A 113,454-nucleotide genomic window follows, 5' to 3' on the forward strand; every position below is an offset into this window, starting at 1 on the left:
CGAGCAGCAAGACCTCGTAGCCGGACGCGGACGCAACCTGCGCCACAGCGCTGGTTTCCATTCCGGTGCCGCCAAGCACAAGCCTTTCCTTCGGTCGATAGGCGCGGACAAAAGCATCTTCGTCCCAACCGGTTTTCCCCTCACCCACCTCCAGGGCAAGCGCCTGGGCGCCGGGATGATAGCGCAGGCACACGGGAGTACGGTGCTGCAGGGCCGTCAGCGCCCGGTGCAGCACGGCGGTATCGCGCAGGACGTGAATGGCGAGCGTGATGCCACCCCCGCAGGGCAGGACGATATCGAAGAAGGGGGAGCCTTCGCCGAGGCGAAGGTTGCGGTCCAAGCCTTTTTGAAGGGCGATCACGGCTTCGGCGGCGACGGCGGCCTCCGTGCAACCGCCAGAGACGAAGCCGCAATAGAGGCCATCGGCGCGCACCGCCATCTGCGCGCCGATGGCGCGGGCCGCGCCGCCGCGGATTTCGACGAGAGTGACGAGGGCCGCAGCATGGCCCTCCGCCATGGATTGCGCGGCGAAGGCAAGGATCTCGATCGCATCGTCCGAGAGGAAGGCGGTGCGAGGCTCCAGCGTTTCCGGTTCGGGGGCGATGCGGGCGGCCATGTCACTCCACCCCGCCTTGCGTACCCTGCCAGCGGCGCACGATGCCGGGGTCCAGGTCGAAGAGGTCAAGCACGCGCCCGACGGTGTGGTCGACCATGTCGGCGAGGCTTTGCGGCTTGGCGTAGAAGGCCGGCACGGGCGGGTAGATGATGCCGCCCATTTCCGTCACCTGCGCCATGTTGCGGATGTGGCCGAGATGGAGCGGCGTTTCGCGCAACATCAGCACGAGGCGGCGACGCTCCTTCAGCACCACGTCGGCGGCGCGCGACAGCAGGTTGTCGGTCGTGCCGGTCGCGATTTCCGCCATGGTCTTCACCGAACAGGGGGCAACGATCATGCCGAGCGTCTTGTAGGAGCCGGAGGAGCAGACCGCGCCGATATCCTTGTTGGAATGGGTGGTCGTCGCCAGCGCTTCGAGGTCCTGCTTGGTAAAATCCGCCTCGGCCGCGAGCGTGATGCAGGCGGCGCGAGACATGATGAGATGCGTCTCGATCTCCAGGTCGCGCAGCACTTCGAGGATGCGCTTGCCGTAGACCACGCCGGAAGCGCCTGAAATGCCAACAATCATGCGTCTTGGCCGCGTCGTCATGACCTATCCCACGCTTTTGAGAAGGGCTACAGCGCGGGCCGAAGCCTCGCCGCTGATGCGGGCGCGCACGCCATGGAAATTCGGCCCGCGCGTCGCATCGAGGCCCATGCGAGAGGTCGTGCCGATACCGCTTGCCGACGGGTCGAGCGCATTGCCCGGCAGGCCCTCGATGATGACGACATCCTTGTGCGGCTGGAAATGGGTGGCGAGCGCCCAGAGCACCTCGCTGTCGCGGGTAATGTCCACGTCGGCATCCACCACGACGACGGTCTTCAGATACTGGTCCCAGCCGAGCAGGCCGAGCATGATCTGACGGGCCTCGCCTTCGCGCGTCTGGTTCATCGCGATGTAGGCGTGGAAATGGGTGCCGGAGGACGGGTAGTGCACGGCGGTGATGGAGGGGAAGCGCGCCTTCAGCTTCTCCACGACCTCCGCTTCGCGCGGCACGCGGCCGAGGTTCAGGTGTTCGGCCGAATTGCCGCCCGCCACGGAGACGAGGATGGCATCACGCCGCCGCATGATCGTCTCGACTGTGAAGAGGTTGTTGGTCGAGCGGTCGGAGGAATAGCCGGTGAACTCGCCAAACGGCCCCTCCTCCACATGGGCCTCGGGATCCAGCACGCCCTCGAGCACGATCTCGGCATGGGCCGGAACGCGAATGCCATATTTTGGCGTGCGCACGACCTGCAAGGGCTCGCCCATCAGCCCGCCCGCGACATCGCGCTCGTCCTCGCCGAAGGCTAGGCGGGCGGAGGCAGCGATCATGAACAGCGGATGGCCGCCGATCACCATGGCGACCGGCATCGGCTCGCCCTTCTCCTTCGCCATGTTCATCAGGCGCCAGAGATGGCCGCGCGAATGCAGCGAGGTGGCGAGCGAATTCTTCGAATGGATCATCGCGCGGTGGTAGCTGAGATTGCCGGCTCCGGTTTCGGGGTGCTCGCCGATGATGATGCCGCTGGTGATGTACTTCGCTCGGTCGGTATCGAAGTGCTTCAGCATCGGCAGCGCGTGAAGATCGACGGCGTCGCCGGAGATGATTTCCTCGGTGATCGGGCCGCTTTCCAGAATCTCCGGCGTGAATGGCCGGTTGGAGCGGGCCTGATAGGCCTCATGCAGGTTTTCCGCCGTCGAGCCCAAAAGACGGGCGATGCGGTCGCGCGAGGCAAAGATGTTGCAGATCACCGGACTGTCGATGCCGCTGACATCCTTGAGATGCAGCATCGGATGCTGGCCCTTCTCCGCAAGGTTCCAGATCAGCGCCGTGGCGTCCTGATCGTCCGAGACCGGCCGGTCGATGGTGACGACGTCCTCGGGGTGTTCCGCCTGGTAGTCGGCCAGAAAACGGCGGACGTCTTGCTTGTGGTACTGGGTCATGTCTCGGCCTCGATGCTGCGGGTGGATAGCGGCGCCCCCGAGGGCGCCGCCTTTGCTTTGTTTAGGTCAGGCGAATTCCAGATGCCTGCCGGTGGCGCGGTCAACGCCGGCGTAGGAATCCGTCAGGCGAGCCTGGGCGTCTTTCACGTCGCGCGGCGGCGGCGACGGGTCGATGCCGACGAGCTTGGCGATGTTGTTGCCGAGATAGCCTTCCAGATCGTCCTCGGAGAGGTTGATGCCGTGCGGCGGATCCTTGCAGAGCACTTCCAGTTCGCGCAGCCACATGCCCGGATCGTTCGGCGGGCTGTCCGTGCCGAAGACGATCTTGTTCTTCGGCAGCTGCTGGGCGAACTCCACGATGCGCGACTGGAAGCACCAGCCGGATTCGCAGTAGACGTTCGGCGTATCCATCGCCATCCAGAAGGATTCGAACGAGTAGTTGCCGCCCGTCTGGATGCCGAAATGGCCGATGATGAAGTTGACCATCGGGAATTCGCGGATGATCGGGTAGAACATCGTCGGGATGGTGTACGGACCGTCGCCGGTGTGGATCAAAACGACCACGCCGAGTTCGGCGCACTTCTTCATCGCCGGGCGCAGCCAGTCGAGTGCACGGTCGGGGCGGTAGCCGTGCATGTTGGCGTGCAGCTTCAGCATCTTGAAGCCGTATTCCTTGACGTGGAATTCCAGCTCCGCCGCGCCGTTTTCAGGGCCCCAGCGCGGGTTGTAGTTGAAGTTGCCGATGAAGCGGTCCGGATAGGTCTGGCACAGCTCGGCGCAATAGGCCATGTAGTCGCGAATGCCCTCGCGGCCCTTGCGGTTGCCGTCGCGGTAGCCGGTGTTACCCGGCGGCGGCTGGATGAAGCCCATGTCGATCCGGCGCGGCTTGCCGTTGATCATGTAGGGGCCGTCCATCAGCTTGAGCATGCGCTCGCCGGTGAAGGGCGAACCCGTATGACGCCATGCCTCGTCCACGAGGTTCGTCGGGTGAAGATGGGTATCGATAATCATTGTTCACTCCGTTCAGTTTACGCGGCGAGCGAGATGCCGTGCTGGCGCAGATACGCCTCGGCTTCTTCGACGCTTGCCGGCGGCTTGGTCGGCTCGAGACCGATCATGCGGGCGGTGTTGTTGCCCAGGTAATCCTCCAGCGTATCCTCATCGAGGTTGAGGCCCTGCGGCGGCTCGTGGCAAAGGACTTCCAGAAGGTTGATCCACATGCCCGGCTCGTTCGGCGGCGTATCGGAGCCGAAGAGGATCTTGTGCTTGGGCAGAACCTTGGCGAATTCCACGATGCGCGACTGCAGGCACCAGCCGGATTCGCAGTAGACATTCGGCGTATCGAGCGCCATCTGCATCGGCTCGAACACGTAGACGCCGCCGGTCTGCACGCCGAAATGCGCGAGGATGAAGTTCACTTCCGGGAACTCGCGGATGATCGGGTAGAATTCCGTCGGGATCGAGTACGGACCGTCACCGGTATGTACCTTCACCATCAGGCCGAGCTCGGCGCACTTCTTCAGGGCCGGACGCAGCCAGTCGAGCGCGCGGTCAGGGCGGTAGGCGTGCATGTTCGCCTGCAGCTGCACCATCTTGAAATCGAATTCCTTGGCGTAGCGTTCGATTTCTTCGGCGCCGTTCTGCGTGCCGTAGCGCGGGTTGTAGACGAAGCAGCCGAGGAAACGGTCGGGATGCTCTGTCACCATCTTTTCCGTATAGGCCATGTACTGGCGGATGGCGGCTTTGCCTTCCAGGTCCATGATTTCGTGGGTGTAGATGGTGTTGCCCTGCGGAGGCTGGATGAAGGCCTTGTCGACGCGGCGCGGCTTGCCGTTCACGTAGTACGGGCCGTCCATCATCTTCAAAAGCTTGTCGCCGGTGAACGGCGGTCCGTCGTGGCGCCAAGCCAGGTCCACCAGATCGGTGGGGTAGCAGCTTAGGTCAATGATCATTCTTGTTCTCCTGTCGTAGAGGGTCCGGTCGATGCGGGGCCGCGCGATAAACGCCAGGCCGGCGAAAAGCCGACATGGATGCGCGATCTCAGGAAATGCCGATGACAGGAAAGGAAAGCTGGTGCAGGCGCCGCAGGGCGGCCACAACCAACAGGTGTTCCTTTTACAGTGAGCATCGACATCGCGGCCTCATCTTCCAACAGACGGTGAGCAATTGTCGGCGCTTCTACTCGAAGTCGAAAAAACCACGAGGCAGGCTTTATGTCAATAAAAAAATCAATCTAAGCTATTATTTTTAAAAGCTTTTTCATGAAAACGCCAAAGTCCGCCCGCGCGCTGGAGGGTGCGCGGGCGGTTCAGACAGGGACTTGAGCAAGCGATCTACGAGGGGAGAAGCCCCGCTAGGCCGCCAGGCATGCGCGCAAGTTCCGGTCTATGCCGTCACGGTCGAGATTGCGGCCGATGAAGACGAATTTCGACTTCCGCGTGTCCTCGCCCCATGAATGGTCCGGGCGGAAATCGACCAGCTTGTGCACCGCCTGGAGCACGAAGAATCGCTCGTCATTGGCGACAGAGACAATCCCCTTGGTGCGGAAGATGTCGTCGCCGCGCTCGCCGAGATAGTCCTTCAGGAAGGTCGTGAGCTTCTCGCCGTCGAAGGATTGCGGATAGACGAAAGAGTGGGATTTCACCGTCGCGTCGTGGCTATGCGGGCGCAGGGCCGAGGCCGGCGCGTGGCCATGATCATGGTCATGATGGTGCTCATGGTCATGGTCCGGGTGGTCACAGGCCGTCTCGTGGCATTCATGGCCATGGTGATGCGCACCGTGATCGTCATCCATGTCGATGTTCAGGATTTCCGCCCGCTCGCGCACGTAGGACGGCCGGAATCCTTTGACGCCGAGGATGTTGGAGAGGTCCACGACACCGTAGGTGGAGCGCAGGATCGGTGCCGTCTGGTTGAGCTTGCGCAGCGACGCTTCGAGCGAGCCGAGGGCTTCCTCGGACGCAAGGTCGATCTTGTTGACGAGAATGCGGTCGGCCGCGACGATCTGGTTGACCGCCTGGTTGTCACTGCCATCGAGCACCGGATCGTAGAGGTGCTGGTCGATATGCATGGCATCGACAAGCGTCACGATGGCGTCCAGTTCGACCTCGTCGGCGATGCTGCGGTCGACGAAGAAGGCAGTAGCGACGGGCGTCGGGTCCGCAAGGCCGGAGGTCTCGACGATGATGTGGTCGAACTTGTCCTTGTGGCTCAGGAGCTTCTTCATCACGTCGATCAGGTCGTTGCGCACGTCGACGAAACAGCAGATGCAGCCGTTCTGCATCTGGAAGATTTCCTCGTCGGAGGCGAGCACGAGGTCGCTGTCGACATCCACCTCGCCGAACTCGTTCTCGATCACCGCGATGCGGTGGCCGTGGCGTTCGGTGAGAATATAGTTGAGCAGCGTCGTCTTTCCCGATCCCAGGAACCCGGTGAGGATCGTGATCGGGAGTTTCTGGCTCACAGGTTCGATATGCATGTTCATGCGCCCTTCTCTCTCAATGCTTTTAGGATGTCTTCCGGAGTAATCGGATAGTGGTGGAAGCGAACGCCGATGGCGTCGTGGATGGCGTTGGCAATGGCCGGACCGATGGCGATGATCGGGTCTTCGCCCACGCCCTTGGCGCCCCAGGGGCCGCCCGGATCGGGTGCGGCTTCGAGGATGATCGTCTCGATGTCCGGCATGTCCATCGACAGCGGCATCTTATAGTCGACGAGGCCGGCATTGAGCGACCGGCCGGTCTTCTTGTCGATCACGTAGTCCTCGGTCAGCGTGTGGCCGATACCCTGCTGGATGCCGCCCTCGATCTGCCCTTGTGCCGCGATCGGGTGGATGACCCGGCCGATATCGTGCACCGGTATGACGCGCTTGACCTCGACGATGCCGGTTTCCGTATCGACATGCACCTCGGTGAAATGCGCGGCGAAGGAATAGGATTTCGTCGGCTCGTAGGTGCCGTTCGCGACGATGTTTGCGGCCGGAATACCACGCGACGGCCCCATTGCCTCGGCGACGGTCATGAAACGGCCGGCGTCGGATTTCAGGAAGATCGTGCCTTCGCTGAGATCGAGTTCGGCGGGCGAGACTTGCAGCTTCGTCGCTGCCCGTTCGAGCACGGCGGCGCGGACCTTGGTAGCGGCCATCTTGGCGGCGGTGCCGACGAGATAGGTCGTGTGGCTGGCGAAGGCGCCGATATCCCACGGCACCACGTCGGTATCGCCATGAATGGTACCGACATCCTCAAAGCGCACGCCGAGTTCTTCCGCGACGATCTGCGCCAGCGCGGTGTGCGCGCCGGTGCCGAGGCCGGCGGCCCCAGTCAGCAGCGTCACCGTGCCGTCCTCGTTGACCTTCACGGTGGCGTTGCCCTGTTCCTTGATGCCGGGATAGGCGGAGGAACCGTGCATTTCGCAGCCGACGCCCCAGCCGGTGCGGATGTGCGGGTGCTTGGGATCCGGCGTGCGGTCGCGGTTGCGCAGCTTCTTCCAGTCGAGCACGTCGATGCCGTGCTGAAGGCAGATTTCCAGCCCGTGGCCGAGGATCGGATGACCTGACGGCGCGATGTCGCCTTCCCGCACGACGTTCTTCAGCTTCAATTCGGCCGGGTCCATGCCCAGCCGTTCGGCGGCCTCGTCCATCTGGATATCGAGCGCATAATAGCTCTGCACTACGCCATAGCCGCGGAAAGCACCGTTGATCGGCGTATTGGTGTAGACGCAGCGCCCCTCCAGCCGCACGTTCTCGCAGCGATAGAGCGAGGTGGCGGCGGTGGTGCCGACGATCGTCACGCCCGGGCCGTGCGAGCCGTAGGCGCCCGAATCGTAGACCAGCTTCATGTCACGGGCGACGAGGGTACCGTCGTTCTTGAAGCCTTGCTTCAGCCAGATCTTGCAGGGATGGCGCGCGCGACCGGCAACGAAGGTCTCGTGGCGGGTGAATTCCATCTTCACCGGACGACGCGTCTCTTTCGCGAGCAGCGCACACAAAAATTCGTGCTGGAAGCAGTCTTGCTTGGCGCCGAAACCGCCGCCCATGTGGTCGACGAGCACGCGCACCTTGGTGAGCGGCAGGCCGAGCACTTCGGCGAGGATGCCGCGCACCATGAAGGAGGACTGCGTGGAGGTCCAGAAGGTCAGCTTGTTCGAGCCGTCCCAGTCCGCGATGCAGACATTCGGCTCCATATAGGCAGGATGCGGACGGCCGCCGGAAAACGTGCCTTCAAGCACGAAATCCGCTTCGGCAAAACCGGCCTCGACGTTACCGCGATTGACGCGTACCGGATCGAGCACCAGGTTGCCGCCCGGCCCGACTTCGTGGATCAGCGGGGCACCCGGCTGAGCCGCGTCTTCCGGCTCGAAGACGGCCGGCAAGGCTTCGTATTCGACGTCGATCAGGTCGAGCGCCTCGTCGGCGATCTCCTCGCTGATGGCAGCAACGACGGCGACGCCCTCGCCCCAGAATCGCACCTTGTCGTCAAGGATGTACTGGTCCTTGGTGCAGGAGGCCGAGCGCGGATGCGGCGAACCGTAATGCAGCACGCGCGGCACATTTTCGTGCGTCAGCACGGCCTTGACGCCCGGATAGGCGAGCGCCTTGCTGACATCGATGCTCTTGATACGCGCATGGGCGACGGTCGCGCGCTTGGTCTTGCCGTACAGCATGCCAGGCAGCTTGACGTCGCCGGTATACTCGGCCTCGCCCGTCACCTTTTCCAGCACGTCGTCGCGGCGAACGCTCTTGCCGACGATCTTGAATTCGCGCTCCTCGATAGGGGTGTTGATGTTCATGATCTTGCAGCCTCCATCTCGCGCGCGGCGGATTTGATCGCGTCGAAAATCTTGGTGTAGCCGGTGCAGCGGCAGATATTGCCGCTAAGGCCGAAGCGGATGTCTTCGTCGGTCGGGCGCGGATTGTCGGCGAGCAGCTTCTTGGCCATCATCAGGATGCCGGGCGTGCAGAAGCCGCATTGCGAGGCGCCGTACCGCATGAAGGCATCCTGCAAGGGATGCAGCGTGTCGACGCTGGGCTGGAGCCCTTCGACGGTCTCGACCGAGCGGCCTTCGGCCTCCACTGCAAGCATCAGGCAGGCATTGATAGGCTCGCCGTCGACCAGCACGGTGCAGGCGCCGCAATCGCCGACATCGCAGCCCTTCTTGGTGCCCGTGAGGCCGACATCGTCGCGCAGCGCGTCGAGCAGCGAGCAGCAGGTCTCCACTGCCATGTCGCGCGCCTCGCCATTGATGGTGAGTTCGACGATCCGTTTCATGCGAAAGCCTCCAGTGCCTGTTTGATGGCGCGGCCAGTCAGCACGCCCACCATGTCGCGACGGTAATCGGCGCTGGCGCGCACGTTGCTGATCGGCGTGCACTCCTCCATCGCCTTGTTCGCGGCGTTCTTGATCGTTGCCGCATCGAGCGCCGTGCCGCGCAACATGGCTTCTGCCTCGGGTGCCCGCAGCACGGTCGCGCCAACGGCGCCGAGCGCGATACGAATGTGGTTGCAGAGGCCATCCTCCATCGTGAGGCTGACGGCGACACCGACGGTGGACAATTCCATTGCCTTGCGGCGGCCATGTTTCAGGTAGGCCTTGCCGCTGTTGTCCTGCGCCGGCGGCACGGTGATGCCGGTGACGATCTCGCCCTTGGCGAGCACGCTCTTGCCGGGACCGGTGAAGAATTCGGCAAGCGGGACCACCCGCATGTTGGTGCGGCTGTAGATGTGCACGAAGGCACCGTCGGCGATCAGCGGCGGGATGGTGTCCGCCGACGGCGATGCACGACAGATGTTGCCGACGACGGTGGCGCGGTTGCGCACCTGGATGGAGCCGAGCGAAGCGAAGGCTGCGCGCAGGTTCGGGTAGCGCTGGCACACCAGCGGCAGGCGCTCGAGCCGTCCCACAGTCACCAGTGCGCCAAACGTCAGGCCGCGCGTTTCGTCATAGGTAATATCGGAAAGGCCAGGGATCGGCTTGATATCGACGACGTTGCGCACGCGGCGCAGACGCTCCCTGATCTCGACCAGAAGGTCCGTTCCGCCGGCAAACAGGAAGCTGTCATCGCCAAGCTCGACAAGAAGGCGCGAGGCATGCTCCAGCGTTTCCGCCCGATGGTATTCAAAGCGTCTCATGGGATTTCCCTTGGTTCGGGGCTCCGGCGGCTGCGCGCCGCCGGACTATTTTGGTGTTCTTCAGGCCGGGTCGGCCGCCGGAGCACCGGTCTTGAGCTCGGTCTCCTCGGTCTCTTTCGCGGGAATGCCGTTAAAGAGGATGTTGAGAAGCGCTGCGGCAAAGGTGCCGACGAGCACGCCGCTGTGCAGGAATTTTTCCATTGCCTGCGGCAGTTGGTCGAAGATCTTGTCCGCGACGACCGGCACCATGGCGAGGCCGACGCTGACGGCGACGATGTAGAGATTGCGCCGGTTGTTGGTGAAATCCACCTTGGCGAGGATTTTGACGCCGGTGGCCGAGACCATGCCGAACATCACGATCGCTGCACCACCCACCACGTAGCTCGGGATGGATGCGCTGATGAAGGCAACCTTCGGCAGCAAACCAAGCAGGATCAGGATGACGCCGCCCGTTGCCACCACCCAGCGGCTCATGACGCCGGTGATCTGCAGGAGACCGACATTCTGTGCATAGGTCGTGTAGGTGAAGGTGTTGAGGATGCCGCCGAGGATGTTGCCGACGCCATCGGTCCTGAGACCGCGTGCCAGATCATTCTGGGAAATCTTGCGGCCCGCCATGTCGCCGACCGCAAGGATCTGCCCGGTCGACTCGACCATCATCACCGTCATGACGGCACAGAGCGAGAAGATCGACCAGAACTCGAAGATCGGCCAACCGAAGGCAAGCGGCCGTATGATCTGCACCCAATCGGCATCTCCCACGCCGCTGAAGCTGACTTTACCGGCAGCAACCGCGATGGCAAAACCGATGCAGATACCGAGCAACACGGCGAGATTGGCCAGGAAGCCCTTCAGGAATCGCGTCAAAAGCAGGATCGAAACGAGCACGATCGAGGCCACGGCGAGCGCGAACGGCGCACCATAGGCCGGGTTGGGAATCATGCCCTCCGGTCCCCGGATCATCGGTTGCCCGCCAGCCGCCCAGTTCACGCCGACACGCATCAGCGAGAGGCCGATGATCAGCATCACCGTGCCGGTGACGATCGGTGGGAAGAACCGCACCCATCGGCCGAAATAGGGTGCTGCTAGAAGCGTGAAAATGCCGGACCCTATGACCGCGCCGATGACGCCGGGCATTCCGAGTTCCGGGTTGGTGCCGGTTGCGATAATCGAGGGAACGGCGGTAAAGGCGATCCCCATCATGATCGGCAGGCGAATGCCGACATTGCCGACACCGAGCGCTTGGATGATGGTCACGATGCCACAACAGAACAGGTCCGCGCTGACGAGCATGGCGATCTGTTCTTTTGGTAGGTGAAGCGCGCTGCCGATAATAAGTGGCACGGCGACCGCGCCGGCATACATGACAAGAACGTGTTGCAGGCCCAGAGCCACGAGGCTCGGGACCGGATACATTTTTTCGACGGGATCCGTCGTTACAGATTTGGTCATTCGCTTTCCTCCCAGCGAACAGTGTTCCGGCGCGGTGCGGGCTTCTTGGCCTCGTGGTTTTGTCACCGCACGCCGTACGAGATGGATCATGCTTCTGGCCAAATCAGTAAACAATCGGCATAATTATATTTATTCATCCAACAATTGAATGAATTGGTCGCCATGGATATCACGCTTAAGCAACTTCGGGCCTTTGTCACCGTGGCCAATCTCGGACAGTTCACGCTGGCCGCAGACAAGCTCGGCTCGTCGCAATCGGCCGTCAGCACGCTGGTGCGGCAGTTGGAAACGAACCTAAATCTCCGCCTCTTCGACCGGCACACGCGGCTGTTGCGTCTCACGCAGGCGGGCATGGACATCCTGCCGATCGCGGCGCGCGCCGTCGCCGACATCGAGGGCATGGTGGAAAGCTCGCGGGAGCTGAACGCGCTCCGGCGCGGCAAGGTCTCGGTCGCGGCCGGCACGGTTCAGGCCGCGTTGATGCTGCCGCAGCTCGTCTTCGGTTTCACCAAGCTGTATCCGGAAATCGAGGTCGCCCTGCACGATGTGGCGGAAAAGGCCGTGCTGGAGCAGGTCGCCAACGGTTCGGTGGATGTCGGCATCGGTACAGTGCCGGATGACGACACCGAGCTTATGGGCACGCGCCTCACCACGGACGAATTCCTGGTGGTCCTCCACCCCGAGGACCCGCTGGTAAAGCTGCCGGAGCTTCGCTGGACGGACCTTATCGACCGTAAACTGATCGGCCCGCAGCGCGGCAACCCCATTCGCGACCGACTGGAAAGCGAACTGGTGCGCAACGGTATCGTCCTGCCGCTCGACAAGACGATGCAGGAGGTGGCGCTGCCGCTGACGATCATCGGCATGGTCGAGGGCGGCCTCGGCGTTGCGATCATGACCTCGGCGGTCACGCGGCTGGCGACCTCGATGGGGCTCATCGTGCGCACGCCGACCGAACCGCATATCAAGCGCGAGGTCAGCCTGATCCAGAAGCGGACACGCTCGCTTTCCCCCGCCGCGCGGCGGTTTCGCGACTTTTTGCTGAAGTCGGTGCATTAGCGGCAACGGCCGACCGCGCAATGGCCGGTAGTCCAAAGGGAGGGCCAGACGCAACCACCCTGCGATTGACCGCGCGAGAATTCGCGCGTTATCTGGTGCTGCTGCTGGACCGCGCGAGGCACGGGCAGGCAGGGCGCAGTGGCCATCGGCTTTTGCTGTGCGCGGAGGCTGGCGCCCATGGGTGGCTCCGGCCAGCCGCCGCTCCCACACCAGACCAGGAGCACCCATGGCTCACTCCCTCAAGGGCAGCGCCGCCCATTCCGATGAACCCGCCCAGCCGAATCGTCCCGACCTTTCCACCGACGCCATCCGCACCGCAAGGGAAGACCTTGCCGCCTGTTTCCGAATGGCAGCGCGCAACGGGTTCGAAGAAGGCATCTGCAATCACTTTTCGGCGGTCGTGCCGGGGCACGACGATCTCTTCATCGTCAATCCCTACGGTCATGCCTTCCGCGAACTGACGGCTTCAAAACTTTTGGTCTGCGATTTCAACGGCACCGTCATCGACGGCGACGGCGCGCCGGAGGCGACGGCCTTCTATATCCACGCCGAAATCCACCGCCGCCTGCCGCGCGCCAAGGTGGCCTTCCACACGCACATGCCCTACGCCACGGCTCTCTCCATGACGGACGGCCCGCCGTTGATCTGGGCCGGGCAGACGGCGCTCAAATTCTACGGTCGCACCGCGGTCGACGAGAATTACAACGGCCTGGCGCTCGATCACCGCGAGGGTGCACGCATTGCCGCGGCGGCTGGTGACGCGGACATCATCTTCCTGAAGCACCACGGCGTGCTCGTGCTGGCACCAACCATCGCCGAAGCGTGGGACGATCTCTATTATCTCGAGCGGGCGGCCGAAGTGCAGGTGCTCGCCATGTCCACGGGGCGCACGGTTTCCCAGGTCGATCCGGCGATTGCGGAAGCTGCCTACCGACAGATGCGCGAGGGCGACGCCGCCTCCGCAAGCGCCCATCTCAGCGCCATACGCCGGCAACTCGACGCGGAAGAACCGCAATATCGACACTGAATTTCCGAGGGACCGGTGCCGCATGCCATGCCATGGGCACCGGTCGGCCGTTTTTCCAATTAATTGATTTTATTAATTTTTCTAGGAAAAATATCGCGACTGCGAGAAACCTTAGCACCTGCGATTATTACGATTTGTTTATTAAACAATTGAAATAATGAATTTGTTTTAATTAATCGCCCGTGCTTTGTTTTCCGCCATAACAAGAAGGTGGGGACGAATGGTACGTGACAATCAAACTGCGTCGCTTGCAAATCTGGCACCCGGCCAGTCCTTTGCGCTTACGGGCGGAACCGTTATTCATGACGACGGTTCGCAATCGCTCAGCGATATCATCGTTGGAGCGGACGGGCGCATCGTCGCCGTCGAGCCCTACCTCGACACCGGCAACTGCGGCGCCTGCGTGGACATCACCGGCATGCTGGTTTCGGCCGGCTTCCTCGATGCGCACCAGCACCTCGACAAGACAGGCGTGCTGCGTTTCGCGCCCAACCCCTCCGGCACGTTGCAAGGCGCCCGCGAAGCCTTCGCGAAATATGCCCGCACATCCGGCCCGGATGACATCCTCAAGCGCGCCACGCGTACGGTCGAGCGATGTCTGTCGCGTGGCACAACGGCCATCCGAAGCCATATCAACGTCGACAAGGATGCCGGCTTCCGCGGCATCGAGACGCTGGCCGGTGTCCGCGATGCTGAAAAAGACCGCATCACCCTCCAGCTCGTCGCCTTCATGACGCCACATCCCGGCCAGGACTTCGACTGGCTGGCGCAGAACATCGACGGCGCGGTGGCGCTGGCCGATGCCGTGGGCGGCACGCCTGCCGTGTCGGAGGATCCGCCGCGCTACCTCGACATGCTGTTCTCCGCCGCCGTAAAGGCCGGAAAACCGGTCGACCTGCATCTCGACGAGCATCTCAAGGCCGATGTGCATCTGCTGAACGCCGCCCTCGAACGGGTCGAGCGCTTCGGCATGCAGGGGCGCACCGTGTTCAGCCACGTCTCTGTGCTGAGCGCCCTGCCCCGCGCGGATTTCCAACGCATCGCCGAGCGCATGCTCGCCCTCGATGTCGGCGTCGTGACGCTGCCGGCCGCGAACCTCTACCTGCAGGGCCGCGACGCCGAAATGCTGCCGCCGCGCGGCCTGACCCGTGTCGCCGAACTGTATCGGGCCGGCATCACCATCGCCACGGCCTCTGACAACATCCAGGACCCATTCGTGCCGACCGGCTCCGGCGACATGCTGGAAATCGCCCGCTGGACATTGCTGGCCGGACATCTGCGCGGCGACGAGCTTGCCGCCGCCCACCGCATGATCACCAGCGCCCCTGCCCGCCTGATGGGTCTCGGCAAGGACTATGGCTTCAAGGCCGGTGCCCGCGCCGACTTCATCGTCACTGACTGCATCGACACAGACACATTGGTTGCCGGTGGGCCGGATCGTGCCTTCGTTTTCTCGAAGGGGCGGCTGGTCTCGCGCAGCGCCACAGAAAATATCCGCTCTCAGGAGGACGCATAGGGAACGACCACTCCGGGGGGATTGATAAGCAATCTAATGGGAGGAACAAAATGAAGAAAACTTCAGTTTCACGTCGTTCGCTGCTCGCATCCACCTTCGCATTGGCCCTCGCCGGCATGATCTGGCAGGAGCCAGCCTATGCCGGCGACTTCAAGATGGGCCTGCTTGTGCCCGGCAGCGTCGCGGAGGAAGGCTGGAACCGGATCGCCTATGACGCGCTGAAGCGGGTCGAGAAAGAGCTTGGCGCCAAGATCAGCTATGTCGAGCTGGCCGAAAACCCGGCCGCCTTCGAAAAGGCGTTCCGCGACTATGCCAGCCAGGGCTACCAGGTCGTCCTGGGACACGGCTTCCAGTTCCAGGACGCCGCCCTCACGACGGCGGAAGAATTTCCCGATACCGTTTTCCTCATCTCGTCGAGCAGCGTCCATGAAGGCAAGGTCATCGGCCTCAACACCGATGCCAGCCAGCCATTCTATCTCATGGGCGTGATCGCCGCGACGATGGGCAAGGGTGCCGGCCTCATCGGCGGCATGGAGATCCCGCCGATCTCGCATGCCTTCGAGGGGTTCCGGAAGGGTGCCGAGAGTGTGAACCCTGACTTTCCCGTCTCCACGGTCTTCATCAACAGCTTCACCGATGCCGGCGCTGCCAAGGAAGCCGCCGTCAGCATGATGTCGCAGGGCGCCGACTTCGTCGTTCCCAATGCGAACGCTGCGGGACTGGGCGTCATCCAGGCCGCGCAGGAATCGGGCACGCAATCCGGCACATTCAGCGTCTACAGCGACTACACGGAGGTCGCCCCCAAGAACATCCTCGGCACGTTCATCGCCGATTACGGTCAAGGCATCGTGCGCATCGTCTCGGGCATTCGGGACGGCACCGTGCCGCAAAGCAATGTCGACTTCGGCCTGAAGGACAAGGACGTCATCAAGTTCACCTTCAACGACGAAGCCGCCAGATCGATACCGCAGGACCTGCGCAAACACCTGGAGGAGGTGAGCGCGAAGATCGTTGCGGGCGAGATCCAGACACGCGCGAAATAAGCGCGGTTTATGGGAACTTATCAAATGGGAGGAAGATCAATGAAACTTTCAAGAAGAACATTCCTGGAAGGCGTGGCCGCATTGTCCATCGCCTTTTCCATTCCGGCAATGGCGTATGCCGAAGACTTGAAAATGGGCCTTCTCGTGCCCGGCAGCGTTTCGGAAGAGGGGTGGAACCGGATCGGCTACAACGCGCTGAAGGGCGTGGAGGACCAGCTCGGCGCCAAGATCAGCTATGTCGAGCTGCAACAGAACCCGGCTTCGTTCGAAAAAGCTTTTCGCGACTATGCCAGCCAGGGCTACAAGGTCATCCTCGGTCACGGCTTCGAATTCCAGGACGCAGCACTTGAAGTCGCCCTCGACTATCCGGACACCTACTTCCTGATCTCGTCGAGCAGCATCCATGAAGGCAATGTCATCGGTCTCAACACCGATACCAGCCAGCCGTTCTACCTGATGGGCGTCATCGCCGCGAAGATGGGCCGCAAGGCCGGCCTCGTCGGCGGCATGGAAATCCCGCCGATCCAGCAGGCTTTCGCCGGCTTCAAGAACGGCGCCAAGAGCATCAACCCGGACTTCCCGATCAGCGAAGCCTATATCGGCAACTTCACCGATACGACGGCCGCCAAGGAAGCGGCGCTGAGCATGATCGCTCAGGGTGCCGACTTCGTTGTGCCGAACGCCTCTGGCGCCACGGTCGGCGGTTACCAGGCGATCTCCGAATCCGGTCCGGACGTACGCTCCTTCTCGATCTTCAGCGACTTCACGCCGGTCGCGCCCAACAACATTCTCGGCCTCTACGTCGCCGACTATGCACAGGGCGTGGTGGAAGTGGTGCGCTCGATCAAGGACGGCAGCCCGCCGACGGAAAACGTCATCTTCGGCCTCAAGGACCCGAAGGTCATGTCCTTCACCTTCCGCGATGACGGCCCGGTCTCCGTGCCGGCAGACATCCGCGCCGAGGTGAAGGCGATCAGCGACAAGATCGTGGCTGGCGAGATCAAGACCGGCGAGTAACCGGACCCCGCGCTGCGGCCGACCATCCGGCCGCAGCGCATCCTTGCGCGCCACACCAACATCCGGACCAATCCATGGAACAGATAAACCAGGGAGTGCGTGAGAACGTGTATCCTCAGACCGCCAACGCCCTCTACCGCACGCTCTCGCAAGCCGCGATCAGCCTCGTGACACCCCTCGCCGCCGTCCTCGTCGCCCTTGCCTGCGGCGCCGTCCTGCTCTGGCTCAACGGCTTCAATGGAAGCGACGTCGTCACGGTCATGATTTTCGGGTCGTTCCAGGACATGCGCTCGGTCGGTGAAATTCTCCTGAAGGCAACCCCGCTCATCCTTATCGGCGCGGGGCTCTGCGTCGCCTTCCGATGCAGCATCTGGAACATCGGCGCAGAGGGCCAGCTCTATGTCGGGGCGATTGCCGCGACGCTGGTCGGCACTAGCGTCACTGGCCTTTCGGTCTGGGTGCATGCGCCGCTCGTCATGCTGGCGGGCGCTATCGCGGGTGCCGCCTGGGCCGGCATTGCCGGCTATCTCAAGGTGCGCTTCCAGGCGAGCGAGATCGTCACGACGATCATGCTCAACTACATTGCCATCATCCTGACGAGCTATCTCGTCACCGGACCGATGAAGGATGCAAGCGCCGCCTACCCGCAGTCCGCCCGCCTCGTACGCGAGGCCTGGACGCCGCGCATCGTCTCGGACATGCGGCTCCATATCGGCATTCTCGTCGCCGTGGTGCTGGCGGTCGCGCTCTACATCTTCCTGCAAAGAAGCAGCCGGGGATTTGGGCTGCGCGTCGTCGGCCTCAATCCACACGCGGCACGCTATGCCGGCATGAATGTCGGGCGCAACATCATGATCGCCATCTGTATCAGCGGCGCGATGGCAGGCCTTGCAGGCGCCTTCGAGGTAGCCGGTGTCACGCACCGTCTCTACCAGAATATTTCGCCCGGTTACGGCTTCGAGGGTATCGCCGTGGCGCTGCTTGCCAGCAACAATCCGCTGGCGGCAATCCTCTCGGGCGGGCTGTTTGCGACGCTCCGCTCCGGCTCCGAAGTCCTCCAGATTTCCTCGCAGGTGCCCCAGGTCCTCGTGCTGGTCATCCAGGGAATCGTCATCCTATCTGTCGTCGCCTTTGCCAAGTTGCGAGACATTCTCAGGATCGTGGCCTGAAAGAATGGAAACTCCCGCAAAGAAATTTACTTTGCGTGAAAACAAAAACTTAGGCGACATTCCTGAAGGGTTTTCTTAATGGACGACATGATGTTTCTCACCTTCCTCGCGACGCTCGCCGGCGCCGCCTGGAGGCTTGCGACACCCCTCATCTTCGCCTCGATCGGTGAGGTCTTTTCCGAGCGGGCGGGCGTGCTCAATATCGGGCTGGAAGGCACCATGCTGGTCGGCGCCTTCTGTGGCTTCGCGGCTGCCTTTGCGACCGGCAGTGTTCTTCTCGGCCTGCTCACCGGGGTCGCGGGCGGCATGCTGTTCGGTCTGATCTTCGCCTTCTTCACGATCACCATCAAGGCGGACCAGATCGTGGTGGGCGCAGCACTCAACCTGCTCGGCATGGGCCTCACGGCCTTCCTCTTCCGCACCTACTACGTCTCGACCGGCAAGGGCATCGAGATTGCCCAGCCGGTCCATATTCCCTGGCTGAGCGACCTGCCCTTCCTCGGTGAGGCCTTTTTCCAGCAGAACCTTATCGTCTATTCGACGATCCTCGTCGCGATCCTCGCCACCCTCGTGCTCTATCGCACCTCGTTCGGCCTGACGTTGCGCGCCGTCGGCGAACATCCGAAAGCCGTCGATGTCGCCGGCCGCAATGTCGCGGCCTATCGCTACGGCGCGGTCCTGGTCGGCACGGGGCTTGCCGGGCTCGGCGGCGCGTTCCTGACGCTCGGCCACTCCAACCAGTTCGTCGAAGGCATCACCTCCGGTCGCGGCTTCATCGTGCTGGCCGTGGTCGTCTTCGCTAGGTGGTCGCCGATCGGCGCCTTCTTCGTCTCGCTGCTCTTCGGCCTGTTCTATGCCTTGCAGCTCATGCTTCAGGCCCAGGCGTCCATCGTGGTGCCCTACCAGGTCCTGCAGGCGCTTCCCTACATCATGACGATCATCACGCTCGTCGTGGTCCGCGGCAAGGGTGCAGCTCCGAGCAAGCTCGGCCAGCCCTACGAGATGAGGTAACGGATATGTCCAAAAAACCCTTCCTGCGCATCGACAATATCCGCAAGCGCTTTGGCCCGATCATCGCCAGCGACGGCGTGTCCCTGGAAATCCAAGAGGGTGAGATCCACTCGCTGCTCGGCGAGAACGGCGCCGGCAAGAGTGTGCTGATGAGCATGATCTGCGGCATGGTGCGACCCGACGAGGGCGAGATCATCTACAAGGGTGAGACGGTGCGCTTCAACAGCCCGCGCGAGGCGATCCGCCAGAATATCGGCATGGTGCACCAGCATTTCATGCTCGTGCCCAACCTCACTGTCGCGGAAAACTACATCCTCGGACAGGGGTCCGGCCTGCGTGTCATCAACGACATGGACAAGGTGCACGCAAAAATCCGCATGCTCAGCGACCGCTATGCGCTCGACGTGCGCCCGGACGCCCTCATCGAGGACCTCTCCGTCGGCGAACAGCAGCGCGTGGAAATCCTCAAAACCCTGTTCCACGGCATCGAACTGTTGATCCTCGACGAGCCGACGGCCGTGCTCACCCCACAGGAAACAGACCGCCTGCTCGCCCTGATGCGCGACCTCGTCAAGGATGGGAAGACCGTCGTCTTCATCTCTCACAAGCTGGACGAGGTGATGCGCGTCAGCGATCGCATCAGCGTCATGCGCGACGGACGCGTGGTCAACACCGTCAATGTTGCCGACACGGATGCGCGCGGACTTGCGCGCATGATGGTGGGCCGCGATGTCGGCATGGAGTTGCCCCGCAACCCCGCCGCCCCCGGCCCGCTCGTACTGTCGGTCGAAAATCTCACCTGTCGCAGCGAGGCCGGGCTTCCGGCCGTGCGCGGCGTGAGCCTTCACGTGCGCGCCGGCGAGATTGTCGGCATAGCCGGCGTTTCCGGCAATGGCCAGACCGAACTGTCGTTGGCGCTGGCCGGCCTGCTGCCGGTCGATGCCGGCCGCGTCGTGCTCAACGGCAAGGACATCACGGGCCTCGATCCCGCCCGCATCAATGCCTGCGGCTTTTCCCACATCCCGGAAGATCGGCACAAACACGGTATCGTCATGTCGCTGTCGCTCAGCGAGAACACTATCCTCCAGCGCTACGACCAGCCGCCCTTTGCCACGCGTGGCATGCTGAACCGCAGCGTTATCAGTGAACACACCCGCGACCTCATCAAGCGTTTCCGCGTCAAATCCCGCAACGAGGACCAGCGTATCGGTGACCTTTCGGGCGGCAACCAGCAGAAACTGGTGGTTGCTCGGGAGCTGGCGCGCAATCCGGATTTCATTCTCGTCAACCAGCTCGCCCGCGGCATCGATATCGGTGCGATGGAGTTCGTCATGGAGGAGATGCTGAAGCAGCGCGACAATGGCCGCGCCATCCTGCTGATCTCCACGGAGCTGGAAGAACTTTTCGCCATCTGCGACCGCATCCTCGTGATGTTCCATGGCGAAATTCTCGGCGAACTGCCACCGGACCGCACCCGTCTCGAGGAACTCGGGTTACTGATGGCGGGCAAAACGGAACAACCGGCGCTTGCGGGCTAGACAGGGATGGCTGCGGCAGGGTTTGATAGCGGTCGCATAAACAGGAGGGCAGCACGCCCATGAACATAACCCTGCGGCAACTCAGGGCCTTCATCGCGGTGGCCGAGCTTGGCCAGTTCAATCTCGCCGCCCGGCACCTCCACCTCACCCAGTCGGCAGTCAGCATCCTCGTGCGTGATCTGGAAACGGAGATCGGTGTGCGCCTCTTCGACCGGCACACCCGGATGGTCTCGCTCACCCTTGTCGGTCAGGAGTTCCTGCCGCAGGCGCGAAAGATCCTGAAGGACCTGGAGCTGGCCGTCGGCGACGTGCGCGACAATGCCTCGCTGAAGCGCGGCCAGGTGACGATCGCAGCTGCAATCGTGCTTGCCGCCACCGTGGTGCCGCCGATCCTCGCGCGGTTCCTGCGCATGTATCCGGAAATCACCGTCAACATCCGCGATATGCCGGAGGAACAGATCAGTCCCGCCCTCAAGCGCAACGAGGTCGACATCGCCATCGGCACGATTTCGGAAGACGATCCGGAGATAGCCGCAACGCCGCTGCTGCGCGACAAGCTGATGCTTGTCTGCCGGGAGGATCACCGCTTCGCCAAGCGCAAATCCGTGCGCTGGGCCGAATTGAAGGATGAAACCCTCATCACGCTCGCCGCGTCCAATCCGCTGCGCAACATCGTCGAGCACAATCTCATCCGCGTGGTGCCGAACTTACGGCCGAAATACGAGGTGCGCTTCTCGACCACCGCGATCAGCATGATCGCTGCCGGCATGGGGGTCGCCGTATTGCCGGAAAATTCAAGCCAGCTCGCCTCCGCCGTGCGCGTATTGACCGTTGACCTCATCGAGCCGCATGTCATGCGCGACGTCTCCGTGCTGCAACGGCGCCATCACAGCCTCTCGCCGGCGGCCGAGCACTTGAAAGCCGTGTTCGTTGCCTGGGCAGCGGAGAAGACGGGGTCTACCGATCGCAGCTAAGGGCGCCCCGCTTTCACGGAATCGCCCTGCTCTTTGTTTTCATAAGGCTCGGGTTGGCGTTACACCGCCTGCGGCACGCTCGTGTCCTGCCCGATCAGGCCGATGACCCTCTCCACGGCCGAGGGGATCGGTCCGATCACCGGCGTATCAAAAATCTGCCGTAGCTGATCGGCGGCCTGGCCGAGCGGGCCGCCGCCGATGATCACGGCTTCTGCACCATCCAGTTCGATACAGGCGCGCACCGCGCCCGCCAGCGCTTCGGTCAGAAGGCCGGTATTGGATGAAAGTGCGACCGGATCGCCCTCCGTACAGCGCACGCCCGTGTAGAGATGGGCAAGGCCGAGGTCATGGGCGCGCTGGTCGATGGCTTCGATCAGGTCCGGCGTCGAGGTTGCGACGCCGAATTTCTTGCCGCCCTGCGAGGCCTCAATCATCGAGGCCTCGCAGATGCCGACCACGGGAACAGCGACCTTACGGCGAAGCTCGGCAAGACCGGGATCGCCGAAGGCGCTGACGATGATCCCCGCACAATCCCGGCCGTGCGCGGTGCCCAACTCGACCACCTGCGCGGCAGAGGCTGTCAACTGCTCGGGCGTGACGATCATGGCCGGGCTGCGGCTGGCCGTCACGGCCTTCACATCCAGCCTTTCGGCTGCGGACCTCAGCGCGATGGCCTGCATCATGTCGCTGGTGGTCTCGGAACTGTTGGGATTGATCAACAGTATGTGCGGGGTCATTGCGATTATGCTCCTGCCTTGAGGGGTTCGATTGCGATGTCCTCGCTCTTGCCGATGACATCCGCAGGCTGCGTGAGGTCTTCCATCGACATGCCGTAGGTTTCCGGTCCGAGGCGGATGCAGACGGCGAAGACCGCATACATGGCAGCCGCGAGACCGAAGACGCCGCCCATGCCGTAGCTATCGAACAGGGCGCCCGAAATGGTGGGCACGAAGGAACCGGCAGCCGAACCCGTCGCCAGGATGAAGGCGACGCCGAAGGCGCGGATGCGGGTCGGGAAGAGTTCCGGCGCATAGATCCAGATAGAGGTGTTCAGCAGAAGCACGAAGAACTGGAAGAGCGCGCCGAAGAACAGCACCAGGTAGAGGGTGGTGCCGAGATACATGATGGCGAGTGCGGCAAGGCAGGCGCAGATTGCACCGGTCGTCAGCACCCGTTTGCGCGGGAAGTAGTAGCCGAACATCGAGGCCGCGATGGCGCCGAGAACGCTGCCGCTCTGGATGATCATGCTGTAGAGCAGGCTGCCCTGCAGCGTGTAGCCCATCTCGATGAAGATGATCGGCATCAGCGTGAGCACGGAAAGCTGTGCGCCATAGCTCATGAGGATGGCGATCGATACCGGAATGATACGGCCGAGGAACGGCGCGCGGAAAAGCTCCTTCCAGGCACCCTTGGCGGCCGGCGCTTCGCTCTCCTTGTCCTTCGTCAGATATTCCTTCACCACGAGGTTGCTCGGCCGGAGCGATCCGGATTCCAGCACCGAGAGCACCTTGTTCGCCTCGTCGATACGCCCTTGCGAGGCGAGGAACCGTGGCGTTTCCGGCACGTAGCGGCGGTAGAACACCACCAGCAGGGCCGGCAGTGCAAGCGAGGCAAACAGCCAGCGCCAGCTGTCCTCACCCGGGAAGATGCTGAAGATCATCAGTCCGTAGACGGGCGCCAGGAAGTTGCCAAAACCGCCCGCGCCCACATTGACGAGGCCGGCCGCCGTTCCTCGGAATTTCGGCGAGCAGAATTCCGACAGCATGGTGACGGCCGTCGAGATTTCCCCGCCAACGCCGAAGCCGACGATTGCCCGGGCGATGCAGAGGAACATGAAATCCGGTGCCAGCGCGCAGGCTGCCGAGCCGAGCGAAAACAGCAAGAGATTGAAGGTCAGCATGACGCGGCGGCCGTAGCGATCGCCGAGGATGCCCGAAAGCAGGCGCCCGATGGCCGCGCTGCCGAACGTGATTGTATTCAGGAAGCCGATATCCGTGCCGGTCAGACCCCAATGCTCCTTCAGGAGCGGGCCGGACACGCCGATCGTGTTCTGTTCGAAACTGTCGAACAGGCATCCGATCAGCACCAGCGCAATGATCTGCTTATGCGCACCGGTGACCCCGATGCGGGTGAGCGCCCCCTCCAATTGACGGATTGCCGGCGATGATTTGCCGGACTGCACCATACCTTCTGCTGCCATAGTCTCCTCCTCCTTCTGGCATCAATAAGAAAATTGATTTTCATACGATACATTAATGAAATCCATTTTTCAACAAACTTGATGACAGTTTCGCCACACACGCTTGCGAAGTCCGGCCAGTCCGTTACAACCTTGATTTAATGAAAGAAGGCGATGAATGAGATGAGTTCCACGGATCGTTCGTTCCTGTTTCGCGTGCGCGACGCGCTCAACGAACTGCATCCCGCCGAGCGGCGACTCGGTGACTTCGTCTGCGACTTTCCAGGAGAGCTTGCGAGCTATTCCGCGTCCGAACTTGCCAAGCTCGCCCAGGTCTCGAACGCCACGGTTACCCGCTTCGTCCGCCGGCTCGGCTATGAAAGCTACGAGGAAGCGCGCCGCCATGCGCGCGAGGAAAAACAGACGGGCTCGCGCCTGTTCCTCGCCGCCTCCACCGATGCGGCAGCGGCCCAGTCGGTGGCCGCCCATGTCGCCCAGGGCATCGCCAATCTGGAGGGCACCTTCGCGACGATCACCGATACGCAGGTGGACGCGGTCGCCGATGCGATCCTCAATGCACGCAAGACCTGGGTCCTGGGTTTTCGCAGCAGCCACGCCTTCGCCGACTATCTGCAATGGCAGATGACGCAGGTGGTGGAAAACATCGTCGCCATTCCGGGCGCCGGGCAAACGCTTGGCGAACATCTCGTCAGCGTCACCGACAAGGACGTCGCGATCGTCTTCGGCCTGCGTAGGCGCGTGGCGCAGATGGAGACCATCCTATCCGCCATCGAGAAAAGCGGCGCCAAGCTCCTCTATCTAACGGACGAAGGGGTCGCGCACCGCGCGACGGCGACATGGCATTTCCGTTGTCAGACACTGGCGCCCGGACCGCTCTTCAACCATGTCTCGGTGATGGCCATCTGTCACCTGATCGCAACGCGCGCCATCGAACGCGCCGGCGCTGCCGGTCGCACGCGCCTGCGCGGCATCGAGCGCTTCGGCGACACGCTGGAGGAACTGTAGCCGTTCCTCACATCCGCATCAGGGCCGGCCGTCGGTGAACTCGATGAGGTCCCACAGATTGCCGTAGAGGTCCTTGAACACCGCGACGATCCCGTATTCCGCGGTCTGCGGTTCCCGCTCGAAGGCCACGCCCTTTTCGACAAGAGCATGATAGTCGCGCCAGAAATCATCGGTGCGCAGGAAGAGAAAAACCCGCCCACCCGCCTGGTCCCCGACATAGCGTTCCTGATCGGGCGACGACGCGCGGGCAAGCAGGATCGAGCACGTACCCGTTCCCCTCGGCCGCACCACAACCCAGCGCTTGTCCTGCTCCGCCTGGTAACTGTCGTCGACCAGTTCGAAGCCCAGCGTGTTCACATAGAAGTCGATGGCTTCGTCATAGTCGCGGACGATGAGGGCGATATGGGCGAGGCTCTGATTCATGAAACGTTTCCTCATGACGACTGGGGGCTGGTTGGTTGGTTGGCTGCCCATTCTCGGGCTGTCCGCAAAATGCCTGTCATCCTGCATAAGGCTCGGCATCTGCCGCCGTCAACGTGAATGCTATTGTCGAGAGAATGGTTGCGGCATCGACTTTCAGAGCGAAAGATTGAGTAGAACGACACTACGGAGTTAGCATACCTCGCCCTTCCAAACCGCCACTGATATATCAGTCGACTTGCCAGTCGAATTGCGACATGCCAGTATGTGATATATCAGCGGAGCACCAGAACGTGGACAACGCGGCGTCGCAAGCCCACCTCGCCTATCTCGCCCTCGAAGGGCTGATCGTCACGCTCAAGCTGAAGCCGGGCTCGCTGGTGACCGAGCGCCAGCTCATCGAGCTTGCCGGCCATGGGCGCACGCCGGTGCGCGAGGCGATCCAGAAGCTCGAATGGCAGGGATTGATCGCGGTGCGTCCGCGCGCCGGCTTGCAGATCACGGCAATCCGGCCGGACGACCATGCGCATGTCATGACGACGCGCCGACAGCTAGAACCCCTCGCCGCCGCCCTGGTTGCCGAGCATGCCGAAGACCATCACCGGGAGCAGCTCATCGCCTGCGCGCAAGCCATGACGGCGTGCTCGATCCACTCCGATCTGGAGGGTTTTCTGGCAGCAGACAAAACCTTCGACGAGATCATGGAGGAAGCCTGCCCCAACCGCTATCTGACGGCAGCGCTCGCTCCCCTGCAAACCCATTCACGCCGTCTCTGGTTTACCCGCGCGGACAACCGGCACATGGATGGCTCGGTCGATCGGCATGTGAAGGTCATTCGCGCCATCCGCAACGGCGACAGGCTCGCTGCCGAAACGGCGATGACCGACCTGATCGACTATCTCTCCGCCTGAGGACAAACAAAAAGGGCGACCCGAAGGCCGCCCCGCTTTTCATTCTGCCCGTCGACTAATCGACGAAGGCGCGTTCGATGACGAATTCGCCGGGCTTGTTGTTGGAGCCTTCGACGAGGCCCGACTCTTCCAGCAGCGCCTTGGTTTCCTTGAGCATCGCGGAAGAGCCGCAGATCATGCCACGATCGACCGCCGGATCGAAATGCGGCACGCCGAGATCGGCGAACATCTTGCCATTGCGGATGAGATCGGTGATGCGGCCCTTGAGCGAATAGTCCTCGCGGGTCACGGTCGCATAGTGGCGCAGCTTGTTGCCGACCACTTCGGCCAGGAATTCATGGTTGCGGATTTCCTCGACGAGGTCGAAACCGTACTGTAGTTCGGCGACTTCGCGGCAGGTGTGCGTCAGGATGACTTCGTCGAACTTTTCATAGGTCTCCGGATCGCGCATCAGGCTTGCGAAAGGCGCAATGCCGGTGCCGGTCGAGAACATGTAGAGGCGCTTCCCGGGCGTCAGCGCATCGAGGACAAGCGTGCCGGTCGGCTTCTTGCGCATCAGCACGGTATCGCCCGGCTGGATCTGCTGGAGATGCGACGTCAGCGGGCCGTCCGGCACCTTGATCGAGAAGAATTCGAGTTCCTCGTCCCAGGACGGGCTGGCGATCGAATAGGCGCGGTAGACCGGCTTTTCACCGACCATCAGGCCGATCATGGCGAATTCGCCGGAGCGGAAACGAAAACTTTCCGGGCGCGTCATGCGGAAGCTGAACAGGCGATCCGTATAATGCTGCACGCTCGTCACCGTCTCGGCAAAAACACCGGCGGGAATGGCGGGCACGAAATCTTCGGTCTTGGCAGGTGCGTTCATTTCGGGATCGATCCTGGCTGCGTCGTAAAATCTTGACGATAGGCAGATATTACATGTTGAGCGGCAAAGGAAGGTATCCCGTTCCAATGCGCTGATTGGCCGCGCAATAGTTCTCTTTTTCGCGCTGCCCGGCTTTGATTTCGCGCAAGTCTACAACGCGATTGCGGCCTTTCGCCGGTCCACCCGGCAATCGGACCTGAAAATCAGGCCCGACGACGCCAGCTGTAGGAACCGACCTCTTCCGAGGGGCGTGCCGTCGGCTGGTAATGGTTGTCGATGCCCGGCAGCCGGTTTTCCGCAAGCCGCTTCAGCGCCGTTGCATTGGTGACGGCAAAGCTGTCGATACCACAGCGCAGCATCAGCGGGATCTGGTCGATCAGCACGTCGCCAACCGCCCGAACCTCACGCGAAAAACCTAGGCGCGCGCGCAGCAGCGACGCATGGCTGAAGGCGCGGCCATCGTTGAAGGCCGGGAACGCGACGGCCACGAGCGCCAGCCGGCCGAGATGACCTTCCAGCTTACGCACGTCGTCCGCCGGATTGATCAGCACGCCAAGATCCGTCTCGTCGGTCCCGGATACCTTCGCCAGGAAGTCATCGAGCCCGAGGATAACCTTTTCGTTGGAGCCGGCCTTGGTCTCTTCTGTTTCGACGACCCAGGGATCGTCGGTCACAAAGCCGGATTCGTTCCAGATTTTCGTCATGATCACTCCCCTCAAGCTGCCGCAGCCGCTGCCTTATCACCGTAGAGCGCATCCTTGAAGGGCTGCGGTCCGACGCGACGATAGGCGGCGAGGAAGATTTCGGAGGGATCGAGACGAAGACCCAGATAGGTATCGACGATGACCTCGATGGCATCCGTCACCTTTTCCGGCTCGAAGCCACGGCCGATGATCTCGCCGATAGACGTGTTCTCGTCACCGGAACCGCCGAGCGTGATCTGGTAGAGCTCTTCGCCTTTTTTCTCCACGCCAAGCAGGCCGATATGGCCGACATGGTGATGGCCGCAGGCATTGATGCAGCCCGAAATCTTGATCTTCAGCTCGCCGATTTCGGCCTGACGTTCCGGTGAGCCGAAGCGGTTCGAGATTTCCTGCGAAACCGGGATCGAGCGGGCGTTCGCCAGCGCGCAGTAGTCCAGCCCGGGACAGGCAATGATATCCGTGATGAGGCCGGCATTGGCGGTCGCGAGACCGGCGGCGACGAGGCCGCGGTAGATCGGCTCCAGATCGGCCAGCGCCACATGCGGCAGGATCAGGTTCTGCTCATGGCTGACGCGGATTTCGTCGAAGGCATATTCTTCCGCGATGTCGGCAACCGCCTCCATCTGCACGTCGGTAGCGTCGCCCGGAATGCCGCCGATCGGCTTCAGCGAAATCGTCACCATGCCGTAGTCGGGATGTTTATGCGGCTGCACGTTGTTCTGCACCCAGCGGGCAAAATCCGTATCCGCCTTCTTCCACTGCGCCAGGCTCGCCCAGCCCTCGGCGCGGGGCGCCAGTTCCGGCGGCGCGAAATAGGCGGAGATGGCGGCCACGTCCTTTTCCGGCAGCTTCAGTTCGGTATCCCTGAGTTCAGCGAACTCCACTTCCACCTGCCGTGCCAATTCCTCGGCGCCCGTCTCGTGCACGAGGATCTTGATGCGCGCCTTGTACTTGTTGTCGCGACGGCCATGGAGATTGTACACGCGCATGACGGCGGTCGTGTAGGACAACAGGTCTTCTTCCGGCAGGAAGTCGCGGATCTTCTTGGCGATCATCGGCGTGCGGCCCTGCCCGCCGCCGACATAGACGGCAAAGCCGATCTCGCCCTTTTCGTTCTTCTTCAGATGCAGGCCGATGTCATGCACCTGGATGGCCGCGCGGTCGCGCTCGGCGCCGGTGACGGCGATCTTGAATTTGCGCGGCAGGAAGGAGAATTCCGGATGCACGGACGACCACTGGCGCAGGATTTCCGCATAGGGCCGCGGATCGGCGACCTCATCGGCGGCAGCACCCGCGAAATGGTCAGCCGTCACGTTGCGAATGCAGTTGCCCGACGTCTGGAGCGCATGCATCTCGACGGTCGCGAGATCGGCAAGCGCATCCGGCAGCTCGTTCAGCTTCGGCCAGTTGTACTGGATGTTCTGGCGCGTGGTGAAATGGCCATAGCCGCGGTCATATTTGCGCGCGATATAGGCCAGCATGCGCATCTGGCGCGCATTCAGCGTGCCATAGGGGATGGCGACGCGCAGCATGTAGGCGTGAAGCTGCAGATAGACGCCGTTCATCAGGCGCAGCGGCTTGAAGGCATCCTCCGCCAGCTCGCCGGACAGCCGGCGACCGACCTGATCGCGGAACTGCTCAACGCGGTCGGAGACAAAGGCGTGGTCGAATTCGTCGTAGCGATACATGGAAAAGTCCTCAGGCGGCCGAATTGACCGTCGCAGTCAAGCCGGCATAACCGGCGGCGTAAACAATCGAAGGGCCTTCAGCGCGGATGCGTTCACGCATGCGCAGCGGCCGAAGCACACCATCCACTTCTTCGACGTCGACAACGTTGACGTCAACCACCTTGTTGTCGGCATAGGCCTGCTTGCCGGTCGCTTCCAGCGCATCGACGGCCTCCTTGTGGCGCGCCACGAAGGCGGACTGGAGGTGCTCGTTCCAGGTGCCGGCGGCATCCAGCCAGACGGAGATACCGTCGGAAAGGCGATTGGCTGTCAGAACCTTGTCGGTCATGTCATGCTCCCAATGCTACTGTATCACGAACCGTCTCGCGCAGGGCAAGCGGCGTGGAATGTTCGAAATTGGCGCCGGCAACGGCCTCGCCGATGATCACCATGACCGGACCGGACAGTTCGTCGCGATGCTCCAGGCCCGGAAGGTCCTTGAGCGTGCCGTGCAGCAGCCGCTTGTCACGGCGGCTGGCATTCTCCACGACGGCGACCGTCGTTTCCGCCGGCAAGCCGGCGTCCATCAGCCGCGCGGCGACGGAGGCGGCCACTGTGCGCCCCATATAGACGGCAACGGTCGCGCCGGAAATCGCAAGCCGTGCCCAGTCCGGCAAAACGGCGCCCGTGAGATCGTGGCCCGTCGTGAAGACGAGCGAGGAAGCAACGCCGCGCAATGTCAGCGGCAGTTCGAAATCGGCGGCCGCGGCAAAGGCGGAGGTGATGCCGGGCACGACCTCATAGGTCACGCCCGCCTGGCGCAGCGCCGCCATTTCCTCTCCCGCGCGACCGTAGACAAGCGGATCGCCGGATTTCAGGCGCACGACGCGTTTTCCCGCCTTGCCAAGCTCGACAAGCAGGTCGTTGATCTCTTCCTGCGACTTGGAATGACAGCCCTTGCGCTTGCCGACGGAAAGACGCTCGGCATCACGACGCCCCATATCGACGATCGCCTGCGGCACGAGCGCGTCAAAGACGATCACATCGGCTTCCATCATCACGCGCTGGGCGCGCAGCGTCAGCAGGTCTTCGGCACCCGGGCCGGCGCCAACGAGCCAGACATGGCCTGCGGCCTTGCCCTGCGAATTCAGAAGCGCCGTGGCGGAGCGGCGCGCCAGCTCGATATCGCCATTGTTGACGGCGTCGGCGACAGCACCCTGGAAGAAGCGGCGCCAGAAGACACGGCGCGTTACACCACGCGGCAGAATGCTATCGACGGCTTGCCGATAGCCGTTGGCCAGACTTGCAAGACGACCGAGCGACGGCGACAGGATCTGGTCGACCTGCGCGCGGATCATCTGCGCCAGCACCGGGCCGGCGCCTTCCGTGCCGATGGCAACGGCGACCGGTGCGCGGTTGACGAGGGCCGGCGTGAAGAAATCGCAATGATCCGGCTGGTCGACGGCATTGACCGGGATGCGCAGCTCGCGGGCGGCCGCGGAGATGGCCCGGTCGGCGGCCGCATCACCCGTCGCTGCGAAGACGAGTGTCGCATCCACAATTGCCTGCGCCGAAAAGGGCGCGCGAACGAGCACGAGGCCGTTGTCGGCGATGAACCGGGCGAAATCCGCCTCCGGCTCTTCTGCCAGAACGACGATCCGGGCATCCGTGTTGAACAGCAGACGGGCCTTGGCAAAAGCCTCATCGCCTTCGCCCACGACAACGACCGTTCTGCCGCTGGTGCGGAAGAACGCCGGGAATGTCGAAAGCTTCTGCTGCGATACAGTCATGGTCTGGTCCGGTTGAAGTGTGCGCACTATCGCGAAAAATGGCCACAAATAAAAGAAACAGAAATTCCAATGCCCAAGGAGGGGCGTATTGTTTTGCTCCGAGGTCCGGCATTTTGAGCATAAGTCACCGGGCACCCTTGCCCGCCCGCCCGGGCACCCGCTAAGGATGCCACCATACGCCAATCGGGGATCCCATCATGGACCAGGCCGCCCTCGCAAAACGTCTGCTCGACGTCATGGAATTCGACATCCTGCCGCTGACACGCGACGGCGTCGCGGCCGGCAACAAGATTTTTGGCGCGGCCATTCTCCGCAAGGCCGACCTCTCGCTCGTTCTGGCCGAAACCAACAACGAGACGGAAAACCCGCTCTGGCACGGCGAAATTCACACGCTGAAACGCCTGTACGAGCGCGTGGAGAAGCCGGACACCAAGGACTACGTCTTCCTCTCGACGCATGAGCCCTGCTCCATGTGCCTTTCCGCCATCACCTGGGCCGGCTTCGATAATTTCTACTATTTCTTCAGCCATGAAGATTCGCGCGACAGCTTTGCCATTCCGCACGACCTGCGCATCCTGAAGGAAGTCTTCCGGCTCGATCCGGGCGGCTACGCGAAGACCAACGCCTTCTGGCATTCCGCCGCCATTTCCGACCTCATTGCCACCGCCGACGAGACTGCGAAAGCAGACCTCCAAAAGCAGGATGCCGAAATCCGCGCCGCCTACGACGCCCTGTCCGAGACCTACCAGTCCGGCAAGGCTGACAACAGCATTCCGCTCAACTGAGACGCACCATGGAATCGAGCCGCGACATCGAGCGCCTGATCGACATCATGGCCGCCCTGCGCCAGCCGGAAACCGGCTGCCCCTGGGACATCGTCCAGACCTTCGAGACGATCAAGCCCTACACGATCGAAGAAGCCTACGAGGTTGCCGACGCCATCGAGCGGAACGACATGGATGACCTCTGCGAGGAGCTGGGTGACCTTCTCCTGCAAGTGGTCTTCCATGCCCGCATGGCAGAGGAGCGCGGCGAATTCGATTTCGGCAGTGTCGTCGAGGCCGTCACGCGAAAAATGATCCGCCGCCACCCGCATGTCTTCGCCCGCTCGGATGCCGACACACCGGCAGCGGTGAAGCTGCAATGGGACGAAATCAAGCAAGCGGAGAAACGCGAGCGCAAGGCGCGTCGCACCCGTCGCGGCCTGCCGGACGACCCGTTGCGCGGCCATCTCGGCTCCGTGCAACGGTCCTTCCCCGCCCTTGTCGAAGCCCTGAAGCTTCAGGAACGCGCCGCCAAGGTGGGGTTCGACTGGTCAGAGCCGGCACCAATCCTCGACAAGATCGAGGAGGAAATCGGCGAGTTGCGCGAGGCGCTTCGCAGCGACGACCAGAAGGCGGTCGCCGACGAACTCGGCGACCTGATCTTCGCACTTGTCAACATCGGCCGCCATGTCGGCGCCGATCCGGAAATGGCGCTGCGCGGCACGAACACCAAGTTCCGCAATCGCTTCTCCCATATCGAGGACAGCCTCGCCGCCAATGGCGAAAACCTCGAAGAGGCAACGCTAGAGCGCATGGAAGAGCTATGGCAGGCCGCCAAGCAGATCGAGCGCAGCCTGGCTAACGCAACGTCAGCAGAATGACGTTGCGTTAGCGTAATTCCAGCAAAAGTTCGCAGCGGTTTTGCGTGCCGCGAATTGCGTAAAAACAAAGAGGTAGAGCGTTTTCGCTATTCGAAGAAAAGCGGAAATGCTCTAACGCTCCCAATCCTCGCGCTGAGTTTTCTGGCCGATACCGAGCCGGCGGTCGAGTTCGGCGGCTTCGGTTTCCGTCAGCCGCAGTTCGAGCCGCACATTGCCGTCTTCCATATCTTCGCGCAGATCGATGATCGAATGATCGTAGATCCACGGCAGAAGCTGCAACTGCCTCACCGGCACGATGACGTCTCGGTCGACGAGCACGCCGGAAAGCCGCCGGTTGATTTCGCCAAGCAGCGTATCGACACCCTCGCCCGAAATCGCGGAAACGGCGATCACGTTCGACTGGTTCTCGGACTTCTGCACAAGCGCCTCACGGGCCTCCGGCTCCAGCCGGTCGATCTTGTTCCAGACTTCGAGGATACGCTCCGCGCCGTCCTTTTCGTCGATGCCGAGATCGGTAAGGATGCGCAGCACGTCCGACGATTGCGCACCATTGTCCGGATCGGACATATCGCGCACATGGAGAATCAAGTCGGCTTCAAGCACCTCTTCCAGCGTTGCGCGGAAGGCGGCGACGAGATGGGTCGGCAGGTCGGAGATGAAGCCTACGGTATCCGACAGAATGACGGTGCGGCCCTGCGGCAGCTTCATGCGGCGCAAGGTCGGGTCGAGCGTCGCAAACAGCATGTCCTCGGCGAGAACCCCTGCCCCGGTTATCCGGTTGAACAGCGTCGACTTGCCGGCATTGGTATAGCCGACGAGTGCCACGATCGGGTGCGGCACTTTCTTGCGCTTGGAACGGTGCAGCTGGCGGGTGCGGCGCACCTGCTCCAGCTCGCGTTCCAGCTTGATGATCTTGTCCTGCAACAGCCGACGGTCGGCTTCGATCTGCGTTTCACCCGGACCACCCATGAAGCCCGCGCCACCGCGCTGGCGTTCAAGGTGGGTCCAGCTGCGCACGAGACGGCCCTTCTGATAGTTGAGATGCGCCAGTTCGACCTGCAGCGTGCCTTCCTTGGTGGAGGCGCGCCGGCCAAAAATTTCGAGAATGAGGCCGGTCCGGTCGATGACCTTGGCGTTCCATTCCTTCTCGAGATTGCGCTGCTGCACGGGCGTCAGCGGATGATCGACGATGACGAGGCCCGCATCATGCTCATCGAGCGATGCCTTGATCTCCGCGATCTTGCCGGTGCCGAGCAGCGTACCGGGTTTCGGCTGGCTGACGGGCACGACGGCAGAATGGACGATCGTGAGGTCGATGGCACGGGCGAGGCCGACAGCCTCTTCCAGCCGTGCCTCGTCGGAACGCGTGATAACGGTCGGGTTGGATTTAGCGCGCGCCGACTTCAAGACTGGAGCGATGACAACAGCGCGCATGTCGTCCCGGCGTTTTTCGACGTCCGGGACGATGGAATCCTTAGTTGAATCGGATTTGCTAATTTTCGTGGGTCCTGTCAGGAGCCGCTTTCCTCGGTCTCGAACATCTGCAGCGGCTGGCCCGGCATGATGGTCGAGATCGCGTGTTTGTACACGAGCTGCGAGTGACCGTCGCGACGGAGAAGCACGCAGAAGTTGTCAAAAGAAGTGACAACTCCGGTCAGCTTGACCCCGTTGATGAGAAAGATCGTGAGAGAAATCTTTTGCTTGCGAACGGTATTAAGAAAAAGATCCTGCAGGTTTTGAGAACGTTCCGCCATCGCGCCGCTTCTTTCTGATTGCCGGCCCTTGAGACCGGTTGACTAAAAATAAGTTATCCCCAGCCCGGCAAGAAATTCCGGGACCGTCGATTTTGGTATCAAATCGCGGTCTTCTCCGCAACGGCGAAAAAGGCATCCCGGATTTTCTGCGCCATCATGCCCGTATGGCCGTTGGCGATCGTCTGCCCGTCGATGGAAACGACCGGTAGACAGATCGTCGTCGCCCCGGTGATGAAAACTTCACGCGCCTCCAGCATGTCGGCAACGGTAAAGCGCCGCTCCTCGACATCAATCCCTATTTTTTCCGCCACGTCCAGCAGCGTCGTACGCGTGACGCCGCGTAGAATGGCGTGATCGGCCGGGCGCGTCACAAGTTTTCCGTCACGATCGACGATCCACAGGTTCGTCGCACCGCCCTCGGTGACATTACCGTCAGCATCGACGAAAATCGCCTCCTGCGCGCCCGCCTCCTTTGCCTGCTGGCGCGCCAGCACGTTCGGCAGGAGCCCGACGGTCTTGATGTCCACCCGGCCCCAGCGATTGTCGGCAACCGTGACCGCCTTGATGCCTGCCGCATATTTCGCGGCGTTCACGGCTGGGTTCAGGGCCTTCGCCGTCACGATGAGCGTTGGCCGCACCTCCGGTGAGGGGAAAACGTGGTCACGCTTCGCCCGGCCGCGTGTCACCTGGAGATAGACCATGCCGTTGACGACGCGGTTGCGACGCAGCACCTCCCGCATGATACCCGCCAGCGCCGCCCGCGGCATGGGCGGGCGAATACGGATTTCACCGAGCGAGCGATCCAGCCGGTCGAGGTGACGCGTCATGTCGACGATAAAACCTTGCTGCACCTGACAGACCTCATAGACCGCATCCGCGAAGACGAGGCCGCGGTCATCGATATGCACGGCTGCATCGGCATGGCGGACATAGCGGCCGTTGACATAGGCAAAGCGAGGCATGGACAACCTTAAAAATACTGAATGCTGACGCGGAACAGTTGCTCGACATGGCGCACGGCGGCGGCGGCGGCAAAGAGCACCACGCGGTCCTTCGCCTTGATCTTCGTGTCGCCATCCGGCCGAATCACCGTCTTGTCCCGATAGATCGCGCCGATGCGGATACCCGGCGGCAATTCGATGTCCCGCAGCGGCTTGCCGACAAGCGGTGACGTTTCCAGGGCTTCCGCCTCGATAACCTCGGCCGAGCCCTTCTGCACCGCGTAGACCGAGCGGATGCGGCCCTTGCGCACGTGTTGCAGAATGCCCGAGATCGTCACGGCGCGCGGATTGATATGGGCGTCAATGCCAAGCGTCTTGGTGAAATCCTGGTACATCGGGTCGTTGATCAGAACGAGGTTCTGCTTGCAGCCGAGGCGCTTGGCCATGACGCTGCCGAGAATGTTGATCTGGTCGTTGTTGGTCAGCGCCACGATCAGGTCGGCATCCTGGATATCGGCTTGCAGCAGCATCTTCTGGTCGAGTGCCGAACCGTGCAGCACGACGGCATTGCGCAGCTTGTCGGCAACGGAAACCGCGCGCTCACGGTCGCTCTCGATGATCTTCAGCCGGGTCTTCGGCTGATAATCCTCGATCGCCTTGGCGACAAAGTAACCGATATTGCCCCCGCCGGCGATGACGATGCGCGCTGCCTCCTGCTCCTCGTGGCCGAAGAGCGCAAGCGTACGGCGCACATGCCCCTTGTCGCAGACCACATAGGCGAGATCGCCCGAATGCAGCTGGTCGGTGGAGGTCGGCACGAAGAGCTTGCCGTTCGAGAAGATTCCGGTGACGGTGGCGTTCAAATCCGGGAACAGTTCGCTCAGCTGCTTCAGCGGCGTCTCGACGACCGGGCAATCCTCCATGCACTCGATCGCCACCATGACGATGCGGTCGTCGGCAAAGCGCACGACATCGGTCGCACCGGGGAAGGAGATGCGCCGCAGCACCATCTTGCCGACCTCCACCTCCGGCGAGATGGTGACGTCGATCGGCATGTCGTCGCGCGAAAAGAGATCGGAGTATTCCGGCACAAGGTAGCTCTGCGAGCGAATGCGGGCGATCTTGGTCGGCACGTTGAACAATGAATGCGCCACCTGGCAGGCGACCATGTTGATCTCGTCGAACAGCGTGACGGCGATCAGCATGTCCGCCTGGTCGGCACCGGCCTTGGCCAGCACTTCCGGATGGGCGCCATGGCCGACAATACCGCGGACATCGAGCGTCTCGGTGATGGCGGCGATCAGCGACGGCTGCGTGTCGATCACCGAAACGTCGTTGCCCTCTTCCGAGAGCCGTTCTGCGATACCGTAGCCGACGCGTCCGGCGCCACAGATAATGACCTTCATACCCTAAAACCCCGCAGTCCCCGGACGGCCTTATACGCCAAGCGACTTCAGTTTGCGATGGAGCGCGGAGCGTTCCATGCCGACAAATTCGGCGGTACGGGAAATGTTGCCGCCGAAACGGTTGATCTGGGCGATGAGATAGTCACGCTCGAACATTTCACGCGCTTCGCGCAGCGGCAGCGTCATGATGTGCTGGTCGCCCTGGGTCGAAATCTTCGGCAGCATGTCACCCACTTCCGTCGGCAGCATGTCGGCGGTGATCGGCGTATCGGGACCATCACTGCGGGCGAGGATCATCAGACGCTCGATATTGTTGCGCAGCTGGCGGATGTTGCCCGGCCAGTCGTGGGCCTGCAGCACGGCGAGCGCATCGTCACCGATTTTCCGCGCGCGGATGCCCGCCTGCTCGCTGATCTGGCGCATGAACATGTCGACGAGGAAGGGAATGTCTTCGCGGCGTTCTGCCAGCGGGGGTACACGCACCGGCACGACGGCAAGGCGGTGATAGAGGTCCTCGCGGAAGCCGCCCTCGGCGATCAGGCTTTCGAGATTGTAGGCCGTGGAGGAGATGATGCGCACATCCACCCTCACCCGCTTCGCGCCACCAACCCGCTCGAACTGCTGGTCGACGAGCACGCGCAGGATCTTGTTCTGCGTCTCGCGCGGCATCTCGCCGATCTCGTCGAGATAGAGGATACCGCCATGCGCCTCTTCCAGCGCCCCTGTCTTGCGCGACTGGCCGGGCGTGCCTTCCGTCCCGAACAGCGCGACTTCCATGCGTTCCGGCGTGATTGCCGCAGCGTTGAGCACGACGAACGGTCCGGTTGAACGGGTCGATTTGCGGTGGATCATGCGTGCCACCAGTTCCTTGCCGGAACCGGAGGGGCCGAGGATCATGATGCGGCTGTTGGTCGGCGAGACCTTGTCGATGTTCTGGCGCAGCTGCGAGACGGCAACGGAGGTGCCGATCAGCTCAGCCGGATCGCCCGACCGCTTCTTGAGTTCCGTGACCTCACGGCGCAGCTTGGAGTTCTCCAGCGCTCGCTCCGCAATGAGAATCAGCCGATCCGCCTTGAACGGCTTCTCGATGAAATCGTAGGCGCCACGGCGGATCGCCGAAACGGCCGTCTCAATATTGCCGTGGCCGGAGATCATCACGACCGGCAGGTCCGGATACCGGCTCTTGATTTCGTCGAGCAGCGCCAGACCGTCGAGCTTGCTGCCCTGCATCCAGATGTCGAGAAAGACGAGACGCGGCACGCGATCGCTGATCGCGGCCAGCGCGCTGTCGCTGTCATAGGCGGTGCGCGTTTCGTGCCCCTCGTCCGAAAGGATACCCGAGACAATCTCGCGAATGTCCTCTTCGTCATCGACTACGAGAATATCAGACGCCATGGCTCATTTCCTTGCTCTTCTTGTCCTCACCGATGGCCACTGTTTCCTCGTAGGGCAGGATCACGCGGATCATCGCCCCATGGCCATTGTCGAAGTCCGTTGGCGCGTCGTGCAGTTCGAGCTGCCCGCCATGGTCTTCGATGATCTTCTTCACGATGGCGAGGCCAAGCCCCGTGCCCTTCTCGCGCATCGTCATATAGGGTTCGAGAATACGGTGACGGTTCTCCGTCGGCAGGCCCTTGCCGTTGTCAATGACATCGACGACGAACCGCCGTCCCGCATCGTCGGGCGTCGCACGAACGAGAATCTTGCGTTCGTCGCGCGCGCCATCCAGAGGCAGCGCCTCGATTGCTTCCACCGCGTTCTTGATAAGGTTGCCAAAGGCCTGGCCCAGCATGCGCGCATCGAACAGCCCCGCCAGCGGCACTTCGCCCAGGTCCTTGCGGAACGTGACGTGGTTGTTGCCCATTTCGCGCAGGAACACCGCATCCTTCAGGATGTTCCGCAGGTCCGAACGCTCCTTGGTCGGCTTGGGCATGCGCGCAAAGGATGAAAACTCGTCCACCATGCGGCCGATGTCCTCGACCTGCCGCACGATCGTATCCGTGCACTGGTCAAAGACCGCCCGGTCCTCGGGGTCGATCTGCTTGCCATAGCGGCGACGGAGGCGTTCTGCGGAGAGCTGGATCGGCGTCAGCGGGTTCTTGATCTCGTGGGCGATGCGCCGCGCCACATCCGCCCAGGCCGTCGAGCGCTGCGCGATGACGAGGTCGGTAATGTCGTCGATGGTGACGACATAGGACTCCTTCGCATCCTTCGCTTCTTCCCGCGTGACCTGCACGTTGAGCGTCCGCTCCTTGCCGCCATGCATGACATTGAGCTGCTTGCGATGGTCGTTGCGGTAGCGGTTCGAACCTTCGGTGAGCACCGCCGCAATTTCGGGTGCCACCTCCGCCAATGGCTTGCCGATGAGATCGCTGACGTTGCGTCCCAGGAGCAGTTCTGCCGAAAGGTTGGCGATCGTCACCCGCCCATCCTCCTCGACACCTATAACGGCAGCGGTCACGCCAGACAGCACGGCCTCGATGAACCGGCGGCGATACTCGACCTCGTCTTTCGCATCGAGGATCTGCTCCTGCTGCGCGCGGATTTCAGCAATCATCTTGTTGAAGGTGCGCGAGAGGTTACCGACGTCGCCATCCACCGCACGAACCGGCACGGTCACATCCAGATTGCCGGAGGCAACGCTATCGGCCGCGCCGATGAGCTGGCGAATAGGGCGAACGATCCGGTCGGCGACGGCGATTGCCGTCCAGATCGCCGCGAGCAGCACGATGAGGGCAAAACCGAGATAAAGCACGCCGAAAGCGATCTGCAACGTCGTGCGGCCGGCCTCAAGTGCGCGATACTCCGCCGTGTTCTCCTCCATCAGCCGCATCGAGCGCATGACTTCGGGGTCGACGGTGCGGATCGTATAGAGGAAAGCATCCGGAATGTTGTCGAGCTTGATAATGGCACCGACGAGGTTCGTCGTCCCCGGCGGAATCAGCGTCGGCTGGCCCGCGGCTGACGCGCGCAACGCTTCCTCAGGGACCGCCGGCAACGGACTTTCCGTGTGGATGTTGGCTTGAACGAGGGTTGAGCCATCGGCACGCAGAAGGAACGCACCAAGCATGCCGCGGCCGCGTGCCTGCCGCGTCATCAATTCTATGAAGCCCGTGCGGTCGAGGCTGTAGAGCTGACGATTGCGATCGAGGTCGTTTGCCATCGACACGGTCTGGCCCTGAAGATAGCTCGCATTTTCAAGCATATAGGCCTGCGCCACATTGAGCGACGAGCTGACGATCGACTGGGTCCGGATCGAGAACCAGCGATCGAGGCCGACATCCAGCGTGATGGACGCAAAGATCGCGACCAGCACGGCTGGCGTGATGGCGACAATGGAGAAAAGGGCGACGATCCGCACATGCAGGCGCGCCGCGGCGCGGCCGCGCCGACGGGCGCGCAACAGCCGCAGGATTTCGCGACCGATCAGGAACATCAGGCCGACGATGAAGATCGCGTTGATCGCCGCCGATGCGATGACGACATTGGCTTCAGGCTTGATCGGCGTCAGGCCGAGCAGGATGAAAAGAGAGATCGTCGCGGCGACAAGTGCCCCGCCGGCCAGCAGCAGGCCAGGCAAGGCAAAGGACGCGCGGCGGTCGCCGCCCGTTCCCGCGTCGCTCGTTGCCGAAAGCAGGCTTACGCCCTCATTCATCTGCCGCATCGCTTCCCCGACCGGATACCCGAAGGGCGCCGACGTTTTTCTCGTGTTTTCCGGAGTAGCGCCGATCGCGTAAGGATCGGCTGCATTTTGCACCCACATCCAGAACGATCAGGCACGCGAACCTATTCGGCCGCAAACCCCTCTGTTACCCTCAAGCAACAGATTGTGGCCAAAATGCAACGCCCCTAACCGATAAGTCAAGCGGAGCGGGAACTTCTGTACACGGATACACCCAGTTCGCGAATTTTCTTGCGCAGCGTGTTGCGGTTGAGGCCGAGCAGATCGGCGGCCTTGATCTGATTGCCGCGCGTCGCAGTCAGAGCCGCCAGGATCAGCGGATATTCCACCTCCGCCAACACACGATCATACAGCCCGACCGGCGGCAGGCCGTCACCGAAGCCGGCAAAATACTGCCGCATATTTTCCTCGACGGCCTGCGAAATCGACAGCGAGCCGGTACGCGCCACCGTCTTCTCGATCGGGCTGTCGGGAATGTCTGCACGCAGCTCCGTCTCGATAATTTCGCGGCTGATCACGTCCTGCGGATAGAGTGCGGTGAGCCGGCGCACCACATTTTCCAGTTCGCGCACGTTGCCCGGCCAGGGGTGCGCCTTCATCAGTTCCAGCGCCTCCTGATCGAATCGCTTGGCGTCGAGCCCTTCCTTTTCCGCCTGCTGCACGAAATGGCGCACCAGATCGGGGATATCCTCCGCCCGGTCGCGCAGCGGCGGCAGGCGCAACGGCACGACGTTCAGACGGTAATAGAGGTCTTCGCGAAAGAGGCCCTGATTGATCGACTGCTTCAGGTCCTTGTTGGTCGCCGCCACGATGCGCACATCCGTACGGATCGGCGTGCGACCGCCGACCGTCGTATATTCGCCCTGCTGAAGCACGCGAAGCAGACGAGTCTGGGCGTCCATCGGCATGTCGCCGATCTCGTCGAGGAAGAGCGTGCCGCCTTCTGCCTGCTCAAAGCGGCCGGTCGAACGGTTCTGAGCCCCGGTAAAGGCGCCCTTCTCATGCCCGAACAATTCCGATTCGATGAGGTCGCGCGGGATCGCCGCCATATTGATGGCGACGAAGGGGCCGTTGCGGCGCTTGCCGTAATCATGCAGTGCGCGCGCGACAAGTTCCTTGCCCGTGCCCGATTCGCCGGTGATCATCAGCGTCAGGTCGGTCTGCATCAGGCGGGCGAGCACGCGGTAGATTTCCTGCATCGCGGCCGAGCGGCCGACGAGCGGCATGCCGTCCTGCGTGTCATCATCAAGGCGGGCGGGCTTGCGCTTAGGCTCCGAAAGCGCCCGGCCGATGATGGCAATGAGTTCCGTGAGGTCGAAGGGCTTCGGAAGATAGTCGTAGGCGCCCTTCTCCGAGGCCTTGATCGCCGTCATGAAGGTGTTTTGCGCGCTCATCACGAGCACCGGCAGCTCCGGGCGGGCCTTCTTGATGCGCGGCAGCAGGTCGAAGGCGTTCTCGTCCGGCATCACGACATCGGTCACGACGATGTCGCCCTCGCCGGCAGAAATCCAGCGCCACAGGGTCGCTGCGTTGGAGGTGATGCGCACGTCATATCCCGCACGGCTGAGGGCCTGGTTGAGCACCGTGCGGATTGCGGCATCGTCATCGGCAACGAGGACTGTGGCGCCTGTCATTAGATACGTCCTTTGGTCTTGGGAAAGTCGTCGTCTTCACTGACGCCGCGGGAGGCCGGCATCAGCACGCGGAAGGTGGTGCGGGAACCCTGGCTGTCGCATTCGACAATGCCGCCATGGCCACCGATGATCTTTGCGACCAGCGCGAGGCCGAGGCCGGAGCCGTTGGTCTTGGTGGTGATGAAAGGATCGAAGAGGTGCGGAACGAGATCCGCCGGCACACCGGGGCCGTTGTCGTGCACGCAGAATTCGAGCGGCAGCGAGATTTTTTCACGCGTTCCGGCCACCGAAAGCCGGATGCCGGGCCGGTAGGCGGTCGTCAGCTGGATTTCCCCATCCGGCCGGTTGCCGACAGCCTCGGCTGCATTCTTGATAAGGTTGAGAAAAACCTGAACGAGCTGGTCGCGATTGGCATAGACCGCCGGCAACGAGGGATCATAAAGCTCGGTAATCTTGATATCCCGCCCGAACCCCGCCTTGGCGACGGCCTTCACATGGTCGAGCACGGAATGAATGTTGAGCGGCACGCGGTCGATCGGCCGCTCGTCGGAAAACACTTCCATCCGGTCGACCAGCGAGACGATGCGGTCGGTCTCGTCGCATATGAGCCGGGTCAGTGCCCGGTCCTCGTCGAGCACGGAGGTTTCCAACAGCTGCGCTGCGCCGCGAATGCCGGAAAGCGGATTCTTGATCTCGTGCGCCAGCATGGAGGCGAGCCCTGTCACCGAACGCGCGGCCGCGCGATGGGTAAGCTGGCGGTCGATCTTGTCCGCCATCGAGCGCTCCTGGATGACGACCACCACCGCGCCCGGCTCGGTCGTCACCGGCGCCACGTAGATATCGACAAGCTTTTCCGCGCCGAGCCGCGGCGAGCTGAGATCCACCCGATATTCGCTGACCGGCGCCTTGCGCTCGCGCACCTGGTCGATCAGCGTCAAGAGCGGGCTGCCGAAGGGGATGACGGCGGAAACCTTGTGCCTGGCGAGATGGTTGGCACTCGCCCCGAAGAAGGATTCGGCCTCCCAGTTGGCAAAAGCGATGAACCCGTTGACGTCCACGAGGATGACCGGGTTCTGGATGGCGTTGAGCACGGCGAGCGCGAGATCCGGCGCCTTCGCGGCATTCTGGTCTACGGCCTTGTCCGTCATGCGGCCTCTCCGATCCTGGCGGTGTCGTTGCCCAGAACGGCGGCAGCGAGCCGATCCGCCACGAAGGCGCTGTCGCGCGCCGTCATGATCGCGGCCTTGTCCGGTCCGGTCAGGCCGGGCGCAAAACGCTCCAGATACCAGCCGACATGTTTTCGCGCATGGCGCAGGCCCGCCTCAACACCGTAGAAATCGAGCATCATGCGATAGTGCTCGACCGCAACCGCGGCGACCTCTTCCGCCGCAGGATGCGGTGACGCACCCGCCAGCACGGCCGGATGCCAGGGCCGCCCCTGTGCCGACCGTCCGATCATGACGGCATCGGCGCCCGAGCGGCGAAGAATCTCCTGCGCATCCTCCGCCGTTTCGACATCGCCGTTCGCTACCAGCGGAATGGTAAGTACGTCGCGCACCGCGCGAATCGCATCCCAATCGGCCCGGCCTTCATAGAACTGCATGCGGGTGCGCCCATGCACGGTGATCATCGCAGCACCAGCAGCCTCGGCGCGCGAAGCAATGTGCGGCGCGTTGAGCGAATCATGGTCCCAGCCGAGCCGCATCTTCACCGTCACCGGCACCTTGACCGCGTTGACGGTCGCCTCGATGAGGCCGAGCGCGTGATCCGGATCACGCATCAGCGCCGAGCCCGAATAGCCGCCGATCACCTTCTTGGCGGGGCAGCCCATATTGATGTCGATAATATCGGCGCCCTCGCCCTCGGCGATCTTCGCCGCCTCCGCCATCCAGTGTGCCTCGCGGCCGGCGAGTTGCACCATATGGGGCTGGATGCCGCAATTGCGGATGCGCGACCAGCTTTCCCGCGCGTTCAGCGCCAGTTCCCGGCTCGCCACCATCTCGGTCACCACCAGGCCGGCGCCAAAACGCCAGGCAAGATCGCGAAACGGCAGGTCCGTGACGCCGGACATCGGCGCAAGAACCACGCGGTTCCGAAGGGTCTGGCCACCAACCGCAAGCGGCGCTGACAAGGCGGGGATCGTCAAATGCTCATCTTTCAAGCAGGTCATGTCTCTGCACTATTTTTAGCCATTGTTATCGTTCTTGCCAAGACGCAATCACATCGCCCCGTAATTTTCCCAGGGACGCTGGAATTGCGTCATCCTTCCGGCTAAACCACCTCAAAACGCTTTGAAACGGGAGGCCCGAGACCGAAATGCAGGCGGAAAACACGCTATCCTGCGCTGTAGTGATCGTTGCCGCCGGGCGAGGCGAACGAGCCGGCAGCCATGCCGAAGGCCCCAAGCAATACCGCCGCATCGGCGGAAGGCCGGTCATCTCCCATACGCTCGATCTCTTTGTCAATTGGCAGCCGACCCGGCGTATCGTGGTCGTGATACATCCCGATGACGAAGCGCTGTTCGAGACCGCCCGCGCCACAGCCCTGCCCGCTGGCGATCGCCTCACCGTCGTGCACGGCGGCGCGACCCGCCAGCAATCCGTGCTTTCCGGCCTCGAAGTCCTCGCCGATGACGATATCAGCCACGTCCTCATCCAGGATGCCGTGCGTCCCTTCGTCGAGCCCGCCATCCTCGAGCGCACGCTCGCTGCCTTCCATCACGGGGCACGCGCGGTCCTTCCAGCCGTCGCCGTTGCCGATACGCTGAAGCGGGCGGACGCCAACGGCAATGTCGCGGAAACCGTGTCCCGCTCAGGCCTGTTCGCCGCCCAGACGCCGCAATCCTTCCACTTCGCCACCATCCTCGAAGCGCATCGCCGCGCTGCCGCCTCCGGCCGCACGGACTTCACCGACGACGCCTCGATTGCCGAATGGGCCGGCGTGCGCGTGCATCTCGTCGAAGGCAGCGCCGGTAACGTCAAGCTTACATTGCAGAAGGATATCACCATGGCCGACCAGCGCCTCTCCCAAGGCTTGCCGGATGTTCGCACCGGCAATGGCTACGATGTGCACCAGCTCGTGGAGGGCGACGGCGTGACGCTCTGCGGCCTCTTCATCCCGCACGACCAGAGGCTTTCCGGCCATTCCGACGCTGACGTCGCCCTGCACGCCCTGACGGACGCCCTGCTCGCGACCTGCGGCGCCGGCGATATCGGCGACCATTTTCCGCCTTCGGATATGCAGTGGAAGGGTGCGGCCTCGCGAATCTTCCTCGAGCACGCCGCCGGCATCGTGCGTGCCAACGGTGGCACGATCATGAATGCCGACGTCTCGCTGATCGCCGAAGCCCCGAAGATCGGCCCGCATCGCGACGAGATGCGCCGGAACCTCTCGGAGTTCCTCGGCATTTCGCTCGACCGCTGTTCGGTGAAGGCAACGACGAACGAGAAGATCGGCTTCATCGGCCGCCGCGAGGGCATCGCCGCGATCGCAACCGCGACCGTCGTCTACAGGGGGACCGACGCATGAGCATCTGGCCGGAAGACATCGAAAATGCCGCCCGCGCAATCGTTGCCGATTTTACGGATCGCGAGCTGCTGATCGCCACCGCCGAATCTTGCACCGCAGGCCTGATTGCCGGCGCGATCACCGAGATCGCCGGCTCTTCAAACGTCTTCGACCGCGGTTTCGTCACCTATTCCAACGAGGCCAAGCGCGAGATGATCGGCGTCGCCAATGCGACGCTGAAGGCCCATGGCGCAGTCTCCCGCGCGACGGCCCTCGAAATGGCGCAAGGCGCCATCGGAAATTCCGGCGCCAACATCTCTATCGCCGTGACCGGTGTTGCCGGCCCCGGCGGCGGGTCGGATGAAAAGCCGGTCGGTCTCGTCCACCTCGCCGCAGCCCGCACGGGCCGCGAAACGCTTCACCGCGAGATGCGCTACGGCGATATCGGCCGCAGTGCCGTGCGGCTTGCGACGGTGCGCACCGCGCTGGAAATGCTGATCGAGATCGCGCGGGATTAGTTCGGGCAGAGGGAATAGACGCTCATGGCGAAATTCGCCTCGTAGCGTGCCGCATCGCTCCAGAAGACCTGACCCGCGGAAAAATTATTTGCGAGGAAAGCGTCAACACTCGCCTTCTGCTTTTCGGCGAGCGCCTTGTAATCGGGCGTCTTGCGCTTTTCGCTGACACATGTCGTGAAATCCGGGATGGGGCTTGTCCGCTCCACAAAGAGCGCCTCGAAGTCGCTGGAACTCAATGCCTTACCGGTCTCGACGGCAGCGATCTTGCGGGCCGCCGGTGCGGGCAGCACGATATCGAACGTCTCGACATGGAAAAAATCACCGAGGCGCCGGTCCTCATCGCCAAGTTCGGGCCCCTCGACGGTATAGGCCTTGCCGACGAGCTTGTAGCCGCTCACCTCGAAGGCCAAACGCGCCGAGATCTTTACTATCAACGCCTTCTCGTGCTCCGGCTTCTGATCCTTGAAGAGCGGGGGCTGCAACGTCTCCTTGTCCACGATGCGCATCTCACCGCCGACGTCGATCGCCGCCGGATCGGAGGAATAGGCGTGGCGCGCATTGTAGAAGGCCAGCATCTCCGCTTCGCGTGTTGGGAAGAAGGCGCGATCCAGATAAACGGGATTTCGTGGCAAGCCGCCATCGGTGCCCCGGATCGTCATCTTCACATCCGGCCCGATGCGATAACTACCAGCGAGCGGCCGGTTCTGTTCGTCGAGAAGCAGGATGTAGTCTCCCGGCACTTCTTGCGCGGCCACAGACGTGCAGAACAAGGCGATCAGGGCGAAGGGCGCAAACCGGGTGATCATGCCCCGGTAACGGGTGAGCGGGCGGAAAAATTCAGGTGGTCGGATAGATCGCGTCGGCGCGCTTCTCGAACGCCTCGGTGAACATACGAAAGGCGCGGTCGAACATCGAGCCCATCAGCGCACCGAGAATGCGGCTCTTGAACTCGTAGTCGATGAAGAAATGCACAGAACACCCGCCGTCCGGCAGCGCCTCGAACCGCCAGCGATTGTCGAGATATCGGAATGGCCCGTCGATATACTTGACGTCGATTGCCCGTTCCGCCCGATTGAGCAACACCTGCGTGGTAAAGGTCTCGCGGATCGCCTTGTAGCCGACCGTCATGTCGGCAACCAGCAATTCCTTGCCATCGCGCTCCTTGCGCGAGCGAACCGTCAGCCCCTCGCAGAGCGGCAGGAATTCCGGATACCGCTCCACATCGGCAACGAGATCGTACATCTGTTCAGGCGTGTGGGGAACCGGACGGCGGGTTTCGTATTGGGGCATGGCCGAGAGCTAATATTTTGGCCCCAGAATCGCAAGTAGCTGTTGGTTCTGGTGTCGCGATTTCAACACGCAAACCGGCACATAAGGGCCATATGCCGCAATATTTTCCGCGATTTCCGGGCTTTCCGTCCGCTCGAAATTCCATACATAGCTGAGAAAATCCCGGCTGATCCGTTCTGGGCATCCATCCGCCATTTCCGGCCGCGACTGGCCGCGAAGCTTTAGCCAGCGCGAGAGCACCCCATAAAGCGACATCCAGCGCGGCGGGCGCAGCCAGAGTACCAAGTGGCTGCGCGGCAGACGCAGCGGCAGCGTGCCGGGGCTCGTACCGTCAAGGATCCAGCGCTCTTGCGCAACGATCGTCTGCAAGCGCGCCAAAGCCTCCGCCCTTGGCCGCGTGTGCCAGCCCGGCAGCCAGAAAATCTCGCGATCCATGGAGACGTAGGGCACAGCAAGACGCGTCGAGAGCCCCTGCGCCAGCGTACTCTTGCCGCTCCCCGAGCCGCCGATTACCAGCACACGCTCGGCCGTCCTCAACAGTTCGGCTGCCTCGTCTATGGTGATCGAAACCGTCATGGCCATCCCCCAAATGCAAAACCCCGCCGTCAGTCGGGACGGCGGGGTTTAGAGGAAGGTCTCGGAAATGTCTATTCCGCGGCGGCGAGAAGCTTGCGCTCGCGAGCGGCGCGAAGCCGGGCGAAATCGTCGCCGGCATGGTGCGAGGAGCGCGTCAGCGGGCTCGACGAGACCATCAGGAAACCCTTGCTGTAGGCGACGGTCTCGTAGGACTTGAACTCGTCCGGCGTCACGAAACTCATGACAGCGTGGTGCTTGCGGGTCGGCTGGAGGTATTGGCCGATCGTCAGGAAGTCGACGTCGGCGGTGCGCAGGTCGTCCATCAACTGGAGCACTTCGTTGCGCTCCTCGCCAAGGCCCACCATGATACCCGACTTGGTGAACATGGTCGGGTCGAGTTCCTTCACGCGCTGCAGCAGGCGGACGGAGTGGAAGTAGCGCGCACCCGGGCGGACCGTCAGGTAATTGCCTGGCACGGTTTCCATGTTGTGGTTGAAGACGTCGGGCTTGGCGGCGACCACGCGCTCCAGTGCACCGGGCTTCTTTAGGAAGTCGGGTGTCAGGATTTCGATCGTCGTCAGCGGTGAAGCCGCGCGGATCGCCCAGATCACCTTCTCGAAGTGCTCTGCGCCGCCATCGGCCAGGTCATCACGGTCGACTGAGGTGATGACGACGTGCGACAGGCCCATCTGCTTGACGGCCTTGGCGACGTTTTCAGGCTCCGCCATGTCGAGTGCATTCGGCTTGCCCGTCGCCACGTTGCAGAAGGCGCAGGCGCGGGTACAGATCTCGCCCATGATCATGAAGGTCGCGTGCTTCTTGTCCCAGCACTCGCCGATATTCGGGCAGCCCGCTTCCTCGCACACCGTCACAAGCTTGTGGGAGCGCACGAGATCGCGCGTTTCCTGGTAGCCCTTGGAGGTCGGCGCGCGTACGCGGATCCATTCCGGCTTGCGCAGCACTTCGGTGTCCGGCCGGTTGGCCTTTTCCGGGTGGCGCACCCGCTTGGCATCGGGTGAAGGGTTGGTGCGGTCGAGAATGGTGACCATGTCGTTTCCACTTTTCTGGCGAACGCCTTCGCGTTCATCCTGCGGACCGAAAATCGGGAGCCCGCCTCATGTGGAAGCGGGCTTTAGCACGTTCAAGCGTTCAACGCACGCCCATAGGCATCCAGCACGCTTTCCTTCAGCGTTTCGGAAATCGTCGGATGCGGGAAGATCGTGTGCATCAGCTCTTCCTCGGTCGTCTCGAGGTTCATGGCGATGACGAAGCCCTGGATGAGTTCGGTGACTTCCGCGCCGACGAGGTGCGCACCGAGCAGTTCGCCGGTCTTCTTGTCGAAGATCGTCTTGACGAGGCCCTGGTCTTCGCCAAGCGCGATCGCCTTGCCATTGGCGACGAAGGGGAAGCGGCCGACGCGGATGTCGCGGCCCTGTTCCTTGGCCTTGGCTTCCGTGAGGCCGACGGAGGCGACCTGCGGGTGGCAATAAGTGCAGCCCGGGATCTTGGACCTGTCCATCGGGTGGACGTTCGGCAGGCCGGCGATCTTCTCGATGCAGATGACGGCCTCGTGCTCGGCCTTGTGGGCGAGCATCGGCGGGCCTGCGACGTCGCCGATGGCGTAGATGCCGGGCACGTTCGTCTTGCCGTAACCGTCGATGGCGATGAAGCCGCGGTCGGTCTTCACGCCGAGCGCCTCAAGGCCGATATTTTCCACGTTCGCCTGCACGCCGACGGCGGAGATCATACGGTCGGCCGTGATCTTTTCGACCTTGCCGTCCTTCATCTCGACATGGGCGGTGATCGAATTGGCGCCCTTCTCCACCTTGGTGACCTTGGCCTCCAGATGGATCTTCATGCCCTGCTTCTCGAACTGCTTCTTGGCGAGCGCGGAAATCTCCGCATCCTCGACCGGCATGACCGTCTTCATCACCTCGACCACCGTCACATCGACGCCGAGCGTGCGGTAGAAGGAGGCAAATTCGATGCCGATGGCGCCTGAGCCCATGACGAGCAGCGACTTCGGCATTTCTTCCGGCTTCATCGCTTCAAAGTAGGTCCAGATCAGCTTGCCATCCGGCTCGATGCCGGGCAGCGCACGCGGGCGCGCACCGGTCGCGATCACGATGTTCTTGGCCGTATAGGTGCCTTCCGGCAGCACGGTCTTCGGCAGCGGCGCCTGCGGCTGCTGGATGGCCTTCGCCGTCTTGGACACGACGATCTCGCCCGGCTTGGTGATCTTCGCCTCACCCCAGATGATGTCGACCTTGTTCTTCTTCATCAGGAAACCGACGCCGCCGTTCATGCGCTGCGCGATGCCGCGCGAACGGGCGACGATGGCCTTCAGGTCAGGCGTCACCGAGCCTTCGATCTTGATGCCGTAGTCACCCGGATGCTTTGCATAGTGGAAGATTTCCGCCGAGCGCAGCAGTGCCTTGGTCGGGATGCAGCCCCAGTTGGAGCAGATACCGGCGAGGTGCTCGCGCTCGACGATGGCCGTCTTCAGGCCCAACTGGGCGGCGCGGATGGCGGCAATGTAGCCGCCCGGACCCGAACCGATAACGATGACGTCGTAAGTCTGAGCCATGTCGTTTCCTGCCTTTTTTCTGGGCCGCGCGCGGGTTGCTGCTGCCGCCTGTTGTCTTTTTACAATCCGAGCATCATGCGCACGACGGGCTCGAGCCCGCGGCCAATCGCCCGTGTGTTTTCAGCATCGAGGTGTACGCCGTCGAGCGGCGTTGTCCTGGCGACCGATCCGGCATCGAAGAAGCCGCAACCGGTCTCGTCCGCGAGGTCCGCGTAAAGTGTCGCCAGCATCGCCGACTGTTCGACGCCGCCCGTATACATCGCCGAAAAGGCAACGTTCGCCGTCTCGCAGATCGGCGGCGGCGAAACGATGAGGATCTCCGGCCCGCCCTCGCCGTTGAACGACCAGGCGTGGTGACGCACCAGCTCCACCAGCCGTTCCACGCCGCGCACAGCGCCAAATGCCGTTCCGCAGATCGTCGGCTTCATGTCGTTGGCGCCGAGCAGAAGGATGACGAGGTCGATCGGATCGTGGCTGTGCAGGATCGTCGGCAGGATGCGCGCACCGTTGCGGTCGCAATCCGCCAGATGATCGTCATAGGCGGTGGTGCGGCCGTTCAGGCCCTCTGCGATGACGGTGACATCCGGTCCCAGAGCGTTGGCGAGCACGCTCGGCCAGCGATCCTCGAAGGAATGCCGGTCGAGCGTTTCCGCACTATAACCCCAGGTCAGGCTGTCGCCGTAGCAGAGAACCGTCTTCATGGCCGCACCCCGCGTGTCAGACGAGCATCCCCATCGGGCTTTCGATGTAGCGCTTGAAGGCTCCGAGCAGTTCGGCACCGAGCGCTCCGTCGACGGCGCGGTGGTCGGTGGAGAGCGTGACCGTCATCGCATTGACGATGACCATCTGGCCCTTCTTGACCACGACCCGCTCCGTGCCGGCACCAACCGCCAGGATCGTCGCATGCGGCGGGTTGACGACGGCGGCGAAGTTCGAGACGCCCATCATGCCCATGTTGGAGACCGCAGTCGTGCCGCCCTGGTACTCTTCCGGCTTCAGCTTGCGTTCCTTGGCGCGCTTGCCGAGGTCCTTCATCTCGTTGGAGATGGCCGACAGGCTCTTCAGCTCCGCCTTGCGGATGATCGGGGTGATCAGACCGCCCGGGATCGACACGGCAACACCGACATCGGCATGCTTGTGTTTCACCATGTTGGTATCGGTCCAGGAGACGTTGGCATCCGGCACATCCCGCAGGGCAAGTGCCATGGCCTTGATCACCATGTCGTTGACCGAGAGCTTGTAGGCCGGCTTGCCGTCCTTCTCCGGTGCGGAACCGTTGACCTGGGCGCGCAGCGCCAGAAGCGCATCGAGCTCGACATCGACCGAGACGTAGAAGTGCGGGATCGTCTGCTTGGATTCCTGCAGGCGCTTGGCAATGGTCTTGCGCATGCCGTCATGCGGCACGAGGTCGTAGGAGCCCTGCTCGAACAGCTTGAGCACGGCTTCTTCCGACATGCCCTTGGGGGCAGCAGACGGAACGGCCGAGGCCGCAGCAGCCGGGGCTGCGGCAGCGGCAGGCTTGGCTCCACCGGAGGCGACAGCCTTTTCGACGTCGCTCTTCACCACGCGACCATGCGGGCCTGAACCGGAAACCGCCGAAATATCGACACCGGCTTCCTTGGCGATGCGGCGAGCCAGCGGTGAAGAGAACACGCGGTTGCCGTCCTTGGCCGGAGCCGGACCGGCGGAGGCGGTCGCAACGGGAGCCGCTGCAGCAGCAGCCGGCTTTTCCGCTTCCTTCGGCGCTTCGGCGGGCTTTGCGTCCGCCTTCGGGGCAGCAGCAGCACCGCCGCCAGCGGCGGCAGCGCCAACATCTTCGCCATCGGCGGCGAGGATGGCGATGAGGCTGTTGACCTTCACGCCTTCCGTACCGGCCGGCACGACGATCTTGGCGACAACGCCCTCGTCGACGGCTTCGACTTCCATCGTCGCCTTGTCGGTCTCGATCTCGGCGATGACGTCACCGGATTTCACGGTGTCGCCTTCCTTGACGAGCCACTTGGCGAGGTTGCCCTCTTCCATGGTGGGTGACAGGGCGGGCATCGTGATGTTGATCGGCATGTCTCAACCCTCCCCTTATTTGTAGCAGACGGTTTTGACCGCCTGGACGACTTCGCCGACATTCGGCAGCGCCAGCTTTTCGAGGTTTGCGGCGTAGGGCATCGGAACGTCCTTGCCGGCGATCGTCAGGATCGGCGCATCGAGATAGTCGAAGGCCTGCTGCATGACGCGGGTCGCGATCTCGGTGCCGACGGAGGACTGCGGGTAGCCTTCCTCGACGACGACGAGGCGACCGGTCTTCTTGACCGATTCGATGACGGTCGGCAGGTCCATTGGGCGGATGGTGCGCAGATCGATCAGTTCGACGTCAATGCCGTCCTTTTCGAGTTCCGCAATCGCCTTCAGCGCATAGGTCATGCCGATACCGAAGGAGACGACGGTGACGTCATTGCCCTTCTTGTGGATGCGCGCCTTGCCGATCGGCAGCACGAAATCATCCATCTTCGGCACTTCGAAGCTCTGGCCGTAGAGGATTTCGTTTTCCAAGAAGATGACCGGGTTCGGATCGCGGATGGCGGCCTTCAGCAGGCCCTTCGCATCGGCAGCCGTATAGGGCATGACGACCTTGAGGCCCGGAATGTGGCTGTACCAGGCGGCATAGCACTGCGAGTGCTGCGCCCCGACGCGGGCAGCCGCACCATTCGGGCCGCGGAAGACGATCGGCGCGCCCATCTGGCCACCCGACATGTAGAGCGTCTTGGCAGCGGAGTTGATGATCTGGTCGATCGCCTGCATGGCGAAGTTGAAGGTCATGAACTCGACGATCGGCTTCAGGCCTGTCATGGCCGCGCCGACGCCGACGCCGGCAAAGCCGTGCTCGGTGATCGGCGTGTCGATGACGCGGCGGTCACCGAATTCCTGAAGCAGGCCCTGGGTAATCTTGTAGGCGCCCTGATATTCGGCAACTTCTTCGCCCATGACGAAGACGTCCTCATCACGGCGCATTTCCTCCGCCATGGCGTCACGCAGCGCTTCACGCACCGTCGTCATCACCATTTCGGTGCCGGCCGGGATATCCGGATCGGCGGCGACTTCGCCCTTCGGCTGGGCCGGAACGGATGCGGCGGCAGGCGCCGGCTCGGCGGCCTTCGGTGCTTCGGCTTCGGCCGGCTTTGCGGCCGCCTTGGGTGCTACGACAGCATCGGCGCTTTCGCCATCCTGCAGCAGCACGGCGATCGCCGTGTTGACCTTGACGCCTTCGGTGCCGGCGGCGATCAGGATCTTGCCGATCACGCCTTCATCGACGGCTTCGACTTCCATCGTCGCCTTGTCGGTTTCGATTTCGGCGATCACGTCGCCGGACTTGACGGTGTCACCCTCGTTCTTGATCCACTTGGAGAGCGTGCCCTCTTCCATGGTCGGAGACAGGGCGGGCATGAGAATTTCGATAGGCATTTTTCGTCCCTCCCCGGATTACAGCAGGATGTCGGTGTAGAGTTCGGATGCATCCGGCTCCGGATCGGCCTGCGCGAAATCGGCACTGTCGGCGACGATGTCACGGACGTCCTTGTCGATCTGCTTGAGATCGTCCTCGCTTGCCCACTTGTTTTCCAGAAGGCGGGCGCGCACCTGCTCGATCGGGTCGTGCTCGGAACGCATCTTCTGCACTTCGTCCTTCGAGCGATACTTCGCCGGGTCGGACATGGAGTGGCCGCGGTAGCGGTAGGTCTGCATCTCGAGGATGACCGGACCCTTGCCCGCACGGCAGTGCTCGACAGCCTCGTCCGCAGCAGCCTTCACCGCACGCACATCCATGCCATCCACCTGGAAGCCCGGGATATTGAAGGACGCGCCGCGATGCGAGAAGTCGGTCTGGGCAGAGGCGCGCGAAACGGACGTGCCCATGGCGTAGCGATTGTTCTCTATCACGTAGACCACCGGCAATTTCCACAGAGCCGCCATGTTGAAGCTCTCGTAGACCTGGCCCTGGTTGGCCGCGCCGTCGCCGAAATAGGCGAGCGAGACATTGTCGTTGCCACGGTAGCGGTTGGCGAAGGCAAGCCCGGTGCCGAGCGAAACCTGCCCGCCGACGATGCCGTGGCCGCCGTAAAAATTCTTTTCCTTGGAGAACATGTGCATGGAGCCGCCCTTGCCCTTGGAAAGGCCGCCGCGACGTCCGGTCAGTTCTGCCATCACGCCGCGAGCGCTCATGCCGCAAGCGAGCATGTGGCCGTGATCGCGATAACCGGTGATGACCTGATCACCTTCCTTCAGCGCCAGTTGCATGCCGACGACGACAGCTTCCTGGCCGATATAAAGGTGACAGAAGCCGCCGATGAAACCCATGCCGTAAAGCTGGCCGGCCTTCTCCTCGAAACGCCGGATCAACAGCATTTCGCGATAGACCTTCAGGTCGTCTTCCTTGGAGAATTCGGCGATCGTGCCGCCGGTGAAGTCTTTTTTGACAGGCCTTGCCGCGGTCTTGCGGCTGGACGTGGACGCGGTTTTACGCGGAGCCATGCGTTCCTCCCTATGTTTGCCTCTTGGAGAAAACCATAGGGGAGAAAGTCCGCCTCAGCAATGCCATAAATGCATGGCTTATATTCTTCGTAAGTCGCTGATTAGTAAGGGAGATTTACGATTAACTAGATTTCAGTTAATCCAGCTTTTCAGTGGAAAATGACGATTTCATCGGCCCGGGACATGTTGAGATAGGATCGCGCCTTCTCATCCAGCATGTCGCGCTCAAGCGAGCCGTCACTCATCAAGGCCACTTCTTTTTCCAGGATCTGGCGCTGCCGCACGAGCACATCGACGCGTGCTTGGCGCTCCACCCGCTGCCGTTCGAACTCCTCCATCCCCCTGAGGCCGAATTCGCCATGCACGGAATGATAGCCGAAGTAGGAAAGGAATGCGACTGTAATCACCGGTAGTGTCAGCCGGCCGAATTTCCGCTTTTTATGATGCTTGGTCCACATGCAGGTGCCCCGCTACGCAATACGGATTTGACACTAGCGCCAAGCGGTTAACCGACTATTGACCATGATGGGCGGGCAACAAAAAAAGCCCGCATCCGGAGATGCGGGCTTCGTCATTTCGGAGAAACTGTTTTTCCGATCAGCCGCGCAGGATGCCGCGGCCGGCATACTTTGCCTGCGGACCAAGCTGCTCTTCGATGCGGATCAGCTGGTTGTACTTGGCGGTACGGTCGGAGCGAGCGAGCGAGCCGGTCTTGATCTGGCCGCAGTTGGTGGCGACTGCGAGGTCGGCAATCGTGGAATCTTCCGTCTCGCCCGAACGGTGCGACATGACGGCGGTATAGCTCGCCTTGTGCGCGGTCTCGACGGCGTCGAGCGTTTCGGAGAGCGAACCGATCTGGTTGACCTTGACGAGGATCGAGTTGGCGACGCCCATCTTGATGCCGTCGCGCAGGCGCGCGGAGTTGGTGACGAACAGGTCGTCGCCGACGAGCTGGACCTTTTTGCCGATCTTGTCGGTCAGCGACTTCCAGCCCTCCCAGTCGTCCTCGGCCATGCCGTCTTCGATCGAGAAGATCGGGTACTTGCCGGCAAGTTCCGCCAGGTAGTCGGCCATGGCCTCCGGCTCCAGCGTGCGGCCTTCGCCTTCGAGCACGTACTTGCCGTCCTTGAAGAATTCGGTCGAGGCGCAATCGAGCGCGATGTACATGTCTTCGCCCGGCTTGTAGCCGGCCTTCTCGATCGACTTCGTGATGAAGTCGAGGGCGGCGGGCGCCGAAGCGAGACCCGGCGCAAAGCCACCTTCGTCACCGACATTGGTGTTGTGGCCATCGGCAGCGAGCTGCTTCTTCAGCGTGTGGAAGACTTCCGACCCCATGCGCACGGCGTCGCGGATGTTGTCGGCGCCGACCGGAACGATCATGAACTCCTGGAAGTCGATCGGGTTGTCGGCATGCGCGCCGCCATTGATGATGTTCATCATCGGCACCGGCAGGACGCGGGCGTTCGGGCCGCCGATGTAACGATAGAGCGGCAGGTTTGCGGCTTCGGCAGCAGCCTTGGCAACGGCGAGCGACACGCCGAGGATGGCGTTGGCGCCGAGGCGGGCCTTGTTTGGCGTGCCGTCAAGCTCGTTCATCGCCTCGTCGATCAGGATCTGGTCTTCGGCTTCAAGACCGCCGATCGCTTCGAAAATTTCGCCGTTGACGGCGGCGACGGCATTTTCGACACCCTTGCCGAGGTAGCGCTTGCCACCGTCACGCAGTTCTACGGCTTCATGCGCACCGGTCGAGGCACCCGACGGAACGGCTGCGCGGCCGAAGCTGCCATCCTCGAGGTGCACGTCCACTTCAACGGTGGGATTGCCGCGGCTGTCGAGAATCTCGCGGCCGATGATGTCGATGATAGCAGTCATGGATATCGTCCTGTTTCGGGGTTAGTAAATCGATTAAAATCCACTTTTAATCGACGATGCGGAAATTACAATGGCGCAGGCAGCCGTTGTAAAAAACGGATGACACGTCTCCATGTCATCCGTTTGAAGCGTCAGCTCTTGGTGATGTCGTCGAAGGCGACGAGCTTTTCGAGAAGCCGTGGCATGTCCTTCAGGTGCACCATGTTCGGGCCATCCGACGGCGCATTGTCCGGGTCTTCATGCGTTTCGACGAAGAGGCCGGCAATGCCAACCGCGACGGCGGCGCGCGACAAGGTCTCGACGAACTCGCGCTGGCCACCGGTCGAACCGCCCTGCCCGCCCGGCTGCTGCACGGAATGGGTCGCATCGAACACGACCGGCGCGCCGAGCGAGGCCATGATCGGCAGCGAGCGCATGTCGGAGACGAGCGTGTTGTAGCCGAAGGAGGCGCCGCGTTCGCAGAGCATGACGTTCGGATTGCCACTCTCGGTAAACTTGGTGAGCACGTTCTTCATGTCCCAGGGTGCCAGAAACTGGCCCTTCTTGACGTTGATCGTGCGGCCGGTCTTGGCGGCGGCAACGAGCAGGTCCGTCTGGCGCGACAGGAATGCCGGGATCTGCAGCACGTCGACCGTCTCGGCGACGATTGCGCACTGCTCTTCCGTGTGAATGTCCGTCAGCACCGGAAAGCCGAAATCCTTCTTGAGGTCGGCAAAGATTTCCATCGCCTTCTCAAGCCCGATGCCGCGCTTGCCGGACAGCGAGGTCCGGTTCGCCTTGTCGTACGAGGACTTGTAAACAAGGCCGATGCCCAGCTTGTCGGTCATTTCGACGAGCGCCTCGGCCATCATATAGGCGTGCTCGCGGCTCTCCATCTGGCAGGGGCCGGCGATCAGCGAAAAGCGTGCGGTCTGCGAGAAAGTGACCTTCTTTTGGCCTTCGCCGACGACAACGGTGGAATTGGTTTTCATCTCATTCTCCAAAGACGAAGAGGACACCCTGCCCCGGCGCCGGTGGCACCATCAGGCGGCCGTCCCGCTCCTTAAAGGCGACGCCGCGCTCCGTCAGCAGGCGGCGACAATCGGACAGGCTGGAAATCTTGAACACGACCGCCCGCCCCTTGAGGCCACGGTCCGTGCCCACCACCGGGGGAATGCCATAGAAGCCCTCAAGGCCGGCATCGTTCAGCACGGTGATGCGGCCGCGCGGCGTATCGACGGACATGCCGAAAGACAGGGCCTCGACCTCGCGCTCATCGGCCGCTTCCTGCACGAGGTACTGGAAGTCGGTCGGGTTCTGCTCGGACAGCACGACCTCGGAGAGCGCCAAGACACCATTCTCATGCGTTTCCAGCGCCTTGCGGTCGGAGGGCAGCGGCAGGATGCGTTGCGAGGCGAAGAAGAAGAAATCCGGGCTGCGCTGGTCGGCGGCAAAGGCCAGGCGAAAACTGCCGGTCGCCGATGTGCCATCGGGCAACAGCATGTCGCGGGAGAATTCCAGCACCTCGCCGCCCGAAAGGCCGGCCGTCGTGTAGCGCTGGTCGTCCTCCCATGCGTCGTTGCTCGCCATGGCGATGCCGGAAAAGCCTTCGATGCCGCGGCGAAAACGAAAGGCCTGGTCGTGCGCGACAAAGACATTGCCCTTGCGGGCTGCCTCCTCGCACTCCTCGCGATTGGCGATGCCGAGCGGCTCCAGATAGGTGCCGTCAGAGAGGAAGACACAACAGTTTTCCGTCCCGAAGGGATGGCGCGCGTCCTTGGCGACGGTGAAACCGAGCTGCGTCAGGCGCTCGCGGGCAGCTCCAAGCTCGGACACCGGCAGCACCAGATGGTCTATCGGGCGGGGCGTTCTGGAACTCACGGTCATGGCTAAAATCCGGTCGTGTTTCAGGCGCCCCGTGCTTTGCATGCTTTCGGCCCGCAATGCAAGCACCAGCACGAGAGGCAGGGGTGCTCGGAACTTTTCCATCCGACAGCCATTCCAGTCCACCGTCCGCACCGGAGCATCCCCATTCCAAAGTCCGAAGACATTACCCGCCAGCGCGACCTGCACGAATCCCGGCCCCTCTGGGCCGACTCGCCCCGCATCGCGCTTCGTACGAGGCAAAAGCCATCGAAGGATGACTACGACGTCATCATCGTCGGCGCCGGCATTTCGGGCGCCCTGATGGCGCATGCGCTGGCGGATGGAAAACGCTCCGTGCTCGTGGTCGACCGCCGTGCGCCCGTGCATGGCAGCACGCTTGCCAGCACCGCGATGATCCAGCACGAAATCGATATCCCGCTCCATAAACTCGCCGGCATGATCGGCCCGGAAAAGGCCGGTCGCGCCTGGCAGCGCTCGGCCCTCGCTGTCGAGCAGTTGACCCGTATCGTCGCCGATCTTGGCCTCTCCTGCGGCTTCGAGCGCAAGAAGACACTGTTCCTCGCCGGCGGCGAATATGGCAGCCGCGCCCTGCGCACCGAAGTCGATGCACGCCAAGCAGCCAACATCGAGGCCGATTTTATCGATGCCTCCAGTCTAGCCGGGCGCTTTTCCCTCGATCGCACCGGGGCGATCCTGAGCGACATTTCCGCCTCCGCAAATCCGGCCCAGATGACCGCCGGCATTCTGCGCGCGGCGGCAAGGCGTGGGATGGAACTCGTCAGCCCGCTTGAAATCACCGATGTGCGCTCGATGACGCAAGGTGTCTTCCTCGCCACGGCCGACGGCAAGATTCTCTCCGCCCGCCACGCTGTCTTCTGTTCCGGTTACGAATTCCTGGAGACGCTTGCGCACAAGGACCACGCCATCGTCTCCACCTGGGCGCTCGCCACGCCACCCGGCATTGCCCTGCCGGACTGGCTGAAGGACTGCATCGTCTGGGAAGGCGCTGATCCCTATCTCTATCTGCGCCGCTCGCGCGACGGCCGGCTGATTGCCGGCGGCGAGGACGAGGAGAGCGAGAACGCCTTTTCCTCGCCGCAAAAGCTGAAGAACAAGGCGACGATCATCCGCAGAAAGGTAGAAACCCTGCTCGGCCTCTCCCTGCCGGCGCCGGAATATACCTGGGCCGCCCCCTTTGGCACGACCCGCACAGGCCTGCCGCTGATTGGCTGCGTTCCAGGCATGGACAACGTCATCGCCGTCATGGGCTTTGGCGGCAACGGCATCACCTTCAGCCAGATCGCCGCCGAGATCGTCTCGTCGGCGATCGCCGGCCATGGCGATGCCGACGCGGACCTTTTCGCCTTCAGTCCAGGCACCACCTGACGAAACACCCTTCGGAAGGCCGCTATGGTATTGGAAACCCATATCGCCCGGATCGCGATGGGCGCTCAGGAGCGGAAGCGTTTGCGATAGTCTCCCGGCGTCAACCCGACGATGCGGGCAAAAACTTTCCGGAACGCGCCGGGATCATTATAGCCGACGTCTACCGCCACGTTGTCGACCGAGCGCGTGGTGAACTGCAGCAGTTCCTGGGCCTTCGCCACCCGCAACCGCTGGCAATAGTCCGTCGTCGTCAGTCCTGTCGCCTTGCGAAAACGCCGAAGGAAGGTGCGCTCTTCCAGCCCCGCCTGCGCAGCGAGCCCCTCAAGGCCGATCTCCTTCGCCTCCGTAGCCTGCAGAAAATGCTGCACCTTCAGGATCGCCGCATCGCCATGCAGCAGGCGCGGCGAGAAGGTGCTGTAGTAGCGCTGCTCCCGCCCCGGTGGATCGATGACGAATTGCCGCGCGATCTCCAGCATGATCGTGGGCCCGAGAAAACGGTCGATCAGTTTCAGCCCAAGATCGACCCAGGCCATGACGCCGCCGGCCGTGACGATGTCGCCATCGTCGCTGAGCAGCCGATCCGTATCGACGTGAACATCGGGAAAGCGCACTTCAAAGGTCTCGGCAATCACCCAGTTGGTGGTGATCGTCCGGCCGGTCAAAAGCCCCGTCTCGCCAAGCAAAAAGGCCCCGGCGCAAATCGAAGCGAGCTGGATGCCATTGGCATGGCATTCGCGCAGCCAGGCGGCGAAGGGCGCCGCGTCCTCCCGGCGGATGGGATCGCCAAGCGCCGGCGGCAGCACGAGAACGCAGGGCCGCGACGCCCCGGTCGGGAGAGCACTCGCTTCGATGCGCACCGGCTGCCCGTCCTCCAGCCGCCAATGGCTGACCCCGAGCACCGGCCCGGCCGCGCCCTTCCGGCCGGCCAGCTCCATCGCCGAATTGAAGAGATCGGTCATGCCGAGCACGGCCGCCATCTGCACCCCCGGATAAAGCACCAGTCCAATCTCGGCCGCGACTGTCATGTCACTTTCACCCTGTATTATGTCGATATCGCCAATGGCAAGAGATGGCAGGCCCGAGGCAGAATGTCCATGACATCAATCATGTGCAGAAAGGATCTCCCATGAGCAAACGCGCCGTCATCATCGTCGATCTCCAGAAGGACTATCTCGCCTCCGGCAGCTTCGCGCTGACCGGCATCGATGCCGCCGCCGCCAACGCCGCCCGCGTCGTCGACGCCGCACGCGGCAAAGGTGACCGGATCATCCACGTCCATCACGTGTCGAAGGAGGCCGATTCACCGCTCTTTGCCCCAAATACCGACGGCATCCATCCGATCCCGGCGGTAGCGCCGCAGGCCGGCGACACGGTCGTGGTCAAGAATTTTCCGAACTCTTTCCGCGAAACGACGCTCCAGCAGACCTTGCAGGACGGCGGCATCGAAGAGGTCGTGGTGGTCGGCGCGATGAGCGACGTCTGCATCGACGCGACCGCGCGCGCCGCCGCCGATCTCGGCTACGGGCTCACCGTCGTGCACGATGCCTGCGCCACGCGCGACAAGGCGTTTGGTGATTCGGTCGTGCCCGCCGCGCAGGTTCACGCCACGATCATGTCGGCGCTCGAATTCGGCTACGGCAAGGTCACGACGACGGCCGACTTCCTGGCTTGAATCCGGGAAGCATCTGAAAAAACCTGAAAAATGGCCATCTCCGCTCCGGCGGGGATGGCAAGCCGAAGACGAAAGCCTCCGGAAATCACCGTCCTTCGGACGCGCGTATTGCGGCGCGTCATTCGCCTGTCATGTGACAATGATGTCTCTTCCCGCGTGAATGCACCCGGCAGCCGCCAGGACCGGCGCCAAGCGGAGTACGCGTTGAATGGACATGGCTCAGGCCTTCGCCCTTGCCTCGGGCGCTCTTGTCGCGACCAACCTCGCCAGCATCGTGATCGCCGGCAAGCGGCTGAAACCGGCCGACGCCGCACCGCCGACAATCGACGAAAAGCCGCCGGTCTCGATCGTCGTTCCCGTCCGCGGCATCGAGAATTTTACAGCCGAAACGCTGGATCGTGCCTTTCGCCTGACCTGGCCGGACTATGAGCTGCTGTTCTGCGTCGCCCATGCCGGCGACCCCATCATCCCCGAAATCGAGAAGACCGCAGCGCGGCATGCCCATGTCGCTGCGCGCATCCTCGTCGGCGACGACCGCATCAGCGCCAATCCAAAACTCAACAACTGCGTCAAGGGCTGGCAGGCGGCACGCCATGATTGGGTGATCCTCGCCGATTCCAACGTGCTGATGCCGCCGGATTACATCCAGCACCTGATGGGCGGTTGGCGGACCGATTCGGGCCTGGTCTGCTCGACGCCGCTCGGCTCGCGGCCGGATGGTTTCTGGGCGGAGGTGGAATGCATGTTCCTCAACACCCAGCAGGCACGCTGGCAATATGCCGGCGAAGCGCTGGGGCTCGGCTTTGCGCAGGGCAAGAGCATGCTCTGGTACAAGCCCATGCTCGATGCGAATGGCGGCATCCATGCATTGAGCGCGGAAATCGCCGAGGATGCGGCCTCCACCAAGCTCGTTAGCCGGCTCGGCCTGAAGGTTCACCTCGTCTCCTCGCCCTTCGAGCAGCCGCTGGGCCGCCGCACGGGGCACGACATCTGGTCGCGCCAGTGCCGCTGGTCGCGCCTGCGTCGCGTCACCTTCCCGAGCTTCTTCACGCCGGAAATCTTGCTCGGCGCCATCCCGCCGCTGTTACTGGCGCTTGTCGCGGCCATGATCTCCGACGCAACGCTTGCGCCGGCCGCACTTCTGGTGCTCGCGGCCATCTACCTGCCGGAGGTGGCGCTTGCACTTGCCAAGGGCTGGCGGCTCTCCCTCTGGTCCGTCCCGGCCATGATCGTCCGCGATATCATGATGCCGGCCATCTGGCTACGCAGCTGGGTCGGCGGCAATATCGACTGGCGCGGCAACACGATGACCATTGGCACCACTGCCTGCGAACTGAAGGAAGCGCCGGCCGGGTCGTAAAAACCCGGTCAGCTCTTCACACAGAGCCCCTCCAACAGCGTTCGAAAACCGCGCACCGCGCGCCGGGAGGTTTCTTCCGGCGCCTCCGACTTGGCAATCCACAGGGCGGCGTGGCTGCTGGCGCCGTTGATCAGGCGGGCCGCCGCCTCCGTATCGATATCCGCCATCACACCATCGGCCTTCAACTGCTCGATGCTGCGGCTGAGTGCTGCAATGCAGCCGCTTGTGGTCTGCCATTGCGACACGTCGCCGAGCACCGCCGGCCCATCGCGAAACATGATGCGCTGGATTTCCGGCTCCAGCGCCATCTCGATATAGGCGACGCATTCTGCGACGAACCCTTGCCAGCGATTCGGAGCCGCCGCCGAAACCTGGTGCAGCCGCGTCGTCATTTCCGCGTCGATTTCCCGGATGACCGCCTGGAGAAGCCCCTTCTTGTCGCCGAAGTGGTGGTACAGCGCGCCGCGCGTCAGCCCAGCGCCCGCCGTGAAGTCGTCCATCGACGCATCTGCATAGCCCACGGTTCCGAAAGCCAGCCGCCCGGCAGCAATCAGCTTGGCCTTCGTTTCTGCAATCATTTCCTCGCGCGGTTTGCGCATGGCATTTTCCTTTCACATACGCCGCGTATTTTATTTGACATACGCCACGTATGCAACTATCTCTTCGACATACGCCACGTATGTAAGTGGCAGGACGGTTCATTTTCAGGAGCAGGCCATGGCCAACCCGTACAAAGAGATTTTCAGCGTGCCTGGAACGAAAGGCTTTTCCGCCGCCGGTTTCCTCGCGCGCCTTCCCATCGCCATGGCGCCGATCGGCATTGTCGCCATGCTGTCGCAGACCCACGGTGAATACTGGCTCGCCGGCGCCGTGTCCGCCACCTTCGCGCTGACCAATGCGCTGATCTCGCCGCAGGTCTCCCGCCTCGTCGATCGCTACGGCCAGGCGGCCGTGCTGACACCGGCGACCATCATCGCCGTCATCGCCTTCCTGGCGCTGATTATCGGCACCAACCAGGGTTGGCCCGTCTGGACGCTCTTCGTTTCCGCCTTCCTCGCCGCTGCCATGCCCAGCATGCCCGCCATGCTGCGCGCCCGCTGGAGCGACATTTTCCGCGACCGCCCGGAACTCAACACCGCCTTCGCCTTCGAATCGGCGGCCGATGAGCTGGTCTACATTGCCGGGGCCTCGCTTTCGGTCGGTCTCGCCGTGGCGCTCTTCCCCGAAGCCGGCATGCTGATCAGCACCACCTTCCTCGCCATAGGCACGCTCGCCTTCGTGCTGCAGCGCTCCACCCAGCCGGCGGTCCGCCATGTCGCCGGCAGCACGCCACAGAAATCGGCAATCCGTCTCCGCCCCGTACAGATCATTACGCTCGCCCTCATTTTCGTCGGCTCCACCTTTGCAACGGCAGAAGTCAGCGCGGTCGCCATCACCAAGGAACTCGGCCAGCCGAACGCCGCCAGCCTCGTCATCGGCGTCTACGCCGTCGGCTCCTTCGTCGTCGGCCTCATCCTGGGCGCCCTGAACCCGAAGATGGCGCTCCAGAAGCAATTGATGATCGCCGTCGCCATCCTGGCGCTGACTGCGCTGCCGCTGCCCTTCGCAGGCACGGTTCCTATGCTCGCAATCGCCGTCTTCCTCAGCGGTGTCGCCATCTCGCCGACCTTCATCACCGCCTTCGGCATCGTCGAGCGTCGCGTGCCGGAAAGCATGCTGACCGAGGGCGTCACCTGGGTCACCACGGGCATCGGCATCGGCATGGCCCTCGGCGCCTTCGTCGCCGGCTGGGCGGTCGACAATTTCGGCGCACAGAACGGCTTCTGGGTCTCCATCGCCGCCGGCCTCGGCGCCGTCCTCACCATCGGGCTTGGCCAGCGCGTACTTGCCGGCGAGGATTGCGATGACGGGGTCTGCCCGCTGGTGCAGGCCGCTGAATAAACAAAAAAAGCCCGGCAGAGATGCCGGGCTTTTTCATTTTGAATTGATTGCCTCAGACGAGGCGGCTCTGTTCCAGCGCCGCTTCCACGAAGCTCGCAAAGAGCGGGTGTGGATCGAGTGGGCGGCTCTTCAGTTCCGGGTGGTACTGGACGCCGATGAACCACGGGTGATCCGGATATTCCACCGTCTCCGGCAGAACGCCGTCCGGCGACATGCCGGAGAAGACGAGGCCACAGCCTTCCAGCCGGTCCTTGTAATCGACGTTCACCTCGTAGCGGTGACGGTGACGTTCGGAAATGTCCGTCGAGCCGTAAATGTCGGCGATCTTGGTGCCGCCCTTCAGCGTCGCGCGATAGGCGCCGAGACGCATCGTGCCGCCGAGATTGCCCGAGGCGGAACGCTTCTCCAGATCATTACCCTTCACCCATTCCGTCATCAGGCCGACGACCGGCTCGGCCGTCTTGCCGAACTCCGTGGACGACGCCTTTTCAAGGCCGGCGAGATTGCGCGCCGCTTCCACGACGGCCATCTGCATGCCGAAGCAGATGCCGAAATACGGCACCTTGCGCTCGCGGGCGAAGCGCGCCGCGTTGATCTTGCCCTCGGAGCCGCGCTCACCAAAACCGCCGGGAACGAGAATGCCGTGCACCTTTTCCAGATACGGCGCCGGATCTTCCTTCTCGAAGACCTCCGACTCGATCCATTCAAGCTTGACCTTGACATGGTTGGCGATGCCACCGTGGTACAGCGCCTCGATCAGCGACTTGTAGGCATCCTTGAGGCCGGTATACTTGCCGACGATGGCGATCGTAACCTCGCCTTCCGGCGTCTTGATGCGATCGGAAACCGTCTGCCAGGCCTCGAGACGCGGCTTCGGCGCCGGCTCGATGCCGAAGGCGGCCAGCACTTCGTCGTCCAGGCCTTCCTTGTGGTAGGCGAGCGGCACATCGTAGATCGACGCAACGTCGAGCGCCTGGATAACGGCAGTCTGGCGCACGTTGCAGAACAGCGAGAGTTTTTTGCGCTCGGCTTCCGGGATTTCCCGGTCGGCACGCACCAGCAGGATATCGGGGTGAATACCCATGGCCTGCAACTCCTTGACGGAGTGCTGCGTCGGCTTGGTCTTGAGTTCGCCGGCAGCCGGAATATAGGGCATCAGCGTCAAGTGGACATAGACGGCCGTGCCGCGCGGCAGATCGTTGCCGAGCTGGCGGATCGCCTCGATGAAGGGCATGGCCTCGATGTCGCCCACCGTGCCGCCGATCTCGCAGATGACGAAATCGTAGTCTTCGTTGCCGTCGGTGACGAAGTTCTTGATCTCGTTGGTAACGTGCGGGATGACCTGCACGGTCGCGCCGAGGTAGTCACCGCGGCGTTCCTTGTCGATGATGTTTTTGTAGATGCGACCGGTGGTGATGTTGTCGGTCTTGGTGGCCGAACGCCCGGTAAAGCGCTCATAGTGGCCGAGGTCGAGGTCGGTTTCCGCGCCGTCGTCGGTAACGAACACCTCGCCGTGCTGCGTCGGGCTCATGGTGCCCGGATCGACATTGAGATAGGGGTCTAGCTTCCTGAGGCGAACGCGGTAACCGCGAGCCTGAAGGAGAGCTCCGAGTGCAGCGGCAGCGATGCCTTTTCCGAGGGAAGAAACCACGCCGCCTGTGATGAATACATATCGCGCCATGGGAGTCACCGAATACCTTTTCAAAATCGATTGCGCCACCGAAAAATCACCTTGGGCGTGATTTCGGAAGTCACAATCGGCGTTTTACACAAGAAGAAGGCCGGTTGGGTTTCGCCAACCGGCCGATTTGTCTTTTTCGTCGTTGCGGTTTACTGACCGCTCGGGACGCCGGAGTTTTGCTCCGTGCCCGTCGTACCGTTGCCCGTCGTGGTGGGCGTATTGCCAGTGCCGGTGCCGGTTGCTGCTCCACCTTCGGTCGGAACGGCGTCGGTGCCGGTCGTCGCAGGCGTCTGGTTGTTCTGCGTGCCCTGATTCTGTTCACCGCCGCCGAGCGCGTCGAGAACGCCGCCCGTGCCGGTCGTGCCCGGGATACGGTCGAGAATGTCGGTCGGCTGCGTCTCGTAGCGGGCGATGATGCCCATGCCGAGCGCGAGAACGAAGAACAGCGTGGCAAGGATGGCCGTGGTGCGCGTCAGGGCATTGGCCGTGCCGCGCGCCGACATGAAGCCGGAGCCGCCCCCGATGCCGAGGCCGCCGCCTTCAGAGCGCTGGATCAGCACGACGCCGATCAACGCGACGACGACCATGAGATAGATGACGAGCAAAATGGTCTGCATGTTTCAGGATCCCGGCCAGACGGCCCAAATTTCAGGTTTGCGGCTCAATATACCAAGCCGCGCGCCATTCCAAGCCCTTCCGACCAATCCGCCTGCCCTTTTGCAGGCAGGCGAAACAAGCTTCAGGCTGTGAGTTCTTCGTATGCCCGGTAGATGGCAAGGAAGTCGTCCGATTTCAAGCTTGCACCGCCGATCAGCGCGCCATCGACATTGGCGACCCCCATCAGCTCCTTGGCGTTGCCGGGCTTTACCGAGCCACCATAGAGAATGCGCATCTTGGCGCCCTCGCCGGCAAAACGGGCCGTGAGTTCGGCGCGCATGAAGGCGTGCGCCTCTTCCACGTCTGCCGCCGTCGGAGTCAGACCCGTGCCGATCGCCCAGACCGGTTCATAGGCGATGACGGTGTTTTCCGCCGTTGCGGCGTCCGGCACGGAGCCGTCAAGCTGGGTCTTCAGCACGTCCAGCGTCTTGCCGCCCTTGCGCTCGTCCCCGGTCTCGCCGATGCAGACGATGGCGACGAGGTCGTTTTGATGGGTGATCTCGGCCTTGGCACGGATCAGTGCGTCGCTTTCCTTGTGGTCGGTGCGACGCTCGGAATGTCCCACGATGACGTGGGTACCGAAGCAGTCGGCGATCATTTCCGCCGAAACGTCACCCGTGTGGGCGCCCGATGCCTTTTCATGGCAGTCCTGTGCGCCGATCAGAAGCGGGCTGTCGTCGCAGAGTGCGGTCGCCACATAGAGCAGCGTCGCTGGCGGGCAGATCAGCGCTTCGACCTTTTCAGAGAGCGGCCCCTTCACGCCTTCGGCCATCGCCTTGATCTGGTCGAGCGATGCACGCGTGCCGTTCATCTTCCAGTTCCCGGCAACAAGCGGGGTTACGTCCGGTGTCATGAGGCCTCCCTATCCATAAAATCGGTCGCTTGCGGCGTAGCAAATCGAAGCCTATTGCGCAAACAGCCAGTTGAGCGTTTCCCGCCAGTCCGTCATGCGCACGGGTGTGCCGTGACCGCCGGTCTGGAACAGCACGAAGCGCGCCGGCACGCCGGCCTTGCGCAGCTTGCGGAACACGGTGATCTGGTCATTGGCGGCATAGACACTGTCGCTGTCGCCGTGGGTGAAATAGACGGGCAGTTTCGCCTTGAAGGCCGGCGTCTTCGCATAGTCGCCATCCGCCGCGCCACCCATCAGCACCATGCCGGCAAGGCTTTTGACCGCCACCGGATCGCGCGCGACGCGCGCGCAGATGAAACTGCCCATCGAGGCGCAGGCGAGAACGACCGGCGCATTCGGCGAGAGCGCCTTGGCGGTGAGAATGAGGCCCGAAACGCGCGCCGCACCCGCATCATCGAAGGACGGCACGCTCGGCGCGTAGTAGACGCCACCGCCGCGCACCGCGAGGTTCTTCAGCCGGTTGAAATTGCCGCCGAAATTCCAGTCGTTGCTGCCGAGCCGCCGATCGCCGCCGCGGCCATGGATGAAGATGACGCTGAAAGCCGCCCCCTCGCCCTTGCCGGTCATCGTCACGTCGATCGGCCCCGCAGGCGTGTCGATCGTTGCATTCTGCTGCGCCTTCTTCACCGCCGTCGAGACATAGGCGGCCTTTACACGACGCTCCGGCACCTGGTCGCGCCCGTTGATGTCGCGCAGTTCCTGGTAGTCGATAACGCGAAGCGCGCCGTCATCCGAGCTTTCGACCACGGCACCATAGCCAAACAGCGCGTCCTTCCAGGCATCGAGCGTCAGCGCGGCCGCGTCCTGCACGGCTATTCCGGCGAACAGCGCGGCCAGAACCAGCCGGCGGAAGCAATGAACTGTGGACTGAGGCATGAACTGGCGCTCCCTTGCGGTGGCGATACTTGCCATCCGCCCACGCGCAACGCAATCCTCGGCCAGCGGTTGGCGCGGCTTCGCGCGTGTGCAGCCGAGTGGAATCACTCGGTGTCGCACAATGCGGCAGACAGAGTGGCAGACCGGGTTCCGCCGGGCGTTCGCCAGTCTGTCATCGCGAAACCCCACGGAATCTGGCAGAGTCGCTGGTGATTCGCCGATGAATTTATTTTCGCCAAACCCCGATCCACCCGGATCGACGGGAGAACTGGCAAACGGAACAAACTCTGAACAGCCCATGCAAGACGACAACGACCTTTTCGCCAATATGCCCTCCAAGCCCGCCAAGCAGCCTGCCGCTCCGGCCGAAAAGCCGACGCCGACAGTCGCCACGCCGGCCCGCGAACCACGGCAGCCCATCAGCGAAGGCTCGGGCGGCTACGACGCCTCTGCGATCCGCGTGCTCGAGGGCCTCGAGCCGGTGCGCATGCGCCCCGGCATGTATATCGGTGGCACGGACGAGAAGGCGCTGCACCACCTGTTCGCCGAAGTCATCGACAACTCGATGGACGAAGCGGTTGCCGGCCATGCCAACTTCATCGATGTGTACCTCGACGCTGAAGGCTTTTTGACGGTCACCGACAACGGCCGCGGCATCCCGGTCGAGAACCATCCGCAGATGCCGGGCAAGTCGACGCTCGAAGTCATCCTCACCGTGCTGCATGCCGGCGGCAAGTTCGACGGCAAGGCCTACGAGACCTCGGGCGGCCTGCACGGCGTCGGCGTCTCGGTCGTCAACGCGCTGTCCGACCATCTTGAGGTCGAAGTCGCCCGCAACAAAAAACTCTACCGCCAGCGTTTTTCGCGCGGCAAGCCGGTCGGCGGCCTGGAAGAGCTTGGCGACGTGCACAACCGTCGCGGCACGAAAGTGCGCTTCCATCCAGACCCGGACATCTTCGGCGCGCATGCCCGTTTCGATCCCGGCCGCGTCTTCCGCATGGCCCGCTCCAAGGCCTATCTCTTCGGCGGTGTCGAAATCCGCTGGAGCTGCGATCCGTCATTACTGCCTGAAGGCTCTGAAACACCGGAAAAGGCCGTCTTCCATTTCCCCGGCGGCCTGAAGGACTATCTTCAGGCAACGCTTGGCAAGGACTACACCGTCACCCGCGAGATTTTTGCCGGCAAGAGCGAGAAGTCGGGCGGTCACGGTTCGCTGGAATGGGCCGTCACCTGGTATGGCGGCGATTCGCTAATCCATTCCTATTGCAACACCATTCCGACGGCCGACGGCGGCACGCATGAGGCCGGCCTCCGGATCGCGCTCACCAAGGGCCTGAAAAACTACGCCGAACTGACCCAGAACAAGCGGGCGGCGGGGATCACCACCGACGACGTGATGATCTCGGCCGTCGGCATGCTCTCCGTCTTCATCCGCGAGCCGGAATTCGTCGGCCAGACGAAGGACAAGCTCGCCTCCGTCGAGGCCCAGCGCATCGTCGAGAACGCGCTGCGCGACCCCTTCGACCACTATCTCGCCGACAACCCGGGCGAAGCGGCAAAGCTGCTCGAATGGGTGATCGAGCGTGCGGAGGAGCGTCTGCGCCGCCGCAAGGAAAAGGAAGTCAGCCGCAAGACGGCGGTGCGCAAGCTGCGCCTGCCCGGCAAACTCGCCGACTGCTCGCAGAATTCCGCCATAGGCGCCGAACTCTTCATCGTCGAGGGTGATTCGGCAGGTGGTTCGGCAAAACAGGCGCGCAACCGCGCCAATCAGGCCATTCTCCCGTTGCGTGGCAAGATCCTCAACGTCGCCAGCGCCGGCCGCGAAAAGCTCAGCGCCAACCAGCAGATTTCCGATCTGATACAGGCGCTCGGCTGCGGTACCCGCTCGAAATACCGCGAAGAGGACCTGCGCTACGAGCGCGTCGTCGTCATGACCGATGCCGACGTCGACGGCGCGCATATTGCCTCGCTGCTCATCACCTTCTTCTATCAGGAGATGCCGGACCTCATCCGCGGCGGTCACCTCTTCCTCGCCGTGCCGCCGCTCTATCGCCTCAGCCAGGGTGGCAAGACGCTCTATGCGCGCGATGACGGGCACCGCGAGGAGTTGATGCGCACCGAGTTCAACAGTCGCGGCAAGGTGGAGATCGGGCGTTTCAAGGGCCTCGGCGAGATGTTGCCGGCGCAGCTCAAGGAAACCACGATGGACCCGAAGAAGCGCACGCTGCTCAAGGTCGCGATCGATGACGTGGATTTCGAGGGCACGCGCACCGCCGTGGACGACCTGATGGGCACTAAGCCGGAAGCCCGCTTCCGCTTCATCCAGGAGCGCGCGGTCTTCGCCGACAACCTTGATATCTGAGGTTTTGCCGCCTTATTTTCGCGGCAAAGCCGGCTTCTAACCGGCAGAAACGAAGGCGGAAAGGACGGCCATGAAAGCTGCGCTCATCGTCATGACGATCATGGGTTGCGACGACAGCGCGACCCAGTGCCATTACATCGACACGGTCGACCGCAGCTGGCAGACCGTATCGCTCTGCGATGCGCAGGCCGAAACCTATATCAATCGCCACCAGAACAAGAACTACCCGGTGATCGTCGCCGTGTGCGAAAGCTCAGGCGATCGTATCACCGCCGATGTCGCTAAGCCCGCGCCCGATGCAACGCCGGCTGACACCCTTGCCGCCACAGAGGTTCCGGTACCGGCCGAAACTGCCGAAGCCAAAGAAGGTCTGGCGGCCCGCACGCTGAACTTCGTGAAAAAGGCCATTCCCGACAAAGCGGCTCTGAAAGCCGCCGTGACCACGCCTGTGCGCTACGCCGAGGATGGTTACTCCTGGGTGGTAAAACGCTTCACAAAATGAGGTTTACGCCGCTTCGCGTGTGGCGATGACGGCGTAGCTGCGCGCTGTCTGGCGTTGCTCGGCAATCGCCAGGCGCTCGACCAGCTCCAACATCGACTGGCAGGATGTATTGCCCGCCACGCGGGCGCTGGACAGCAGCCGCTCGGAGACCGAAAGCAGGCCATCGCCGCCCTTGGCCTCGCACCGCCACAGCATTGTCGCCTCGGAAAACAGCACGCTGATATCCCGGCCAAGGCCTGCGGCCTCGTAAAGTGCGCGCACCGCAGCCTCGCGACCGTCGGAGAGAATGGAACGTACGCGCCGTTCCGCCTGCCCGGATAGATTGGTAATCGCGGCGGCAAAGAACTCCACCCGTCCCGTGCACAGCGCGTGCATGAGAAAGACCGGCGTCAGCCGTGCGGTGAGGCGCAGATGCTCGACAAGGGCCGGCATTTCGGTCGGTGTTACCTCCGCCACCATGCCGATCGTCGCGATGTCGCAGGCTTCGCGTGTGATACGCTCGACGCGGCTCGTTCCAACCGCAGCCTGGATAAGCCCGAAGCCGGCAAGGGCCGTGCCGACCTTCTCGACAAGCGCATGGCGCGCATCGCTTGGCAGGTCTTCACGGTCAAGCAGCAGCGCACGGATGTCCGCGTCGTGCCCGAGACGGTCGGCAATGCGCGCCAGGCTGCGGCGCGACAGCACCGCCCCTTCGTTCTCCAGCAATGCCAGCACGTCCGGCACCTCGCCGATTTCGGCAAGCGCGGCACACACCGGCCGGGAGACATAGACGCGGTTTGCCACCAGCATGCGCGTCACGTCACTTCCCCTGGCAGCGAGATCGACAAGATCCGCATCCGTAAGCAGAGACGAACAAAGAATGATATGCGCGGCGATTTCCGGCTGGTCTTCGGCAAGCGGCAGGATGACGGCGCGCGGGGCATCCCCGCACTCGGCCAGCGCTTCAGCGAGTGCCAGACGCACTTTCGGCGCCGGATCGTCGAGCAGGAAGATCATCGCCATTTCGGCGGCGTGCCGGTCTTCGACGGCTATGCGGGCGCGTGCGTAAGCTCGCGCCAACACACTGGCGGCCTTCGCCCTGTCGGCTGCCCTCGCGGTCTCGACCCATCGGAGAAAAGCATGAACGATCAATGGACGCCCCAAACGCCTGCACTACAACTGTACGAAACACGCTATCGACAAAGTGTTTAAGATTGGTTCACCATATCCGTTAACCGGGCGGTCATTGCCACGGATGGCCCGCAAAGCCGTGAAAGGAATTCAGACCAGCCTTGGCCGGCGCCGCCAAACAAAAAAGGCCGCCCCGTGGGCGGCCTTTCCGTATTCGATAAGGGCTCGAACCGATTACTCGGCGTCGCCTTCAGCGGCCTTCTTCTTGGCCGGGGCCTTCTTCTTCGGAGCGGCGTCTTCGCCTTCCGCAGCTTCGGCCTTGGCAGCAGCCTTCTTCTTCGGCGCGGCCTTCTTGGCTTCCGTGTCGGAACCCTCTTCGTCTTCAGCCATCAGCTCATCCTTGGAAACGGTCTTGTCCGTTACCTTGATTTCGCTGAGCAGGTGATCGACGACCTTTTCTTCGAAGATCGGGGCGCGCAGCGATGCGGCGGCACCCGGGGTCTTCTGGAAGTATTCGAGGATCTGCTTTTCCTGGCCCGGGAACTGGCGGAGCTGCTCATAGAGCGAGCGCTGCATTTCATCGTCGCTCACCTGAACGCCGGCCTTTTCGCCGATTTCCGAGAGAACGAGGCCGAGACGGACGCGGCGTTCAGCGAGCTTGCGATATTCTTCGCGGGCTGCCTCTTCCGTGGTGTCTTCGTCAGCAAAGGTCTTGCCGGACTGCTGGAGGTCGGTGTTGATCTGGCGCCAGATGTTTTCGAACTCGGCGTCGACCAGGCGTTCCGGCGTGTCGAACTTGTACATCTCGTCGAGCTGGTCGAGGATCTGACGCTTGACCTTCTGGCGGGTGACCGAGCCGTACTGGCTTTCGATCTGGCCGCGGACGATTTCGCGCAGCTTGTCAGCCGATTCGAGGCCGAGCTTCTTGGCCAGGTCGTCGTTGATCTCGACTTCAGCCGGAGCAGCGACGTCCTTGACGTTGATGTCGAAGGTGGCTTCCTTGCCGGCGAGGTTTGCGGCCGGGTATTCGGTCGGGAAGGTCACGGTGATGACCTTCTCGTCGCCAGCCTTCAGGCCGATGAGCTGTTCTTCGAAGCCCGGGATGAAGCGGTTGGAGCCGATGACGAGTTCTGCGTCTTCGTCCTTGCCGCCGTCGAAGGGCTCGCCGTCGACCTTGCCGAGGTAGTCGATCGTGACGCGGTCGCCGTCGGCGGCCTTGCCCTTCTTGGTTTCGTAGGAACGCGCGCTTTCGGCGATCTTCAGGATCTGCTCGTCAACTTCCGAAGCATCGATTTCAACGACTTCGCGCGTGACGGCGATGCCGGAAGCGTCCTTCAGCTCGATTGCCGGGATGACTTCGTAGGAGAGCGTGAACTCGAAATCGGCTTCAGCGGCGAGAATCTTCTCGGCTTCGGCCTGGTCTTCGGTCATCGCGACTTCCGGCTGCGTAGCGGACTTTTCGCCGCGCTCGGAGAGAATCGTCGACGGACGGTCGCGGATGATCTCGTTGACGAGTTCAGCCATGATCGACTTGCCGTACATCTTCTTGAGATGCGCGAACGGCACCTTGCCCGGACGGAAACCGTTGATACGAACACGGCCCTTGGCGTCTTGAAGACGCTCATTCAGCTGAGTTTCCATGTCCTTGGCCGGGATAACGACCTTGATTTCGCGCTTCAGCCCTTCAGCGAGCGTTTCGATAACCTGCATGTTCAAACCTTTATTTCGAGTTGGCGGTGCTCAAACCGGCCTGCCGGTTATGGCGAACACCCCGCCGGTCCATGTGCCGGCAGTGGCTTTACTGAATTCGGTGGCCTTTTGGCAAGCAAAATGGCGCTCTCGACAGCGCTGTGCGCCATTCATGGCGCACAAAGAACGCTATCGTACTTTAGAATCTGCTGCATAATCCCTTAAATCGCCTTCGAATTAAGGGATTATGCAGCAGTGTCCACAAACCGCTGAAACCTGCTGTTTCCGCGTTTGGTGGCTCTGGTGCGGGTAGAGAGACTTGAACTCCCACGCCTTTCGGCACCAGAACCTAAATCTGGCGTGTCTACCAATTTCACCATACCCGCGTCTCAGAAACCTCGTTGCCACGGCGGCTTGCGGCCGCTCATCATGGCGCCTTCCGAGCGCGGCGTCTCTATATCACCCGTTTTCAGCGGATCAAAGGAAAAATGCGCGATCCGCGCGTTCACCGTCAATAGAGCGGTTCTTCATAGATTGGTGCACCGCGCAGGACCAGACGGGCAATCTGCGGCGTGCCATCTTTCGAGACCCGCGCCTCGACTTCCAGCTCTTCCTGATTGCGCGCCTCCTCCAGAACCTTGCCCTCGCCTTCCGGCACATAATAGCGCTCGATGCCATAGTTGACGAACAGCGTTTCCGGCAGACCGTCCACACCGGCATAATAGTCGAAAGGCAACGTGCGTAGCACGACGCTGCCTTCGGCCGGCGCAAGGTCACCGAAACTCGCTTCGCTCGCCGTCCACAGGCCGTCGGCGCCGGGCTTCAGGCGGACCGACATCCGCGCCCGTTCGCCGGCCTTCGGCTCATCGCCAGTGATGATCGATTTCGAGATCGTCGAGATCGGATAGGACAGGATCACATAGTCGCCACGCAGGAGGTCGCGCGGATCGACGGGCAGCGTCTTCAGTTTGACATCCACGCCGTTGCGCAGGATGGAGGCGCGGCTTTCGACCATGTAGCCGAGCACGGCCGTCTGCAGCGCGGCGGCGATGATCGCAGCAACAAGCGGAGGCATGCTGAAAAACCGGGATATCGTCATGATCAAACCTCCGCCTTCGTTTCAGCCTGGGAAAAACGCCGCTCCAGCGTGATCACGCCCCAGGCGATCAGCGCCACCACCAGACCGGAAACGAGGAAGAAGCCGGATGTGCCAATGATCGAGCCGATCGTTTCCGAGGCGAGATAGAGCGTCTCGGCCGCGAAGGTGGCATAGCCTAGATAGCGTACCGCGCCGTTTTCCTTACCGGACAGCGCGATGCCGGCGATAGCGGCTACAAGGGTGATGATGCCGAGGAGCAGCCGATCCCCGATACCATCGAATTCCGCATGCAGCACGAGAAGGCCGACGATCAGAACAAGGTAGGAGTAGAAGGCCGGGGATGCACCGGCACTGCGGGCAACCGCATGAAGCGGCGATTGCGGCACGGCGGCAAGCAGGTAGGCGACCGCACCGAAGGCGGCGATTGCGATTGCAGTCGTCGGCGTCTCGTACTCGCTATAGATAAAGGCAAGCCAGGTCACGAGCAGCAGATAGGCCAGATGCCGGACCCGGTCGGCACCCGTATAGCGCACGAGCAGGATAATGATGACGGCCATGACCGGCATCAGCCAGAGCAGCACCATATCATTGGCACTATAGGATGCGGTCCAATCCGCACCGCAAACGACAAAGGCAAGAAAGCCCGCAATGGCCGCAACGGCGCCCGAGCGGAAGAGTAAAGCCGTCACGACCGCGCCAGCGAACCAGACAAGCATCGCCTGGAGCGCATCGCCGGAGAGGTGGTACATCTGCCCCACCAGTGCGATCGCGCCACCGAAGGCGAGCGTGCCGAGCACGAGAAAGGCGGCGGCAAGCCGCTCTGCACCGCGCGTGATGAGCACCCCGCCGGCAAGATAGGCGCCCCAGATCACCCCGACGATACCGACGAGCCGGACGAGGCGTGGAATGGCTTCCCAATTGGCGGCAACCAGCAGCAGAAGCGCGGCAGAGACGAGGAGCGCTGCGATGATCATCAGCACGCGACCGAGGCTGAACGAACTGGGGCGGGAATCGTACTCCTTCAGCAAGCGCCCTACGGTCGGCTCATCTAGAAGGCCTTGCACCGTCCAGAGTTTGAGATCGCGCTCCAACCTGCCCCTATACATTCGTTCCCGCTCCGTTCGAAAATTGTGCCGACATTCAGCCGATCCCGGTTCTGTCAACAAGGACGATATAGGTTGCCAAGAAATTCGCAATTGGAGCAAAAACTCGAAAAACGGGCAGTTCTTCGTGGGCTATTCCTTGAATGCGACACAACGAACAACAAGATTAACGAGAAATAAAGAAACCCATGACATATCTAGCCTGTAGCCATCGATTGGCTTCCCGATTTTCCGCATGCATCTGACGCATACCATCCATGCTCATATTGCACTGCACAAAATCCGGGAATGGAGCTATATTGCAGTCATCGGATCAGAAGCGATCCGGCCCGGAAATCAAGGCGCCGCGTAACGTAAGGCGACAGAAGAACGGGAGGGCGGAATGGTCAAGCGCCCGGCATGACGCCAGAGACCCGACACCTCGGAAACGGGGTTCGACATAGAATTCGAAGCGCCGCACTCCTCCTCCCAGCGTCGCTTCGATACGATTGGCAACACTCCTCCTCCCAGTTGCCAATCATCTTTAGTGACGCCCGCTGGACCTCCTCCCCCAGCGGGCGTTATTATTTGCGCGGAATGCATGGCATTTCTCCGCCGCGAGCGAAAAACCCCTCTTCCTTTTCCAGTCGGCCTTAAGTTTGCGCAGCCCGCTTTGGCCGGCGTGAGAAACATGCGCCCCGCGCATGGGTACCATTCCCATCCGGCACTTCTGTGGGAAGTGCTGCCACGCTATATCAAAGCCATCGGTCGGGCGACGATCTCCTCCTCCCAACGTCCCCGACAGGATTGGCAGCCCCTCCTCCTCCCAGGTTGCCAATCGATATCAGCAACGCCCGCCGGATCTCCTCCCCCGGCGGGCGTTGTTTTTTGCGCCGCACCCACACAAGCATGCATGGCCGCATTTACCTTTGTGGCGAATCGCCCTGATTTTGGCCAGAATTTCGCCAAAATTTCCGCTTGACATGCGTAAAACGCATGGGTGCCGTGCCGTAACAGCGCTGTTCTTTTCGGCGATGCAGCGTATATTTCAATCCATCAGATCAGGGCGGCGCCAAAGACGAGCGGCCGCCCAGTAGGAAGCCCATGAAAGGGGTAAAGACATGAACCTGGCACGCTCTTTTAACAACTGGCGCAAGTACCGTCAGACCGTCAACGAACTCGGCCGTATGTCGGACCGTGAACTCCGCGACCTCGGCATCGGCCGCAGCGATATCCCGTACATCGCTCGCAAGGCTTCGATCTAAGCCGAACGATCCTGAACGGATCCATTTCAAACGCCCTCCGGCTTCCCACCGGAGGGCGTTTTCGTTTGCCCGTTTTTGCGGCGCACAATGTCTCGTTTTTTCATCCGCAACATCGATGAATCCGGTGCTCATCGCCCTATCTGCCCGGAATATCGGCACTTTCTGCCTTTTGCCCTCAGTGGAACCAGATGCTCGCTCGTTAATCATCTTATTGCACAAATGCATAGCAGCTGCATTTTCTTTGCACTGCACATTAACAAAGAGCGGGCGTATATAGACCTCACAAACCGGCGAGCAGACCTCCCGGCCAACCGCTTCTGAGGAGCAAGACAATGAACCCGATCCGCATCGCAAAGAACTGGATTTCCTACCGCCGCACGATGAACGAACTTGGCAACCTGTCGAACCACACGCTGTCCGACATCGGCCTGACCCGTTACGACATCCGCGACATCGCTTCCCGTTCCTTCCGCTAAGACATCAGCCGGATTTCCGCCGCTGCGGCCGGAAACGGCGACGCGCGAGGAACGTTTCAAACGGCACCATCTGGTGCCGTTTTTGATTCCGGGGTGCGGCATGCGCGCCAGACGCTTTTCCTTGGAATTGCTCCGGCCCCCATGGTAACGAACCGCCATGACAAAAACCTCTTCCTTCGCCCCCATTCACGTCATCGGCGGTGGCCTTGCCGGCTCCGAAGCCGCCTGGCAGATCGCCGAAAGCGGCATCCCCGTCATCCTGCATGAAATGCGCGGCGTGCGCGGCACGGATGCCCACAAGACGGACGGCCTTGCCGAACTCGTCTGTTCCAACTCCTTCCGCTCCGATGACGCGACCAGCAATGCGGTCGGCGTGCTGCATGCCGAAATGCGGCTTGCCGGTTCGCTGATCATGCGCGCGGCCGATGCCAATCAGGTTCCGGCCGGCGGTGCGCTCGCCGTGGATCGCGACGGTTTTTCCATCGCCGTCACGGCCGCGCTCGAAAGCCATCCGCTGATCACCATTACGCGCGAAGAAGTGACCGGCCTGCCGCCGGAGGACTGGGACCAGGCGATCATCGCCACCGGCCCGCTGACCGCGCCGTCGCTTGCTGCCGCGATCCAGGAACGCACCGGCGCCGATTCGCTCGCCTTCTTCGATGCCATCGCGCCGATCGTGCACACGCCGAGCATCGACATGGATATCTGCTGGTTCCAGTCGCGCTACGACAAGGTCGGCCCCGGCGGTACGGGCAAGGACTATATCAACTGCCCGATGGATGAGGCGCAGTACTATGCCTTCATCGACGCCTTGATTGCCGGCGACACGACGGGTTTCAAGGAATGGGAAGGCACGCCCTATTTCGACGGCTGCCTGCCGATCGAAGTCATGGCCGAACGCGGCCGCGAAACGCCGCGCCACGGCCCGATGAAACCGATGGGCCTGACCAACGCACATAACCCGACCGTAAAAGCCTATGCCGTCGTGCAACTGCGCCAGGACAATGCGCTCGGCACGCTCTACAACATGGTCGGCTTCCAGACGAAGCTGAAATACGGCGCGCAGGCGGAAATCTTCCGCCTTATCCCGGGCCTCCAAAATGCGGAATTCGCCCGCCTCGGCGGCCTGCACCGCAACACCTACATCAACTCGCCGACGCTGCTCGACCGATCGCTGGCGCTGAAGGGCCGCCCGGGCCTGCGATTCGCAGGCCAAATCACCGGCTGCGAAGGATATGTGGAAAGCGCCAGCATCGGCCTGCTCGCTGGCCGCTTCGCCGCCGCAGAGCGACGTGGCGAAACCCCGTCGCTGCCACCGGAAACGACGGCTTTCGGCTCCTTGCTCGGCCACATCACTGGCGGCCACATCGTCTCCGACGATGAACCCGGAAAACGCTCATTCCAGCCAATGAACGTCAATTTCGGCCTGTTCCCGCCATTGGAACCGGGCGCGGTGACCAGACCGGAAGGCCTGAAGCGTTTTCGGGGCAAGGACAAGGCAATCGCCAAGAAACAGGCGACCGCTGCCCGGGCGCTGGAAGACTGTGCGCGGTGGCTTGAAAGCTGAATCGGAGGCAGGATGGCAACGGTCAGGATTCATGAGATCGAAAGCGACCGTCATGGGTGCGTACTGAGCCGTCTGCTTAAACTCCTTGCGCCCCGCTCACTCCAGGCAAATTGGACCATATCCGCCATAGCTTCGACCAATTCAAACTGGGCTTGGTTCGAAGCGACCGGCGACGGGGGCGAGCAGCTCGAAATGCTGGCGCCCTCAAAGGCCCGGCTGCCGGGCTATGAGTTGGCCGCTCTGGCTAAAAAAACACAACAAGTCATCTGGGGCAGTTTCGTCGGTTCGCTTTCAAGTGCAAACGACGGCGTATGGCTCACGATCCGTGCCATCGACAGCACCTTCTATGAGGTTAGCACCTCGGATGAAGTAGTCCTCAAGGCGATAAAATCCACCGTTGGTCATGTTGAACTGTCAGAGGGGCCTTGGTTGCCCCAGCCAGCAACGCCTGATAGCTGGGCTCGTTGAGGCAATGCATCTTCAGCTCGGCTGGCCGACGATCTGCTGATCGAGGCCAGCCAGGCCGGGCATGAAGCTGCCGAGCAGCCAGAGCGAGACTTCCGCCGTCTCCCGCTCGTCGCGGAATTCGAAGGTGCCGCCTTCGTAGGCGGCGTTGGCGAACTGTACGGTAAGGCGCTTGGGACCGGCGCTGTTGACGCGCACCGTGCCGGGTTCGATCAGGTGGCAGGAATAGTGGTGACCGTGGGCGTTCATGCAGCCGGCCTTGCCGTCATGCAGCCGAAGGAACACGGTGCGGCCATTCGTGGTCGTGATCACCTCGCGGATCGCCTCACCCGGAAAGGCCCGGCCGAATTCCAGAATCGCAAGGCCCGCATCCTCCCCCGCCATTTCCTGCCCCTCTTCCCGGCGAAAGGTCTGGCGGAAGATAAGGCCCGCCAACAGCAGGCATCCAACGGTGATGGTCCAGAGCATTGGCGCGACTCCTCCACGAAAAACGTTCTGCCGCTGTAGCGGACAAGGCTTGCGCCAATTTTGCGTCTTGTCAGATTTTCAGAACGGACCGCGACGCATTGCCCACCACATCCACCATTGCCGCCGCCATTGCGGAGGCTGGGGGGAGCGGTCGAGCGCTCCGGCGCCGGCCTTCTCCACGGCATCCAGTATATGCCGAACCAGGGAAACTGGCAAAAAGGCCGGGCGATTGGCTGCCGATATGCCGTTCGCAGCGCGCGCCTTGGCGAGATGCTCTCGCCCGAGGCCGACAAAGGCTTCCACCGCCCGCGTTGCGGCAGGTCTGTCGCTGCCGTCGAGCAGAGCCTCAGGCGTCAAACCCGTTGCGGCCAGGAGATCGGCCGGCAGGTAGACTTGTCCGCGCCGACGATGGATCGGCAGCATCAGCAGTGCGCCCGCCACCGCCTGCGCAACGCCAGCGTGACCGGCTGCGTTGGCGGATTTCGGCGCAGCCGCGGGGTCGAGAATGAGGCTCGCGAGCTGGATCAGCGCAGACGCGGTCTCGCCGGCATAGCCTTCGAAGGACGCACGGCTTTCCATCGGGTCGTTGTAGACATCGAAGATGCGGGCCTCGATCATGTCCGTCAGGACGGCGATGGGCAGCCCGTATTCCTTGACCGTGGCCAGCAGGGCGGCAGCGAGAGGATTGGCGGAAGCGTCGCCATCCGCCTCACCTTCCAGCAAATCACGCCACCATTGCAGGCGGATTTCGCCGGGAAGCGCCTCGCGCACCATGTCGCGCACGCGGGCGATCTCTGCGTGGAAGGCATAAAGTGCGGCGAGAGCGCCCTGCTTTTCCGCCGGTGCCAGCAGGCAGGCGAGATAACGGTCGCGATCGGTCTCGCGGAGCACCGTCAGACAGTGCGCGTAATTGGCTTGCATATCGGTCACGTCGAGAAAACCGCCTTCCGCGTCACACGGCAATCAGGGCCGCGGCGACCGCCCGGCTCTCGGCCAGCATGACATTGAACGTCCGCACGGCCGCACCCGTGCTCATTGGGTCGGAACGGATGTTCCGCTCGCGCAAGGCCGCCTTGATGTCCGCCGACAGTGGACGGATCTCCTTGCCCGTACCGACGAGCAGCACCTCGATATCGCCTGCCTCGTCCAGCACGCGCTGGAGGTCGGCAAGCATCAGCGGCGTGCTCTCGTCCTTGTCCCAGCCGTGAATGCCGGACGGCATGCAGAGGATGGAGCCGCGATGCGACATGTCGGCGAAGCGGAAACCGCCATTGCCATATGCGTCGATCGGCGCACGCCCGGGGAAATGCGCCTCCCGGATTTCGATGCCTTTAGCCATTGGCTCCCGTCGCCTCCGTGACCGGTCCCTTGCCGCCCTTGCCCGGGCGGTAACGTTCCGGCTGCAGGCGGAACAGGATGAGGATCGGTCCGGCAATGTAGATAGAGGATATGGTGCCGATCGCCACCCCGAAGAGCAACGTCAGCGCGAAGGTGCGGATCGCCTCGCCGCCGAAGAGCGCAAGTGCTGCCAGCGCGATCAGCGTCGTCGCCGAGGTCAGCACGGTGCGCGACAGCGTGCGGTTGATCGCATCGTCGATGAGGATCGGCAGCGGCATCTGCTTGAAATGGCGCAGGTTCTCGCGAATGCGGTCATAAACGACCATCGTGTCGTTCAGCGAATAGCCGGCAACGGTCAGGAGGGCCGCGACGGCGGTGATGTTGAACTCGATCTTGGCGAGCGCCAGGAAACCGAGCGTGAAGAAAACGTCATGCGCCAGCGCGATGATCGCGCCGATGGCGAAATGCCACTCGAAACGGATCCAGATATAGGCGACGAGCGCCAGAAGGCCGACGACGAAACCGAGTGTCGCCGTATCGATCAGTTCCCCGGAAATAGCCGGGCCAACCGCCTCGACGCGACGGAAATCATAGTCGTCTTCCAGTTCACCGCGCGCGACGAGCACCGAGGTCTGCTCGGCGTTCTCGCCCTCGCCCGCCGAGGTCAGTCGAATGAGCGCATGCCGCGCATCACCGTGCCTGGTGACGCTCTGCACATCGACACCGGTATCGCTGAGGCGTGCGAAAATATCGGTTGGATCGGCGTTACCCGATTTCGCCTGCACTTCCAGCGCAGCACCACCGGTAAAATCGATCCCGAGCTGGAGCTTTCCGGCGACCAGCAGGCCGGCGATCGCAAGCGACAGCACAGCAGTCAGCAGGAACACGCCATTGCGCACCGCCATGAAGCGCAGGTTCAGGCGGTCGAAGAAGCCGGAGCGCACGCCCTTCGGCAGGTGTGTCGCGTGGCTGCGGCCGAGCCAGGCGCGCACGAGGCGCTGCGTCAGCGTGAAGGTGGTGAAGAGCGTCGCCAGCAGGCCGATGCCGACGGCGAGCGCAAAGGCGCGTACGGGGGCGGCGGACAGCAGGAAGAGCACGGCAATGGCGATCAGCATCGTCGCGGACGCATCGAGCACCGTTGCGCGGGCGCGGGCGAAGCCGGTATCGACGGCATCCGAGAGCGCCTGGCCTGCCTTCACCTCCTCGCGGATACGCTCGAAGATCAGCACGCTCGCATCGACCGCGATACCGACGGTCAGCACGATACCGGCGATCATGGAGAGCGAGAGCGGCGCGCCGATGAGGGCAAGCACGGCAAAGGTCAGCAGCACATTGAAGAACAGCGCCACCGAAGCGACGACGCCGAGCACGCCGTAGAAGAAGGTCATGAAGGCGACGACCGCGGCGACGGCGATAGCGAGCGCGATCACCACCGTTCTGCTGGACGTCGCGCCGAGTGCCGGCTCGATCGAGCGTTCCTCGATGATGGTGAGCGGTGCCGGAAGCGGCCCACTGGCGATGATGCGGGCGAGGTTTGCAGCGCCCTCGGCATCGAAATCGCCGGAGAGCCGGCCGACGCCGTCGGTGATGGCGCCCTGAATCTGCGACGTCGAGATGATCTGGCCGTCGAGCAGGATGGCGATGGTGCGGCCGCTATTGTCGCGCGTGAAAGCAGCGAGCCGGTCTGCGGCCTCGCCCTTCAGCACGAATTCGATGAAGGGCTCTTCGTTGGCCGCCGGCTGCGCTGATGCCACATCCGTCGTGGTGAAGAGATCGTCCTGCCGGACCAGGTAGCCGACCGGCGGCTCGCCGATGGAATAGAGCACTTCGGAGCCGGCCGGTGCGCCATCCTCCATGGCCGTGTTGACCGGCATGCTGTTATCGACGAGGCGGGCGGAAAGCCGACCGACCTGCGCGAGCATATCCTTGACGCGCTGCGGATCGGTCAGGCCCGGCATCGACACGACGATGCGGTCGCGCTCGCCGCGCCCGACGACAAGCGACGGAATGTCGAGGCTCTCGACACGGCGGCGTACCGCATCGACCGCGCCAAGCGAGGCGGCGCTCACGGCATCGTTTATGGCAGCAGGCGACAGGACAAGGCGGAGTTGACCGCTTTCCGGCTCGCTGATTGTGCCGAGATCGAGGCCGACGAGCGCTTCGCGCGCAGCCTCAAGCCGATCGGCCGCCGTGACGGTGATGTCGATCGTCTCTTCCGCGCCATTGAGGTCGCTATAGGGAATGCGTGCGGCGCGCAGCGTGTTGCCAATCGTTTCCACGGCGGCACGCAGCCGGTCGGCCGCGATGTCGCTGCGCGACACTTCCAGCACCAGGCGGGAGCCGCCGGTGAGGTCGAGGCCGGGCACGAGGCGGTGCGCTGTCAGCCAGCCGGGAAGGCTGGCACTCATGCGGGCCGGGAGGAGGCTCGGCAGAATGACAAGAAGGCTCGCCGCAAGGACGAGCCAGAGAGAAAGGGTCTTCAAGCGGGCGGATTGTTGCATCGCGGTCTCGCCTACGGCCATTCAAACAAAAGTGCGCGATGCGATTTTGCAGGAATTGCGTAAAAACAAAAACAACCCGGCGCCGACGCCGGCCGAAAACCAGTCTGGCCGTCCGGCCGGATTTTCACCCGGCCAGGCGGCAGGCCATGTTATTCCTTGACCGGTTCGCCCTTGACGCGGACTTCGCTGATGCCGCTGCGTACGACGCGCACCTTGATGCCTTCGGCGACTTCGACTTCAAGTTCATTGCCGTCGAGGACCTTGGAGACCTTGCCGACAATGCCACCACCGGTGACGACCTGGTCGCCACGGCGGATGTTCTTCAGAAGCTCTTCGCGACGTTTCATGTTGGCGCGCTGCGGACGGATGATGAGAAAATACATCACCACGAAGATCAGCAGAAACGGCAGGACCGACATGAGAATGTCTGCACCACCAGCTGCCCCGCCGGGTGCCGCCGTCTGGGCGAAGGCCTCGGTAATGAACATCAGCTACTCCTTGAAATCTTGAATTTATGGAGCCTGACGGCCCATTTCGGTTGCCGGAATATAGGCAAAGAGGTCTCGAATGCAACACACGACCTTGAGAAGCCGCCTGTTTTCAAGCGCTTTCCCTCTTTTCGCGATGTGGCGCCGTATGCTACCCGGCAAGAACGCATGAGGAGAGAGAAATTGCAGGACGATACCATCAAGCTTTTGCTCGCCGAAATCGGCCGTATCAATGCCGCGCTCGAGCGCCTCGCCGGTCCGGCGCCCGCCATCAACGACTGGACTGTGGCCGACGTTTTCGTCTGGTCGCCGGCGCGCCAACATCTCCAGCCGGTGAAGCGCCCGAACCGCATCGACATCGATCTCATCCGCGGCGTGGACCATGTACGTGACATCCTGGTCGACAACACACTGCGCTTTGCGCGCGGATTGCCGGCCAACAATGTGCTGCTCTGGGGTGCACGCGGCATGGGCAAGTCGTCGCTGGTGAAATCGGTGCATGCGCTCGCAGCCAGGGATGCGGAACGCGGCCTGAAGCTTGTCGAGGTGCACCGTGAAGACATTGCCACGCTACCGGCGCTGATGGAGATTCTGAAGGACGCGCCCTGCCCGGTCATCATCTTCTGCGACGACCTCTCCTTCGACCATGACGACACGTCCTACAAGTCGCTGAAGGCGGCGCTCGATGGCGGCGTGGAAGGCCGGCCGGACAATGTGCTGCTCTACGCCACCTCCAACCGCCGGCACCTCCTGCCGCGCGACATGATGGAGAACGAGCAGTCGACGGCGATCAACCCGTCCGAAGCCGTGGAAGAGAAGGTGTCGCTGTCCGACCGTTTCGGCCTGTGGCTCGGCTTCTACAAGTGCAGCCAGGTTGAGTATCTCGAAATGATCGACGGCTATGCCAGCCATTTCGATCTCAGCATTGCGACGGAACAACTCCACGCCGAAGCGCTCGAATGGGCCACCACCCGCGGCTCCCGCTCCGGCCGCGTCGCCTGGCAATATGTGCAGGATCTCGCCGGCCGGTTGGGCAAGCCGACCAACAGGTGACCCCGATAAGCCGGCTCCAAACGAGCCGGCTTTCGTCTTCCTACGGAAGGACCGGCCGCATGAAGCTGCGCTCGTAGCTGATGATGCTGCGGTTTTGCTTGTCCATCTCGTAAGCCGCTATGCATTCCGGATCGCTCAGCATGCGGGTACGATAATCTTCATAGGTGGCGAGGCTCGGGAAGCTGAAGAGTGCGAGCGCAATGTTGTTCGCCCCCTCGCTCGGCAGAAAATAACCGTGATGCGTGCCCCCCATGCGGTTGACGATGGGGATCCAGGCACGGGCATAGGCTTCGAAAGCCTCCAGCTTGTGCGGATCGATGACATATCTGAGATAGCAGGTGATCAAGGGTCTCTCCTGTGATTCGTGACCGCGCCGACCGTTTCAGATTCGGCGCGCGATAGGCAGGGTCCAATGTTCCCAGGCCGCATCCGGCGCAGCACCCTGCCCCGCATAGAACCGCTTGGCTGCCTCATTGTCCGGGAGCACCGTCCATCGTAGCGCCGACGCGCCGATCTCGACTGCATAGGCCTCGAGACGCGCAAAAAGCATGTTGCCCACGCACTGCCCGCGAAACGCCTCCGCCACGAACAATTCTTTCAGCACCACGACAGGCCGCAGATCGAACGTCCACGGAATGCGGTAATGCACAGCTATGCCGGCGATCGTATCTCCCTTCACGGCAACGAATACACCGAAGGCGGGTGCCGGACCAAAACCATGGGCCAGGAGGTCGGCCGGTGTGACCGCGAAGGCGTCCACATATCCCTCGAAAACCGCCAAATCCCGCATCAGCTGCCAGACCGCACCGATATCCCGCTGCTCGAAGGGACGGACGACGATTGTGTCAGCACTCATTCGGCGGCGACCGCCAGCAGGTTGCCTGGCTCAGCCCCCGTGGCGAAGGGAAGCCCTTCATCCGCCCAGCCGGTAATGCCGCCGATCATGATTTTCACCGGCCGGCCGAGACGCGCCAGCTTCAGCGCCGCCTGGTCGGCCCCGTTGCAGTGCGGACCCGCACAGTAGGCCACGAAGAGCGTGTCCTCAGGCCACTCCGCCATGCGCGCGGCAGAAATCTCGCGGTGCGGCAGGTGCAGCGCGCCCGGCACATGCCGCCGCGCATAGGCCTCCGGTGAGCCGACGACGTGCAGCAGAACGAAATCCTGATCACCGGCCTTGAGGGCTGCGGAGACATCGGCGCAATCGGTCTCGACGGAAAGGCGCTTCAGGAAATGTTCGATCGCGATGGCGGAGGATGCCGGTGCGTAATCGGTGACGTAGCTCATGATCTCTGCTCCTTGTTGGACGACAGAAGGGTAGCGGGTTCCGCGCCGGGATTGCAGATGGCATGAACGACATATATGATCAAAATCATGCCAAACACGCTATCGCTCCGCCCATTGCCCAATCCGCTCGTCGTCGCGATCGCCTACGACCAGCTCTGCACCTTCGAATTCGGCATTGCGACCGAGATCTTTGCCCTGACACGGCCGGAAATGGGCACGAACTGGTATCGCTTCGCCGTGGCCGGCGTGGATGAGGGCAGCATGCGCGCAGCCGGCGGCCTGACATTCTCCGTCGATGGCGGCCTGGACCTGCTGGCTGACGCGGGAACGATCATCATTCCGGGTTGGCGCGGCACGGACGCACCCGTGCCGCAGGCTCTGATCGATGCTCTGAAGGCAGCGCATGCGCGTGGTGCACGCGTCCTGTCCTTCTGCTCCGGCGCCTTCGTGCTGGCGGCCGCCGGGCTGCTCGACGGTCGGCGCGCCACGACCCACTGGCGCTACACCGACACGTTGATGGCGCAGCACCCGGAAATCAACGTCAGCGCAGACGTGCTCTATGTCGATGCCGGTTCTGTGTTGACGTCCGCCGGCACGGCAGCCGGGCTCGACCTTTGCCTTCATCTGATACGCCGGGACTTCGGGCCGGAAGCGGCAAACCGCGTGGCGCGCCGCCTGGTCCTGCCGGCCCACCGGGATGGCGGCCAGGCGCAGTTCATCAAGCAGGTGGTGCCACGGCCCCATGAAAGCAGCCGCCTCGGCGCACTTCTCGATCATATGCGGGAAAATCTCGGCGCCGATCATTCCGTAGCGGCGCTCGCTCGACGCGCCGGCATGAGTGCCCGTACCTTCCTGCGCCGCTTCGAAGCGGCGACCGGCATGACGCCCGCGCGCTGGCTGCTGGCCCAGCGGCTTGGAAAAGCACGCGACCTGCTCGAGGAAACCAACGCGTCGGTCGAAGAGGTTGCGGCATTGTCCGGATTCGGCACGACCGGAACGCTTCGCCACCACTTCCGCCTTCACCTGGCAACGACGCCCGCCGCCTATCGCGAAGCCTTCGGTCGACGGGTCGCATAACAACAGGCAAACGCAAACGGGCGGCTCCTAGGGAACCGCCCGTCGTCATATCAATGCTGTCCGTCGACCGGTCCTATTCCAGGAAGGTCATCGGGTTGACCGGGGTAGCGTTCTTGCGCACCTCGAAGTGAACCTTCGGGCGGCTGGCATTACCGCTCATGCCGGAGGTGGCGACGGTCTGGCCGCGCTGGATCTTCTGGCCGCGCTGGACGTTCAATTCGCCGGCATGGCCATAGACCGTGACGGTGCCGTCGTCGTGGCGCACGAGAACCGCGTTGCCGAGTTCCTTCAGGCTGCTGCCGGAATAGATGACCACGCCGTTTTCAGCCGCCTTGATCGGCGTTCCTTCCGGAACCGAGATGTCGATACCGTCATTGCGGTTGCCTTCGACATTGGCGCCGTAGCCAGCGATGACCGCGCCGCGAACCGGCCAACGATACTTGCCGATACCCGTCGATTCCGGTGCTTCATCCGTTACGTCCGACTTTTCCGTCGCTTCCGTGACAGAAACGGTCTTCACCGGCGCCTTGTAGGATTCCGGCTTCTTCTCCGTCGTCTCGACCTTCTTTTCCTTGCTGACCGGAACAGACGCGGTCACGATCTTGTCAGTCGCCGTTTCGACGGCGCCGCCAGCCGGGATCGTCAGCTTCTGGCCAATGCGGATCGATGCGGTTTCAAGGCCGTTCGCCTTTTTCAGCGCATCGACGGAAACGCCGTTGCTGCGCGCGATCTTGGCAAGCGAATCGCCAGGCTGCACTTCGTAGCCGGCCTTGCCCTTGCCTTCGGCAGCATCGGCGACGTTGGAATTCGTCTGGCCGCTTTCCGACTTCTGCTTCTCGCGGGTGGAGGTCCCGGGCAGGATGGCGACGTTCTGCTCACCCTTGCGCTCCGGTGTCGGAAGCTTGTTGTCGACCTTGAGCGTATGGTCCGTCGAGGCCTTGGCAGCGCTGGAGGTGGTGCTGAAGGTCGGGATGACGATCTTCTGGCCAGGCTCGGCATCGGAAGCGCGCTTCAGACCGTTGGCCGCAAGAATTTCCTTTTCCGGCACACCGTAGCGGTTGGCGAGCGTCTTCACGCTTTCACCCTGGCGCAGCATGACGACCGGTGCGTTGTTCGTCGACCAGCCGGCCTTACCCCTATTGACGGTTGCCGTGGTCAAGGTGTCAGCGTCCGACACAATAGCCTTCGCCTTACGCTCGGTCGCATCCCGGGCGACGGCCACTTCGCGCTCGGCATCCTGGCGAACGCCGGCCGTCGGATCGGTGAGATCGCCACGCTGCACGCGCATCGGTGTCGTGGCCAGCCGCGTACCGGAGCCGCTGGTCGTCGCCGTATTGATGGGATCGTAGGAAACCGTGCCCTGATCCGGGAACGGCTGGTTGAGCGCTTCGTTGCGCGTCCCCATCTGGTCGGCCGTCGCGAACTGCTGGCCGTTGCCGACCGTGCCGCGCGGAACCGGATTGGTTCCACCGCCGCCGAAGAGCGTGCGGCGCGGAACCGAGCTTGTGGTGATGTTATCCTGACCGGAGGAGGAAAAGAGGCCGCCAAAACGAGAAACGTCCGAGCTGCACCCGGTCGCGACGCTGGCCAGCAGGGCGGCCGCCATCAGGCGGGTCGCAGTCCTACCAAAACTCGGCGATACACTCTTACGCATGAGACTAACCCAATCGGTACGCTACTTGATGTAGACCGATTAAAGCGCGTTAGAGTTACCGCCCGGTTAAAGCCGGGCTATCCGCAACAGGTTTTTGATGAATTGATAACCATGGTGTTCCCGCACCATGGCAAAACCAAGGTCGAAACGCCTCAGAAGCCGGTCGCATACATGCTGTCGGCGCGCGAGATGCGGCCGTTGACGCGCGCGGCGTTCTCGAAATCTCCCTGGCTCGGCTGGAAGATCGCCGAAATCGGGGTAGCACGACGTACCGCTTGTTCGCCGGCGACTGCGGCATTTTCGAGTGCAGTATCGGGTGCCGTCATGTCGAGAGCGCTCTCGTTGTACGCGATGGCACGCAAAGCCGCGACGGCCGGCTCGCGGGTACCGGCGTAACGGGTGCTACGCTGATCCTGCATCGGCATGCTGTCGAAATATTCGATATAGGCGCGATAGTAGCCTTTGCGGTCACCTTCATCGAGGAAGTGGCCGAAGGCATCGTTTTCGCGCTTTTCAAGGCTCGTCGTATCGAGGTTGTTGCGCTCGGCCTCGGTAAGCGCCGGCTGACTGGATGCCATCTCTTCCCTGGCGACGCTGAGGACGAGGAGAGCATCAACCGTCAGGCCGACATGGGCGGAGGGGTCATAGCTGCCGCCGGCGAGATGCGCGGTCGAACCGGCCTCTGCATTCTCCTCCACAGCCTTACCTGCAGCCTTGGTCGCAAGATATGCGAGGCTGTCACTGGTAGAACTGCTGGTGATCCTGTTCGAGACGTACATTTCTCTCTCCATCGGAACGGCCGCATCGTTAAAAAACCGGCGTCCTTCGTGGAAATTTCTGCTTCGTCATCGGCCTACGCCCCGAAACTTGCGCGAAGCTTACGCTGGTTAACAAAAGGTTAACGCGCTGTATTTGCGAGGGGAATTCTCGCGTCGCGTGCAAGTGGCGGTGCCGGAGACCCCGGATTTCCAGCAAAAACGCCCACAGACTCAGCAGGCGACTGCCTACAGAGCGACAAACACGGATCATGAGAGGGTGATTAAAGCGCCTGCGCCATCTGCGGTACGATCGGCAGGTAAGGCACGTCGAAGAGGTCTTCGCGGTCGAAACGGCTGCCGGTCTTCACCAGCTTCAGCATGCGGCATTCGGTATCGCTGACCATAACGGGTGCGATCAGCATGCCGCCAGAAACAAGTTGCTCGGCGAAGGAGCGCGGCAAGGCCGGGAAGGCTGCCGTTACCAGAATACGGTCGAAGGTGCCCTCGCCCGGCATACCATTGCTGCCATCCGCCTGCCGCACAATGACGTTGCGGATGCCGGCCTTTTCTATGGACTGCTGCGCATTGGTAGCAAGCGTCTTGTAGCGATCAACCGTCAGCACGCGCTCCGTCAGACGCCCCATGACAGCGGCGGTGAAGCCGCTGCCGGTGCCGACTTCAAGAATGCGCTGGCCGGCCTTGAGATTGAGGAAATGCAGGATGCGCACCGCGGTGTCGATGCCTTCCATGAAGGACCCGCACTCCAGCGGCAGGACACGGCGCGAATAGGCTTCACCGGTAAACTGCGGCGGCACGAACAACGTGCGCGGCGTCTGCTCCACGGCCGTCAGGAGGTCGAGATTGTTGATGCCCTGCGCGCGCAGGCGCATTGCCAGCGCGGCCAAACCTTCCTTCTCGATCACCCGTCCCGTGTTCAATCCGCGTCCTCGCCATTGAGTGCACGCTGCACGCGGTCGAGCACGGTGTAGTCCGTGAGGTCGAGCTTGAGCGGCGTGACCGAAATCTTGTGGTTCTTCACGGCATGGATGTCGGTCCCGGCGCGGAAATCGCCCTTCCTCTCGCCGAAGCGCAGCCAATAATACGGGAGGCCGCGGCCATCGGCGCGCTCATCGATCGTCAGGCCAAAATCGAGTTTGCCCTGGCTCGTCACCTCGACACCCTGAAGGTCGGAGGGCGCGCAGTTCGGGAAGTTGATGTTGAAGAAGGTCCAGTCCGGCAAGTCCACATCCATGAGCTGGCGGATGAGCTTGGGCGCGAAGGTTTCGGCGACCTCCCACGGCACGGCGTGGCCGCTGGCATGGCTGTAGGCCTGGCTGAGCGCCATGGACTTGATACCCTGCAGGGTACCCTCAATGGCACCGGCGACCGTGCCAGAATAGGTGACGTCGTCCGCCATGTTGGCGCCGACATTGACGCCGGAGAGAACGAGGTCCGGCTTGACGTCCAGCACTTCGCGAACACCCATGATGACGCAATCGGTCGGCGTGCCACGCAACGCATAGCGCTTGTCACCGATCTTGCGCAGGCGCAGCGGCTCGGAGAGCGTCAGCGAGTGGGCCAGACCGCTCTGGTCGGTCTCGGGCGCGACAACCCAGACGTCGTCCGTCAGTTCACGGGCAATACGCTCGAGGGCCGCGAGGCCCTCGGCGTGGATACCATCGTCATTGGTCAGCAGGATGCGCATGTCGTTTCCCGCCTCAGGCGGCCTTCTCGATCTTCTTCAGTCCGCCCATATAGGGCAGCAGGACGTCCGGCACGGTAATCGTGCCGTCCTCGTTGAGGTAGTTCTCCATGACGGCGATCAGCGCGCGGCCGACGGCGGTGCCCGAGCCGTTCAGCGTGTGCACGAACTTCGTCGCCTTGTCGTCCTTGCCGCGATAGCGCGCGTTCATGCGTCGCCCCTGGAAATCGCCGCAGACCGAGCAGGACGAGATTTCGCGGAACGTATCCTGCCCCGGCAGCCAGACCTCGAGGTCATAGGTCTTGCGGGCGCCAAAACCCATGTCGCCCGTGCAGAGCGTCATGACACGGTAGTGCAGGCCGAGGCGCTTCAGGATCTCTTCAGCACAGGCGGTCATACGCTCGTGTTCGTCGATCGAGCTGTCCGCATCGGTGATCGAGACGAGCTCGCACTTCATGAACTGGTGCTGGCGCAGCATGCCGCGTGTGTCGCGACCCGACGAACCGGCTTCCGAACGGAAGCATGGCGTCAGCGCGGTGAAGCGCAGCGGCAGTTTCTCCTGGTCGAGGATTTCCTCGCGCACCAGATTGGTGAGCGAGACTTCCGCCGTTGGGATCAGCCAGCGGCCATCCGTGGTGCGGAACAGGTCCTCGGAAAATTTGGGCAGCTGGCCGGTGCCGAACATGGCGTCGTCACGCACCAGCAACGGCGCATGGACTTCCGTATAGCCGTGTTCGCCCGTATGCACGTCGATCATGAACTGGCCGAGCGCGCGTTCGAGACGGGCAAGCTGGCCCTTCAGCACGGTGAAACGCGAACCGGCGATCTTCGCTGCGGCTTCGAAATCCATCCCGCCGAGCGCTTCGCCGATTTCGTAATGCTCCAGCGCCTTGTGGTTCCAGCTTGGCTTGCGGCCCCATGTCAGCTTCTCGACATTGCCCGTTTCGTCACTGCCCACCGGTACGTCGTCGAATGGGATATTCGGGAGGCGCGAGAGCTGATCGGTAAGCTCGGCCGTGACCTGGCGTTCTTCGTCTTCCGCAGCCGGAAGCAGATCCTTGATCGCCGTAACCTCGGCCTTCAGCTTTTCGGCAAGCTCACTGTTCTTGCTCGCCATGGCCGCACCGATCTCCTTGGAGGCGGCGTTGCGGCGCGACTGCATGTCCTGCGCCTTCTGGATGACGCTGCGGCGCTTCTCGTCGAGATCGATCAGGGCCTGAGCAAGGGGGCTAGCACCTCTCTTCGCCAGGGCGGCGTCGAAGGCGTCGGCATTGTCGCGGATCCATTTGATATCAAGCATTGTCGTTCCAGGCGTTCCGTGGATTGAGGCCCATCCGCGCCCGGCAGCGACCTGCCGACGAGGCTCAGTCAGCCTCGTCCGGCGTTGCAGCGGCCTCGTTTTCCGCATCCTGTGCGTTCGAGGCGCGCGCCCGCTGCCGTTCGATGAGTCGGGCCGTATAGATGGAAATCTCGTAGAGAAGGATGGCCGGCAGTGCAAGGCCGATCTGGGAAACCGGATCCGGCGGCGTCAACACAGCGGCTACGACGAAGGCGATAACGATCGCATATTTGCGCTTTTCGGCAAGCACCTTCGAATCGATGAAACCGGCGCGCACCAGCAGCGACGAGATGACCGGCAGCTGGAAAACGAGACCGAAGGCGAAGATCAGCGACATGATCAGGCTGAGATATTCGGACACTTTCGGCAGAAGCTGGATCGACACCTGCCCCTCGCCACCGCCCTGCTCCATGGCGAGGAAGAACCACATGACCATGGGCGTGAAGAAGAAATAGACGAGTGCCGCGCCGATGAGAAAGAGGATGGGCGAAGCGATCAGGAACGGCAGGAAGGCGGAACGCTCGTTCTTGTAGAGGCCGGGTGCGACAAACTTGTAGACCTGCTGTGCGATTACCGGAAAGGCGATGACAAACGCGCCGAACATCGCGACCTTGATCTGCGTGAAGAAGAATTCCTGCGGCGCCGTGTAAATCAGCTCGACATTGCGGTGCGTCAGCCCCGCCCATTCCACCGCCCACTTGAAGGGCAGGACGAGCAGGTTGAAGAGCTGCTTGGCGAAATAAAAGCAGACCAGGAACGCGACAAAGAACGCACCGACCGCCCAGAGCAGGCGCTGGCGCAGCTCGATCAGGTGTTCGATCAGCGGCTGGGGCTTGTCTTCGATGTTGCCGCTCATGCCTCGTCCTTCTTGGTCTTCACTGTCTTGGACTTGGCGGATGCCGCCTTCTTGCCGGACGCAGCCTTCGCGGCAGGTTTCGTCTCGGCCTCAACCTTGGCAGGCGCCTTGCGCGGCTTTGCTGTCTTCGCGACGCTGTCGGTAGACTTCTTCGTCGCGGTCTTCCTGGTCGGCCCCGCCTTGAGCGGGACAGCGGCCACCGGCTCGCTGGAAGCAGGCTTCTGCGCTTCCGATGGCACGGCGACTGGCGCAGTCGAAACGCTATCGACCGCATTGGTCGCCGAACTCGTTGATGAAACCGAGCTGGTCGTCTTCTGCAGATCGGCCTTGATGTCGTTGCCCATCTGGCGCAGCGGATTGACCGCGTCGCGGATGGTGTTCAGCGGGTTGAGCTTTTGCGCCTCGCCGATCGTCTTCTTGACGTCTTCGAGGTCGGCTTCGCGCAACGCCTCATCGAACTGCTGGCGGAAATCACTCGCCATGCCACGCATCTTCGACATCATGCGGCCGAACGTGCGCAGCATCTGCGGCAGATCCTTGGGACCGACCACGATGATCAAAACGATGGCAATGACGAGTATTTCGGTCCAGCCGACATCAAGCATAGGGTCTTGTCCTCATGGACCGCGAACCACCGCTCGCGGCCTGCCAGGTCAATCCTGACCTGGCCAATCCAAATTCTACAGCATCCTTTGCGCGTCACGAATGACGCACGGCGCTGTAATCCCGGTTACTTGACCTCGTCGGCCTTGTGGTCGACGGTTTTCGCCTTGTCGGCGGCGGCGGCTTCCTCGTCGGACATGCCCTTTTTGAAATTCTTGATGCCCTTGGCGACATCCCCCATCAGTTCCGGAATTTTGCCGCGGCCGAACAGCAGCAGCACAACCACCAGAACGATCAGCCAATGCCAGATGCTGAAAGAACCCATTCCCGTAACTCCCTTTCGAATTCGAAACCCGATGTAAGACGTTCAGCCGTCTTTTACAAACACTAGTATGTCGCGCTGGTTAGCCGAAAGCGTGACGTCGCGCAATCCGGCCGCCAATTGGTCCGCCCGAACACGTGCCCGGACCGGCCGGTCGGTGCCGGAGACCGCAAGTTCCAGCAATTCGACCACACCGAGGAACCGCCGCGACAGAATGCGGGCCGGCACGTCACCGCCGCTCTCGCTGACATGCAGACCGGAAAGACGCACGGCAACCCGAACCTTCTGCCCGTCGTTGAAATGCTTGCCGTCAACATTGCCGAGTGGCGTCTCCACCAGGCCGCCGCGCACGTACCCGGGAAACTCGTTGATTTCCGAAAAGAAGGCGGCAGCAAAAATATCCCTGGGGTTGAGGTACAACTCCTCCGCTGTGCCGACCTGCACAAGCCGGCCATCCTTCAGAAGCGCAATGCGATCGCCCATGCGCATCGCTTCCTCGGCGTCGTGCGTGACGACGATGGCGCTCGCGCGTGACTGGCGCAGGATCGCCAGCGTATCGGCGCGGATCGAATCCTTGAGGCGTGAATCGAGACCGGAAAACGGCTCATCCATCAGAAGAACGGACGGGCGCGGCGCCAGCGCCCGGGCAAGCGCGACGCGCTGCTGTTCGCCGCCGGAAAGCACGTGCGGAAACTTTTGGGCATAGTGCGCCAAGCCGACACGTTCCAGCGCGGCCTGCGCTTCCGCCTCCGCCTCCGCGCGCGGCAAAGCCGTCAGGCCGAAGCGCACATTGTCGAGCACCGACATGTGCGGAAAGAGCGCAAAATCCTGAAACATCAGACCAACGCCGCGTCGCTCCGGCGGCAGGAACATACTGGGACCAGCAATCTCGCGGTCGTTCAGGAGAACGCGGCCGGCCGTCTGCGCCTCGATGCCAGCGGCAATACGCAGAAGCGTGGTCTTGCCGGAGCCGGAGGGACCGAGCAGGCAGAGCACTTGCCCCGGCTCCGCCGTCAGCGAAATGCCGCGGATGGTTTCCTTGCCGTGATAGCTATGGTGGATATCCTCGAAGGTCAGGCGCGCCGCGAACGTGACCGCCGATGCCCGTCTCGTCTCGATACCGTTTGACGGGTCCGAAGCCATTTCCCGAAGTCTTTCCCTGCCGCCGGCACATGGGCCGACCCTACAGTCCTGTCATAAAGCTTCGCCTATTCGTCTGCTTTTCCGCCCGGTGTCAAGAGACCGAGTTCTTCAAGATCGAGTGCGGTGATCGGGTCTTCGTCCTCGGCAATCTCATCCTCGCCGAGCGGCAGCGGCACCTGGAAGTTGGAGGGGATGCGGCCGGAAAGCAGGCCAGCGCCCTTCAATTCCTCGATACCCGGCAGGTCGCGCAGTTCCTCAAGGCCGAAATGATCGAGGAAATCCTGCGTGGTACCGAAGGTTACGGGGCGGCCGGGCGAACGCCGGCGGCCGCGGAAGCGCACCCACCCCGCCTCCATCAAAACGTCCAGCGTCCCCTTGGAGGTCTGCACGCCTCTGATATCTTCGATCTCGGCGCGGGTTACGGGCTGGTGATAGGCGATGATCGACAGCACTTCGAGCGCGGCACGCGACAATTTGCGCACCTCCGTCTCGTCGGTCCGAATGACAAAGGACAAATCCGGTGCTGTTCGGAATGCCCAGCTATCGTTGATCTGGATGAGATTGACGCCGCGCCCGGCATAGAGACCCCTGAGCTCGCGCATCACATGCAGCACATCCACACCGCGTGGCAGGCGCTCGGCAATATAGGTCTGCGAGACAAGCCCGGCAGAGGCAAAGATAAGCGCTTCCGCAATACGCGCCGCCTCATGCAGCCGGCGCGGATCGACGATCGTCCCACTCGCCGCTTCGTCATCTTCTTGTTCAGCCACGCTCGGTGCCCCCGTCGTCTTCGCCGTGCGGTTTCGGACCCTTGCGCAGGTAGATCGGCTGGAAGGCGCCATCCTGTCGCAGTTCCAGCCGCCCTTCCCTGACGAGCTCCAGCGTTGCCGCAAAGGCGCTGGCGATCGCCGTCGTGCGTTCGGCCGGGTCTCTCAGATAGCGCATCATGAAATGATCGAGCGCCGTCCAGTCGCCATCGAATTCGCCGAAGAGCAACTGAAGGATCTCGCGCGCATCGGCAAGCGACCAAACACTGCGCCTTTCGATCGTAACCTGCGTGACCGCATGCCGTTGGCGCATCGACGCGTAGGCGCTCAGGAGATCGTAGAGCGAGGCCTCGAAGCCCGAACGCCGCTCGGTCGGGATATGCTCCGGCATGCCCCGGGCAAAGATGTCGCGGCCGAGCCGGTTGCGGTTGACGAGCTTGCTGGCGGCGTCGCGCATCGCCTCCAGGCGTTTGAGGCGGAAAGCCAGGCTCGCCGCCATTTCCTCGCCGGTCGGCCCGTCGTCCTTCGCCTGCTTTGGAAGCAGCAGGCGGGACTTGAGGTAGGCAAGCCATGCGGCCATGACGAGGTAGTCGGCCGCAAGCTCAATGCGGATTTTTCGCGCCCGGTCGATGAAGGCCAGATACTGCTCGGTCAGCGCCAGCACCGAGATGCGGGTCAGGTCGACCTTTTGCGTGCGGGCAAGGTGCAGGAGAAGGTCGAGCGGGCCTTCGAAGCCGGCAAGATCGACGACAAGGCTTTCCTCGGAAAGACCCCGCCCCTCGGCGTCGTCCTGCCACAGGTCATCCATCGGCGCATCCGCACCGCGACCCTTCTTCGGTGGCTTGCCGCCCGTCACCTGCACGTCGCTCCTTTTGCGGAGCCCGTCAGGCAACCGCGATCATGGCGTTGAACTCTTCGCGCAGTGCCTGTTCGTCCGCCCCGTCCGGCGTCGGAAAGCCTGCGCGTACCGCGTTCGCCCGTCGCAGGCTGTCGCCGGCAAGCGGAGGAACGTTTTCGGTCACCGCAATCATTTCGTCCATGATGCCATGGCAATGCAACACCATGTCGAGGCCGGCGGCGATGATTCCCCGGCTTCTTGCGGCAATATCGCCCTTGAGGGCATTCATCGACACGTCATCGGACATCAGAAGCCCGTCGAAGCCGATATGGTCGCGGACAATTTCACGAACGACCTTGGCCGACGTCGTCGCCGGATTGTCGGCATCGATGGCGGTGAAGACGATATGGGCCGACATCGCCATCAGTTCATCCTTCATGTGTCGGAAGGGAACGAAGTCGCACGCCTCAAGCTCTTCCCGGCTCGCATGCACGACCGGCAGGTCATGATGGGAATCGACCATGGTGCGGCCGTGGCCCGGTATGTGCTTCATGATCGGCAGAAGGCCACCGGCCTTGAGGCCCTCGCCGGCCGCCTTGCCCATGGTGGAAACGATCTCGGGTTCCTGCCCGTAGGCGCGATTGCCGATGACGTCGTGCACACCCGGCACGGCGACATCGAGCACCGGCAGGCAATCGACATTGATGCCGAGGCGATAGAGATCGAAGGCGTGCAGGCGCGACATCAGCCAGGCGGCGCGCAGCCCCTTCTCTTTGTTGGCGCGGTAGATGGCGCCAAGGGCCGCCGCGTTCGGGTACTGCTGGACATGCGGCGGCTTGATGCGCTGGACGCGCCCGCCCTCCTGGTCGATCAGCACCGGAATGTTGGCGTTGCCACCGATGCAGTCGCGCATTTCCGCCGTCAGGTCAGCGACCTGCGCCGGTTCGCCGATATTGCGGCCGAACAGGATGAAGCCCCAGGGCCGCTCGCTGCGGAAGAAGGCTTTTTCGTCGGCAGTGAGGCTCAGGCCCTTGCAGCCCGAAAGGAAGGATTTCGATTCGCTCATGTCAGCAATCTTAGAGGTTCGGTGGGGAAAGACGAAGGGCGTGTCATTGACGAGTTTCTGCGAAACGCCCCGTTGGAATCAAAGAGGCGCGGAACAGGTCCCGCGCCTCCGAAATCAAGCTGTCAGCCTCAGCGGGTGACGAGGCAGCTGCCGCCCGCGCTCTTGTAGCGGCTGCAGAGCGAATTGGCTTCGTCACGCGAGCCGGCTGGGATGCGAACGCGGAAGAAGGTGCCCTTGTTCGGGATTTCCGCCTTCTTGATATCCACGCCGCGGCCGCCAATGACGCTGCCGAACTTCGAGGAGAGCGAATTGTAGCTCTTCTGCGCTTCGGCTTCCGAGGGCAGCGAGGCGATCTGGATCACGTAGCTGCCCGGCGCGACAGCGGCAACCTGCGTCTGCTCCGCCGTCTGCTGCGTCTGGGTCGGCGTTGCCTCGGCAGTCTGCGTATCCCTGACATTGCCGTTTTCGGTAACGGTGCCGACGACGGTAACCGGCTGGTCGATCGGGCGGGTTGCCGGAACCGGCGTGTTGCCATCGGTCGATGTGCTGGTGGCACCGATGGTCGTCGTCTTCACGGTGCGCACGGGCGCGGTGCCCTCAACCTCGGCATCCGCGGCTTCAGCAAGCGCCGAGCGGGGCTGGCCTTCCGTTGCATTTTGTTCGTCGCGCAAGGAGGCATTGGCATCGAGTGTCGCGTTCGTTGCGGCTTCACCCGAAGCCGTGCCGGTGGTTCCCGTCGCCTTAGCGTCGATCTGTGCGGTCTCCGTTGCCGGCTCGGTCACGATCTCCTCGCGGGCGACAAGGGTGCCGTCCGGCTTGACGATCATGGTCTTGACCTTGCGCGGCGAGACGAGCGGCTTGTTGCCACCGTCGGCCGTCGCCGTAGCGGGCTCGTCGACGCCCGGCAGCACGCGGTTTTCTTCCTCTGCCGCGATAACTGCTTCAACGCCGTCTTCCGGTCCGTCGAACGGCAGAGTTTCCGGCGTCAGCGTGCGCTGCACCACGTCGACCGGTTCTTCCGTCGAGGTGACGAGCTGCTCCTGCTGCGGCGTGCTGGCATTGTCCCCGGCGACACGATCGTAAACCGCCTTGTCCTGGTTCGGAACGGTCTTGCCGCCCTTCTCCTCGGGCACGACCTTGACCGGTTCTTTGTCGGCGAGAATGACGCGCGGCTCACCGGAGCCGGCCGAACCGCCGGTAAAGGCGGACCAGGCATAGACGCCACCGCCACCGATGAGAACAAGGCCGGCAATCGAGGCGGCGATCAACAGGCCGCGGCGCGGGCGAGCAGGCTCATCATCATAGCCATCGCCCGAATAGAGCGGGCTGGCCTGACCCGGATCGACCGGAATAGCCATGCGCTCCGGCTGGTTCAACGAACGGCGGAAATCCTCTTCCAGCGCGCGTTCAAAGTCGTCGACGTCGTTGATCTGCGCCGTCGGCTGGCTCTCGGAAACAGCGGCTGCCGCGGCAGCAACCTGGCGGGTTTCGCCCTTCGCCTTGGCGGTCGGCTCGCTAAAGAGCTGCGCCATTTCCGCATCGATGTCGAAGTCGTAATCCGGCTGATAGACCGGCGGCTTCTCCTTCTCGATGACCGGCAACTGCGGCACATCAACTTCCGCAACCGGCGAAACACCTTCGTCGGTGTCGGCGATCATGGAGGGATCGAAGGGCAGCGCGCCGTCATTCGTCTCCACGGCAAGCGGCTGCGGTCTCGTATAGGTCGAGACTGGCACGGCGACAGCAGGCTCGCGGCGAACGGCCGCCTGCACTTCGACGGGTTTTACGACCTCTGCCTTCTTCTCCGGGACCTTGACCTCGGCCACGACCACGGCGGGCTTGATCTCCTGCTTCACCGGCTCGTCATCGAGCGAGAAATCGGTCAGGTCCAGGTCGATGTCGGAGAGATCGAACTCGATAGCGTCGAGATCGATCTCTGGCTCGGCAGCAGCAACCGGCAACGCGACCGGCTCGCGACGCGCTTCGACAACAGGCGCCTGAACTGTTTCGACGACCGGCTTGCTGACCGGCTCGACAATGGCAGTGACCGTCTTTTCGACGACGGGGGCAGTGATCGCCTTTTCGACGACAGACCCGCGCTGTGCGACGGGCGTCGCGCGGCCGAAGATGGCGGAAATATTGGCGGGCGGATTGCGCGACGATATCGCGACGGCCGCAGCAGCCGCGCTGGTAGCCTGTGAACGGCTTTCCGGTACGGGATAACGCTCGATGTCCGCGAGCAGCGCGTCGTGATCATAGTCCTGCCCCTTGGCCACGGACTCGACCTGGTAGTCGGGTTCCGGCACAAAAGCAGGCTCTTCCGCCTGCCACTGGGTCTCAGCCTCGGCCACGACGCGGGCATGGTCTTCCCGCGTCTGATAGGGCATCGCCTCGACGAAGTGCGGATCTTCGCGTTCGTAGACAGATTCGGCCCGGAACGGCTGCGCGTCCTCGGCAACAGCGTAGTCCGCCGTCAAACCGTCGAACCGCGCCTCCACATCGCTTTCCACCACCTCGACAGCCATCGGCTCGGCGAAGGACGCGTTTGCACCCTGCGTGTCGCCCTGGTCAGGCTCAACAGCGAAAAGTTCATCGGCAAAACCGTCACCGATCGACAGCTCGAGTTCGCGCTCAAGTGCTAGACCGACATCATCGAGCAGGCTCTCGTCCGCGGATACCGGCTGAAGCCCAAGGAAAGCCGGCTGAATGGCATCGGGCCGCGCAGGTGTGTAGGTCTCCAGCACCGGCTCATTGCGGGCCGGCTCTTCAAAGCGCGGCTCGAACCGTTCGGCGAATACCTGACCGGCATGGGGCGTCGACTTGGCATCGACGGAAGGCACATCGTGCAGAACCGCTTCCAGCTCGTCGGCAAGCAACAGGGCCGGATCGGCGTCCAGCTCTGTTTCGTTTGGCCGAGCCTCGACGACAACCTCTTCGGATTGAGGTGAGGAGGCAACGTCATCCGCGAAAACGGGCTCAGGACGCTCTTCGAAGACAGGTTCCTGGCGAACGCCATGATGGACCGGAAGGTCGCGCGAGGGCGCTTCTTTCACCAGGGCGTGGTGATCTTCGGCAACCGGAGCCGGCTCTTCAAAAACCGGCTCGATATGGCGGGGCGTCGCTTTCTCAGCCACGACCGGCTCGACTGCGCCGCGGGTCGGCATGTCGAACTGCTCGAAAGCGCGCATGAGTTCGTCCTCGAGGGCGAGGACGGGGTTCTCATAGCGCGGTACCGCCTGGGCAGCATCGGAGTGGGACTTGCTGACGCCCTGGACCGGGCGCGGCTCGAAATTGACGAGACGGGCAAGCTCGCTCAACGGATCATCATCTGCCAAGAGATCCGTATCAGCGGTTCCGCTTCGTGCGAAGTTCTTGTCTGCCATACTGCTTCCCACTCAAAAGCTACCAAAACGCGTCTGCCAGCTTATTGTGGGTAAATGGTGACGTTATCGCATTTCGTCCGGTGCAGCGGTGCCTGTAATGGACAGGCCCGATTTAAGAACAGACGCGACAGCGTGCACCAGCCCAAGTCTGGCGATACTCAATTCTCTATTTTTATCGTTAACAAACCGTAATTCCGGTTGTTCTTTACCTTTGTTCCAGTGTCCGTGGAACGCGCCGGCAAGATCATAGAGATAAAACGCGATGCGATGAGGCTCCTGCGCCGCGGCTGCACCCTCGATGACACGGGGAAATTCTGCCAGTTTCGCAAGAAGCTGCAATTCGCTCGGATCAGCGATATTCCCGGCAATCGCGCCGGCAAGGTCGAGCGAGGCAATGTCGAGGCCCGGGAAGGCCTCCGCCGCCTGGCGGAACACCGACATGCAGCGCGCATGGGCGTATTGCACGTAGAAGACCGGATTGTCCTTGGACTGTTCCGTCACCTTGGCAAAGTCGAAGTCGAGCGGCTCGCTGTTCTTGCGATACAGCATCATGAAACGAACCGAATCACGGCCGACTTCATCCACGACTTCCCGCAGCGTGATGAAGTCCCCCTTGCGCTTCGACATCTTCACCGGCTCGCCATCGCGGAACAGCTTTACCAACTGGCAGAGCAGGACGGTCAGCTTCGCCTTCCCCTCCGAGACCGCACGCGCAACGGCCTCCAGACGCTTGACGTAGCCAACGTGGTCGGCGCCGAGCACATAGATCATCTCATCGAAACCGCGGTCGTACTTATCCTTGAAGTAAGCGACGTCGGCCGCGAAATAGGTGTAGGAACCGTCCGACTTGATCAGCGGACGATCGATATCGTCGCCCACTTCCGTTGAACGGAAGAGCGTCTGCTCACGGTCTTCCCAATCTTCCGGCGACTGACCCTTCGGCGGCGACAGCACGCCCTTGTAGACATGCCCCTTGAAAGTAAGGTCATTGATCGCGGAGCGGATGGCCGCACCGTTGCCGGCATGCAGCGAGCGCTCGGAGAAGAAGACGTCGTGATTGACGTTGAGGGCGGCAAGATCCTCCCGGATCATCGCCATCATCATCTCGATCGTCTTCTCCTTGACGATTGGCATCCACTGATGCTCCGGCATGGCGCGCAGGGTCGTGCCATGTTCGGCAGCCAGCGCCTCACCGACGGCAACCAGGTAGTCGCCGGGATAGAGGCCCTCCGGGATGTCGCCGATCGCCTCGCCCAACGCCTCGCGGTAACGCAGGAAGGCAGAGCGTGCCAGCACGTCGATCTGCGAGCCGGCGTCGTTGATGTAATATTCCTTGGTCACCACATAGCCGGCGAAGGCGAGCAGGTTGGCGAGCGCGTCGCCCACCACGGCGCCGCGGCAATGGCCGACATGCATCGGGCCGGTCGGATTGGCGGAGACATATTCGACATTGACCTTGCGGCCGGCGCCGAGGGGACTGCGGCCGTAGTCCGTGCCAGCCTTGATCATGCCGGCGAGCAGCTTCTGCCAGTAGGCGACGGACAGGCGCACGTTGATGAAGCCGGGGCCGGCAACGCTGACATCCGCCACTTCCGGGTCGTTTTTCAATTCCGTGACGATGCGGTCTGCGAGCGAGCGCGGATTGAGGCCAAGGGGCTTGGCAAGCACCATCGCGGCATTGGTTGCGACGTCGCCATGGCTGGCATCGCGCGGCGGCTCAACGCTGATGCGGCCGAAATCGAGTTCAGCGCGCTTCTCACGGACAATATCAAGTCCTTCGAGTACGCTTTTGATTCTGTTATCGAAGTCTGTAAAAAGGTTCATCTCGTCCATCCGCACGCAGGGGCCCGTTTCGGGCCATTTCTGCGAAGAAGTTCAGGTGGCGGCTGACTACCGCAAATCCGGGGTATCGTCAAACAGACGGCGATGGGTGTTGATCGCGTAGTTGTCGGTCATCCCCGCCAGATAGTCGCCGACATGGCGGGCTCTCGCCGATTCCGGCATCGTCGCGATGCGGTCGACCCAGTAGTGACCCTGCATGAGCTGCGGGTCGTCCATATAGGCATGGAAAAGGTCCGTCAGGATCGAGGCGGCGTTGGCACGCACGCGCATGACGTCCGGATGCCGGTAGATGCGCGAGAAAAGCAGCCTCTTGATCTGCTTGTCGGTGACAGACATCTCTTGCGAGAAGGTCGCGAGGCATCGGCGTGCCTTGCGCACGTCCTCGGCGCTCTCCGGTCGCTCCTCGCGGATCGCCTGCTGCGCATAGCCGATCACGTCCTCCACCATGGCGGTGATCTGGCGGCGCATGATCTCGTGGGTAAAGCGCGAGGCTTCGAGGCCGGGATACTTGTCGCGCACGTCTTTCATGAGCTTTGCGAGGAACGGCACCTCCTCCAGCATCTCGAAAGTCAGATAGCCGGAGCGCAGGCCGTCATCAATGTCGTGGGTGTTATAGGCAATATCGTCGGCAATCGCCGCCACCTGCGCTTCGAGACTGGCAAAACTTGCCAGCTCCAGGTCATGCAGGGCGCAGTATTCCAGGATGGGACGCGGCACGTCGTCGCCATGCGTGCATTCGCCCGTCGGCCCGATCAGCGGACCATTGTGCTTGACGAGCCCTTCCAGGCTCTCCCAGGTGAGGTTCAGCCCGTCGAACTCGGCATAGCGCCGCTCCAGCTTGGTGACGATGCGCAGCGACTGGGCATTGTGGTCGAAACCACCGAAGGGCTCCAGAACCTCGTGTAGCGCGTCCTCGCCGGTATGGCCGAACGGCGTGTGGCCGAAATCGTGCACCAGCGCGACCCCCTCGGCGAGGTCCTCGTCAAGCTTCAGCGCGCGCGCCAAAGCGCGGGCGATCTGCGCCACCTCGATCGTGTGGGTCAGCCGCGTGCGGTAGTGATCGCCGTCGGCGGCGATGAAGACCTGGGTCTTGTGCTTGAGGCGCCGGAAGGCAGTCGTGTGCACGATGCGGTCGCGGTCGCGCTGGAAGTCCGATCGCGTGGGACTTTCCGGTTCCGGATGGAGCCGGCCACGGGTCGCCCAGGGGTCGCAAGCATAGATGGCGCGTTGTCCTGCGCCAAAACCCAGCGCATGTCTGTCCAGTGTCATTCGTCACCTGCATTCACGCCGCCCATTGACGCGGCCTCAATGCCTTCATACCTATAGTGTGCACAGCGGCAAGTCCGACTGCAAGGTATGCTTGAAACACCAGTCTTTTCAGGGATTTGTTTTCAACACCTCGCAAGGGAAGCGGCTTTCGGCGACACACTTGCCGGCTGTGGAAGACAGGCGATTCTCTCCGGATCTTGACCCCGGCAGGAGGCAGACATGACCGATAAATCCGTAACCATCTCCGACGCCGCCGCAAGGCGCATCGCGTCGATCCTCAATTCCTCACCCGAAAAGCAGGCTTTGCGCGTCTCCGTGGAAGGCGGCGGCTGTTCCGGCTTTTCCTACAAATTCGACCTCGTCGAGGACCAGCAGGATGACGATCTGGTGCTTCAACGCGACAGCGCCAAGGTGCTGATCGACCAGCTCTCCCTCGTTTATATGGACGGGTCCGAGATCGACTTCATTGACAACCTGCTTGGCCAGTCGTTCCAGATCAGGAACCCGAATGCCGTCGCCAGCTGCGGCTGCGGCACCAGCTTCTCGATCTGACAATACCCAACCGAAACGAGACCCGCATGCCGATCAAGATTGCCACCTGGAATATCAACGGCGTGCGGGCGCGCATCGAAAATCTCGTGGCGTGGCTCAAGGAGTCCAATCCTGACATCGTCGCCTTGCAGGAAATCAAGTCGGTCGACGAAGCCTTTCCGCGCGCGGATATCGAGGCGCTTGGCTACCATGTCGAGACGCATGGCCAGAAAGGCTTCAACGGCGTCGCCCTCCTCTCGAAAATCCGGCCGGATGAAGTGAACCGTGGCCTGCCCGGCGGCGACGGCGACGAACAGGCGCGTTTCATCGAGGGTGTTTTTTCCGTCGAGGGCGGCGTGGTGCGCGTCTGCTCGATCTACCTGCCGAATGGCAATCCGGCGGACGACCCGGTCAAATACCCCTACAAGCTTTCCTGGATGGATCGCCTCATTGCCTTTGCCGAGGACCGGCTGGCACTTGAGGAGCCGCTGGTGCTTGCCGGCGACTACAACGTCATTCCGGAGCCACACGACTGCTGGGACGTCAAGGCCTGGCAAAGGGACGCGCTCTACCTGCCGCCCACCCGCCAGGCTTTTCGCCGTCTCGAAAACCTCGGCCTGCTGGACGCTGTCCGGGCCTCGACCGACGCCGTGCCGCATTATACGTTCTGGGATTATCAGGCCGGCTGCTGGCCGAAGAATTTCGGCATCCGCATCGACCACCTCATGCTCTCGGCCGAAGCGTCCGACCGGCTCGTCTCGACGGCCGTCGAAAAGCACGTGCGCAACTGGGAAAAGCCATCCGACCACGTGCCGGTGGTGGCGATATTCGACTACGCCGCCTGACGCGCGGCGAAATCGGCTCGACTTTTCTGAGAACTACTCTTCCGGATTGAACCGGATGCTCTCCGCAAGTGCCATGCCCTTGCGGCGGTCTTCTTCGCTTGCAACGGAAAACGCTTCTTCCTGCGTAGCCTGAAGCCAGCCACAGTCCTTCGGCGGGCAATGGTCGAGCGCTGCGGTCATGAAAGCGAGACCGCGGCTGGTCTGGCCTTCCTGAAAGAGGATATTGCCGAAAAGCCCCATGGCGCCGGCATGGCCCTTGTTGCGGGCGCGGTTCAGCCATTTCTTGGCCTGGTGGACGCTGACCGAGCCGCCCTCGCCCGACAGCATCATGCGGCCGAGCTGGAACTGCGCTTCGGGAATACCGAAGGCGGACGCCGCCTGGAAATAAAGTTGCCGGGCCTGCGTCATGTCGATCTTGACGGGGCTGTCCGGAATGCCGCGACGGTAGTAGCTGGCCAACGCAATCAGCGCGTTGGCGAAATAGCCGGTGTCTTCCGAACCCGGCTCCACGCCGGCCTGGGCGATCTCGCTATACATCTTGAAGGCCTCGAGGTCGTTTTCCGTCACGCCGTCGCCATCGGCATACATGTTGGCAAGCGCCCAGCGCGAGCCCGTATGGCCCTTTTCCGCCGCGTAGCGATAGGCCTCGACGGCTTCGGTCTTGCGCCCCTCCTTGTAGGAGAAGAAGCCGAACTTGAAGAGATCGAAGGGTCCGCTTTCCTTGCTGACGCCGGATTGAGGATCGAATGCGAGGGCCTGGGACGCTCCGAAGGAGAGCGAGAGGCAAAGGCCCATTACCAGTATTTTCATCGGCATCAACTCGGACTTGGGCATCACTTCAACAATTCCGCGCCGCGCTTTGGTCGCTGCGCCAAACCGGGAATGCACGGCACTCGTGCAGATTTCCGGCAACTCCGGCGGCAATGACATCGGCTGGCTCATCGTTTCCTTGGGCGCGGTTTCACGCGTCTACATGTCCTTATCGCTGCGCCCCGTTTGTGGCGGGAAATGGACATTTCGTCGCTTGCCCATGGGTGTAGCAAACTCTGGAAAAAAATGTGTTGCGATTCCGTCACATGTTTTCGCGCGCCGCTGTGATTTCCACACCGGACACGCCGCGCAGCAAGGAAACGTTAACCAAGAAAAAAGGCCCGGTGGTGACACCGGGCCTGATTCTCGTTGTGCGCTGGTCCGCCGGTCAGAATTTGACCTTGAGCGACGTCGAGATTGCAGTCACAAAATCAGTGTCGAAGTCGTAGGATGCACGCTGGCCGAAGGGCCTGCCATCCCGAACCACCATCGCTGAAGAGCCGCTGGTCAACAGACCGAGAGCGCCGCCGACGCGGAACTCGACGTTCTCGCTTGCGGCATAGGACACACCGGCGCCAAGCGTCCAGGTGTCCGTATGCGTACCGATGCCGGTGCTCACGCCGCGGTCCCATGTGAGGCTGGCTGCGCCGCTCCACTTGTCATTGAATTTGTGCCCCACGCCACCGGAAACCGTCCAGCCGTCCCGATAAAGCAGATCGATCGAGGTGATTTCTCCGGACACCGGATTGGCGGGATTCCTGGTCTTGCAGGAAGCAAGCCCCCGTGTTGCGGTATCGCAGAACGGCACGCTCTGGAGTTGGCTCCAATCCGTCCACTTCACCGAACCAAAAACGAGCCAATTGGGGGCCACGCCTGTCTGGAATTTGAACTCCAGGGAATCCGGCATGCTTGCGGAGCCGTAAATAGACGTCTTCTTGCCGGCGTAGGGATTGCCGCCAAGGCCTACAGGAAGCCCGGTCAGGTCAAGGGTACCGCTGATATTATCGAGATCGACCGCACTGTTATAAACCAAGCTCGTGCGCAACGCATATTCTTCGATTTCGTATCCAAGGCCGGCGCGCCAGCCCCAGCCGTCGCCCTCAAGATCAAGGCGGCCGACGCCGGCATTCGAGGTCACCGGACCACCAAGGTCCTGGACAAGGCGCTCCTGGAAGCCCGAGACTTCCTGATAGAAGCCACCGCCGATCACGCGCAGCTGACCAGGCCCTACAGCAAAGGAGTAGGAGCAGGTCGCCGCATAGTTTTCGCTGTCGATCTTCGTTTCTATGTTCTCGTTCGCACCGGCCCAATTGGCGCCCTGGTTCAGATGGGCTCCCCACGGCTCGGAATAGTCCGCCATACAATCAACCGCATCACCGAGCGACGCCTTGAAACCAATGCGAGGGACCCAATAACCTTCTGTGGCTCGAATACCGTTGCTGGGACGCAGAGAAAGATCGCCGCCTTCCGCCGTATTGTCGCGGACATTGTTCAGTTCGCGCTGCGGATTGACATAGGTCACCGCGCTCTCTGCGGCATAATCGGAAGGATCGAACAACAGATCGATGTTGTAGCCGCCGCGCTCCAGGCCGCCGGCATAGGCCGAAGTCGCAGCCAGCAGACCAGCCGCCGCCACAATCCCCGCACCAATATTTCTCTTACGCATACAGTCCTCCCCTGCGAAAGTTACGCGCGGCAACAGCTGCCTCCGTCCCGCGCCTCTCCGGTTATGACTATCGAAGAGGAGCGCCAGCTTGGCAAACCCCACTTTTAGCCCCTGATTTCCAATGGGTATTCAAAAAATTACGTAAGATTTTCCTGAAGCCTCCCACACTTGCCCAGTTCGGAATATTTTTTCGACAAACTGCGGCATTTTGCCATCTGGTAGGCCATTTTTTCGCACACAGGGTGCCGTGTCACATTTTGACCACAGTCAGCAACTTGCCGACCAAGCGGCGAATAAAAAACCGCGCCGGAGCTTCCGGCGCGGTTTTCAGGACGCAACTGTTCGTTTGACTCAGAATCAGCCGGCTTCGCTGACGCGGGCCAGTGCCACGGCGAGGCTTGCGAGCTGCTGCTCCAGTTCTGTGAAGCGTTCGCGCTCCGCCTCGACAACCTCGGGCTTCGCATTGGCCACGAACTTTTCGTTCGACAGCTTGCTCTCGATGCGGGCGGCCTCCACCTTTGCCTTGTCGACCGCTTTCTCGAGGCGGGCCTTTTCTGCGGCAAGATCGATCAGGCTGCCGAGCGGCAAGCAGGCGGTCGCTTCGCCGACGACAATCTGCGCGGCCCCCTTCGGAGCTGTTTCCTCAAGGCTGATTTCCGACACGCGGGCGAGACGGCGGATAGCCGAATCGTGCGTTTCGAGGCGCGCCTTCGTCAGCGCATTGGCGCCGACCATGACGAGCGGCGCCGTCGCGCTTGGCGGAACGTTCATTTCGGAACGAACCGAGCGGATGCCGGAAACGAGATCGATCAGCCAGTTGATTTCGTCGGCGGCCGCGTCGTCGGCATAGGCCGGCGACGGCCATTCGGCATGGCAGATCAGGTTGTCGCGCGACTTGCCCTCGCCAGCCGTATGCGCCCAGAGTTCTTCCGTCATGAACGGCATGAACGGGTGGAGAAGTTTGTAGATCTCCTCCAGAACATAGGCCGCGCAAGCCTGCGATTCCGCCTTGGCTGCCTCGTCCTCGCCGATGAAGACCGGCTTCAGCAATTCGAGATACCAGTCGCAGAACTGGTTCCAGACGAAGCGGTAAAGAGTGCTCGCCGCATCGTTGAAGCGGTAGGTCTCGATTGCCTCGGTGACGTCGCGCGCCGTGCGGGCGAGTTCCGTCAGGATCCAACGGTTGATCGTCAGCGAGGCCGCTTCCGGCACGAACTTCGGATCGGTCTTCACCCCGTTCATCTCGGCAAAGCGCGTGGCGTTCCACAGCTTGGTGCCGAAATTCCGGTAGCCGGCGATGCGGGACGGGTCGAGCTTCACGTCACGGCCCTGCGCGGCCATGATGGCCAGCGTGAAACGCAGCGCGTCCGCACCGTATTCGTCGATCAGTTCGAGCGGATCGATGACGTTGCCCTTCGACTTCGACATCTTCTGCCCGTTCTTGTCGCGCACCAGGGCGTGGACATAGACGGTGTGGAACGGCTCGATCGAGTTGCCGAACTCGTCCTTCATGAGGTGCATGCCCATCATCATCATGCGGGCGACCCAGAAGAAGATGATGTCGAAACCGGTGACCAGGACGTCGGTCTGGTAGTACTTTTCCAGCTCCGGCGTCTTTTCCGGCCAGCCGAGCGTCGAGAACGGCCAGAGCGCAGAGGAGAACCACGTGTCGAGAACGTCCTCGTCGCGCGTCAGGATTTCGCCCGGCGCGAAGTTTTCCAGCTTTTCCTCGACCCAGGCCTTCCAGGGGCCTTCATGGGCGATGTAGTGCTGGATTGCGGCGTGCAGCGCCTCTTCCTCGGTCTTCTCGACAAAGACCTGGCCATCCGGCCCGTACCAGGCCGGAATCTGGTGTCCCCACCAGAGCTGGCGCGAGACGCACCACGGCTGGATGTTTTCCATCCACTCGTAATAGGTCTTTTCCCAGTTTTTCGGCACGAACTTGGTGCGGCCTTCGCGAACGGAGGCAATCGCCGGCTTCGCCAGCGTCTTGGCATCGACATACCATTGCTCCGTCAGACGCGGCTCAATGGGTACGCCACCGCGGTCGCCATGCGGTACGGTGTGCTTGTGCGGTTCGACCTTGTCGAGCAGGCCGGCCTCTTCGAAGATGGTGACGATGATCTTGCGGGCCTCAAAACGGTCCTTGCCCTCGAGTTCGTCCCAGGCGCCGTGCAGCGCGGCGGGATGATCGAGCCCCTCCAGAAAGTCCTCGTTTTCCTTGATCGTGATCTTGGCGTCGATCGTCAGCACGTTGACCTGACGCAGCCCATGGCGCTTGCCGACGTCGAAATCGTTGAAGTCGTGCGCCGGCGTCATCTTGACCGCGCCGGTGCCGGCCGTCGGGTCCGGGTACTCGTCCGCGACGATCGGGATCCTGCGGCCAACGATCGGCAGGATAACGTGTTTGCCGACGATCGACGTATAGCGTTCGTCCTCCGGGCTCACGGCAATGCCGGTATCGCCGAGCATGGTTTCCGGACGGGTCGTCGCAACGACGAGATAGTCGCGGGTCTCGAACTCGGTCGGCGTACCATCCTCGTCGAAGGCGACGGGATGCTGGTAGGTGACGCCTGGCTCCAGCGGATAGCGCAGGTGCCAGAGGTTGCCGTTCGTCTCGATCTGCTCGACTTCAAGGTCCGAGATCGCCGTCAACAGCTTCGGATCCCAGTTGACGAGGCGCATGTCCTTGTAGATCAGGCCTTCCTTGTAGAGCGATACGAAGACTTCGAGAACGGCCTCGGAAAGCCCCTCGTCCATGGTGAAGCGTTCGCGCGACCAGTCGCAGGAGGCGCCAAGGCGCTTCAACTGGTTGAAGATCAGACCGCCCGATTCCGCCTTCCACTCCCAGACCTTCTCGATGAAGGCCT

106 protein-coding genes, 1 tRNA gene and 1 pseudogene (2 of these 108 only partly in view) are annotated in these 113,454 nt (G+C 62.4%); 30 read left to right on the forward strand and 78 right to left on the reverse strand.

Going from position 1 to position 113,454, the window contains the following annotated elements:
- From ACT6VE_RS04900 to ACT6VE_RS04945, 10 genes are all read right to left on the reverse strand, one after another.
- Positions 1–616 carry the 5' portion of an XdhC family protein gene (locus ACT6VE_RS04900; protein ID WP_444797507.1) on the reverse strand. The gene continues 311 nt to the left of window position 1, outside the view, so only the first 616 of its 927 coding nucleotides appear in the window; the start codon lies at positions 614–616; the stop codon falls past the left edge of the window.
- Position 617: 1 nt separating this feature from the next.
- Positions 618–1,205 (reverse strand): UbiX family flavin prenyltransferase, encoded by a 588-nt coding sequence (locus tag ACT6VE_RS04905; RefSeq protein WP_444797508.1) that lies wholly within the window; start codon positions 1,203–1,205, stop codon positions 618–620.
- Between the two features lie 3 nt (positions 1,206–1,208).
- Positions 1,209–2,582, reverse strand: coding sequence for a UbiD family decarboxylase (locus ACT6VE_RS04910; protein ID WP_444797509.1), 1,374 nt, complete (start codon positions 2,580–2,582; stop codon positions 1,209–1,211).
- Between the two features lie 66 nt (positions 2,583–2,648).
- The gene (locus tag ACT6VE_RS04915) at positions 2,649–3,593 is read right to left on the reverse strand and encodes an amidohydrolase family protein (protein ID WP_069058733.1); all 945 of its coding nucleotides are present in this window, start codon (positions 3,591–3,593) and stop codon (positions 2,649–2,651) included.
- 17 nt (positions 3,594–3,610) lie between these two features.
- On the reverse strand, positions 3,611–4,534 hold the full coding sequence (locus tag ACT6VE_RS04920) for an amidohydrolase family protein (protein ID WP_444797510.1): 924 nt from the start codon (positions 4,532–4,534) through the stop codon (positions 3,611–3,613).
- A gap of 401 nt (positions 4,535–4,935) precedes the next feature.
- Positions 4,936–6,066, reverse strand: coding sequence for a CobW family GTP-binding protein (locus ACT6VE_RS04925; protein ID WP_444797511.1), 1,131 nt, complete (start codon positions 6,064–6,066; stop codon positions 4,936–4,938).
- Positions 6,063–8,369, reverse strand: a complete 2,307-nt coding sequence (locus tag ACT6VE_RS04930; protein WP_444797512.1) for a xanthine dehydrogenase family protein molybdopterin-binding subunit — start codon at positions 8,367–8,369, stop codon at positions 6,063–6,065. Before ACT6VE_RS04930 ends, ACT6VE_RS04925 begins: the two co-directional genes overlap by 4 nt.
- The gene (locus tag ACT6VE_RS04935) at positions 8,366–8,848 is read right to left on the reverse strand and encodes a (2Fe-2S)-binding protein (protein ID WP_444797513.1); all 483 of its coding nucleotides are present in this window, start codon (positions 8,846–8,848) and stop codon (positions 8,366–8,368) included. Before ACT6VE_RS04935 ends, ACT6VE_RS04930 begins: the two co-directional genes overlap by 4 nt.
- The gene (locus ACT6VE_RS04940) at positions 8,845–9,708 is read right to left on the reverse strand and encodes an FAD binding domain-containing protein (RefSeq protein ID WP_444797514.1); all 864 of its coding nucleotides are present in this window, start codon (positions 9,706–9,708) and stop codon (positions 8,845–8,847) included. Before ACT6VE_RS04940 ends, ACT6VE_RS04935 begins: the two co-directional genes overlap by 4 nt.
- Before the next feature lie 60 nt (positions 9,709–9,768).
- Complete coding sequence (locus ACT6VE_RS04945) at positions 9,769–11,160, reverse strand: nucleobase:cation symporter-2 family protein (RefSeq protein ID WP_444797515.1); 1,392 nt, start codon at positions 11,158–11,160, stop codon at positions 9,769–9,771.
- A 162-nt stretch (positions 11,161–11,322) separates the two neighbouring features.
- Here ACT6VE_RS04945 and ACT6VE_RS04950 point away from each other — a divergent pair, with 162 nt between their 5' ends.
- The 9 genes from ACT6VE_RS04950 (at position 11,323) to ACT6VE_RS04990 (ending at position 21,514) form a co-directional block, all read left to right on the forward strand.
- Positions 11,323–12,219 carry a LysR family transcriptional regulator gene (locus tag ACT6VE_RS04950; protein WP_444797516.1) on the forward strand — a complete coding sequence of 299 codons (897 nt, stop codon included), beginning with the start codon at positions 11,323–11,325 and terminating at the stop codon, positions 12,217–12,219.
- A 226-nt stretch (positions 12,220–12,445) separates the two neighbouring features.
- Positions 12,446–13,246: an aldolase gene (locus tag ACT6VE_RS04955; protein ID WP_444797517.1), complete on the forward strand. Its 801-nt coding sequence runs from the start codon at positions 12,446–12,448 to the stop codon at positions 13,244–13,246.
- A 220-nt stretch (positions 13,247–13,466) separates the two neighbouring features.
- Positions 13,467–14,762: an amidohydrolase family protein gene (locus tag ACT6VE_RS04960; protein WP_444797518.1), complete on the forward strand. Its 1,296-nt coding sequence runs from the start codon at positions 13,467–13,469 to the stop codon at positions 14,760–14,762.
- A gap of 50 nt (positions 14,763–14,812) precedes the next feature.
- A complete protein-coding gene (locus ACT6VE_RS04965) occupies positions 14,813–15,805 on the forward strand; it encodes a BMP family protein (RefSeq protein ID WP_444797519.1) in 993 nt (330 codons plus the stop codon).
- Between the two features lie 39 nt (positions 15,806–15,844).
- Positions 15,845–16,822 carry a BMP family protein gene (locus tag ACT6VE_RS04970; protein ID WP_444797520.1) on the forward strand — a complete coding sequence of 326 codons (978 nt, stop codon included), beginning with the start codon at positions 15,845–15,847 and terminating at the stop codon, positions 16,820–16,822.
- 74 nt (positions 16,823–16,896) lie between these two features.
- Positions 16,897–17,991, forward strand: coding sequence for an ABC transporter permease (locus ACT6VE_RS04975; RefSeq protein ID WP_444797521.1), 1,095 nt, complete (start codon positions 16,897–16,899; stop codon positions 17,989–17,991).
- Positions 17,992–18,069: 78 nt separating this feature from the next.
- Complete coding sequence (locus ACT6VE_RS04980) at positions 18,070–19,002, forward strand: ABC transporter permease (protein WP_444797522.1); 933 nt, start codon at positions 18,070–18,072, stop codon at positions 19,000–19,002.
- Positions 19,003–19,007: 5 nt separating this feature from the next.
- Positions 19,008–20,540 carry an ABC transporter ATP-binding protein gene (locus ACT6VE_RS04985; RefSeq protein ID WP_444797523.1) on the forward strand — a complete coding sequence of 511 codons (1,533 nt, stop codon included), beginning with the start codon at positions 19,008–19,010 and terminating at the stop codon, positions 20,538–20,540.
- A gap of 59 nt (positions 20,541–20,599) precedes the next feature.
- Positions 20,600–21,514 (forward strand): LysR family transcriptional regulator, encoded by a 915-nt coding sequence (locus tag ACT6VE_RS04990; RefSeq protein WP_444797524.1) that lies wholly within the window; start codon positions 20,600–20,602, stop codon positions 21,512–21,514.
- A gap of 59 nt (positions 21,515–21,573) precedes the next feature.
- On the opposite strand, the gene ACT6VE_RS04995 is transcribed toward ACT6VE_RS04990, so the two are convergent.
- A complete protein-coding gene (locus ACT6VE_RS04995; RefSeq protein WP_444797525.1) occupies positions 21,574–22,251 on the reverse strand; it encodes an aspartate/glutamate racemase family protein in 678 nt (225 codons plus the stop codon).
- 5 nt (positions 22,252–22,256) lie between these two features.
- Positions 22,257–23,714 carry an MFS transporter gene (locus tag ACT6VE_RS05000; RefSeq protein ID WP_444797526.1) on the reverse strand — a complete coding sequence of 486 codons (1,458 nt, stop codon included), beginning with the start codon at positions 23,712–23,714 and terminating at the stop codon, positions 22,257–22,259.
- Positions 23,715–23,876: 162 nt separating this feature from the next.
- Between ACT6VE_RS05000 and ACT6VE_RS05005 the strand changes: the two genes are divergently transcribed.
- Complete coding sequence (locus ACT6VE_RS05005; RefSeq protein WP_069061394.1) at positions 23,877–24,719, forward strand: MurR/RpiR family transcriptional regulator; 843 nt, start codon at positions 23,877–23,879, stop codon at positions 24,717–24,719.
- A gap of 18 nt (positions 24,720–24,737) precedes the next feature.
- On the opposite strand, the gene ACT6VE_RS05010 is transcribed toward ACT6VE_RS05005, so the two are convergent.
- Positions 24,738–25,142: a VOC family protein gene (locus tag ACT6VE_RS05010; RefSeq protein ID WP_444797527.1), complete on the reverse strand. Its 405-nt coding sequence runs from the start codon at positions 25,140–25,142 to the stop codon at positions 24,738–24,740.
- Positions 25,143–25,396: 254 nt separating this feature from the next.
- On the opposite strand from ACT6VE_RS05010, the gene ACT6VE_RS05015 reads away from it, so the two are divergent.
- Positions 25,397–26,050, forward strand: coding sequence for a GntR family transcriptional regulator (locus ACT6VE_RS05015; protein ID WP_444797528.1), 654 nt, complete (start codon positions 25,397–25,399; stop codon positions 26,048–26,050).
- A gap of 55 nt (positions 26,051–26,105) precedes the next feature.
- Here the strand turns inward: ACT6VE_RS05015 and ACT6VE_RS05020 are convergent, their stop codons facing one another.
- The 5 genes from ACT6VE_RS05020 to cysG all read right to left on the reverse strand — a co-directional run bounded on the left by ACT6VE_RS05020 (position 26,106) and on the right by cysG (position 31,079).
- Positions 26,106–26,918 carry a ferredoxin--NADP reductase gene (locus ACT6VE_RS05020; protein WP_444797529.1) on the reverse strand — a complete coding sequence of 271 codons (813 nt, stop codon included), beginning with the start codon at positions 26,916–26,918 and terminating at the stop codon, positions 26,106–26,108.
- 203 nt (positions 26,919–27,121) lie between these two features.
- Entirely contained in the window at positions 27,122–27,622 is a 501-nt protein-coding gene (locus ACT6VE_RS05025; RefSeq protein ID WP_444797530.1) for a DUF934 domain-containing protein, read from the reverse strand.
- 11 nt (positions 27,623–27,633) lie between these two features.
- Positions 27,634–29,310 carry a nitrite/sulfite reductase gene (locus ACT6VE_RS05030; protein WP_444797531.1) on the reverse strand — a complete coding sequence of 559 codons (1,677 nt, stop codon included), beginning with the start codon at positions 29,308–29,310 and terminating at the stop codon, positions 27,634–27,636.
- Between the two features lie 10 nt (positions 29,311–29,320).
- Complete coding sequence (locus ACT6VE_RS05035) at positions 29,321–29,638, reverse strand: DUF2849 domain-containing protein (protein ID WP_069058711.1); 318 nt, start codon at positions 29,636–29,638, stop codon at positions 29,321–29,323.
- A gap of 1 nt (position 29,639) precedes the next feature.
- Positions 29,640–31,079 carry a siroheme synthase CysG gene (cysG, locus tag ACT6VE_RS05040; RefSeq protein WP_444797532.1) on the reverse strand — a complete coding sequence of 480 codons (1,440 nt, stop codon included), beginning with the start codon at positions 31,077–31,079 and terminating at the stop codon, positions 29,640–29,642.
- 197 nt (positions 31,080–31,276) lie between these two features.
- Here cysG and ACT6VE_RS05045 point away from each other — a divergent pair, with 197 nt between their 5' ends.
- Complete coding sequence (locus ACT6VE_RS05045; protein ID WP_444797533.1) at positions 31,277–31,864, forward strand: deaminase; 588 nt, start codon at positions 31,277–31,279, stop codon at positions 31,862–31,864.
- Positions 31,865–31,872: 8 nt separating this feature from the next.
- Positions 31,873–32,724: a nucleoside triphosphate pyrophosphohydrolase gene (gene mazG / locus ACT6VE_RS05050; protein WP_444797534.1), complete on the forward strand. Its 852-nt coding sequence runs from the start codon at positions 31,873–31,875 to the stop codon at positions 32,722–32,724.
- 111 nt (positions 32,725–32,835) lie between these two features.
- On the opposite strand, the gene hflX is transcribed toward mazG, so the two are convergent.
- From hflX to dusB, 9 genes are all read right to left on the reverse strand, one after another.
- A complete protein-coding gene (gene hflX, locus ACT6VE_RS05055) occupies positions 32,836–34,158 on the reverse strand; it encodes a GTPase HflX (RefSeq protein ID WP_444797535.1) in 1,323 nt (440 codons plus the stop codon).
- 77 nt (positions 34,159–34,235) lie between these two features.
- Complete coding sequence (gene hfq / locus ACT6VE_RS05060) at positions 34,236–34,478, reverse strand: RNA chaperone Hfq (RefSeq protein WP_023514954.1); 243 nt, start codon at positions 34,476–34,478, stop codon at positions 34,236–34,238.
- Positions 34,479–34,576: 98 nt separating this feature from the next.
- Positions 34,577–35,440 (reverse strand): D-amino-acid transaminase, encoded by an 864-nt coding sequence (locus ACT6VE_RS05065; RefSeq protein ID WP_444797536.1) that lies wholly within the window; start codon positions 35,438–35,440, stop codon positions 34,577–34,579.
- Between the two features lie 8 nt (positions 35,441–35,448).
- The gene (gene trkA, locus ACT6VE_RS05070) at positions 35,449–36,825 is read right to left on the reverse strand and encodes a Trk system potassium transporter TrkA (protein ID WP_444797537.1); all 1,377 of its coding nucleotides are present in this window, start codon (positions 36,823–36,825) and stop codon (positions 35,449–35,451) included.
- A gap of 30 nt (positions 36,826–36,855) precedes the next feature.
- The gene (ntrX, locus tag ACT6VE_RS05075) at positions 36,856–38,220 is read right to left on the reverse strand and encodes a nitrogen assimilation response regulator NtrX (RefSeq protein ID WP_444797538.1); all 1,365 of its coding nucleotides are present in this window, start codon (positions 38,218–38,220) and stop codon (positions 36,856–36,858) included.
- Positions 38,210–40,480, reverse strand: coding sequence for an ATP-binding protein (locus ACT6VE_RS05080; protein WP_444797886.1), 2,271 nt, complete (start codon positions 40,478–40,480; stop codon positions 38,210–38,212). Before ACT6VE_RS05080 ends, ntrX begins: the two co-directional genes overlap by 11 nt.
- Positions 40,481–40,686: 206 nt before the next feature.
- Positions 40,687–42,141 carry a nitrogen regulation protein NR(I) gene (gene ntrC, locus ACT6VE_RS05085; protein WP_444797539.1) on the reverse strand — a complete coding sequence of 485 codons (1,455 nt, stop codon included), beginning with the start codon at positions 42,139–42,141 and terminating at the stop codon, positions 40,687–40,689.
- Positions 42,141–43,289: a two-component system sensor histidine kinase NtrB gene (locus ACT6VE_RS05090; RefSeq protein ID WP_444797540.1), complete on the reverse strand. Its 1,149-nt coding sequence runs from the start codon at positions 43,287–43,289 to the stop codon at positions 42,141–42,143. Before ACT6VE_RS05090 ends, ntrC begins: the two co-directional genes overlap by 1 nt.
- Positions 43,286–44,311: a tRNA dihydrouridine synthase DusB gene (dusB, locus tag ACT6VE_RS05095; protein WP_444797541.1), complete on the reverse strand. Its 1,026-nt coding sequence runs from the start codon at positions 44,309–44,311 to the stop codon at positions 43,286–43,288. The genes ACT6VE_RS05090 and dusB overlap by 4 nt, the downstream gene beginning before the upstream one ends.
- A 146-nt stretch (positions 44,312–44,457) precedes the next feature.
- Between dusB and ACT6VE_RS05100 the strand changes: the two genes are divergently transcribed.
- Both ACT6VE_RS05100 and ACT6VE_RS05105 read left to right on the forward strand, forming a co-directional pair.
- Positions 44,458–45,669, forward strand: a complete 1,212-nt coding sequence (locus ACT6VE_RS05100; protein ID WP_444797542.1) for a bifunctional 2-C-methyl-D-erythritol 4-phosphate cytidylyltransferase/2-C-methyl-D-erythritol 2,4-cyclodiphosphate synthase — start codon at positions 44,458–44,460, stop codon at positions 45,667–45,669.
- A 2-nt stretch (positions 45,670–45,671) separates the two neighbouring features.
- Positions 45,672–46,166, forward strand: coding sequence for a CinA family protein (locus ACT6VE_RS05105; protein ID WP_444797887.1), 495 nt, complete (start codon positions 45,672–45,674; stop codon positions 46,164–46,166).
- On the opposite strand, the gene ACT6VE_RS05110 is transcribed toward ACT6VE_RS05105, so the two are convergent.
- From ACT6VE_RS05110 to ACT6VE_RS05170, 13 genes are all read right to left on the reverse strand, one after another.
- Positions 46,163–46,972, reverse strand: coding sequence for a hypothetical protein (locus tag ACT6VE_RS05110; RefSeq protein ID WP_444797543.1), 810 nt, complete (start codon positions 46,970–46,972; stop codon positions 46,163–46,165). The two genes, ACT6VE_RS05105 and ACT6VE_RS05110, sit on opposite strands and share 4 nt — an antisense overlap.
- 31 nt (positions 46,973–47,003) lie before the next feature.
- Complete coding sequence (locus ACT6VE_RS05115) at positions 47,004–47,456, reverse strand: type II toxin-antitoxin system RatA family toxin (RefSeq protein WP_444797544.1); 453 nt, start codon at positions 47,454–47,456, stop codon at positions 47,004–47,006.
- A 9-nt stretch (positions 47,457–47,465) separates the two neighbouring features.
- The gene (locus ACT6VE_RS05120; protein WP_444797545.1) at positions 47,466–48,032 is read right to left on the reverse strand and encodes an AAA family ATPase; all 567 of its coding nucleotides are present in this window, start codon (positions 48,030–48,032) and stop codon (positions 47,466–47,468) included.
- Between the two features lie 71 nt (positions 48,033–48,103).
- On the reverse strand, positions 48,104–49,081 hold the full coding sequence (gene lipA / locus ACT6VE_RS05125) for a lipoyl synthase (RefSeq protein WP_444797546.1): 978 nt from the start codon (positions 49,079–49,081) through the stop codon (positions 48,104–48,106).
- Positions 49,082–49,173: 92 nt separating this feature from the next.
- Entirely contained in the window at positions 49,174–50,619 is a 1,446-nt protein-coding gene (gene lpdA, locus ACT6VE_RS05130) for a dihydrolipoyl dehydrogenase (RefSeq protein ID WP_444797547.1), read from the reverse strand.
- 59 nt (positions 50,620–50,678) lie between these two features.
- Positions 50,679–51,320 carry an SGNH/GDSL hydrolase family protein gene (locus tag ACT6VE_RS05135; protein WP_444797548.1) on the reverse strand — a complete coding sequence of 214 codons (642 nt, stop codon included), beginning with the start codon at positions 51,318–51,320 and terminating at the stop codon, positions 50,679–50,681.
- 16 nt (positions 51,321–51,336) lie between these two features.
- Entirely contained in the window at positions 51,337–52,680 is a 1,344-nt protein-coding gene (locus ACT6VE_RS05140) for a pyruvate dehydrogenase complex dihydrolipoamide acetyltransferase (RefSeq protein WP_444797549.1), read from the reverse strand.
- 15 nt (positions 52,681–52,695) lie between these two features.
- Positions 52,696–54,075: a pyruvate dehydrogenase complex E1 component subunit beta gene (locus ACT6VE_RS05145; protein WP_444797550.1), complete on the reverse strand. Its 1,380-nt coding sequence runs from the start codon at positions 54,073–54,075 to the stop codon at positions 52,696–52,698.
- Positions 54,076–54,093: 18 nt separating this feature from the next.
- Positions 54,094–55,140 (reverse strand): pyruvate dehydrogenase (acetyl-transferring) E1 component subunit alpha, encoded by a 1,047-nt coding sequence (gene pdhA, locus ACT6VE_RS05150; RefSeq protein WP_444797551.1) that lies wholly within the window; start codon positions 55,138–55,140, stop codon positions 54,094–54,096.
- A gap of 149 nt (positions 55,141–55,289) precedes the next feature.
- On the reverse strand, positions 55,290–55,598 hold the full coding sequence (locus ACT6VE_RS05155) for an FtsB family cell division protein (protein WP_160859348.1): 309 nt from the start codon (positions 55,596–55,598) through the stop codon (positions 55,290–55,292).
- A gap of 139 nt (positions 55,599–55,737) precedes the next feature.
- Positions 55,738–57,012, reverse strand: a complete 1,275-nt coding sequence (eno, locus tag ACT6VE_RS05160; RefSeq protein ID WP_444797552.1) for a phosphopyruvate hydratase — start codon at positions 57,010–57,012, stop codon at positions 55,738–55,740.
- Between the two features lie 131 nt (positions 57,013–57,143).
- Positions 57,144–57,983 (reverse strand): 3-deoxy-8-phosphooctulonate synthase, encoded by an 840-nt coding sequence (gene kdsA, locus ACT6VE_RS05165; RefSeq protein ID WP_444797553.1) that lies wholly within the window; start codon positions 57,981–57,983, stop codon positions 57,144–57,146.
- 1 nt (position 57,984) lies between these two features.
- Positions 57,985–58,878: a VOC family protein gene (locus ACT6VE_RS05170; protein WP_444797554.1), complete on the reverse strand. Its 894-nt coding sequence runs from the start codon at positions 58,876–58,878 to the stop codon at positions 57,985–57,987.
- A gap of 144 nt (positions 58,879–59,022) precedes the next feature.
- On the opposite strand from ACT6VE_RS05170, the gene ACT6VE_RS05175 reads away from it, so the two are divergent.
- On the forward strand, positions 59,023–60,264 hold the full coding sequence (locus tag ACT6VE_RS05175; RefSeq protein WP_444797888.1) for an NAD(P)/FAD-dependent oxidoreductase: 1,242 nt from the start codon (positions 59,023–59,025) through the stop codon (positions 60,262–60,264).
- A gap of 65 nt (positions 60,265–60,329) precedes the next feature.
- On the opposite strand, the gene ACT6VE_RS05180 is transcribed toward ACT6VE_RS05175, so the two are convergent.
- Positions 60,330–61,289, reverse strand: coding sequence for a GlxA family transcriptional regulator (locus tag ACT6VE_RS05180; protein ID WP_444797555.1), 960 nt, complete (start codon positions 61,287–61,289; stop codon positions 60,330–60,332).
- 101 nt (positions 61,290–61,390) lie between these two features.
- On the opposite strand from ACT6VE_RS05180, the gene ACT6VE_RS05185 reads away from it, so the two are divergent.
- Entirely contained in the window at positions 61,391–61,936 is a 546-nt protein-coding gene (locus ACT6VE_RS05185) for a cysteine hydrolase family protein (protein WP_444797556.1), read from the forward strand.
- Positions 61,937–62,144: 208 nt separating this feature from the next.
- Positions 62,145–63,296 carry a glycosyltransferase gene (locus tag ACT6VE_RS05190; RefSeq protein ID WP_444797557.1) on the forward strand — a complete coding sequence of 384 codons (1,152 nt, stop codon included), beginning with the start codon at positions 62,145–62,147 and terminating at the stop codon, positions 63,294–63,296.
- Positions 63,297–63,304: 8 nt separating this feature from the next.
- On the opposite strand, the gene ACT6VE_RS05195 is transcribed toward ACT6VE_RS05190, so the two are convergent.
- Entirely contained in the window at positions 63,305–63,895 is a 591-nt protein-coding gene (locus ACT6VE_RS05195; protein ID WP_444797558.1) for a TetR/AcrR family transcriptional regulator, read from the reverse strand.
- A 118-nt stretch (positions 63,896–64,013) separates the two neighbouring features.
- Between ACT6VE_RS05195 and ACT6VE_RS05200 the strand changes: the two genes are divergently transcribed.
- Entirely contained in the window at positions 64,014–65,237 is a 1,224-nt protein-coding gene (locus ACT6VE_RS05200; protein ID WP_444797559.1) for an MFS transporter, read from the forward strand.
- 52 nt (positions 65,238–65,289) lie between these two features.
- On the opposite strand, the gene ACT6VE_RS05205 is transcribed toward ACT6VE_RS05200, so the two are convergent.
- The 4 genes from ACT6VE_RS05205 to ACT6VE_RS05220 all read right to left on the reverse strand — a co-directional run bounded on the left by ACT6VE_RS05205 (position 65,290) and on the right by ACT6VE_RS05220 (position 69,364).
- Positions 65,290–66,918, reverse strand: a complete 1,629-nt coding sequence (locus ACT6VE_RS05205; RefSeq protein ID WP_444797560.1) for a CTP synthase — start codon at positions 66,916–66,918, stop codon at positions 65,290–65,292.
- Between the two features lie 149 nt (positions 66,919–67,067).
- On the reverse strand, positions 67,068–67,535 hold the full coding sequence (gene secG / locus ACT6VE_RS05210) for a preprotein translocase subunit SecG (RefSeq protein WP_444797561.1): 468 nt from the start codon (positions 67,533–67,535) through the stop codon (positions 67,068–67,070).
- 122 nt (positions 67,536–67,657) lie between these two features.
- A complete protein-coding gene (gene tpiA, locus ACT6VE_RS05215; RefSeq protein ID WP_444797562.1) occupies positions 67,658–68,428 on the reverse strand; it encodes a triose-phosphate isomerase in 771 nt (256 codons plus the stop codon).
- Between the two features lie 51 nt (positions 68,429–68,479).
- Positions 68,480–69,364 (reverse strand): alpha/beta hydrolase, encoded by an 885-nt coding sequence (locus ACT6VE_RS05220; protein WP_444797563.1) that lies wholly within the window; start codon positions 69,362–69,364, stop codon positions 68,480–68,482.
- A 298-nt stretch (positions 69,365–69,662) separates the two neighbouring features.
- Between ACT6VE_RS05220 and parE the strand changes: the two genes are divergently transcribed.
- Both parE and ACT6VE_RS05230 read left to right on the forward strand, forming a co-directional pair.
- Complete coding sequence (gene parE / locus ACT6VE_RS05225) at positions 69,663–71,726, forward strand: DNA topoisomerase IV subunit B (RefSeq protein ID WP_444797564.1); 2,064 nt, start codon at positions 69,663–69,665, stop codon at positions 71,724–71,726.
- A 70-nt stretch (positions 71,727–71,796) separates the two neighbouring features.
- The gene (locus ACT6VE_RS05230) at positions 71,797–72,228 is read left to right on the forward strand and encodes a hypothetical protein (RefSeq protein WP_444797565.1); all 432 of its coding nucleotides are present in this window, start codon (positions 71,797–71,799) and stop codon (positions 72,226–72,228) included.
- Between the two features lie 3 nt (positions 72,229–72,231).
- Here the strand turns inward: ACT6VE_RS05230 and ACT6VE_RS05235 are convergent, their stop codons facing one another.
- The 6 genes from ACT6VE_RS05235 to ACT6VE_RS05260 form a co-directional block, all read right to left on the reverse strand.
- A complete protein-coding gene (locus ACT6VE_RS05235) occupies positions 72,232–73,359 on the reverse strand; it encodes a DUF2336 domain-containing protein (protein ID WP_444797566.1) in 1,128 nt (375 codons plus the stop codon).
- A 213-nt stretch (positions 73,360–73,572) separates the two neighbouring features.
- Complete coding sequence (gene tig, locus ACT6VE_RS05240) at positions 73,573–75,048, reverse strand: trigger factor (protein ID WP_444797567.1); 1,476 nt, start codon at positions 75,046–75,048, stop codon at positions 73,573–73,575.
- Positions 75,049–75,328: 280 nt separating this feature from the next.
- Positions 75,329–75,413 (reverse strand) — tRNA-Leu (locus tag ACT6VE_RS05245).
- Positions 75,414–75,416: 3 nt separating this feature from the next.
- Entirely contained in the window at positions 75,417–75,542 is a 126-nt protein-coding gene (locus ACT6VE_RS05250) for a hypothetical protein (protein ID WP_444797568.1), read from the reverse strand.
- Positions 75,539–76,126 carry a GDYXXLXY domain-containing protein gene (locus tag ACT6VE_RS05255; protein WP_444797569.1) on the reverse strand — a complete coding sequence of 196 codons (588 nt, stop codon included), beginning with the start codon at positions 76,124–76,126 and terminating at the stop codon, positions 75,539–75,541. Before ACT6VE_RS05255 ends, ACT6VE_RS05250 begins: the two co-directional genes overlap by 4 nt.
- A 2-nt stretch (positions 76,127–76,128) precedes the next feature.
- On the reverse strand, positions 76,129–77,232 hold the full coding sequence (locus ACT6VE_RS05260) for a DUF2157 domain-containing protein (RefSeq protein ID WP_444797570.1): 1,104 nt from the start codon (positions 77,230–77,232) through the stop codon (positions 76,129–76,131).
- 1,097 nt (positions 77,233–78,329) lie between these two features.
- Here ACT6VE_RS05260 and ACT6VE_RS05265 point away from each other — a divergent pair.
- From ACT6VE_RS05265 to ACT6VE_RS05280, 4 genes are all read left to right on the forward strand, one after another.
- Positions 78,330–78,473 carry a DUF1127 domain-containing protein gene (locus ACT6VE_RS05265; RefSeq protein ID WP_069058672.1) on the forward strand — a complete coding sequence of 48 codons (144 nt, stop codon included), beginning with the start codon at positions 78,330–78,332 and terminating at the stop codon, positions 78,471–78,473.
- 332 nt (positions 78,474–78,805) lie between these two features.
- The gene (locus tag ACT6VE_RS05270; RefSeq protein WP_069058671.1) at positions 78,806–78,949 is read left to right on the forward strand and encodes a DUF1127 domain-containing protein; all 144 of its coding nucleotides are present in this window, start codon (positions 78,806–78,808) and stop codon (positions 78,947–78,949) included.
- Between the two features lie 157 nt (positions 78,950–79,106).
- Complete coding sequence (trmFO, locus tag ACT6VE_RS05275; protein WP_444797571.1) at positions 79,107–80,516, forward strand: methylenetetrahydrofolate--tRNA-(uracil(54)-C(5))-methyltransferase (FADH(2)-oxidizing) TrmFO; 1,410 nt, start codon at positions 79,107–79,109, stop codon at positions 80,514–80,516.
- A gap of 12 nt (positions 80,517–80,528) precedes the next feature.
- Complete coding sequence (locus ACT6VE_RS05280; RefSeq protein ID WP_444797572.1) at positions 80,529–80,984, forward strand: hypothetical protein; 456 nt, start codon at positions 80,529–80,531, stop codon at positions 80,982–80,984.
- A gap of 12 nt (positions 80,985–80,996) precedes the next feature.
- Here the strand turns inward: ACT6VE_RS05280 and ACT6VE_RS05285 are convergent, their stop codons facing one another.
- The 4 genes and pseudogenes from ACT6VE_RS05285 to secD all read right to left on the reverse strand — a co-directional run.
- Positions 80,997–81,449 (reverse strand): hypothetical protein, encoded by a 453-nt coding sequence (locus ACT6VE_RS05285; protein ID WP_444797573.1) that lies wholly within the window; start codon positions 81,447–81,449, stop codon positions 80,997–80,999.
- Positions 81,450–81,527: 78 nt separating this feature from the next.
- Positions 81,528–82,370: a phytoene/squalene synthase family protein gene (locus ACT6VE_RS05290; protein ID WP_444797889.1), complete on the reverse strand. Its 843-nt coding sequence runs from the start codon at positions 82,368–82,370 to the stop codon at positions 81,528–81,530.
- A gap of 31 nt (positions 82,371–82,401) precedes the next feature.
- Entirely contained in the window at positions 82,402–82,788 is a 387-nt protein-coding gene (locus tag ACT6VE_RS05295) for an Mth938-like domain-containing protein (protein ID WP_444797574.1), read from the reverse strand.
- Positions 82,781–85,165: pseudogene (secD, locus tag ACT6VE_RS05300) on the reverse strand (protein translocase subunit SecD); the annotation flags it as partial. The pseudogene secD and the gene ACT6VE_RS05295, both read right to left, overlap by 8 nt.
- A gap of 55 nt (positions 85,166–85,220) precedes the next feature.
- On the opposite strand from secD, the gene ACT6VE_RS05305 reads away from it, so the two are divergent.
- Positions 85,221–85,448, forward strand: a complete 228-nt coding sequence (locus ACT6VE_RS05305; RefSeq protein ID WP_444797575.1) for a hypothetical protein — start codon at positions 85,221–85,223, stop codon at positions 85,446–85,448.
- Here the strand turns inward: ACT6VE_RS05305 and yajC are convergent.
- Positions 85,438–85,776, reverse strand: a complete 339-nt coding sequence (gene yajC, locus ACT6VE_RS05310) for a preprotein translocase subunit YajC (RefSeq protein ID WP_069058667.1) — start codon at positions 85,774–85,776, stop codon at positions 85,438–85,440. The genes ACT6VE_RS05305 and yajC overlap by 11 nt on opposite strands.
- Before the next feature lie 183 nt (positions 85,777–85,959).
- Here yajC and ACT6VE_RS05315 point away from each other — a divergent pair, with 183 nt between their 5' ends.
- A complete protein-coding gene (locus tag ACT6VE_RS05315; RefSeq protein WP_444797576.1) occupies positions 85,960–86,829 on the forward strand; it encodes an ATP-binding protein in 870 nt (289 codons plus the stop codon).
- A 40-nt stretch (positions 86,830–86,869) separates the two neighbouring features.
- Here ACT6VE_RS05315 and ACT6VE_RS05320 read toward each other — a convergent pair whose 3' ends face one another.
- The 3 genes from ACT6VE_RS05320 to ACT6VE_RS05330 are packed head-to-tail and all read right to left on the reverse strand — an operon-like array spanning position 86,870 to position 88,113.
- Positions 86,870–87,175, reverse strand: coding sequence for an NIPSNAP family protein (locus tag ACT6VE_RS05320; protein ID WP_444797577.1), 306 nt, complete (start codon positions 87,173–87,175; stop codon positions 86,870–86,872).
- A gap of 36 nt (positions 87,176–87,211) precedes the next feature.
- Complete coding sequence (locus tag ACT6VE_RS05325) at positions 87,212–87,685, reverse strand: GNAT family N-acetyltransferase (protein ID WP_444797578.1); 474 nt, start codon at positions 87,683–87,685, stop codon at positions 87,212–87,214.
- The gene (locus ACT6VE_RS05330) at positions 87,682–88,113 is read right to left on the reverse strand and encodes a rhodanese-like domain-containing protein (RefSeq protein WP_069058663.1); all 432 of its coding nucleotides are present in this window, start codon (positions 88,111–88,113) and stop codon (positions 87,682–87,684) included. Before ACT6VE_RS05330 ends, ACT6VE_RS05325 begins: the two co-directional genes overlap by 4 nt.
- Before the next feature lie 75 nt (positions 88,114–88,188).
- Here ACT6VE_RS05330 and ftrA point away from each other — a divergent pair, with 75 nt between their 5' ends.
- Complete coding sequence (gene ftrA / locus ACT6VE_RS05335; protein ID WP_444797579.1) at positions 88,189–89,190, forward strand: transcriptional regulator FtrA; 1,002 nt, start codon at positions 88,189–88,191, stop codon at positions 89,188–89,190.
- Positions 89,191–89,263: 73 nt separating this feature from the next.
- On the opposite strand, the gene ACT6VE_RS05340 is transcribed toward ftrA, so the two are convergent.
- The 15 genes from ACT6VE_RS05340 to ACT6VE_RS05410 form a co-directional block, all read right to left on the reverse strand.
- Complete coding sequence (locus ACT6VE_RS05340; protein ID WP_444797580.1) at positions 89,264–90,844, reverse strand: peptidoglycan DD-metalloendopeptidase family protein; 1,581 nt, start codon at positions 90,842–90,844, stop codon at positions 89,264–89,266.
- A 152-nt stretch (positions 90,845–90,996) separates the two neighbouring features.
- Entirely contained in the window at positions 90,997–91,623 is a 627-nt protein-coding gene (locus ACT6VE_RS05345) for a hypothetical protein (RefSeq protein ID WP_444797581.1), read from the reverse strand.
- Positions 91,624–91,883: 260 nt separating this feature from the next.
- Positions 91,884–92,540 (reverse strand): protein-L-isoaspartate(D-aspartate) O-methyltransferase, encoded by a 657-nt coding sequence (locus ACT6VE_RS05350; RefSeq protein ID WP_444797582.1) that lies wholly within the window; start codon positions 92,538–92,540, stop codon positions 91,884–91,886.
- Positions 92,537–93,307, reverse strand: coding sequence for a 5'/3'-nucleotidase SurE (surE, locus tag ACT6VE_RS05355; RefSeq protein WP_444797583.1), 771 nt, complete (start codon positions 93,305–93,307; stop codon positions 92,537–92,539). Before surE ends, ACT6VE_RS05350 begins: the two co-directional genes overlap by 4 nt.
- Before the next feature lie 13 nt (positions 93,308–93,320).
- A complete protein-coding gene (gene serS, locus ACT6VE_RS05360) occupies positions 93,321–94,604 on the reverse strand; it encodes a serine--tRNA ligase (protein ID WP_444797584.1) in 1,284 nt (427 codons plus the stop codon).
- A 64-nt stretch (positions 94,605–94,668) separates the two neighbouring features.
- Positions 94,669–95,499, reverse strand: a complete 831-nt coding sequence (tatC, locus tag ACT6VE_RS05365) for a twin-arginine translocase subunit TatC (protein WP_444797585.1) — start codon at positions 95,497–95,499, stop codon at positions 94,669–94,671.
- Positions 95,496–96,104, reverse strand: coding sequence for a Sec-independent protein translocase protein TatB (gene tatB, locus ACT6VE_RS05370; RefSeq protein WP_444797586.1), 609 nt, complete (start codon positions 96,102–96,104; stop codon positions 95,496–95,498). Before tatB ends, tatC begins: the two co-directional genes overlap by 4 nt.
- Before the next feature lie 125 nt (positions 96,105–96,229).
- Entirely contained in the window at positions 96,230–96,427 is a 198-nt protein-coding gene (locus ACT6VE_RS05375; RefSeq protein WP_023511864.1) for a twin-arginine translocase TatA/TatE family subunit, read from the reverse strand.
- Positions 96,428–96,469: 42 nt separating this feature from the next.
- A complete protein-coding gene (locus tag ACT6VE_RS05380) occupies positions 96,470–97,567 on the reverse strand; it encodes an ABC transporter ATP-binding protein (RefSeq protein ID WP_444797587.1) in 1,098 nt (365 codons plus the stop codon).
- Between the two features lie 65 nt (positions 97,568–97,632).
- Positions 97,633–98,409 (reverse strand): SMC-Scp complex subunit ScpB, encoded by a 777-nt coding sequence (scpB, locus tag ACT6VE_RS05385; RefSeq protein WP_444797588.1) that lies wholly within the window; start codon positions 98,407–98,409, stop codon positions 97,633–97,635.
- Entirely contained in the window at positions 98,330–99,142 is an 813-nt protein-coding gene (locus tag ACT6VE_RS05390) for a segregation and condensation protein A (RefSeq protein ID WP_444797890.1), read from the reverse strand. The genes scpB and ACT6VE_RS05390 overlap by 80 nt, the downstream gene beginning before the upstream one ends.
- Before the next feature lie 76 nt (positions 99,143–99,218).
- Positions 99,219–100,238, reverse strand: coding sequence for a beta-N-acetylhexosaminidase (nagZ, locus tag ACT6VE_RS05395; RefSeq protein WP_444797589.1), 1,020 nt, complete (start codon positions 100,236–100,238; stop codon positions 99,219–99,221).
- A 128-nt stretch (positions 100,239–100,366) separates the two neighbouring features.
- A complete protein-coding gene (locus ACT6VE_RS05400; protein WP_444797590.1) occupies positions 100,367–103,621 on the reverse strand; it encodes an SPOR domain-containing protein in 3,255 nt (1,084 codons plus the stop codon).
- Between the two features lie 63 nt (positions 103,622–103,684).
- Positions 103,685–105,445 (reverse strand): arginine--tRNA ligase, encoded by a 1,761-nt coding sequence (argS, locus tag ACT6VE_RS05405; RefSeq protein ID WP_444797591.1) that lies wholly within the window; start codon positions 105,443–105,445, stop codon positions 103,685–103,687.
- A gap of 66 nt (positions 105,446–105,511) precedes the next feature.
- Entirely contained in the window at positions 105,512–106,732 is a 1,221-nt protein-coding gene (locus tag ACT6VE_RS05410) for a deoxyguanosinetriphosphate triphosphohydrolase (RefSeq protein WP_444797592.1), read from the reverse strand.
- A 219-nt stretch (positions 106,733–106,951) separates the two neighbouring features.
- Here ACT6VE_RS05410 and erpA point away from each other — a divergent pair, with 219 nt between their 5' ends.
- Together erpA and xth are read left to right on the forward strand one after the other, a co-directional pair.
- On the forward strand, positions 106,952–107,284 hold the full coding sequence (gene erpA / locus ACT6VE_RS05415) for an iron-sulfur cluster insertion protein ErpA (protein WP_444797593.1): 333 nt from the start codon (positions 106,952–106,954) through the stop codon (positions 107,282–107,284).
- Positions 107,285–107,316: 32 nt separating this feature from the next.
- A complete protein-coding gene (gene xth / locus ACT6VE_RS05420) occupies positions 107,317–108,108 on the forward strand; it encodes an exodeoxyribonuclease III (RefSeq protein ID WP_444797891.1) in 792 nt (263 codons plus the stop codon).
- Positions 108,109–108,141: 33 nt separating this feature from the next.
- On the opposite strand, the gene exoR is transcribed toward xth, so the two are convergent.
- From exoR to ACT6VE_RS05435, 3 genes are all read right to left on the reverse strand, one after another.
- The gene (gene exoR / locus ACT6VE_RS05425) at positions 108,142–108,942 is read right to left on the reverse strand and encodes an exopolysaccharide production regulator ExoR (protein WP_444797892.1); all 801 of its coding nucleotides are present in this window, start codon (positions 108,940–108,942) and stop codon (positions 108,142–108,144) included.
- A 364-nt stretch (positions 108,943–109,306) separates the two neighbouring features.
- Positions 109,307–110,584: an OmpP1/FadL family transporter gene (locus ACT6VE_RS05430; RefSeq protein ID WP_444797594.1), complete on the reverse strand. Its 1,278-nt coding sequence runs from the start codon at positions 110,582–110,584 to the stop codon at positions 109,307–109,309.
- A gap of 357 nt (positions 110,585–110,941) precedes the next feature.
- On the reverse strand, positions 110,942–113,454 hold the 3' portion of the coding sequence (locus tag ACT6VE_RS05435) for a valine--tRNA ligase (RefSeq protein ID WP_444797595.1). It continues 331 nt past the right edge of the window; only the last 2,513 of its 2,844 coding nucleotides appear in the window; the start codon falls outside the window, past its right edge; its stop codon occupies positions 110,942–110,944.

The sequence above is a fragment of the Shinella sp. genome (assembly GCF_052438155.1).
Classification (GTDB): domain Bacteria; phylum Pseudomonadota; class Alphaproteobacteria; order Rhizobiales; family Rhizobiaceae; genus Shinella.

Excerpts from the sequence above, each read along its gene's own strand:
- ACT6VE_RS05195 (WP_444797558.1), bottom strand. The coding sequence starts at position 63,895 with ATGCGCAAACCGCGCGAGGAAATGATTGCAGAAACGAAGGCCAAGCTG.
- serS (WP_444797584.1), bottom strand. The coding sequence starts at position 94,604 with ATGCTTGATATCAAATGGATCCGCGACAATGCCGACGCCTTCGACGCC.
- cysG (WP_444797532.1), bottom strand. The coding sequence starts at position 31,079 with ATGACTGTATCGCAGCAGAAGCTTTCGACATTCCCGGCGTTCTTCCGC.
- scpB (WP_444797588.1), bottom strand. The coding sequence starts at position 98,409 with ATGGCGCCTTCCAGCCGATCTACCTGCGCAAGGGTCCGAAACCGCACG.
- ACT6VE_RS05010 (WP_444797527.1), bottom strand. The coding sequence starts at position 25,142 with ATGAATCAGAGCCTCGCCCATATCGCCCTCATCGTCCGCGACTATGAC.
- ACT6VE_RS05185 (WP_444797556.1), top strand. The coding sequence starts at position 61,391 with ATGAGCAAACGCGCCGTCATCATCGTCGATCTCCAGAAGGACTATCTC.
- tatC (WP_444797585.1), bottom strand. The coding sequence starts at position 95,499 with ATGAGCGGCAACATCGAAGACAAGCCCCAGCCGCTGATCGAACACCTG.
- secG (WP_444797561.1), bottom strand. The coding sequence starts at position 67,535 with ATGCAGACCATTTTGCTCGTCATCTATCTCATGGTCGTCGTCGCGTTG.
- ACT6VE_RS05145 (WP_444797550.1), bottom strand. The coding sequence starts at position 54,075 with ATGCCTATCGAAATTCTCATGCCCGCCCTGTCTCCGACCATGGAAGAG.
- ACT6VE_RS05345 (WP_444797581.1), bottom strand. The coding sequence starts at position 91,623 with ATGTACGTCTCGAACAGGATCACCAGCAGTTCTACCAGTGACAGCCTC.
- ACT6VE_RS04930 (WP_444797512.1), bottom strand. The coding sequence starts at position 8,369 with ATGAACATCAACACCCCTATCGAGGAGCGCGAATTCAAGATCGTCGGC.
- hflX (WP_444797535.1), bottom strand. The coding sequence starts at position 34,158 with ATGCGCGCTGTTGTCATCGCTCCAGTCTTGAAGTCGGCGCGCGCTAAA.
- hfq (WP_023514954.1), bottom strand. The coding sequence starts at position 34,478 with ATGGCGGAACGTTCTCAAAACCTGCAGGATCTTTTTCTTAATACCGTT.
- ACT6VE_RS05305 (WP_444797575.1), top strand. The coding sequence starts at position 85,221 with ATGACAAGAAGGCTCGCCGCAAGGACGAGCCAGAGAGAAAGGGTCTTC.
- ACT6VE_RS04925 (WP_444797511.1), bottom strand. The coding sequence starts at position 6,066 with ATGAACATGCATATCGAACCTGTGAGCCAGAAACTCCCGATCACGATC.
- ACT6VE_RS05080 (WP_444797886.1), bottom strand. The coding sequence starts at position 40,480 with ATGAATGAGGGCGTAAGCCTGCTTTCGGCAACGAGCGACGCGGGAACG.
- tig (WP_444797567.1), bottom strand. The coding sequence starts at position 75,048 with ATGCAGGTTATCGAAACGCTCGCTGAAGGGCTGAAGCGCGAAATCAAG.
- ACT6VE_RS04980 (WP_444797522.1), top strand. The coding sequence starts at position 18,070 with ATGGACGACATGATGTTTCTCACCTTCCTCGCGACGCTCGCCGGCGCC.
- ACT6VE_RS05205 (WP_444797560.1), bottom strand. The coding sequence starts at position 66,918 with ATGGCGCGATATGTATTCATCACAGGCGGCGTGGTTTCTTCCCTCGGA.
- ACT6VE_RS04940 (WP_444797514.1), bottom strand. The coding sequence starts at position 9,708 with ATGAGACGCTTTGAATACCATCGGGCGGAAACGCTGGAGCATGCCTCG.
- ACT6VE_RS05100 (WP_444797542.1), top strand. The coding sequence starts at position 44,458 with ATGCAGGCGGAAAACACGCTATCCTGCGCTGTAGTGATCGTTGCCGCC.
- ACT6VE_RS05015 (WP_444797528.1), top strand. The coding sequence starts at position 25,397 with ATGCCAGTATGTGATATATCAGCGGAGCACCAGAACGTGGACAACGCG.
- exoR (WP_444797892.1), bottom strand. The coding sequence starts at position 108,942 with ATGCCCAAGTCCGAGTTGATGCCGATGAAAATACTGGTAATGGGCCTT.
- ACT6VE_RS05430 (WP_444797594.1), bottom strand. The coding sequence starts at position 110,584 with ATGCGTAAGAGAAATATTGGTGCGGGGATTGTGGCGGCGGCTGGTCTG.
- ACT6VE_RS05295 (WP_444797574.1), bottom strand. The coding sequence starts at position 82,788 with ATGGCTAAAGGCATCGAAATCCGGGAGGCGCATTTCCCCGGGCGTGCG.
- ACT6VE_RS04915 (WP_069058733.1), bottom strand. The coding sequence starts at position 3,593 with ATGATTATCGATACCCATCTTCACCCGACGAACCTCGTGGACGAGGCA.
- ACT6VE_RS05270 (WP_069058671.1), top strand. The coding sequence starts at position 78,806 with ATGAACCCGATCCGCATCGCAAAGAACTGGATTTCCTACCGCCGCACG.
- mazG (WP_444797534.1), top strand. The coding sequence starts at position 31,873 with ATGGAATCGAGCCGCGACATCGAGCGCCTGATCGACATCATGGCCGCC.
- ACT6VE_RS05290 (WP_444797889.1), bottom strand. The coding sequence starts at position 82,370 with ATGCAAGCCAATTACGCGCACTGTCTGACGGTGCTCCGCGAGACCGAT.
- ACT6VE_RS05045 (WP_444797533.1), top strand. The coding sequence starts at position 31,277 with ATGGACCAGGCCGCCCTCGCAAAACGTCTGCTCGACGTCATGGAATTC.
- ACT6VE_RS05375 (WP_023511864.1), bottom strand. The coding sequence starts at position 96,427 with ATGGGTTCTTTCAGCATCTGGCATTGGCTGATCGTTCTGGTGGTTGTG.
- dusB (WP_444797541.1), bottom strand. The coding sequence starts at position 44,311 with ATGACCTGCTTGAAAGATGAGCATTTGACGATCCCCGCCTTGTCAGCG.
- eno (WP_444797552.1), bottom strand. The coding sequence starts at position 57,012 with ATGACTGCTATCATCGACATCATCGGCCGCGAGATTCTCGACAGCCGC.
- ACT6VE_RS05065 (WP_444797536.1), bottom strand. The coding sequence starts at position 35,440 with ATGCCTCGCTTTGCCTATGTCAACGGCCGCTATGTCCGCCATGCCGAT.
- ACT6VE_RS05030 (WP_444797531.1), bottom strand. The coding sequence starts at position 29,310 with ATGTATCGCTACGACGAATTCGACCACGCCTTTGTCTCCGACCGCGTT.
- nagZ (WP_444797589.1), bottom strand. The coding sequence starts at position 100,238 with ATGAGCGAATCGAAATCCTTCCTTTCGGGCTGCAAGGGCCTGAGCCTC.
- ACT6VE_RS05400 (WP_444797590.1), bottom strand. The coding sequence starts at position 103,621 with ATGGCAGACAAGAACTTCGCACGAAGCGGAACCGCTGATACGGATCTC.
- tatB (WP_444797586.1), bottom strand. The coding sequence starts at position 96,104 with ATGCTTGATGTCGGCTGGACCGAAATACTCGTCATTGCCATCGTTTTG.
- yajC (WP_069058667.1), bottom strand. The coding sequence starts at position 85,776 with ATGTTCATTACCGAGGCCTTCGCCCAGACGGCGGCACCCGGCGGGGCA.
- ACT6VE_RS05285 (WP_444797573.1), bottom strand. The coding sequence starts at position 81,449 with ATGCTCTGGACCATCACCGTTGGATGCCTGCTGTTGGCGGGCCTTATC.
- ACT6VE_RS04965 (WP_444797519.1), top strand. The coding sequence starts at position 14,813 with ATGAAGAAAACTTCAGTTTCACGTCGTTCGCTGCTCGCATCCACCTTC.
- lpdA (WP_444797547.1), bottom strand. The coding sequence starts at position 50,619 with ATGGCTCAGACTTACGACGTCATCGTTATCGGTTCGGGTCCGGGCGGC.
- erpA (WP_444797593.1), top strand. The coding sequence starts at position 106,952 with ATGACCGATAAATCCGTAACCATCTCCGACGCCGCCGCAAGGCGCATC.
- ACT6VE_RS05380 (WP_444797587.1), bottom strand. The coding sequence starts at position 97,567 with ATGGCTTCGGACCCGTCAAACGGTATCGAGACGAGACGGGCATCGGCG.
- ACT6VE_RS05340 (WP_444797580.1), bottom strand. The coding sequence starts at position 90,844 with ATGCGTAAGAGTGTATCGCCGAGTTTTGGTAGGACTGCGACCCGCCTG.
- ACT6VE_RS05025 (WP_444797530.1), bottom strand. The coding sequence starts at position 27,622 with ATGACGAAAATCTGGAACGAATCCGGCTTTGTGACCGACGATCCCTGG.
- ACT6VE_RS05410 (WP_444797592.1), bottom strand. The coding sequence starts at position 106,732 with ATGACACTGGACAGACATGCGCTGGGTTTTGGCGCAGGACAACGCGCC.
- ACT6VE_RS05000 (WP_444797526.1), bottom strand. The coding sequence starts at position 23,714 with ATGGCAGCAGAAGGTATGGTGCAGTCCGGCAAATCATCGCCGGCAATC.
- ACT6VE_RS04905 (WP_444797508.1), bottom strand. The coding sequence starts at position 1,205 with ATGACGACGCGGCCAAGACGCATGATTGTTGGCATTTCAGGCGCTTCC.
- kdsA (WP_444797553.1), bottom strand. The coding sequence starts at position 57,983 with ATGAAAACCAATTCCACCGTTGTCGTCGGCGAAGGCCAAAAGAAGGTC.
- ntrX (WP_444797538.1), bottom strand. The coding sequence starts at position 38,220 with ATGGCGTCTGATATTCTCGTAGTCGATGACGAAGAGGACATTCGCGAG.
- ACT6VE_RS05110 (WP_444797543.1), bottom strand. The coding sequence starts at position 46,972 with ATGATCACCCGGTTTGCGCCCTTCGCCCTGATCGCCTTGTTCTGCACG.
- lipA (WP_444797546.1), bottom strand. The coding sequence starts at position 49,081 with ATGGTCACCATTCTCGACCGCACCAACCCTTCACCCGATGCCAAGCGG.
- ACT6VE_RS04950 (WP_444797516.1), top strand. The coding sequence starts at position 11,323 with ATGGATATCACGCTTAAGCAACTTCGGGCCTTTGTCACCGTGGCCAAT.
- ACT6VE_RS05115 (WP_444797544.1), bottom strand. The coding sequence starts at position 47,456 with ATGCCCCAATACGAAACCCGCCGTCCGGTTCCCCACACGCCTGAACAG.
- ACT6VE_RS05155 (WP_160859348.1), bottom strand. The coding sequence starts at position 55,598 with ATGTGGACCAAGCATCATAAAAAGCGGAAATTCGGCCGGCTGACACTA.
- ACT6VE_RS04995 (WP_444797525.1), bottom strand. The coding sequence starts at position 22,251 with ATGACCCCGCACATACTGTTGATCAATCCCAACAGTTCCGAGACCACC.
- surE (WP_444797583.1), bottom strand. The coding sequence starts at position 93,307 with ATGCGCATCCTGCTGACCAATGACGATGGTATCCACGCCGAGGGCCTC.
- trkA (WP_444797537.1), bottom strand. The coding sequence starts at position 36,825 with ATGAAGGTCATTATCTGTGGCGCCGGACGCGTCGGCTACGGTATCGCA.
- ACT6VE_RS05020 (WP_444797529.1), bottom strand. The coding sequence starts at position 26,918 with ATGAACGCACCTGCCAAGACCGAAGATTTCGTGCCCGCCATTCCCGCC.
- trmFO (WP_444797571.1), top strand. The coding sequence starts at position 79,107 with ATGACAAAAACCTCTTCCTTCGCCCCCATTCACGTCATCGGCGGTGGC.
- ACT6VE_RS05090 (WP_444797540.1), bottom strand. The coding sequence starts at position 43,289 with ATGACGGACAAGGCCGTAGACCAGAATGCCGCGAAGGCGCCGGATCTC.
- ACT6VE_RS04945 (WP_444797515.1), bottom strand. The coding sequence starts at position 11,160 with ATGACCAAATCTGTAACGACGGATCCCGTCGAAAAAATGTATCCGGTC.
- parE (WP_444797564.1), top strand. The coding sequence starts at position 69,663 with ATGCAAGACGACAACGACCTTTTCGCCAATATGCCCTCCAAGCCCGCC.
- ACT6VE_RS05325 (WP_444797578.1), bottom strand. The coding sequence starts at position 87,685 with ATGAGTGCTGACACAATCGTCGTCCGTCCCTTCGAGCAGCGGGATATC.
- ACT6VE_RS04920 (WP_444797510.1), bottom strand. The coding sequence starts at position 4,534 with ATGATCATTGACCTAAGCTGCTACCCCACCGATCTGGTGGACCTGGCT.
- ACT6VE_RS05280 (WP_444797572.1), top strand. The coding sequence starts at position 80,529 with ATGGCAACGGTCAGGATTCATGAGATCGAAAGCGACCGTCATGGGTGC.
- ACT6VE_RS05255 (WP_444797569.1), bottom strand. The coding sequence starts at position 76,126 with ATGACGATATCCCGGTTTTTCAGCATGCCTCCGCTTGTTGCTGCGATC.
- ACT6VE_RS04970 (WP_444797520.1), top strand. The coding sequence starts at position 15,845 with ATGAAACTTTCAAGAAGAACATTCCTGGAAGGCGTGGCCGCATTGTCC.
- ACT6VE_RS05265 (WP_069058672.1), top strand. The coding sequence starts at position 78,330 with ATGAACCTGGCACGCTCTTTTAACAACTGGCGCAAGTACCGTCAGACC.
- ACT6VE_RS04975 (WP_444797521.1), top strand. The coding sequence starts at position 16,897 with ATGGAACAGATAAACCAGGGAGTGCGTGAGAACGTGTATCCTCAGACC.
- ACT6VE_RS05140 (WP_444797549.1), bottom strand. The coding sequence starts at position 52,680 with ATGCCGATCAACATCACGATGCCCGCCCTGTCACCCACCATGGAAGAG.
- ACT6VE_RS04960 (WP_444797518.1), top strand. The coding sequence starts at position 13,467 with ATGGTACGTGACAATCAAACTGCGTCGCTTGCAAATCTGGCACCCGGC.
- argS (WP_444797591.1), bottom strand. The coding sequence starts at position 105,445 with ATGAACCTTTTTACAGACTTCGATAACAGAATCAAAAGCGTACTCGAA.
- ACT6VE_RS05120 (WP_444797545.1), bottom strand. The coding sequence starts at position 48,032 with ATGACGGTTTCGATCACCATAGACGAGGCAGCCGAACTGTTGAGGACG.
- ACT6VE_RS05005 (WP_069061394.1), top strand. The coding sequence starts at position 23,877 with ATGAGTTCCACGGATCGTTCGTTCCTGTTTCGCGTGCGCGACGCGCTC.
- ACT6VE_RS05200 (WP_444797559.1), top strand. The coding sequence starts at position 64,014 with ATGGCCAACCCGTACAAAGAGATTTTCAGCGTGCCTGGAACGAAAGGC.
- ACT6VE_RS04985 (WP_444797523.1), top strand. The coding sequence starts at position 19,008 with ATGTCCAAAAAACCCTTCCTGCGCATCGACAATATCCGCAAGCGCTTT.
- ACT6VE_RS05180 (WP_444797555.1), bottom strand. The coding sequence starts at position 61,289 with ATGACAGTCGCGGCCGAGATTGGACTGGTGCTTTATCCGGGGGTGCAG.
- ACT6VE_RS05230 (WP_444797565.1), top strand. The coding sequence starts at position 71,797 with ATGAAAGCTGCGCTCATCGTCATGACGATCATGGGTTGCGACGACAGC.
- ACT6VE_RS05190 (WP_444797557.1), top strand. The coding sequence starts at position 62,145 with ATGGACATGGCTCAGGCCTTCGCCCTTGCCTCGGGCGCTCTTGTCGCG.
- ACT6VE_RS04935 (WP_444797513.1), bottom strand. The coding sequence starts at position 8,848 with ATGAAACGGATCGTCGAACTCACCATCAATGGCGAGGCGCGCGACATG.
- ACT6VE_RS04910 (WP_444797509.1), bottom strand. The coding sequence starts at position 2,582 with ATGACCCAGTACCACAAGCAAGACGTCCGCCGTTTTCTGGCCGACTAC.
- ACT6VE_RS05330 (WP_069058663.1), bottom strand. The coding sequence starts at position 88,113 with ATGAGCTACGTCACCGATTACGCACCGGCATCCTCCGCCATCGCGATC.
- ACT6VE_RS05220 (WP_444797563.1), bottom strand. The coding sequence starts at position 69,364 with ATGCCTCAGTCCACAGTTCATTGCTTCCGCCGGCTGGTTCTGGCCGCG.
- ACT6VE_RS05135 (WP_444797548.1), bottom strand. The coding sequence starts at position 51,320 with ATGAAGACGGTTCTCTGCTACGGCGACAGCCTGACCTGGGGTTATAGT.
- ACT6VE_RS04955 (WP_444797517.1), top strand. The coding sequence starts at position 12,446 with ATGGCTCACTCCCTCAAGGGCAGCGCCGCCCATTCCGATGAACCCGCC.
- pdhA (WP_444797551.1), bottom strand. The coding sequence starts at position 55,140 with ATGGCTCCGCGTAAAACCGCGTCCACGTCCAGCCGCAAGACCGCGGCA.
- ACT6VE_RS05170 (WP_444797554.1), bottom strand. The coding sequence starts at position 58,878 with ATGACCGTGAGTTCCAGAACGCCCCGCCCGATAGACCATCTGGTGCTG.
- ntrC (WP_444797539.1), bottom strand. The coding sequence starts at position 42,141 with ATGACAGGCGCCACAGTCCTCGTTGCCGATGACGATGCCGCAATCCGC.
- ACT6VE_RS05260 (WP_444797570.1), bottom strand. The coding sequence starts at position 77,232 with ATGTATAGGGGCAGGTTGGAGCGCGATCTCAAACTCTGGACGGTGCAA.
- ACT6VE_RS04990 (WP_444797524.1), top strand. The coding sequence starts at position 20,600 with ATGAACATAACCCTGCGGCAACTCAGGGCCTTCATCGCGGTGGCCGAG.
- ACT6VE_RS05035 (WP_069058711.1), bottom strand. The coding sequence starts at position 29,638 with ATGACCGACAAGGTTCTGACAGCCAATCGCCTTTCCGACGGTATCTCC.
- ftrA (WP_444797579.1), top strand. The coding sequence starts at position 88,189 with ATGATCAAAATCATGCCAAACACGCTATCGCTCCGCCCATTGCCCAAT.
- tpiA (WP_444797562.1), bottom strand. The coding sequence starts at position 68,428 with ATGACACCGGACGTAACCCCGCTTGTTGCCGGGAACTGGAAGATGAAC.
- ACT6VE_RS05390 (WP_444797890.1), bottom strand. The coding sequence starts at position 99,142 with ATGGATGACCTGTGGCAGGACGACGCCGAGGGGCGGGGTCTTTCCGAG.